This window comes from Nonomuraea thailandensis, from assembly GCF_024172165.1.
In the GTDB taxonomy this organism is placed as follows: Bacteria; Actinomycetota; Actinomycetes; order Streptosporangiales; family Streptosporangiaceae; genus Nonomuraea; species Nonomuraea thailandensis.
The window spans coordinates 4411066-4523661 of record NZ_JAMZEB010000002.1 but is presented as its reverse complement, the minus strand read 5'-3'; the positions used below and the strand labels follow the sequence as shown (position 1 = coordinate 4523661).

Below are 112596 nucleotides of genomic sequence, written 5' to 3'. Positions count from 1 at the left end.
TGCCTGGCGCCCGCCGCGAGCGCGTCCGAGCCCGGCTCGGGATTGCGCAGCAGGCAGGCGATCACGTCCATGGCCGCCGGCCGGCTCGACGGCTCCTTGGCCAGGCACCGAAGCACCAGGTCGCCCAGCGGCCCGTCGAGCGAGCCCAGGTCGGGCCGGGCGCTCAGCACCCGGCTCATCACGGCGTGCGCCCCGTCGACACCGAACGGCGCCCGCCCGCAGGAGGCGAAGACCATCGTCCCCGCCCAGGCGAACAGGTCCGCCGCGGGCCCCACGCCGCGGCCCATGACCTGCTCGGGAGCCATGTACGCGGGTGTCCCGATCTGCGTGCTGCTGGTCAGGGTGGCCGGGCCGAGCGCGCGGGCGATGCCGAAATCGATCACCCGCGGGCCGGTGGCGCCCATGATGACGTTGCCGGGCTTGAAGTCCCGGTGCACCACGCCGGCCTGGTGGACCGCGGCGAGCGCGGTGGCGGTGCCGATGGCCAGCCGTTCCAGGTCCCCGCCCGCGAGCGGGCCGTCCTCCCTGACGACGCGCTCCAGCGAGCGGCCCTCGACGTACTCGCTGACGATGTACGGCCTGCCCTGCTCGACACCCGTGCTCAGCACGGCGGCGGTGCAGAACGGCGCCACGCGCTGGGCCACCTCCGCCTCCCGCAGGAAGCGCCCGAAGCCGTCCTGCCCCGACGGGCGCAGCCACTTCACGGCCACGCGCACGTCCATGGGGGTCCTGGCGAGGTAGACGACGCCCTGCCCGCCTTCGCCGAGCCTGCCGAGGAGTTCCAGGCCGCCCAGTCTCGCCGGGTCACCGGGCAACAGCGGGGAGAAGTCAGCCATGGGCCATTGTGATCCCATGCGGTGGATCTCCAGCAAGGGCCGGCGGCCGATGGCTACCCTGATCCAGACAGAACGGGGAGGGCGTTCGACGTGGCGCTGGAGTTGCACGGGCGGAAGCAGGAGCAGGAGCGGCTCGGCCGGTTACTGGACGGAGCCGCGGCCGGGCACGGCGGCGCCCTGATCGTCCTCGGTGAGCCGGGCGGAGGCAAGTCGGCGCTGCTGCGGTGGGCGGGCTCCACCCCGGGTTTCCAGGTGCTGAGCTGCACGGGGGTGGAGAGCGAGGCCGAGCTGCCGTTCGCCGCCCTGCAGCTCCTGCTCGCGCCGGCGATGCGCTGCCTGCCCGCCCTGCCGGACCCGCAGGCGCAGGCGCTGCGCGGGGCGTTCGGGCTGGCCGCGCCGGGCGTCGAGGACCGGTTCCTCGTGGGGCTGGCCGCGCTGTCGCTGCTGGCGGAGGTGGCCGCCGACGGGCCCGTGCTGTGCCTGGTGGACGACGCCCAATGGCTGGACAGGCCCTCCGCCGAGGCGCTGGCGTTCGCCGCCCGGCGGCTGGCGGCCGAAGGGGTGCTGGTGCTGTTCGCGGCCAGGGAGGGGTTCGTCCTGCCCGGCGTGCCCGAGCTGACGATCGAGCGCCTGGACGGCGAGGCCGCGCGGGCGCTGCTCGCCGAGCACGACCCCGGGCTGGCCGGCCACGTACGCGACCGCCTGCTCGCCGAGGCCGACGGCAACCCGCTGGCCCTGCTCGAACTGCCCCGGACGGAGACCGGCGACCTCGGGCCGCTGCCGCTGCCGCACCGCCTCCAGGACGCCTACCACCGGCGTATCGGCAGGCTGCCCGAGCAGACCAGGACGGCCCTGCTGGTGGCGGCGGCCGAGGAGAGCGGCGCGCTGGCCGGCGTGCTGCGCGCCATGGAGGAGCTGGGCGTGCCGGCCGGCGCGCTGGCGGCGGCCGAGCGCGACGGGCTGGTCACCGTCTCCGCCCAGTCGGTCGCCTTCCGGCACCCGCTGATCCGCACCGCCGCCTACCGGGGCGCGACGTTCACCGACCGGCTGGCCGCGCACGCCGCGCTCGCGTCCGCGCTGGCCGGCGACGGCGACCGGGCCGCCTGGCACCGGGCGGCGGCGGTCACGGGGCCCGACGAGGAGGTGGCCGCCGACCTGGAGGCGGCGGCCGAGCGGGCCAGGCGGCGCTCGGGTCACGCCACGGCGGTGGCGGCGCTGGAACGCGCCGCCCGGCTCACCCCCGGGGACGCCGCGCGGGCGCGACGGCTGGCGACGGCCGCGGAGCTCGCCGTGGACGCGGGCCGCCCCGACCAGGCCCGCCACCTGGCCGGTCAGGCGGACCGGCTCGCCGAGGACCCGCGGGAGCTGGCCAGGATCGCCGCGGTGCACGGCCGGGTGGAGCTGGAGCACGGCTCGCTGCGTACGGTGCACGAGGTGCTGGTCACGGCGGCGCGGCAGGTGGCGCCGGTCGACGCGGACGCGGCCGCGGCGATGCTGGCGGACGCGGCGCGGGCGTCCTGGTCGGCCGGCGATCCCGGGCGGGTGGCGCAGACGTACCGGATGTTGTGCGAGCTGCCGCCCGACCCGTTCAGGCACAAGCTGGTCGAATCCATCGGCGGGGCGATCAAGCTGTACACCGAGGACGGCGCCGAGGGCGCGGCGCTGCTGCGCGAGCACATCGCCCAGGGCCGCACCGGCCCGCCGGGGCTGCGGCTGAACGTGGCGCTGCAGGCGCTGCTGACCGGCGACTTCGACGACACCCGCGACATCATGGCCGGCCTGGCGGACGAGCTGCGCGCGGGCGGCGCGGTCGGCCGGCTGCCGGCGGTGCTGTGCACGCTGGCCACCGCCGAGACGGACCTGTCCCGCTTCCGCGACGCCGCCGCCTCCGCCGGCGAGGCGCTGCGCATCGCCGAGGAGATCGGCCAGCCCAGCCGGGTGGCGCAGGCCGAGGCGCTGCTGGCGTACCTGGCCGCCGTCGCCGGCGACGAGGAGCGGTGCAGGAGTCTGGCCGAGCCCGGCCTGCGGCGCTTCCCCGCGCACGCCAACGCGCTCGTGGCCGCGTGGGCCGAGTGGGCGCTGGCGCTGCTCGACCTCGGCCGGGGCCGCTACCAGGCGGCGCTGGACCGGATGGAGACCGCCACCCGCGGCCCGATCGTGCACGTGGGGCCCGCCGTGCACTTCGCGGCCGACCAGGTGGAGGCGGCCGTGCGGCTGGGGCAGCCCGAGCGGGCGGAGCAGCCGCTGGCCCGGCTGGAGCAGTGGGCGGCGGCCGTGCGCCTGCCGTGGGAGGACGGGCTGGTGCTGCGCTGCCGCGCCCTGCTGACCGGGGACGGCACGCTGTACGCGCGGGCGCTGGAGCTGGAGGGCGAGGCGCGGCCCTTCGACCGGGCCCGCACCGAGCTGCTGTACGGGGAGTGGCTGCGCCGCGAGCGGCACAAGACGGAGTCCCGCGCGCACCTGCGCGAGGCGCTGGAGCGCTTCGAACGGCTGGGCGCGACAGTCTGGGCCGAGCACGCCCGCGCGGAGCTGCGCGCGGCCGGCGAGAGCTCGGCCCCAGGCGCGGTGACGGACCGGCTCACCGAGCTCACGCCGCAGGAACTGCAGGTCGTCCGGCTCGCCGCGACCGGCGCGACGAACAAGGAGATCGCCGCGCGGCTGTTCCTCAGCCCCAAGACCGTCGGCCATCACCTCTACCGGGCCTTCCCCAAGCTCGGCGTCTCGACCCGGACGGAGCTGGCCGGGCTGCGGCTCTGGGCGGAGGAGTAGGCCGCTCGCCCCCTGTCCCGCGCGGCCGGGATCCCGATGGGGTGCTGCGGCGACTGGGGACGCTTCGACCGGGATGCGCAGGACCGGGATGCGCCAGGTCGCGCGGGAGGCCGGGGTCTCGCCGACGACCGTGAGCAACGTCCTCAACAATCCCGAGCTGGTCGCCGAGGAGACGCGCCGGCACGTGCACGCGGCGATGGAGCGCGTCGGATACCTGCCGGGCAACGCCGCCAGGCGGTTACGGGGCATGCTCAGCCCGCTGGTCGGCGCGGTGACGCTGGACATCGCCGGCCCGTTCTTCACCGAGGTGTGCGCGCTGGACGTTCGACACGAACGCCTCCGGCAACGGCTCCTACGCCGGGCAGGGCAACCACTCGCTCACCGTGGGCGACGTGGACGGCGACGGCCGCGACGAGATCCTTTACGGCGCCGCAGCCATCGACGACAACGGCGGCCGCCTGTGGAACGTCGGCTGGGGCCACGGCGACGCCGCCCACCTGAGCGACCTGAACCCGGGCCGCGCGGGCCAAGAGTACGTCAAGATCTCCGAGTCGGAGAGCAGGCCGGGCCTCTACATGGTGGACGCCCGCACCGGCCAGGTGTTGTGGCAGACCGGCACCGGCTCGGGCTCCACGGCGAGGGCCCGGCCCGCGGCGTGTCCGCCGGCATCCACGCGGGCAGCCCCGGCGCCCGAGTCCTGGGCCTCGGGCGCCGGGCAGAACGGCCTGCGCGACACCTCCGGCGCGGTCATCGGCCGCCGGCCGTCCTCGGCCCAACGTCTACCTGCGCTGATCCCGCATCGCGGCGAGGCGGCCGCGGGTGTCCACGGCGGGGGCCAGGAAGATCGCGGAGATCACGAAGGCGAGCACCACGAGCATGGCGGTGCGCAGGCCCCAGTGGTCGCCGAGGAAGCCGAGGCCGGGCGGCCCGACGAGGAAGGCGACGTAGCCGATGGTGGCCACCAGGCTGACGCGGGCGGTCTCGTCGGGCCCGGTCTCACCCGCGGCCGACAGCGCGACGGGGAAGCCCAGCGAGGCGCCGAGCCCCCAGAACAGGACGGCGGCTCCGGCCAGCACGGCGCTGTCCGAGAAGATCACCAGGAGTAGCCCGGTCGCCCCGGACACGGCGCTGGCGCGCACGACGGCGGTGCGGCCGAAGCGGTCGAGGAAGTAGGCGCCGCCGAAGCGGCCGATGGTCATGGCGGCGGCGAAGCCGGTGTAGACGAGGGATCCGGCGGTGGCGTCCACGCCGTGCCCGTCCACCATGAGCAGCGGCAGCCAGTCGCTGGCCGCGCCTTCGGCCAGCGCCATCGCCAGGACGACCGCGCCGATCAGGACGAGCTGGGTGTCCTTCCAGAGCTTCGGTCCCGGCCGGCCGGAGCCTGCCTGGCCGGGCGTGCTCCTGCCGGTGCCCGCCGGGATGGCGCGGACGGCGTACAGGAGCATCGCGGCCGCGATCAACGTGACCGCGGCCAGGTGCCAGTGGACCGGCAGGCCGCCGGCGGTGGCCGCGATGCCCGCGCCCGCGCCCACGACGGTGCCCAGGCTGAAGCAGCCGTGCAGGATGGGCATGGTCGTCTTGCCGGTGATGCGCTCGACGTCGGTGGCATCGACGTTGATCGCGACCTCGCCGCCGCCGATGCCCGCGCCGAACGCGAACAGGCCCGCCGTGACCAGCGGCGCTGACGACAGGAGGGTGCCGGCGCTGATGACGGCCAGGCTCGTGACGATCAGCGCGGTTCCGACGCCCATGACGGGCTTGGTGCCGAAGCGCGAGACGAGCCGCCCCGAGCACAGGACCCCGATCATGGAGCCGAGCGACAGGCCGAACAGGATCAGGCCCATCTGGGCGGTGGACGCCTCCAGCCCGTCGCGGATGTCCGGCGTGCGGGTCACCCACGACGACACCCCCATTCCCGGGAGGAGGAAGAACAGGAACAGCGCCTGCCGGCGCCGTCGCGTGGCGAGGTCCATGCAGCTCCGTGATCGATCGGTGCCCGGCAGGCTAAGGGGGATATCGGTGACGATAAGTGATCATATAGGGCGAAAGCCTCATATGCAGTCGTAGGTCCATCCGGAGGTGCGGGACGAGGAGACCGAGACCTCGCCGCCGGAACGCGTGACCGTGAACCGCGCGGGCTCACCGGTGGCCTGATCGGTCACCGTGACGGTGGTCTCGCCGTCCGGCCCCGGGTAGACGCGCAGGGTCAGGCCGTCGAGGTAGTCGTAGTCCGGCCGGTCGTCCCTGGCGCCGACGGGCAGCACGGCGCCCTCGCGCACGTAGATCGGCATCGAGGTGAAGGCATGCCGTTCGGTACGCCAGCGCCCGCCCTCCACGCGCTCGCCCGTCAGGTAGTTCGTCCACGTGCCGTCCGGCAGGTAGAGCTCGACCGTCCCGTCGGCGGTGAAGACGGGCGCGACGAGCAGGTCGGGGCCGAGCATGTACTGGGTGTCGAGGTAGGCGGCGTTGCGGTCGCCGGGGAACTCCATCGCCATCGGCCGCATCACCGGCGTCCCCGTCTCGTGCGCCTGGACCCCGGCCTGGAACAGGTACGGCATCAGGCGCAGCTTGAGCCTGGTGAACAGCCGGGTCACCTCGACGGCCTCCTCGTCGAAGGCCCACGGCACGCGGTAGGACGACGAGCCGTGCAGCCGCGAGTGCGAGGACAGCAGCCCGAAGGCGACCCACCGCTTGAACACGCCGGGATCCGGGGTGCCCTCGAAGCCGCCGATGTCGTGGCTCCAGAAGGAGAAACCGGAGAACGCCAGCGACAGCCCGCCGCGCAGGGTCTCGGCCATGGACTCGTACGTCGATCCCGTGTCGCCGCCCCAGTGCACCGGCATGCGCTGGCCGCCGGCGGTCGCCGACCGGGCGAACAGCACCGCCTCGCCCCGGCCGCGCCGCTCCTCCAGCACCTCGAACACGGCCTGGTTGTAGAGCTGCGTGTACAGGTTGTGCATGCGTTCGGGCGCGGAGCCGTCGAAGTAGGCGACGTCGAGCGGGACCCGCTCGCCGAAGTCGGTCTTGAACGCGTCCACGCCCTGGTCCAGCAGCCCGCGCAGCTTCGACTGGAACCACCGCCGCGCCTCGGGGTGGGTGAAGTCGACCAGGCCCATGCCGGCCTGCCACAGGTCCCACTGCCAGACCGATCCGTCGGGACGTCTCAGCAGGAAGCCCTGCGCGGCGGCCTCGGCGAACAGCGGCGAGCGCTGGGCGATGTACGGGTTGATCCACACGCAGACGCGCAGGTCCCTGGCGCGCAGGCGGGCGAGCATGCCCTCGGGGTCGGGGAAGACGCGCGGATCCCACTGGAAGTCGCACCAGTTGAACTCGCGCATCCAGAAGCAGTCGAAGTGGAAGACCGACAGTGGCAGGTCGCGCCCGGCCATGCCGTCGATGAACGAGGTCACCGTCCGCTCGTCGTAGTCGGTGGTGAACGAGGTGGACAACCACAGGCCGTACGACCAGGCGGGCAGCCGGGCGGGCCGGCCGGTGAGCGCGGTGTAACGTTCCAGGATCCGCTTGGGGTCCGGCCCGTGGATCACGAGGTACTCCAGGCTCTCGCCCTCCACGGAGAACTGCACGCGCTGCACCGCCTCCGACCCCACCTCGAACGACACGTGCCCCGGATGGTTGACGAAGACGCCGTACCCCCGGTTGGTGAGGTAGAACGGCACGTTCTTGTAGGCCTGCTCGGAGGAGGTGCCGCCGTCGGCGTTCCAGATCTCCACCGTCTGGCCGTTCTTGGCCAGCGGGCCGAAGCGCTCGCCGAGCCCGTAGACCACCTCGCCGACGCCCAGCGAGAGCTGCTGGGCGAGGTGGACGGACGGGCCGGTCCTGGGCTTGCCGACCGGCCCCGGGTCGGTCTGCGCGTCCGCGGCGAGGCGGAAGCAGCCGATCGACTTGTCGCCGCTGGAGGTGAGCGGGCGGCCGTCCGCGTGGAAGGACAGGCTCCAGGGGGCGCCCGGCGCGACGGTCGCGGCGAGCGCGCCGCTGGTGAGCGTCGCGCCGTTCGCGTCGTCGGCCTTGACCAGGCCGTGGCCGTCCTCGGCGCCGTCGAGGTCGAAGCCGCGCTCATCGCTCACGTGGTGCTCGACGCGGACGCGGATCACGTTCTCCAGCGGCGAGTCCAGCCGCAGCGAGAGCACCGGCCGGTTGAGCGTGTCGCCCCGGCGGCGGATGACGGTGGTGGGCGCGGTGACGGTGATCGCGCCGTCCTCGGCCTGGATGTCGTACGCCTCGGCCGCGTACAGCGCGGTGACGCCGGGGCGCAGCTGCCACAGCCCGTCGGTGAACTTCATCGCCCGCTCATCCCTTCAGTCCGCCGGCCAGCAGATCGGCACGCCAGAACCGCTGCAGCACCAGGACGAGCGCGATCAGCGGGATGACGGACACGGCCGAGCCCATGATCACCAGCGGGTAGAGGTCGCTGTCGCCCGCGCCCTTGGACAGGAACGTGTACAGCCCCAGGGTGATCGGATACTTCTCCTGGTCGGAGAGCATGATGAAGGGCAGCAGGAAGTTGTTCCAGATGCCGACGAACTGCAGCAGGAACACCGTGACCAGCCCCTGCACCATCATGGGCAGCACGATGGTGCTGAAGATGCGCAGCTCGCCGGCCCCGTCCAGGCGGGCCGCCTCCAGGGTGCTCTCCGGCACCGCGGCGTTGGCGAACACCCGGCACAGGAAGATGCCGAACGGGTTGATGATCACCGGCAGCAGCACCGACCAGTGGGTCCCCGCCAGGCCGACGCTCGCCAGCAGCAGGTACTGCGGGACGGCCAGCACGATGCCGGGCACGAGCACCCCGGCCAGGATCACCGAGAACAGCACCTCGCGCCCGCGGAAGCGGAACTTGGCCAGGGCGTACCCGGCCATGGCCGACACCAGGGTGGACAGGACGGCGCCGAGGCCGGCGTACAGCAGCGAGTTGAGCCCCCACCGCCAGAACTGGCCGTCGCCGTAGGAGCTCAGGTTCGCCAGGTTGTCCAGCAGGCCGCTGCCGGGCGCGAAGGAGAACGTGGTGAACAGCTCGCGCGGCGACTTGGAGGCGGCGATGACCACCCACACCACGGGGGTCAGGCAGTACAGCGCGCCGAGCAGCAGCACCACGAGCGGCAGCCGCGGCCTGCGGCCGGCGCGGGGACGGCGGCGGCGGAACTGCCGGTCTCCGGTGGAGGTGACGGCCGTCATGCGTTGTCCCCGAACGTGCGGCGCTGGAAGAAGCGCAGCAGCAGGAGCGACAGGACGAGGATGCCCACCGCGAGCACGACGGAGGCGGCGGCGGCCCCGCCGAGGTTGTCGTTCACGAATGCCTCTTGGTAGATCTTCATCAGCGGCACCCAGGTGGAGCTGATGGTGGTCGTCATCGGCCGCAACGTGGCCGGTTCGCTGTAGAGCTGCAGGGTGCCGATCACCGAGAACAGGCCGGTGAGCACGAGCGCGGGCGCCACCAGCGGGATCTTGATGCGCCAGGCGATCTGCAGCTCGCTCGCCCCGTCGATGCGGGCCGCCTCGTAGATGGAGGTGGGGATGGCCCGCAGCGACGTGAAGATGATGATCATGTTGAAGCCGACGCCGGACCACAACGCGATGTTGGCCAGCGAGAAGTACAGGGCGGGGAAGCCGAAGAAGTCCAGCGGGCCGGCGTCCAGCTGCCTGGCGAGGTAGGAGACGGGGCTGGTGCTGGGCAGGTACAGGAAACCCCACAGCAGGCTGGCGATCACGCCTGGCACCGCGTACGGCAGGAAGATCGCCGTTCGGGAGAAGCCGCGCGCCCGCACCCTCGGGGTGTCGAGCAGCAACGCGAACAGCAGGGCCAGGCCGAGCACGCTGGGGATGGCGATCACCCCGTACAGCAGCACCCGGCCGAGCCCGGCCACGAACTCGGGGTCCGCGAGCGCGGTGAGGTAGTTCTCGAAGCCGACGAACGCCTGCGTCCGCCGCCCGAACGCGCCGCCGCCCTCGACGCGGAAGCCGCGGAAGCTCAGGTAGACGGCGTAGCCGATCGGGATGACCAGGAACAGGACGAAGAAGACGATCGCGGGCGTGGCGAACAGCCACGGCGTGGCGGCGGCGCGCACGCGCGGGCGACGGCCGGCGGAGGTGGCGGGCATGGTGGCGTCCAGAGTGGGATCGGGCTACTTGGTGACGGTGTAGCCGGACTTCTGCAGGTCGGCGACGACCGCCTGCTGCGTGGCCTGGTACACCGCGCGGAACGAGGTCTTGTCCAGCGCCGCCTTGTTGAGCGCGTCACCGAAGGCGGTCTGTGCCACGTTCACGTTCGGCCCCCAGGTCACCGGGATCGTGGTGTTCTTGATCACCTGGTCGGTGACCTGGTAGAAGTCCTTCTGCTGCGGCATCAGCTTCGGCGGCTCGTGCGTCAGCGTCGCCTGCCGGCCGGCGGTGCCGCCAGGGAAGAGGTCGAGGCCGAGCAGCAGCTTGGAGCCCTCCTCCGAGGCGCCCAGCCAGGCGGCGAACGCCGCGGCCTCCTTGGCGTGCTGCGACTTGGCCGGCACCAGGTACGCGGACCCGCCCAGGAACGGCACGGCGGCCTGGCCCTTCGTCCACTGCGGCAGCGGCGCGGACTCCCACTTGCCGGCGGTGTCCGGCGCCACCGAGTAGATCACGCTCGGCGCCCACGCCGCGGCGGCCCAGCTCAGGATCTTGCCGTTGTTGACCTGGGCGTTCCACTCGGGGGTGAGCAGCGGCTCGACCTTGACCAGGTCCCGCTCCACCAGGTCCTGCCAGAAGTCGGCGGTCTTGAGCGAGGCCTCGCCGTCGATGCCGACCTTCCAGGCCTTGCCGTCGGTGCTCCACCACTGCGCGCCCGCCTGCGCCGCCTGCGCGGCGAAGAACTCGAGCTGGTTGGCGGCGAAGCTGGCGATGTAGGCCTCGGGGTCCTTCTTGCGGATCTGCGCGGCGGCCTCGGCGTACTCGTCCCAGGTGGTCGGGACCTTGACGCCGTACTTGTCGAACAGGTCCTTGCGGTAGGTGAGGACCATCGGGCCGATGTCCTGGGGCACGCCGTACACCTGGTCGCCGAAGGTGGTCTGGGCCCAGATGTTGGGCTCGACGTTCGCCTTGACGCCGGCCACGTCGCCGGTGATGTCCTTGACGGCTCCGGCCACCACCAGGGCGGGCAGGCCGCGGTATTCGATCTGCACCACGTCGGGGGTGTCGCCCGCCTGGTCGGCGGCCAGCAGCTTGGAGGCCGTCTCCGTGGTGCCGCCGACCTCCGAGAGCTTGACGGTGACGTTCGGGTTGAGCTGGTGGTACTTGTCGGCGATCGCCTTGGCCGCCGGATCGCTGCCCTTCAGGCTCCAGGTCCAGAACTCCAGCGTGACCGGCCCGCTCGCGCTCGCGGTCTCCGACGGGGTGTCGCCGGAGGAGCAGGCGGCCAGCGACGCCGTCAGGGCGATCGCCAGGGCGGCGCCCAGCAGCGTGCGGCGGCGGCCTCGCCCCGGTCGGGGCTGGGTGGGAGTCGGTGCAGTCATGGACGGGCTCCTCGGCAAGGTGGTGCGTTCCGCGGCGGGATGCCGGGTCGTGCGTTGGGATCTAACCTGATGTTAACGTTGTCATGCTGTCAAGCCCCTTCTTGTAACAAGCCACCGGAGCCCACCCCCGTGCGCACCTTCCGCAACCCCGTCCTGCCCGGCTGTCATCCGGACCCGTCGATCTGCCGGGTCGGGGAGGACTACTACCTGGTCACCTCGTCGTTCGCGTACCACCCCAGTCTGCCCCTGTTCCACAGCCGTGACCTGGTGCGCTGGCGTCAGCTCACGCACGTGCTGAACCGGCCGGGGCAGCTTCCCCTGCACGGGCTGGACGTCTCCGACGGCGTGTGGGCGCCCACGATCCGCCACCACGACGGCACCTTCTACGTGGTCTCCACGCTGGCGGTGGACCGGCGGGGAAGCCTCACCTTCGTCGTCACCGCCACCGACCCCGCCGGGCCGTGGTCGGACCCCGTGCCGCTGGAGGCCGAGGGCATCGACCCGTCGCTGTTCTTCGACGACGACGGCCGCTGCTGGTTCACCGCCTGCCGCGACGCCGAGGGCGACGGCGGCCCCGGCGAGTTGTGGATGCGCGAGCTCGACCTGGACCGGCTGCGGCTCGCCGGCCCCACCCACGTGCTCTGGCACGGCGCCGTCCGCGGGGCCTGGGTGGAGGCTCCGCACCTGTACAAGCACGACGGTGTCTACCACCTGATCGCCGCCGAGGGCGGCACCGAACGCAACCACAGCGTCACCGCCGCCCGCTCCGGCGCCGTGACCGGCCCCTACGTCACCGACCCGCGCAGCCCGCTGCTGACCCACCGGCACCGCGGCCCGGACGAGCCCGTCCACAACGTCGGCCACGTCGACCTGGTGGACACCCCCGACGGCGAGACCTGGGCCGTGACCCTCGGCGTGCGTCCCATCGAGGGCACCCACACGCTGGGCCGCGAGGTCTTCCTCGTGCCCGTCGACTGGACCGCGCACGGGCCGGTCTTCGCCCCGGAGACGGGCGGCGTCCGGCTGACGGAACGCCTGCCCGGCCTCGCCCCCGCCTCCGTCCAGCGGGAGGACCCCGCCCCTCCCGAGCGCACGCGCTTCGGCGGAGGGCGGCTCGGCCTGGAGTGGAGCAGCCTGCGCGGGCCGGTCACCGGCCTCGTCGAGCCCACCGCGGACGGCCTGGAGATCGCGGTGGCGCCCGAGCCGCTCGGCTCCACCGGCGTCCCGGCCTTCGTCGCGCGGCGCCAGCAGCACGTCCGCTTCCAGGCCCGGGCCGAGATCGCCTTCGCGGCGGCGCACCCGTGGGAGGAGGCGGGCCTGGCCGTCTTCCAGAGCCAGGACCAGCACGCCACGCTCGCCCTCACCGTGGACGCGGCCGGGACCCCGCAGGTGGTGCTGACCGTCAGGCAGGCGGGCACGAGCACCCGGACGGCCGCCGCCCCGCTCCCGCCGGGGGAGGCGCTGCTGGCCGTAGAGGCGGACGAGGCCGGCTACACCTTCCGCGCCCGGCACCCGGACGCCGATGACTGGGCCGACCTGGGCACCGTCGAGCGGTCCTTCTTCAGCACCGAGCGGGCGGGCGGCTTCGTCGGGGTGCACCTCGGCCTCTACGCCACCGGCAACGGCCGACCCGGCACCGGCCGGGCGATCGTGCGCTGGTTCGACTACCAGCCGGGCTAGCCACCCCGGCCCGGGAGGCGCGGTGCTGTGCTCAGGCGGGCGGACGGGGCGGCGCGGTGCTGCGCCGGACGACCAGTTCGGGGGCGATCCGCTCGGAGGAGGCCGGTTCGCCCTGCATCATCCGCAGCAACTGCTCGATCGAGCGCGCCCCCAGCGCGACGAAGTCCTGCCGCACCGTGGTGAGCGAGGGCACCAGGTACGCCGCCCCGGCGATGTCGTCGAACCCGACGAGCGAGACGTCGCCCGGCACCTTCACGCCGAGCTCGGCGAAGGCCGCCAGCACGCCCATGGCCATCTGATCGTTCCCGGCGAAGATCGCGGTCGGGAGCTCGTGCCCCTCCCGGGTGACCAGGTAGTGGGCCAGCCGGTAGCCGCTGTTGCCGGTGAAGTCGCCCTCCAGCAGCTCGCCCCGCGCGCCGGGCGTGTCCCTCAGCCCGGCCCGCCAGCCCTCCACCCGGGCCCGCGCGTCGAACGTCCGCAGCGACCCGGTCAGGTGGACGACGTTCCGATGCCCCAGCTCCGCCAGGTGCCGGACGGCCAGCCGCGCGCCGAGCACCTGGTCCAGCTCGACGAAGCCGAGGTCCGGGTTGGGCACGTCGCCCGACATGATCACGGTCATCGGCACGCCGGTGACGACGCCGGTCAGGGCGTCCACGGCCATCGGCCGGTCGGCGATGACGGCGATGGCCTCGACCGCCTGGTCGGTCAGCCGCTGCAGCGTCTCGGCCAGGTCTACCGTGGTGCCGCCCTGCCAGCTCGCCAGGTTCACCCAGTATCCGGCCCGCTGCGCCGCGGTCTGCACGCCGCGCAGGATGCGGGGCAGCTCGTACAGCTCGGTGCCGGCGAGCACCAGGCCGATCGTCGAGGAGCGGCGGCTCTTGAGCGCGCGGGCGACGCTGTTGCGGCGGTAGCCGAGCTTCTCGATGGCGGCCTCGACGCGGGCCCGGGTCTCCGGGCGCACGGAGGGGTGGTTGTTGAGGACGCGGGACACCGTGACGTGCGACACGCCCGCCTCGCGTGCCACGTCCACCATGCCTGGTGCCCGGTTCATGTCCTCCGCTGCCTCTTCTCCCGGGACATACCCGTTCGCCGGCCCGCGCCACGCGGCGAATGGATCATATCTCGCGCCGCGCGGGCGCCCGCCCCGCGCCGCAGAGGGGGATCGGCGAACCCTGGCTGAGCCCCCGGAGCACCGGCCAGGGACCAACATAATGGGCACATGGATCGTGCAGCCCTGGCCGACTTCCTGCGCCGCCGCCGTGAGGCGCTGCAGCCCGAGGACGTCGGGCTGCCCGCGGGCGCGCGCCGCCGGGCGACGGGCCTGCGGCGCGAGGAGGTGGCCTCGCTCGCCGTCATGTCCGCCGACTACTACACCCGCCTGGAGCAGCAGCGCGGCCCGCAGCCGAGCGTGCAGATGCTGGCCTCGCTCGCCCGGGCGCTGCGGCTGACGAGCGACGAACGCGACTACCTGTTCCAGGTCGCCGGGCACAACGCCCCGGCCTCGGTGACGGATGCCACGCACGTCGCCCCCGCCCTGCTGCGCGTGCTGGACCGGCTCGACGACACCCCGGCGCTCATCCTGTCCGACCTGGGCGAGACGCTCGTGCAGAACCGGATGGCCGAGGCCCTGTTCGGCGACAGGTCCGGGCACACCGGTCACGCCCGCACCGAGATCTACCGCTGGTTCACCGACCCCGCCGAGCGGCTGCGTTACCCGGAGGCCGACCGCGACCGGCAGAGCCGCGCCCTGGTCGCGAACCTGCGCGCCGCCCACGGGACGAGAGGCCCGCGGTCGCGGGCGGGCGAGCTCGTCCGGGCGCTGCACAGGGCGAGCGCGGAGTTCGCCGAGCTGTGGGACCGGCACGAGGTGGCCAAGCGCTTCGAGGACCACAAGGTCCTGGTCCACCCCGAGCTCGGCGAGATCGAGCTCGACTGCCAGGTGCTGTTCACCGAGGACCAGTCGCAGGCGCTGCTCGTGCTCACCGCCCCGCCGCGGACCGAGGGCCACGAGAAGCTGCGGCTGCTCGCGGTGCTGGGGCAGCAGCGCTTCACCGAACGGCAGCGGGCCGTGAGCGGCGAGGCCGGCCGGCCCTGAGCCGGTGACGCCGGCGGGCTGTGCCGGTGGCGGTGGCGGCCATGTGGCGGTGGCGGCTATGTGCCGGTGGCGGTCCGCTCCGCCGCCGGCACCCGCGGCCGGCGGGCCACGTACACGACCGCGGGCGGCAGGTTGCGCCAGACCGTCGTGCTCGTCACGACCTCCTCGAACGCCTCCCGCAGGCCCCCGGCCAGCCGCCTGGCCGGGGCGGCCCAGCGTGTCCAGGTGTAGGCGAACTGCGTGTAGACCCCGGCGGGCGACAGGACCTGGGCCACCGACTCGATCAGCGGGGGCCGCCCCGCGTACGCGATCCACGGCAGGCCGCTGACCACGACGTCCACCGGCCCGACGCCGAGCCCGGCGAGCAGCCGCGGCAGGTGCACGGCGTCGTCGCACACCACCTCCACCGAGGGGAACGCGCGGCCGAGCTCGGTGGCGAACCTGTCGTTGAGCTCGATGACGACGTGCCTGCCCCGGCCGCGCAGCCGCCCCTGCACGGCCGCGGTGAAGGCGCCGGTCCCCGCGCCGAGCTCGACCACCACCGGCTCACCGCGCTCCGGGACGCCCACCACCATCTGCGCCGCCAGCCGTGGCGAGCTCGGCAGCACGGCGGCCGTGCGCAGGGGCGACCTGATGAACTCCCGCAGGAACCGGCCGCCGCCTGGGGCGTGGCGCCGCTGGTCGGTCGTCAAAGTGCTGCCCCCCGGTCCGCTCCGCTGCCGCGCTCAGATTCTCGCGCAGGGGCGATGGCGGGCGGATGGCCGGGAAGTGAATCATCGGACGGCTCTGTGCCGATCGTCTCAGGCGATGACGGCCAGCAGGGTCGTCATGGCGGCGGTGAGCTCCGCGTCGCCGCTCACCTCGGCCCGCGCCCGGGCCTGCTCGACGCCGATGCCCCTGGTCGCGAGCCGCCAGAACGTGTCCTGGTCCATGGAGACGCGCGCCGCGGGCTCGCCGGGATCGGCCGCCTGCGGGGCGGGCTCGCCGGCGGGCACGGGTGGCAGGTCCGGGCCGGGTGCGGCCATGCGCCATCGGCCCGCACGCCACTGCGCGCTCCACCGCCCGCCCGCCGGACCGTGCACCTCCAGGACCGCGACCGTGCCCTCCGGGCGGTCGCAGGCCCGCAGCGTGAACGGCAGGGCCTGCGCGAAGACGCCCAGCACCGGCGCCATGAGCTCGGGCTCCGTGGCCCCCGGCCGGGAGACGGCGTCGCGCACCTGCTGCTGGTGGACCCAGAACTCGGTGTACTCCCGGCCGACGTCGAGCCAGCCGGGGCTGTCGACGTCGGTGGCCGCCCAGGACACGTTCAGCCCGGCGGGAGCCTCCAGGTCGTGCGCCGCCCAGACCGCGTCGAGCCGCGGCCCCAGATGCTCCAGCAGCTCGATCATCAGCCGCGGGCTGAGCTGGCGGCCCGCCCTGACGAACTCGGCGTTGGTACGGGCGAGGTAGGCGGGCAGCGTCTCGTCGTCGGCGAAGACGGCGCCGGAATGCCCGTCACGGGCTCCGGACAGGCGCCGCATGTAGTCGTTGAGCACGTGCGCGACGACGTCGTGCACGTCCCAGCCGGGGCAGACCGTCGCCTTGGCCCAGTCGGCCGGCTCCAGGCCGCGCAGCAGGCCGAGCATGGCCTGCCGCTCGCGCGGGAACAGGGGGCGGACATCGACGACCGGACCGAAGATCGACATGCCCCGACCCTACCGAAGCCCCTGCGCCCTGGTGAAACGAATATGTGGCAGCCGAGGACAGGGCGCGGCAAAGCAACTAAAGCCCGACTTATACACTCATGACGGTTTTATCGGGGGAAGTCGGGGGAGTGGCGCGTGCCGCTGGATCAGATCCTGGTGTTGCTGGTCGCGGCGGCCGGAGCGGGATGGGTGGACGCCGTCGTGGGCGGCGGCGGGCTGCTGCAGCTGCCCGCCCTCCTCGTGACCGGCATCCCGACGGTCGAGGCGATGGCCACCAACAAGTTCTCGTCGGTGTTCGGCACCACCTCCGCCGCCATCGCGTACGCCCGCTCCACCAAGGTGGACCGGCAGGTGGCGATCCCCGGAGCGGCGCTGGCCGTGCTCTGCGCCGGGCTGGGCGCGTGGGCGGCGGCGTCGATCTCGGCCGAGGTGCTGCGGCCCGCCGTCATGGTCGTGCTGCTGGCCGTGGCCGCGTTCGTCACGCTGCGGCCGTCGCTGGGGGCCGTGCCCGTGCCGCACCTGCGCACCCGGCGCCGCGTGATCGCGGCGGTGGCGGCGGCGGGCGTGGTGATCGCCTTCTACGACGGCATCATGGGGCCGGGCACCGGGACGTTCCTCATCATCGCCTTCACCACCATCCTCGGGCTCGACTTCGTCTCGGCCTCCGCCTCCGCGAAGATCATCAACATCGGGACGAACGTCGGAGCGCTCCTCGTGTTCGGCGCGCAGGGGCACGTGAACTGGGCGCTCGGCCTCGGCATGGCGGTGTGCAACGTGGCCGGCGCCCAGCTCGGCGCGCGGATGGCGCTCAAGCGGGGCGCCGCCTTCGTCCGGATCGTGCTGCTGGTCGTGGTCGTCGCGATGGTGATCAGACTCGGCTGGCAGCACTTCGGCTAACCGGCCGGCTCCTCGGCCCGTACGCGCAGCGCCGTCGCGGCGAGGGCGACGAACGCGGCCAGCAGCGCCGGGATGGCCAGTGCCCGCGGCAGCCCCGTCAGCTCGGCCACCGCCCCGATGAACACCGGCCCCGACAACATCCCCAGGTAACCGATCGAGGCCACCCGCGCCAGCGCCCGCCCGGCGAAGGCGGGATCCCGGTGCCCGGCGGCCGAGAACACCTGCGGCACGATGCACGACAGCCCCGCCCCGAAGCAGCCGAACCCGACCACCCCCGCCACCTGATGCCCGCCCAGCAGCGCCAGCCCCAGCCCCGCCGCGGCCAGCAGCCCGCAGCAGCGCACCAGCAGGACGGGCCCCAGCCGCGCGGCCAGCCGGTCCCCGGCCAGCCGGCCCGCCGTCATCATCAGGGAGAAGGCCGCGTACCCGGCGGCGGCGATCCCCGGCGAGGCCGCCAGGTCCTCCCGCAGGTAGACCGAGCTCCAGTCGGCGGCCGCCCCCTCACCCACCAGGCAGCAGAACGCCAGCACGCCCAGGAACACGATGCCCCGCGCCCGCCCGCCCCCGCCCTCCGCGGCGGCGGTCTGCCCGGCGGGCGCCGAACGCAGCGCCCAGCGTGCCGCCCACGCGGCCAGCACCGCGATCACCGCTCCCACCGCCCAGAACGTGACCGCCGCCGACAGGTCGCGGTGCGCGAACAGCCCGCCCGCCGTCGCCCCGGCGAACCCGCCCACGCTGTAGACGGCGTGGAACGACGACATGATCGGCCGCCCGTGGGCCCGCTCCACCTCGACGGCGTTGGCGTTCATGGCCACGTCGAGTATCCCGTGCACGACCCCGAACACCAGCAGCACCGCCGACAGCGTGAGCAGGTCCGGCGCGTACGCGGGCGGCACCAGCACCGCGCCCTGCGCCAGGGCCGCCGGGATGACGGCGCGGCTGCTGCCGTACCGGTCGACCAGGCGGCCCACGGCCGTCATGCCGACGACCGCCCCGGCCGCCACGGCGAGCAGCGCGAGGCTGAGCTGGCCGTCGCCGAGGTCCAGCCGCTCCTTGATGGCGGGGATGCGGGCCGTCCACGTGCCGATGGCCGTACCCGACAGGAAGAACAGCAGGTAGACCGCCACGCGTTCGCGGGTCACGCCGTCGTCTCCTTGACCGTCACCCCGGCAGCGGCCAGCGCGTCGCGCTCCTCCGGCGGGATGCCGGGATCGGTCACGACCACGTCGAGCCGGCCGATCGGGCACACCGCGCCGAACGCCGTCCGCGCGAACTTGCCCGAGTCGCACACCACGATCACCCGCCGCGCGGCGGCGATGGCCGCCTGCTTGACCGCCACCTCGGGCAGGTCGTGCGCGGTCAGGCCGTGCTCGGCGGACAGGCCGCAGCAGCCGATCACCGCCGTGTCGAAGCGCAGCGCCTTGATCGAGCTCTCGGTGAGCGGGCCCATCACGTTCAGCTCGCCCTTGCGCACCTCGCCGCCGGGCAGCACCAGGCGCACGCGCGGCGCGGCGGCCAGCAGCATCACCGGCTGCAGCGCCAGCGGCAGCACCGTCACCCGCCGGTCGGCCAGCGCGCGGGCCACCTCCAGCGCGGTCGTGCCGCCGTCGAGCACCACCGCCTCGCCGTCGGCGATCAACGCGGCGGCCTCCTCGCCGATGCGCCGCTTGGCCTCCACCGCCTCCCGCTCGCGCACCCCGAACGGTGGCTCCTCGCCGCGCAGCAGCAGCGACAGCGCGCCGCCCCTGACCCGCCGCACCACGCCCTGCTGGGCCAGCTCGTCCAGGTCGCGCCTGATCGTCATCTCGGACACGCCGTGCTCGGCGGCCAGCTCGGCCACGGACACGCTGTCGTGGGTACGCAAGGTGTTCATGATGGCTCGCACACGTTCCATGTGTTCATACAAACATGACAAATGTGCGCAATACAATAGATTACATGCGCGCAAGCCGCCTGCTCTCCCTGCTCCTGCTCCTCCAGACCCGCGGCCGGATGACCGCGCCCGAGCTGGCGGCCGAGCTGGAGGTCTCGGTACGCACCGTGTACCGCGACGTGGAGGCCCTGTCGGCGGCCGGCGTGCCCGTCTACGCCGATCGCGGACCGGCGGGCGGCTACCAGCTCCTCGACGGCTACCGCACCCGGCTCAACGGGCTGACGGCCGAGGAGGCGTCCTCGCTGTTCCTGGCCGGGCTGCCGGGGCCGGCCGCCGAGCTGGGGCTGGCCGAGGTGGCGGCCAACGCCGAGCTCAAGCTGCTGGCCGCGCTGCCGCCCGAGCCGCGCTCGCACGCCTCCCGGATGCGCGAACGGTTCGTGCTGGACGTGCCGAGCTGGTACCGCTCGGGCGACGATGTGCCGCACCTGAGCGAGGTGGCCGAGGCGGTGTGGGACCAGCGGCCGCTGCACATGACCTACCGGCGCTGGGGCCAGCAGGAGGTGGACCGCCTGATCCACCCCCTCGGGCTGGTGCTCAAGGGCGGCTCCTGGTACCTCGTCGCCGCGCCGCCGGACGGCACGCCGCGTACGTACCGGGTGGCGCGGATCCTGACGCTGGAGACGCTGCCGGGGCGGTTCGCCCGGCCGGACGGCTTCGACCTGGGCGAGTTCTGGCACCGGTACGCCAAGGAGTTCCGCGAGCGCATGTACACCGCCGAGGCCGTGATCAAGCTGGCACCCGGGCGCGGCGACCTGCTGGCGTACACGATGGGCCGCGACGTCGTCGAGGCCGCGCTGGCCGCCGCCGAGCCCGACCCCGAGGGCTGGCTCACGCTGACCCTGCCGGTCGAGTCGATCTCGCACGCCCGGTGGCTGCTGCTGCGCATGGGCGCCGACGTCGAGGTGCTGGGGCCGCCCGAACTGCGAGCCCTGATGGCTGAGGCGGTCGCGGAGCTGGCCAAGCTCTACGGCTGAAAACCGGGGGAGATGTCGCCCCAGTTCTGGAAGCATCCCCGCATGTATCTTCTCGCTTTCATCGGGGCGTGCGTCCTGGTCGCCATGGTGCCCGGGGTCAGCACCGCGATCATCCTGCGCCAGACCCTGCGCGCCGGCCGCGGCTCGGGGCTGGCCGCCACGCTCGGCAACGAGACCGGCATCCTGCTGTGGGGGCTGGCCGCCGCGTTCGGCCTGTCGGCCCTGCTGGTCGCCTCGCAGGTGGCCTACGACATCATGCGCGTGACCGGCGCGGCGCTGCTGGTCGTGATGGGCGCGCAGGCGCTGTGGCACGCCCGCAGGGGCGCGCCGCCCGCGCCCGAGGGCCAGGTCGTGCCCGGCTGGCGCGGGCCGTACCTGGCCGGAGTGGGCACCTGCCTGGCCAACCCCAAGGCGGCGGTGTTCGCGATGTCGTTCCTGCCGCAGTTCGTCCCCGCCGGGCAGAACGTGCCGATGACGCTCGTGACACTGGCCGTCGTGTGGGTGCTCGTCGACCTGCTCTGGTACGGGCTGCTGATCTGGGCCGTCGACCGGGCCAAGGCCTGGCTGGGCCGCCCGGCCGTCAAGCGGCGGCTGGAGCAGATCTCCGGCGTGGTGCTCGTCGGGCTGGGCGTACGGATGGTGGTCGAGTCACACTGACCGCCCGGAGGAGATCGGCGCGTCGCCGCTGGACTACCTTTGATGCATGACAGACGACCTGGCGACCCTCATGAGGCAGGCGCAGGACGACGATCCGCTGCTGGCACTGCACGCCACCACCGCGTTGCGGCGTGAGATCGAGCGCCTGGAGGCGGTCCAGGTGCGGCGGGCCCGGGTGGCCGGGCTCGCCTGGGCCCAGATCGCCGACGCCATCGGCGTGAGCAAGCAGGCGGTGCACAAGAAGTACGGCCGCCGCTAACCCCACCGGCACGGCGACCGTGGGGCGACAGGCGGCTTCCCCGCCGAGTGCGGTGACGTCGGCCCCGTCGCCGCGTCCGGCCCGTCCGGCGACGTCCCGCCCGGCCCGCGCCTTCCCCGGCCGAGTGCCGTCACCGGCCCTCACGCTCTCGCCGGGCTCGTTCTCGCGCGCGGGCCAGCGCCAGCTCCCTGGCCAGCGCCTCCCGGGCGGCCTCGAGCTCCTCGGCGGTGGGGCCGGGCGTCGTCTCCGGTTCCGTCGCCCACCGCACCTGCTCCAGATCCCCGGCCGCCTCCTCGTCAGCGCGCTTGCCGCGCCAGCTCGCGTCCGGCCGCCACTCGCGGCGCCGCCGTGAGGCCTCCTGCTCCCGCTCCCGCATCGCCCGCGCCGCCTGCCGGGAGGACAGGGCCAGCCATTGCCGGGCCAGCGCCGCCCACTGCCGCGAGTTCGTCATGTGTCCTCCTCGCCCTCCGCCGCGCTCGCCGGGTGGCCGACAACGCGCGTGATCACTCCGGCCCGGCCTTCCACCGGTCGGCGAACCAGCCCAGCGCGATGTTCCACGAGTAGCCGCGCCGGATGCGCCCCGCCACGTCCGGGGGCAGCGTGTCCAGGCCGCGGTGCTCCAGCAGCACCTCGGTGCCGCCCTCGACGGGGCTGAAGGCGACCTCGATCTCCATCGCCCCGTCGTTGAGCAGGTCGGCCCAGACCAGGCGGCGCGGCGGCTCCCAGGCGAGGATCCTGCCGGTGTCGACGTGGCCGCCGTCGGACCACAGCTCGCGCAGGTAGCCGTCCTCGAACCGGATGCCGACCGCGCGGGCCGGGTCGACCCAGCTGTGGCGGCCCCGCACGTACCAGGAGTCGATCTCGTCGGTGAAGACGCGGAACGCGGTGGCCGGGTCGGTCGGCACCGTGACGCTGGCCCGTACGGAGTTCACCGGGTGCGCTCCACGTGGTCCTTGAACGAGCCGAGCTGCTCGGCCCAGAACGCCTGCACCTGGTCCAGCCACGCCTGCAGCGCCGTGAACGGCTGCTGCCGCAGCGTGTACAGGCGCAGCCGGGCGTCGGCCCCGCCGGCCTCGGCCTGCACGATCCCGCTCGCGCGCAGCACGCGCAGGTGCCTGCTGAGCGCCGGCGCGCTCATCTGGACGGCCTGCGCCAGCTCCCCGGCCGGGCGCGGGCCCTCCCGCAGCAGATCGATCACCTTGCGCCGGGTCGGGTCGGCCAGCGCCGCCAGCGTGGCGTCAATTTCATTAACGTCAGTGTTAATTGTTGCCTACTTCCGTTAGGCTGTTAACGCTGTAGGAAACTATTATCGCGGAGGCATGCGCATGGCTGTCGAGCTCGGCTACTACACCCTGTCCGTGCGGGACCTGGACCGGGCGGCCGCCTTCTACGGGGGGTTGTTCGGCTGGGAGTTCAGGCGCGAGCACGAGACGTACCTGCACGTCGCGAACACCGCCGTGGCGATGGGCTTCGTCGCGGGCGGCGCGTCGTCCCAGCCGAACCTCTACTACCACGTGGACGACATCGACAAGGCCGCCGGGCGGGTGCGCGAGCTCGGCGGGTCCACCGGCGAGATCTTCGAGAGCAAGTCGGGGCGCGGCTGCTCGTGCACCGACGACCAGGGCACCGAGATCAGCCTCTGGGAGCCCGCCCCCGGCTTCGCCTGACGCGCCCGCCCGCCTGGCCGGCTTCCTGTACGGCCCTGCGAGGCAGACGGGCGCGCACCCGCGCCGACGTGCCGCCTGTCACCCGGCGGGTATCCGGATCACGCGCAGCTCGTGCGCGCCGTCGGCGCGGGTCATCTCGTAGTAGAGCCACCACCGCCCCTCCAGCAGCAACGCGTCCAGATACCGGACCGAGCCGCCGCGGTGCGGCGAGGTCACCCAGGGCCGCCCGCCCGACAGCCGCCGCCACCCGAACAGGTCACCGGAGACCGCGACGCCGCAGCGCTCCTCGTAGTTCTCCTCGTGCGAGGCCGACCCGTCGTAGAAGCCCACGTACCCGCCGGGCACGGGCACGACGCTGTTGAGCCGCGCCTGGTAGCGGTCCCATCCCTGGCCCACCCCCAGGGCCTGTCCGTGCCAGGTGAACGACGCCCCGCCGTCCAGGCTGGTCGCCAGCCCCGTGGGATGGGTGGTCGCGCCGACGTTGTAGATGTCCGCGCTGGCGTGAGCCTCGCCGCCGAGCCCGTCCAGGGCCGCGGCGTAGCTGGCGAACAGGTACGTCACAGGCCCGGCCCGCAGCACGTACGGGTCCTTGACCCCCTCGGTCCCGGTGGAGGCCGCCGTCAGCACCGGCCGCGCCGAAGCGATGTCGAACGCCGACGGATGCGCCGCCGGGCTCAGCGCGTCGATCCGCCACCGGTTGTCGGCCGGGTCCACGTACGACAGGTAGAGCACGAACCCTCCCTCGTCCGCGGGCGCCAGGCAGAACCGTTCCATGGACGGCGTGCCCAGCTCGTCCTTGTGCACCGACCACACGTCGGTGAAGTCCACGCCGTCGTCGCTGACCGCCACCGCGCAGCGCCACCCGCGCTCGGCTCCCGCGCCGCGGGGGCGCCGCCGCCGGTAGGTCAGCCAGAACCGCTCCCCGTCGTGCAGCACACCGGGACAGCCCGCCCAGTAACCCTCCTCGTCCTTCTCCGGCGCGAGCACCACCGTGCCCGCCAGCGGGTCGAAGGCAGGGAGCGGGGCGTGTTCGATCATGTTGTCCTTACCTCTCAAACGTCGTAGAAGAGCCGGTCCAGAGCGACGGCCGCACTGCCCACCACACCGGCGTCCGGGCCGAGCGTGGCCCGCCGCACCTGCACCGCGTCGCGCAGCACGGGGAACGCCCTGGCCCGCAACGCCTGCCTGACCCGGTCGAACACCGGCTCCGGAGCCGTGCGGAAGGCGCCGCCGAGCAGGATCAGCGCGGGGTTGAGCAGGTTCACCGCGCTGGCCAGGCCGGTGGCGAGCCGATCCACCACCTCGTCCAGCGCCGCGCCCGCCCGCTCGTCCCCCTCGCCGGCGGCGGAGGCCAGGTCGGCGAGCGGGTCCGCGCTGTCGCGGCCCAGCAGGGAGCGGGCCAGCTCGCCCAGGTACGGCTCGGCCGCCACGGTCTCCAGGCAGCCGGTCGCGCCGCACGCGCACGGCCTGCCCCGCTCCACCACCCTCAGGTGCCCCAGCTCCGTGACCCCGTGGGCGCCCGACCTGAACGGCTGCCCGCCGATCACCAGGCCCGCGCCGACGCCGGTGCGGACGTACACGTACAGGAGGGGGTCGGCCCCGCCCGTGTCGCCGTAGCGGGCCTCGGCCAGCGCCATCGCCCGTACGTTGTGATCGACCACCGCCGGCACGCCCAGCGCCCGCTCCAGCGGATCGCCGAACTCCACGTCGCGCCAGCCCAGGTTGACCGACAGCACGTTGCGGCGCTGCCCGGGGTCCACCGGGCCGGGGGCCGCGACCCCGATCCCCAGCAGCCGGTCGCCCGCCTGTTCCGCCAGCGCGGCGGCGGCCCCGGCGATCCGCGTCACGACCCGCTCGGGCGGCTCGCCCGCCAGGTCGAAGCCGAACGAGCGGACGTCGCCCGGGCGGGCCCTGAGGTCGCACAACCCGAGCCGCACCAGCCCCGCGCCGACCTGGACGCCGATGACGTACCGGGCGTCGGCGCGCAGCCGGACCTCGGTCGAAGGCCGGCCGACGCGGGTGCCCGCGCCGTCCGTGGCGCCCTCGCCGACCAGGCCTTCGTCCAGGAGCTGGGCCACCACCTTGGTCATGGTCGTGGGGGAGAGGGCCAGCCGCCTGGCGAGGCCGGCGCGGGGCTGCGGGCCGTGGTCGCGCAGCGTGCGCAGCACGAGACGCCTGTGCAGCCTGCGGACGTCCTGCACCGGTGTGGGCATGTCGGCGCTCCTTAATAACTAACGGGTAGAAAATAATTGACCGACGGTGCTCCCGTCAACGGCGCCCACGCGCCGGCACTCTGCGGGCATGCCAAGACTCGCGTCGCCGGCCGCCGGTCCGGAGGCAGGCGCGGGGGCCAGGGTCAGGGCGAAGGGGGCGAAGGGCCGGCAGGCGTGCGGGCCGATGGTCAGGTGCCGGGGAGCAGGCCCAGGCACGCGGCCACGGTCGCCACCGCGCCGAGGATCCGGTCCACCTGCCCGCCCGTGTGCGCCGCCGTGACGCTCAGCCGGATCATCGCCTCACCCTCGGGAACGGCCGGCGGCAGCATGACGTTCGCCAGAACGCCCTCCTCCAGCAGCCCGGCCCAGAACCGGCAGCAGGTCAGCCGATCGCCCACCCGCAGCGAGACCGTGGGCGTGCCGCCCGGCGCGATCCCGAACCCGAGCGCCACCAGCCCGGAGCGCAGCCGTTCAGCGGTGAACATGACGGCCCGGCGGCGCTCCGGCTCCGTGCGGACGATGTCGAGGGCGGCCAGCGCCGCCGCCGTGCAGGCGGGCGGCAGCGAGGCGGAGAACAGCGCGGAGCGCGCGCTGTGCCGCAGGTAGTGAACGACGTGCCGCGGCCCCGCGACGGCCCCGCCGAGCGTGCCGAAGCACTTGGAGAACGTCACCGTCTGCACGTCCACGGCCGACTGCAGGCCATGGTGCTCGGCGGCCCCCCGCCCCCCGGCCCCCAGCAGCCCGGCGTCGTGCGCGCTGTCGAGCACGACCCGCGCCCCGTGATGGGCCGCCAGCTTGGCGATGCCGGGCAGGTCGCACAGGTCGCCGTCGACGGAGAACATGCCCTCCGTCAGCACGATCGCGCCCACCCCTGGGTCGGCGGCCTCCAGCATGCCGGCGAGCTGCGTCATGTCGTTGTGCCGGTAGCGCCGCAGCGCGGCCTGGCCGAGCCGGGCGGCGTCGATGAGCGAGGCGTGGATGCGCCGGTCGGCGAACAGCACGTCGCGCGGCCCGAACAGCGCGCTCAGCGCGAGATTGGCCTGGTAGCCGGTGGAGACCACCATCGCCGCCTCGTGCCCGAGGAACGCCGCCAGCTCCCGCTCCAGCGTCTCGTGCAGGGCCAGCGTGCCGTTGAGCACCCGTGACCCGGAGTTGCCCGAGCCCAGCCGGCGCAGCGCCTCGGCCCCGGCCTCCTTCAGGCGGGGATCGTCCGCCAGCGCCAGGTAGTCGTTGGAACCGGCCATCAGCACCCGCCGGCCGCCCACCACCACCTCGCCGCCGCCAGGGCGCTCCTCCACCGGCAGGTAGTAGGGGTAGAGGCCGGCCGCGGCCAGTGCCCCGGCCTCCGGCAGCCGGCACTTGTCGAAGGCGTCCGTCACGGCGCGGCACTCACTTTCCGGCTCCGTCGAAGGCATTCTGGCGACTCACTCCACATCTGGCGATCGTAGCTGACAGTGGTTGATCGTGATAGTAGAGTAATCGCTGCTGCTGTGAAGCGAGCCGGCAGCCACAGGCCCGACAAAGCGACAGCCGACAAGGACGTGTGCATGACAGAGGATGAGATCTTCCACCAGCTGCGCGGCCTGTGCGCCGAGATCCTCGCGGTAGATCCGGCGCTCATCACCCCCGACACCGACCTGCGCGAGGAGCTCGAGGCCGACAGCCTCGACATGGCCGAGCTGGCCGTGGCCAGCGGCGACCGGTTCGACCTCCTGGTCGACTTCGATCTCGCCAGGCACGTGCGCACCCTCGGCGACGTGACCACCCTCGTCCGCGCCGGGGTGCGGGCCGGCTGACGGGGGCCGTTCAGTGCAGGGGGTCGCCATGCCGGTCTCGTCCTCGTCACCGCGTCCCGCCGAGCCCGTCAGGGGGCGGCGTGGGCTGGCGGAGTTCATCGAGCTGCCGTACCGGCTGCACGGCGGTGACCCGCACTTCGTGCCGCCGCTGCGCGGCGACTGCCGGCGCCTGCTCGACCGGCGGCACAACCCGTTCTTCCGCTACGGCGAGGTCGAGCTGTTCACCGTACGCCGTGCCGGGCGAGTGGCCGGCCGGATCGCCGCCGTGCACAACCCCCGGCACAACGGGGTCCACGGGGCACGCGACGGGTTCTTCGGGCAGTTCGCCTGCGCCGACGATCCGGAGGCGGCGCGGGAGCTGCTGGACGCCGTGGCGCGGTGGCTTCGCGAGCGCGGGCTGCGGACCATGCTGGGGCCGGTCAACTTCACCATGAACGACGAGTGCGGGGTGCTGGTCGAGGGGTTCGACGCGCCGCCGAGCGTGATGATGCCGTACAACCCGGCGTACTATCCGGCGCTGCTGGAGTCGTGCGGAATGGTCAAGGCGAAGGACCTGTGGGCGTGGGACGGCACGGGCTGGGTGCCGCCCGAGCGGCTGCTGAGCATCGCCCGGCGGGCCGAGTCGCGCCACCGGCTCACCGTCCGGCCGCTCGACCCGGCGCGTTACGACGCCGACCTCGACCGGGTGAAGCTCGTCTTCGACCGCGCCTGGCAGGGCAACTGGGGCTTCACGCCGATGACGGACGCGGAGTTCGCCCTGGCCAAGCAGCGGCTGCGCGCGATCATGAACCCGCGGCTCGTCCAGCTCGCCGAGGTGGCGGGCGAGCCGGTGGCGGTGGCGCTGGCCCTGCCCGACTTCAACCAGGCCCTGGCCGCGGCGCGGGGCCGCCTCAGCCGCTTCGGGCTGCCCCTCGGGCGGGTGCGGCTGTCCCTGGCGGCGCGGCGCATCGACCGCGTCCGCGGCCTGTTGTTCGGCGTCGTCCCGGATCTGCGCAGGCACGGCGTCGAGGCCGCGCTCCTGGCGCGCACGTACGAGGCCGTCACGGCCGGCGGCTACCGCGGCGGCATGGAGCTCGGCTGGACCCTGGAGGACAACCAGGCCATCAACCGCTACCTGTCCCTGCTCGGCGGCACCCGCTCCAAGGCGTACCGCATCTACGGGCGGGAGTTGTGACGGCTGCGCGTTACCTGGTCACCGGCGCCACCGGCTTCGTCGGCGGGCGGCTGATCCGTATGATCCTGGCGCGCGGCGGCACCGTCACGGCCCTGGCCCGGCCGTCCCCGCGCGCCAGGGCCCTGCGTGAGCTGGGCGTCCAGGTGGTGCCCGGCGACCTGGCCACCGGCCGGGGCGTCACGGAGGCCCTGCGGGGAGCCGACCGCGTCATCCACCTCGCAGCCACCCTGCGGGCCCGCACCCCCGCCGGGTTCTGGGCGGTCAACCGCGACGGCGTCGCCCGGCTGGTGCGGGCGCTGGCCGCGCAGCGCCACCCGGCACGCCTCGTGCTGTGCTCCTCGCTCGCGGCGGGCCCGGCCATCTCCCTGTACGGGGCCAGCAAGCGGGCCGGCGAGCAGGTCGTCAGGCAGCACGCGGGCCAGGTGCCCGCGGTCATCCTGCGGCCCGGCATCGTGTACGGGCCCGGCGAGGAGGCGCTGCTGCCCGCGCTCCTGCCCATGATCCGGCTCGGCGTCGTCGTCCAGGCGGGCTTCGGCCCGCGCCGCTACGGCATGGTCTACGTGGACGACCTGTGCACGGCCCTGCTCGCCGCCGCCGACCGCGGCCCCGTCCTGCAACCGGCCGACCGCGGCCCCGACCGGCAACCGGCCGGGCACGGCCCCGGTCAGCGATCCGCCGGACGCGGTCCCGATCGGCAGCCGGTCTGGCACGGCTCCGCCCTGGGGCCCGCCGGCACTCGTGCCGGCCTCTGCCCGGGCCTCTACCCGATCAGCGACGGCAACGCCTACGGCATGTCCGACATCTGCCGCGCCCTGGCCCGGGCGGCCGGTTACCGGGCCCCCGTCGTGCTGCCGGTGCCGATGCCGGCCGTGCACGCGGTGGCCGCGCTGGCCGAGCTGGTCGCGCGGGGCGGCGTTCCGGCGCTGAACCGGGACAAGGCCAGGGAGATGCGCCACGCCGACTGGACGTGCGTGCCGGACGACGCCGTACGCGAGCTGGGGTTCGCCCCCGCCACCACGCTCACCCGGGGGTTCGAGGCCGCGCTGGCCGCGCTGCGATCCGCTTCGTGACGGCGTGCACGACGAGCGCCACCGCCAGCCCGGCGACGGCGTCGGTGAGGTAGTGGTACCAGTCGTACACGACGGCGACCGTCAGCCCCGCGGTCAGCGTCCACAGCACCCGGCGGACGTTCCTGGAGACGCGCCGGCGCAGGCAGAGCACGGTGATCCAGGCGCCGGCCACGTGCGTCGAGGGGAAGCAGGCGCCCGGCGGGTCGAAGGCGGCCATGATCTCGCTCTGCACGGCGGTGACCGCGTACCCCGACGGGCCGTGGGCGGCGAACAGCTCGGGCAGCGCCAGCACGGGGCCCGTCAGCGGGATCGCGATGAACCCCAGGTAGGAGGGCAGGAACACGGCCAGCGCGGCGAACACGTAACGCTCGGCCAGCGGCACCAGGCCCCGGACGTACAGGATCGCCGGGATCAGGAAGCAGCCGTAGAACGTGAAGTAGCAGAAGGTCAGCACCTCGGTCACCAGCGGGGAGCCGATGGCCGCCGTGAGGGCGGTGTTGGGTGCGAAGCCGAGCAGCGCCGTCTCCCAGGCGTGCAGGTCGCCGTCGAGGTAGCGCCCGTGCAGGACGCGGGAGGCGCGGGCGGCGGCGCCGTACGCGAACGGGAGCACGAGGAACGGCCCGGAGAACCGGGCGAACCGCACCGCCCTGGCCTTGGGGAAACGCCGCTCGGCCTCCGCCAGCACGAGCAGGAACAGGGCCGCGAGCGCATAACCGGCGAGCAGCTCCGCCTCGTCCGGCAGGCGATCGCGGAATACGGCCACGATGAGCGCCATCACGGCGAAATAGCCCAGCATAAGCCATTCTGCCGGGCGGAATTTCACCCCGCGGCCGAATGTCCGCCCGAAAATGCCGGGTGGCTCCCGCGTGTCGGCGGCCGCGTTCGCCGCGTCCGCATGCGGTGCCCGGCGGGTCGCGCCGGGCGTGAGGTCACGAAGCGGCACGTGCCGGCCACCAGATCCGCCGCCCCATGTGATGGGCCAGCGCCGGCACGAGGAACGACCGCACGACCACCGTGTCGATCACGACCCCGATCGCCACCAGCAGCCCGAGCTGCACGACCGGCACCAGCGGCAGCACGGTCAGCACGAAGAACGCCGCCGCCAGCACCACCCCGGCCGCGGTGATGACGCCGCCGGTGGCGCGCAGGGCGCGCAGGGTCGCCTCGCGGGTGTCGAGCCGGACGGCCTCCTCGCGTACGCGGGCCATCAGGAAGATGTTGTAGTCGATGCCGAAGGCCATGAGGAAGACGAACGCGTACAGGGCGAACGACGCGTCGACGACCGGATAGCCCAGCAACTGGGTGAACAGCGCCGAGCACAACCCCAGCGTGGCCGCGAACGACAGCACCACCGTGCCCATCAGCAGCAGCGGCGCCACCAGCGAGCGCAGCAGGACGACCAGGATCAGCCCGACGACCAGCAGGATCAGCGGCACGACGAGGAGCGCGTCGTCGAGGACCGCGGCCTGCACGTCGAGCAGCTCGGTGGTGAACCCGCCCACCAGGGCCGCGCCTCCCGCCGCGGCGCGCACGGCGCCGCGCAGGTCCTCCACCAGGCGCTGCGCCTCCGGCGTGTTCGGCTCCGCGGCGAGCACGACGTCGAACGTGCGCCACGGGGCGGGCGGCCCCGGCCGCATCGCCACCACGCCCTCCGCCGTGTGCACCGCCTGCTCCACGGCGGCGCTCCTGTCCTGTCTGGCCATGACCACGACGGGGGCGCTGGCCGGGTAGTGCCGCCGCAGGGCGTCGTAGCCGGCCACGGAGTCGGTACGCATCGTGAACAGGGACGACGGCGGGATGCCCGAGGCGTCGAGCGTGGTCAGGCCCATGCAGAGCATGGTCAGCAGCAGGGCGGAGCCCGCCCAGGCGAGGCGGGGGCGCTGGCCGACGAAGCCCGCCACGCCCCGCCACAGCCCGTCGCGCGCCGTCTCCCCGGGGCGCGGCGTGCTCGGCCAGAACGCCCGCCGCCCGCCCAGGAGCATCAGCGCGGGCAGCAGCGTCACCATCACGACCGTCGTGATCAGGATCCCGACGGCGGCCGCCACGCCGATGGAGCGCAGCGCGTGCGTGTCGGCCACCACGAGGCAGCCGACGCCGCCCGCCACGGTGAGGGCCGAGGCCACGACCGTGCGGATGCCGCCCGACAGCGCGTCCTTCAGCGCCGCCGCCTGGTCCGCGGTCGCGCGCAGCCGCTCGCGGTAGCGGGCGACGAGCAGCAGCGCGTAGTCGGTGGCCACGCCGAACACCAGCACGGTGAACACCTCGGGCGTGGCGGCCCTGAGCGTCATCAGCCCGGAGCGGGCCAGCACGTAGACGGCCGCGGCGGAGCACAGGTAGGCCACCACCACGGCCAGCATGGGGATCACCCACAGGACGGGGCTGCGGTAGACGGCGAGCAGCACCAGGAGCACCACGACGAGGCTCAGCGCCAGCAGCGTGCCGTCGACCCGGCGGAAGGAGTCGACGTAGTCGGCGGCGGCGCCGCCCGCGCCGCTCACGTGGCTGATCAGCCCCGGCGGGCTGCCCTCCGCGGTGATCTGGCGCAACTGCTCGACCAGCGGGCTGACGAGCACGCCGGGCTTGCCGGACAGCAGCACGGTGACCTGGAGCGCGTGCCCGTCGGCGCTGGGCACGGGCGCGGACGCCGTGCCGACCACGCCGGGGACGCTCGCGAACTGCCGCAGGTCCTGCCGGGCCGCCCTGAGGTCGTCCCGCTGGAGCGGCCCGGGGCGTTCGTAGATCACGAGGGCGGGGACCACCCGGCCGGACTGCTCGGCCAGCAGGTGGAGGACGCGGGCCGACTCGGCGCCCCGGGCCAGCATCGAGCTGCCGCTGGTGACGCGGACGTCGTCGAGCGGACCGCTCGCGAGCACGGCCGCGACGGCGATGGCCACCCATGCGACGACCACGCCGGCCGCGATTTTCCGCGCAGCCCCCATACGAAACAAAACCGACAATTCCCGCCCACCCCCGGCCTCGGTGTGAAAGTGCCGGCCGGCACGTAGACCATAAATTCCCGATCCTGCTTAAACAACTTTATGCAGGTGTCTCATATTCACGTCATGGGCGGATCGGGCGGGACATCGCCGAATTGAAATTCTCCCCCACGGTTATTCGGCGCCGCCGGCTCAGCCCTTGATCCGCAGGTCCGCGAAGAGCGCGCGATGATCGGAGCCCGGCACGTCGAACACCTGCACCCCCGCCGCCGACGCCCGCCCGTCCGTCAGCACGTGGTCGATGGCCACCAGGGGAGGCAGCGAGCGCCCGTGCGGCCAGGTCGGGACCAGCCCCTGCCCCGTGGAGGCCGCCGCGTCCGTGTAGCCGGTGTCCAGCAGCCGGCGGAAGACCGCGTGGTCGAGGGTGGCGTTGAAGTCGCCCGCCAGGATCCTGGGCGGCCCGGAGGCGGGCGCGGGCGGCAGGGCGGACAGCCCCGCCTCCCACTCCGGCACCGTCGAGGGCACGGGCGCGACCGGGTGCACGACCACCACCTCCACGGCGGGCCCGCCGGGCGGTGACACCTCCACCACCGGCATGTGGTGCCCGACCGGCTGGAACAGCCCCGTGCGCTCGGTCATCGGATGGCGCGAGTAGACGCCGCTGCCCTCCGGGCCGCGGAAGTCGGCCCTGCCGACGTGGTACGGCAGCAGCTCCGTCAGCCCGGCCGCCGCCAGCCGTTCCCGAGCCGAGTACGTCAGCTCCTGGATGCTCAGCACGTCCACGTCCAGCCTGCGCGCCAGGTCGACGATCACCGCCGCGTCGCCGCGCCCGCCGTTGAGGTTGGCCGTCAGCACCCGCAGCGCCCGGCCGCCGGCGGAGGCCTCGCCGCCGCCGATCGCCCGCGGCAGCACGCACCAGGCCAGGCAGGCGCACACCGCCAGCATGATCGCGATCGCGGCGCGGCTGCGCAGGAGCGCCGCGACCCCCAGCGTCAGCAGCGCGGCCACGGCGAAGTAGGGCGTGAAGGAGACCATCGGCACCAGGAAGACGCCCGCCTCCAGCCCGCCGAGCCGCACGGAGGTCCCCGCCGCGAACAGCACCGCCACCCCGGCGGCCACCCGCCTGCGCCACACCGGGCGGGGCCGTGCCCGCCGCTCCGTCTCCACAGCCTCTCGCACCAGCACAGCCGCCCACGTTAAGCGGGCTTTCTTAACGCCACATGAGGATCGGGCCCGCCGGAGCATGAGGAAGCACGGCCCGCTGCCCTAGGCTGTCGGGCTGTGCGGCGACAGTCGATGATCTTGCTGGTGGCGGCCATGACGCTCGCGGGCTGCGGGGGCGGATCGCACGCTGATGGGCCGGCGGCCTCGCCCGCCCCCGGGTCCAGCACGCCGCCGGCCACCGCACCGCCTGGCCCTACGACGGCCTCACCCCGCTCCGGGTCCGCCTCGGCCCCGGCCAGGAGCGGGCAGCCCGACGACGTCAACGGCGACGGGTACGCGGACCTGGTGGCGGAGTTCGGCCCCGCGGACGGCAGGCGCCTGGGCGTCGTCCCCGGCTCGGCGGCAGGGCTCGTCCCCGCGAAGGGGGCGGTGGTGCCGCCCGGCACGTTCACCTCGTGGCTGATCGGCGGCGGCATCAGGGCCGATCTCGACGGCGACGGCTTCGGCGACGTCCTCGCCTACGGAGGGCCGGACGGCGAGCCGCAGGGCGCGCACATCTTCTGGGGAGGCAGGAGCGGCATCGCGGCGACGACCCGCCCCACACCCGTGCGCCGGCCCGCGACGACCGAGCCGGCCGGCTCCCGCGCCGTCGCGGGCGACTTCGACGGCGACGGCGCCGCCGACGTGGCGATGGCCACCCCGCCCGCGTCCGGCGGGCTCGCCGCGGACCTGACCCTCCTGTACGGGCCGTTCACCAGGCAGGGCGCCCCGGCCCGCAGCGAGACCCGGCCGTCGCCGACCGGCGGGGACTTCTGGAGGATGACCGCCGACGGGATCGACGGCCGCCGCGCCACCGCGCTGCTCGTCCACGAGGGCGACGACGGCGAGCAGGTCAGCGGCCGGCTGCTCGCCGCCGGCCCCGGCGGCCTGCAGAAGACCGGCAGGACGCTCAACCCGGGCATGTCGGCCGCGTTCGGCGACTTCGACGGCGACGGCGCCAGGGACGTCGCGGTCGGCGACGACGGCAGCCGCAACAACGAGCCCGGCTACGAGACCGAGCCGCCCTCCGTGCACCGCACGCTGACGGTCTACTACGGCGACGGTCGGCAGGCGGTCTTCAAGGGCTCCGCCGGCGCCGCCGTCTCCGGCGACTTCGACGGCGACGGCCGCGACGACCTCGCCTTCGGCGGCGCGGCGCCGTCCCGGCACGTGAGCGCCACCGCGCCGAAGGTCTTCTGGGGCGGCGCGGGCGGCCTCGTGCCGGGCGGGGCAGTCGCGGGCCTGGGCGAGGCCGCTCCGCTGGCGGCGGGCGACTACGACGGCGACGGGGACGACGAGCTCGTGTTCGTCAGGGGAGAGGACGACTCGGCCGTCGTGGTGACGGACGGGAAGCAGGCGGTGTCGCGCTTCGAGACCCGCGACGTGCCGTCATGAGCGCCGCAGCGCCCTGAGGTCGTCGCCTCCCCGATGCGACGAGGTCGTCGCGTCCCCCATGCGGCGCCGTCTGCGAGCGCCGTCTGCGAGCGCCGTCTGCGAGCGCCGTCTGCGAGCGCCGTTCAGGGCGGCCTGGAGGCCCTCCCGGTCATTCGCGGGCGCGCATCCAGAGCTCGACCAGCTCGTCGGTGTCGGCGGTCAGGAAGGCGACGCTCTTCTCCTGGTGGTCGACCTGGATGCCGACCGGGCGCAGGTCGGGCACGAGCGTGCCGTACAGGGCCTGCGGCTCGGGCTGCTCCTCGTACGCGCCGGGCCGCCACCAGTAGACCTGCGGGCTGACCGGCTTGTCCCCGGAGTCGAAGAGCTGCCGGGACAGGTCCTGCAACGCCTCCATCGCGGCGAACAGGTGCACGTCGCCGATCTCGTGAACGAGCATGTACTCGGGCAGCGGGAAGGACACCAGCGCTCCGTGCGGCGCCTGCCCGGTGTGCCGGCGCAGGACGTGCGCGTGCGCGCCGACGTAGTGGTGGGTGCCGCCGACGTGCGTGACCGGCACGCCGTGGACGGTGGCGGACTCGGCGTAGTGCGGCTCCTTGTCGATCGAGTGCTGCAGCGCCGCGCCGAAGACGGACTGCTCCCGCAGCTCGCCGAGCCTGGCCCGGTCGAGCGGCACGATCGAGTCGGGGTAGTCGATCACGACGGCCTCGGCCAGCCCGGGGGCCAGCCGCCTGGCCACCAGCCCGCCGAGCAGGTCGCCGAGTGCCTCCTCCGGGTACAGCCGCACCCGCAGGTCCTGCTCGGGGATCTCGGCGGAGGCGCGCTCGAACGCCCTGGCCGCCTGGTCGGCGTAGGCCGCCGCGGCCTCCGCCAGGCCGTCGGGGCCGAGGCCCTGGGCGTGCTCGCGCCACGCGGCGATGTCGGCGTTCGCGCTGGAGCCGCCCGCCAGGGTGATGCTGATCGTGGAGGGGCCGGGCAGCGTCGCCTCGATCCCCCGGTCCGCGAAGGCACGCAGCAGGGCCTGGCCGATGACGTCTGTTTCCATCATGGAGGCCGAACCTATCGGGACTTCCCGGCAAGAACGGAATCGAGACGCCCGCGGTGAGGGCAGCCGGGCGGCGACGGGGTCTACCGTGACGGGTGACCCCGTCGTCCGTGGAGGTCCGCGGTGTTCGAGCGGCTGCGCTCAATGGCCAGGCCCCGTCGCGGGTGGGGGAGAGCCGCCGCGGTGGTCGTGGTGGTCGTGCTCGTGGCCACCACCGCGGTCCTGGCGGTCATGAACGTACGGGCCGGCGCCGAGCGCGATCGAGCCCTCGCCCAGCGCGACCTGGCGCTCAGCCGGCGGCTCGTCGCCCAGAGCCAGGTCCTCGCGGCCACCGAGCCCCGGCTCGCCCGGCTGCTCGCGGTGGCCGCCGCCCGGATCGCCCCGCCCGCCCCCGAGACCCGCGCCGGGACCCGCGCCGAGACCCGCGCCGCGATCCGGGCAGCGGTGGCCGCGCCGCAGCTCGCCGTGCTGCGCGGCCTGCCCGGTGAGGTGCACTCGGTCGCGTTCAGCCCCGACGGCGCCACGCTCGCGGCGACCGGCAGGGCCGCGCCGCTGCGCCTGTGGGACGTCTCCGGGCTCACCCCCGTGCCGTGGCCGGTGGGGGAGGAGCAGGGCGACGGCATGTCCGTGGCGTACAGCGCCGACGGCGGCCACCTGGCCGTGGCCGGCGCCGACGGGGGCGTACGCGTCTGGGACACCACCACCCGCCAGGCGTGGACCGGCGGCGGCAGCACCCCCTGGGCCAGGCAGTGGACCGCCTTCAGCCCCGACGGGTCCCTGCTGGCCACGACCGCCGGCTCCGCGGGCGCGTCCACGCTGTGGGACGTCCGCACCGGTGCCCCGGTCGCCGCGCTGCGCTCGCTCGACGGCGCTCCGGGACCGGTCGCGTTCAGCCCCGACGGCACGCTCATCGCGGCCGCCTACCCGGGCGGCCCGATCAGGACGTTCGACGCCGAGTCGGGCATGCTGACGGGCGACCCGCTCGAACCGGCCGCCGGCAGCGTGACGCCCGAGCCCCGCGAGGAGGTGGCCGCGCTCGCGTTCAGCCCCGGAGGCGGGTTGCTGGCCGGCACCACGGGCAGCGAGCACGTCCAGCTCTGGGACGTCGCCACCCGCCGGCCCGCCGGCCGGCCGCTCACCGGACACACCGGCCTGGTCACCTCGGCGGCCTTCAGCCCGGACGGCCGCGTCCTGGCCACCGCGAGCCAGGACCACACGATCAGGCTCTGGGACGTGCGGGGCCGCCGCCCGCTGGGGGAGCCGCTGACCGGGCACACGCACGCCGTCAACGCCGTCGCCTTCAGCCCCGGCGGGAACCTGCTGGCCAGCGCGGGCGCCGACGCGACCGTACGCCTGTGGCGGATCCCGCGCGGCACCCGCCACCCGCTCACGCTCCCCGGCGGCGACGGCCGGGTCCCGGCCGACCGGCCGGTCCCCGCCCGCTGGTACGAGCGCCGCGACAGCACGCAGGCGGTGCTGAGCGGCGACGCCGGGCGGCTCGTGGTCCAGCCGTACGACGGGACCCGGCCCGGCTACGGCAGCCTCTGGTCGTGGGACGTGCGCGCGGCCCGCTGGCGCGGCGAGCGGCTGCGCATCCGGCCCGACGACCTCGTGGACGGGCTGGCGGTCAGCCGCGACGGCCGCTCGCTGGCCGCCTCAGGGAGCGACGACGCCGGGCACGGCCTGCACACCGCCATCCTCGGCGGGCCCTCCTCCGTGCGCGGCCGTCCTCTCGCCTACAGCCCGGACGGGCGCCTGCTCGCCACGGCCGTCCAGGAGGCCACGGCCGTTCCGGACGCCGAGGTCCAGGTCTGGGCGCTGCCCGAGGGCAAGGCCAGGGGCGGGACCGCGTCCGGGCAGTCGGGGCGGATCACCGCGGCGGCTTTCGACGGCACCGGCGCCGTGCTGGCCGCCGGCGCCTCGGACGGCACGGTGCTGCTGTGGGAGACGGCGACCGGCAGGCGCCTCGGCCTGCTGCGCGCCCACACCCTCCCGGTCACGTCGCTGGCCTTCGCCCCGGGCGGCACGCTGCTCGCGACGGCGAGCGAGGACCGGACGGCCCGCCTCTGGGACGTGGCCGCGCCCGGCTCGCCGGGCACGGCGCCGGATCGCGAGCCCGAGGCGGCGCCGGATCGCGAGGCGGCGCCGGACCGCGCGCCCGAGACGGCCTCGGCCGGGGCGCACGACGCGGCCTGGGCCCGTGCGCGCGGTGCCGCCCTCATCGGGCACACCGGTCACGTCCACGCCGTGGCCTTCGCCCCCGACGGCGGCTACCTCGCCACCGCCGGTCAGGACGGCACCGTGCGCCTGTGGGACAGCGCCACCGGCCGGCCGCTCGGACCACCGCTGGCCGGGCACGGCGGCGAGGTCCGGGCGCTGGCGTTCACGGCGGACGGCAGGACGCTGGTCGCCGCGGCGGCCGATCTCGTGCAGGTCGCCGGCGACGCCTACGCCGTCTGGAAGTGGGACACCTCAGCCCTCGCCGCCGACCCGGCGACCACCGCCTGCGCCCAGGCGGCCCGCCCGCTCACCCGCGAGGAGTGGGCGGAGCACGTGCCGGACCTGCCGTTCCGCGACGTCTGCCGCAGCTGACCGCACCCCCCGATGACCGGGAGGCCGCCGGCGGCCGGCCGCATGCCGCTCACCGCCGCCCACCAGGCGGCCCGCCCGCTCAGCCCCAGACCATCCGTGCCGTCTCCACCACCAGCTCCAGCTTGCGCCGCTCCTCGTCCACCGTGAGCAGGTTGCCCCGGGAGGTGGAGGCGAAGCCGCACTGCGGGCTGATCGCGAGGTTCTCCATCGGCACGTACTTGGCCGCCTCGTCGATGCGCCGGCGCAGCTCGTCCTGCGACTCCAGCGCCGGCACCTTGGAGGAGACGAGCCCGAGCACCACCGCCGTGCCCTCGGGCACGAAGCGCAGCGGCTCGAACCCGCCCGCCCGCTCCGTGTCGTACTCCAGCAGGAACCGGTCCACCGGCACCTCGCCGAACAGCCGCTCCGCGACCGGGTCGTACCCGCCACTGGCCGACCAGGCGCTGCGGTTGTTGCCCCGGCACAGGTGCAGGCCGACCGTGACCTCCGGGTCCAGCTCCTTGATCGCGCGCACCTGCTGGACGTCGAGGCCGACCGCCGCGTCGAGCAGCACCTCCGCGTCCGGCGCGGCGGGCCCCAGCAGGCGGGCGCGGAAGTCGGGGTCGATCACGAAGTCGTAGGCCAGCGAGTCGAGCTGGATCCACCGCACGCCCTGCGCCAGCAGGCCCCTGATCTCCTCGATCCGCAGCGCGACCAGGTCGCGGAACAGGTCGGCGGGAGTGGGGTAGGTGGCGGCGCTGAGCTCGGGATGCCACAGGAGGTTCCCCATGGACGAGCTCACCATGGTGATCTTGTACGGGCCGGGGGCGTGCCGGGCCAGGAAGCCGGCCTCGACGGCCGACAGGTTCGTCCTCTGGGTGAGCCTGCCGGTCGCCGCCACCAGGTCCCAGGACGTCTCCTCCGGCGGCACCGGCTCGCCGTCGCCGCGCCACCACGCGGTGGAGGGCAGCGGGACGGGCGACACGCCGCCCAGCGACTCCAGGATCCCGGCGAGCCAGGTCTGGCGCCGCATCTCCCCGTCGGTGAACACCTCCATCCCCGCCTGGCGCTGCAGCTCGATCGCGGCCAGCACGGCGGCGTCCTCCACCGCGGCCAGCTCCTCGGCGCTCAGCTCGCCGCGCTTGCGCGCCTGCCTGGCCTGCAGCAGCTCGGGCGGGCGCAGGAGGCTGCCGACGTGCTCGGCATGGGGTGTCGCGGGCATGCGTTCCTCCTCGACGTGCGATGAGGGCGCGGACCGAAGGGCGTCTCGCGCCGGTCGTACGATCAGCGTCCACCGCCCCGAGGCGGCCGTCCAGCCCCGTTCACTCGTTGTGCAGCACGGTCGCGATGGTCTGCCGCGCCGCGGACCGGGCCGGGACGAGCGCGCCCAGCACCGCGATCACCACGCCCGCCGGCGTGAGCAGCGCGAGCAGCGGAGCCCGCCACACCTCCACCATGAACGCCGGCAGCGCGATGCCGGCCGCCTCGGCCATGGCCGGGACGACGAGGCGGTGCGCGGCCACGCCGACGGGGACGCCGAGCAGCCCGCCCGCCGCGCCGAGCGCCGCCATCGACGTCACCATCATCACCGTGACCTGGCGCGGCGTCATCCCGATGGACTTCAGCACGCCGATGTCGCGCCGCCGCTCCCTGGCGTCGAGCACCACGGTGTTGAGGACGCCCAGCGCGGCGACGGTGCCCAGCAGCACCGTGAGCAGGGACGCGAAGCCGATGACGGCCACCGTGGCCGGGTCGCTGGTGGACTTGGCGACCGGGTGCAGCCCGGGGTCGGCCGCCCTGACCGCGGCGTTGTAGGACTCGACGCCGGTGCCCGGGGCGAGGCGGACCTCGTACTGGGTGGCGCGCTGGTCCGGCGCGAGCGCGGTCAGCGTGTGCCAGTCGGCCTGGATCAGGTCGGCGGCGCCGTCCATGGTCGCGCCGACGACTGTCGCCTCCGCCCGCCCGCGCCCCAGGGACAGCGTGAGCCGGTCGCCGACCGCCAGGCCCCGCTTGACCAGGAACGCCGAGGGCGCCACCACCTCTCCCCGGCCGCGCAGCCAGCGGCCCTCGACGAGCGTCTCGCCCAGCGTGCCGGAGTCCCCGCGCAGGAACCTGCCCTGGATCGGCTGCGGGTGCCCCGCCAGGTGCAGGGTCACCCACGCGTCGGCGGTCACGTTCATGGCGCCGGGCAGGCCGCGCAGGAGCGCCTCGATCCCGGCGTCGCCGTGCCGGGGCGGCGTCTGGTGGTTGCGGGCCTGGCCGGCGTGGACCACCGTGTGCACGTGGCCGACGCGCTGGGCGGCGGCGCCGTACGAGGTCATCGTCATGGACAGGCCCGTGGCCAGCGTCACCGTGGCCGCGCCGAGCACCACGGCCGCCAGCGTCAGCGCGGCGCGCCCCGGCCTCGCGAACGGCAGGCCCAGCCCGAGGCTGACCGGACGGGGCAGCGGCGCGCCCGCGAGCAGCCGCTGCACCCGCAGCCCCCGCCCCCGCCCGGGAGGCGCGCCGGCGCTGATCGCGCGGGCGGCGGTCAGCCGGTGCGCGCGCAGCGCCGGCACCAGCGCGGCGAGCACGGCCACGGCCGGCATGCCGGCGAGCGTGGCCGCGTACACCCAGGGGCTCGTCGTGGCGGTGAAGACGCCCGCCCCCACGTCGTCCAGCAGCGGGCGCGCGGCCACGGCGCCCGCCGCGGTGCCGAGCGCGGCGCCCGCGACCGCCGGGACCAGGACCATCGTGAGGTAGACGGCGACGACCTGGTTCGGGGTGAAGCCGAGGGCCTTGAGCAGCCCGATGTGCCGGTGGCCCGCCACGACCGCGCCGCTGACCACGTTGACCGCGATGAGGACGGCCACCACCAGGCCGAGCACCCCGAACACGGTCAGGAAGGGCAGGAAGGCCGCCGCCGCGCGGCCCGCGTCGCGCTGGACGACGAGGTACGACTGCGAGCCCAGCAGCGCCCCGGCCGGCAGGCCCGCCGCGATCGCGGCCGTGCCCGCGCGGACCTGCGCGTCGGTGCCGGCGGCGTGCAGGCGGTAGAGCAGCTGCGTCGCGGCCGGGCGCAGCGCGGCGGCCTGGCCGGGGGTGACCCACGCCTCGGAGCTCCTGCTCACGCTGGAGGCCAGGCCGACGACGGTGAACGCCTGCCCCTCGCGCACGGTGAACCGCACCCCGACCAGGAAGGAGAAGAAGCCGTTCGCGGGCCGGTCCAGCACGATCTCTCCGGGGCGGGCGGGCCAGCGCCCCGCCCAGAGGTCCAGCCGGTCCACCGGGCCGCCGGGGGAGGAGCGGCCGACGACCGTGAGCGGCCCAGGCGGCAGGTGCTCGAACGTCTCGGGGATCGTGACCACCGCCTGCGCGAACGGGCCCGCCACCGCCTCCACCCCGCGAGGCCGGGCCGCGAGCGCCGCCCGCGTGACCCTGCCGGGATCGTAGGAGGCCACGACGTGCGCGCCCCGCTGCCCCTCGAAGGCCCGCTCGAACGGCGCCGACACGCTCTCCAGCAGGCCGAGCGCCACGACGATCGCCACCGTCGAGCAGAACACCACGACCCCGAGCACGAACGTCTGCACCCGGCGCCGCCGCACCGCCGCCCGCGACGCCCGCCACACGGCGCCCCCGCCGTGCCACACGGCACCCGCGCCCCGCCGGGCGACGCCTCGCCGCACTCTCATGACGTGCGTTCCAGGCTGTGCTCGGCCACCACCCGCCCGTCGCCGAGCTCGACCGTGCGGCTGGCGCAGCGGGCGGCCAGGGCCGGGTCGTGCGTGACGATCAGCAGCGTCTGCCCGATCTGGTTGAGGTCGATCAGCAGGTCCATCACCTGCTCGCCCGAGCGGCTGTCGAGCGCCCCGGTCGGCTCGTCGGCCAGCAGCAGGGCCGGCCGGTTCATCAGCGCCCTGGCCACGGCGACCCGCTGGCGCTCCCCGCCGCTCAGCGCCGCCGGGTAGGCGTTCGCGCGCCCGGCGATGCCCAGCTCCTCGAACAGCTCCATCGCCCGGTCCCTGGCCTGCCGGGCGGGCGTGCCGGTGAGCTGGGCGGCCAGCGCCGCGTTGTCCAGGGCGGGCAGGTCCTCGATGAGGTTGAAGAACTGGAAGATCATCCCGATGTGCCGGCGGCGGAACAGCGCCAGGTCCGTCTCGCTCATCGCCCCCAGATCCTGGCCGCCGACCTCGACCGTGCCCCGCGTCGGACGGTCCAGGCCCGCGATCAGGTTGAGGAGCGTGGACTTGCCGCAGCCCGACGGCCCCATCACCGCGACCGCGTCCCCCGCGTGGACGCGCAGCGAGACGCCGTCCAGCGCCCTGGCCGCGCCGTACTCCTTGTGGACGTCGCCGAGCCGCACGACGAGCCGCTGAGTGTTCATGGCACGAAGCTAGATCGCGGAACCCCGGGGGCGCATCCCGCCGGGGATGTAGCCGCGGCGGGGCGTCATCCCGTGGATGTAGGGCCGGGGGAGGATGCCGATCGCCGCGGGCCGCGCGAAGATGATCGGGTGTGGGAATGGCCGGCCGCCGCGCTGACGCTCGCCTGCTGCTCGACGGGGTGGATGGCAGTGGCCCTCGTGCGTACGCGGCGGCGCTACCGGGCCGTGCTGGCCGAGCAGGGGCGGCTGCTGGAACGCGAACGGGACAGGGCCGCCCGCGCGGCCGTGGACGCCGAGCGGGCCAGGATCGCGGCGGAGCTGCACGACATCGTCAGCCACAACGTGAGCCTCATGGTCGTGCAGGCCGGGGCCGCCAGGGAGGTGCTGCCCACGATGCCGGGCGAGGCCGAGACCGCGCTGCGGGCCGTCGAGGCGGCCGGCCGGGACGCGATGACCGAGCTACGCCACCTGCTGGGGCTGCTCGCGCCGTCGCCCGACGGTGATGACGGTGACGGGGCCGGTCTGGCGCCACAGCCGGGGCTGGGGCAGCTCGGCGCGCTGGCCGATCGGATCGCGTTCGCCGGGCTGCCGGTGGAGGTGCGGATCTCCGGCGAGCCGCGCCCGGTCCCGGCCGGGATCGACGTGACCGCGTACCGGATCGTGCAGGAGGCGCTGACGAACGCGCTCAAGCACGGGGAGGCGGCCAGGGCCGAGGTGAGCGTCCGCTACACCGACCAGTACCTGCGGGTGGAGGTGCTGAACAGCGGCCCCAGCGTCCTCACCGGCGCCACCCCCCGCCACGACGGCGAGCGCCAGGCGGGCGGACCGGCGCGCGGGCGGGACGGCGCGTCAGGGCGGGACGGCGCGCGGTCGGGCGGCACGTCCGGGGGCGGGCGGGACGGCGCGCGGACGGGTGGTGGGGCCGGGCGCGGGCTGGTGGGCCTGCGTGAGCGGGTCGCCGTGTACGGCGGCGACCTCGACGCGCGGCGCCGGCTCGGCGGCGGCTACCGGGTACGGGCCAGGATCCCGCTGGAGCGCCCGTGAACGCGACCCCCCGGGTGCTGATCGCCGACGACCAGGAGCTGGTCCGCGTGGGGTTCCGGCTCATCCTGACCGCGCGCGGCATCGACGTGGCCGGCGAGGCCGCCGACGGCGGGCAGGCGGTGGAGCAGGCGCGCAGGCTCGCCCCCGACGTGGTGCTGATGGACATCCGCATGCCCGGCATGGACGGCCTGGAGGCGACCCGCCGGGTGCTCGCCCACGACCCCCACTGCCGGGTGATCATGCTGACCACGTTCGACCTCGACCGGTACGTCTACGCCGCCCTCACGCTCGGCGCCAGCGGCTTCCTGCTCAAGGACGTCACCGCCGAGCACCTGGCCGCCGCCGTCCGCCTGGTCGGCACCGGCGACGCGCTCCTGGCCCCCTCGATCACCCGCCGCCTCGTCGAGCGCTTCGCCGCGTCCGACCGCGTCCCCGGCCCGCCGCCCGCCGGCGCGCACGCGGACCTCGCGACGCTGACGCCGCGCGAGCTGGAGGTGCTGACGCTCATGGGCAAGGGCCTGTCGAACGCCGAGCTGGCGTACGCGCTGACGCTCAGCGAGGCGACGGTGAAGACGCACGTCGCCCGCATCTTCACCAAGCTCGCGCTGCGCGACCGCGCCCAGGCGGTCGTCGTCGCCTACGAGACGGGCCTCGTCACGCCCGGCGGCGACTGACGCTCACACCAGGCCGACCGTGAAACCCTCGTCCCTGATCCCCAGGTACGCCCCCGGGCGGTGCTGCCGCATCGCCCGCTCGATGACCGGGATGTGGCGAGGGCTGGAGCCGAGCGGCAGCCGGTAGCCGTTCTCGACGGTGTGGAACTCCCACAGGTGCTCCATCTCCTGATGCCAGCGCACGCCGAAGGCGTCGAAGACGAGCCGGCGCGGGCGGGCGACCTTCTTCCACGCGATGAGGGGTAGCAGGCCGATGCCCAGGAACACCAGCCCCACCAGCCCGACGGCGACCGCGGTGCCTTCACTGCCCGTGGTCTGCCCCGTCAGCGCCGAGAGGATCGCGACCAGCCCGATCACGCCCGCCACCGCGCCGCCGGCCAGCGCCCTGACCTTGGTGTCCGCGCCGACGTCGAGCACCACGGGAGGCGCAGGCTGCCGGCGGGGGGCGTCGTGGGAGGGCTGCTCAGGGCCGTACGTCATGGCAGGCCAGGCTAGCGGCAGCCGTCCCGTCACGTTTCAGGGTTCTGCGAAGAGTGCGCCCCTCGCGAATTTTGCCCGCCCGCCCCTTCGTTGATCCACATGAACAGGCGTGGGAAGGGAGCATTCGTGGCGCAGGCCGGGGCGATCGCGAGCATCGACGGATGGATCGGGCGGGAGACGGACGTGGACCGGGTCGTGGCCGCGCTGACCTCCGAGAACGCGGGGCCGGTCGTGGTGGCGCCCGAGCCGGACGGTGTCTGGCGCACCGGACGAACGCGCCCGGCGGGGCGGCACGATGCCCAACCTCGCGAATGCCAGGGAGATGTGCGAAAGCAAGCCGCTGTTGCGGCGGCATACCGGCTTCCAGCCTGGAAAGTGCGGAGGTAGAGTGTGGGCTTGTGACGACGTTCGGGATCAGTGAGGCCGCGGCGCTGCTGGGGGTCAGCTCCGACACCGTCCGCCGGTGGGTGGACGCGGGCAGGCTGGCCGCCGAGCGCGACGAGCACGGCCGCCGGCGGGTGAACGGCGCCGACCTGGCCGCCTTCGCCCGCGCGCAGATCGAGGAGGCCGGCGACGGTGGCCGCTCCTCGGCCCGCAACCGCTTCAGGGGCATCGTGACCGAGGTGATCCGCGACGCGGTGATGGCGCAGGTGGAGATCGCCGCCGGGCCGTTCAGGGTGGTGTCGCTGATGAGCCGCCAGGCCGCCGACGAGCTGGGCCTGGAGGCGGGGGTGGTGGCGGTCGCCGTGATCAAGTCCACCAACGTCGTCGTGGAGATCCCCGGTCACGAGCGCGTGGCCGGCCAGGTGTGAGGAGCCGTCCTTGGTGTTCAGGCGTCTTTCCCGATGGGCGCTCGCCCTGCCCGTCGCGCTCGCGCTGGCGGGCCTGGCCGGCTGCGGCTCCGGCTCCGGCCCGGGCGCACCGGCCGCGTCGGCCTCCGGCGCGGGGGCGAAGGAGGTGACGGTGTTCGCGGCGGCCTCGCTGAGCGGCACGTTCACCGAGCTCGGCAAGGTCTTCGAGAGCGCGCACCCGGGCACGACGGTGCGGTTCAACTTCGGCTCCAGCGCCACGCTGGCCCAGCAGATCACGCAAGGGGCGCCGGCGGACGTGTTCGCGGCGGCGAGCCCGGCCACCATGAAGACGGTCACCGACGCGTCGCTGGCGGCGCCGCCGGCCACGTTCGTGCGCAACAGGCTGCAGATCGCCGTGCCCGCCGACAACCCGGCCGAGGTGGACGAGCTGAAGGACCTGGCGGACCCACAGGTGAAGGTGGCGCTCTGCGCCGAGCAGGTGCCGTGCGGGGCGGCGGCGGCCAAGGCGCTGGGCGCGGCCGGGCTCAAGGTCACGCCGGTCACCCTGGAGCAGGACGTCAAGGCCACGCTGACGAAGGTGGAGCTGGGCGAGGTGGACGCGGCGCTGGTCTACAAGACCGACGTGATCGCCTCGGGCGGGAAGGTGCGGGGCATCGCGTTCCCCGAGGCCGGCCAGGCGGTCAACGACTACCCGATCGCCGCCCTGACCAGGGCTCCGGCCGGTGAGCTGGCCGGGCGGTTCGTGGACCTGGTGCTGTCGCAGCAGGGCAGGGACGTGCTGACCAGGGCCGGCTTCGAGGCGCCCGGATCGCCATGAGCTCACCCGTGCAGGAACAGCCCGCCCCGGCCCGGCCGCGCCGCGAGGTCTCGGCGCGGCTGCCGTGGATGCTGGTCGTGCCCGCGCTGGCGGGCCTGGCCTTCCTGGTGCTGCCGCTGGCGGGGCTGCTGGTCCGGGCGCCGTGGTCCACGCTGCCGCAGCGGCTGGCCGAGCCGCACGTGCTGGAGGCGCTGCGGCTGTCGCTGGTGACCGCCACGGTCGCCACCGCCGCGTGCCTGCTGCTCGGCGTGCCGCTGGCCTGGCTGCTGGCCCGGGTCGAGTTCCCCGGGCGGCGGGTGGTGCGGGCCCTGGTGACGGTGCCGCTGGTGCTGCCGCCCGTGGTCGGCGGCGTGGCGCTGCTGCTCGTGCTGGGCCGGCGCGGGCTGGCCGGGCAGTGGCTGGAGTCGAGTTTCGGGATCACGCTGCCGTTCACGACCGCCGGTGTGGTCGTCGCGGAGGCGTTCGTCGCGATGCCGTTTCTGGTGATCAGCGTGGAGGGCGCGTTGCGCGGCGCCGACCAGCGCTTCGAGGAGGCGGCCGCCACGCTCGGGGCCTCGCGGTGGACGGTCTTCCGCCGGGTGACGCTGCCGATGGTGATGCCGGGCGTGGTGGCGGGCGCGGTGCTGTGCTGGGCGCGGGCGCTCGGCGAGTTCGGGGCCACGATCACGTTCGCGGGCAACTTCCCCGGCACCACGCGGACGATGCCGCTGGCCGTCTACCTGGCCCTGGAGACCGACCCGGAGGCGGCGATCGTGCTCAGCCTGGTGCTGCTCGCCGTGTCGGTGGTCATCCTGGCCAGCCTGCGCGACCGGTGGGTGAGCGCGCCGTGACGCTCGACGCCAGGCTGGTGGTCACCAGGCCCGCCTTCACCCTCGACCTCGGCCTGCGGGTCGCCCCCGGAGAGGTGGTGGCGCTGCTCGGCCCGAACGGCGCCGGCAAGACCACCGCGCTGCGCGCCCTGGCCGGGCTGACCGCCATGTCCGGCGGGCACATCACGCTGCGCGGCAGGCCGCTGCACACGCTGCCCGCCGAGAGCCGCCCGATCGGCATGGTCTTCCAGGACTACCTGCTCTTCCCGCACCTGACCGTGCTCGACAACGTCGCCTTCGGGCCGCGCTGCCAGGGCGTGTCCAGGGCCGAGTCCCGCCGCGCCGCCGCCGAGCTGCTGGAGCGCGTCGGCCTGGCCGACCGTGCCGGCGCCAGGCCGCGGCAGCTGTCCGGCGGCCAGGCCCAGCGGGTCGCGCTCGCCCGGGCGCTGGCCGTACGGCCCGAGCTGCTGCTGCTGGACGAGCCGCTGGCGGCCCTCGACGCGCACACCCGGCTGGAGATCCGCTCCCGGCTCCGCCGCCACCTCGCCGACTTCGACGGCGCCACCGTCCTGGTCACCCACGACCCCCTCGACGCCATGGTGCTGGCCGACCGGCTGGTCGTCATCGAGCGGGGCGCCGTCGTCCAGCAGGGCCCGCCGGCCGAGGTGGCCCGCCGCCCCCGCACCGACTACGTCGCCCGCCTCGTCGGACTCAACCTGTACCGGGGCGTGGCCGACGGGGCCAGGGTGAAGGTGGGCGAGCTGATGCTGCACACTTCTGAACACCTGGAAGGGGCCGCGTTCGTGGCCTTCCCGCCGGCCGCCGTCGCCCTCTACCGCACGCGCCCCGACGGCAGCCCCCGCAACCTGTGGGAGGCCCGCATCGACGGCATCGAACGGCACGGCGACAACGTACGCGTCCACCTCGACGGCCCCGTCGCCGTCTTCGCCGACATCACCCCCGCCGCCCTGGCCGACCTCGACCTGACCCCGGGCCAGCGGATCTGGGCGTCGGTCAAGGCGACCGAGACCCACGCCTACCCCGCCTGACCCTCGCGGAAGCGGGCGCCCGCGACGCCGCCTCCCGCTGAGGAGGTCATTCCCCCCGTTCGCCATGGTCCGCCGCGTACACCCACGCCTTGAGCCCGGACGCCAGCGGCACGAGCGCACGCCGGTAGTCGTCGACCTCGTAGGCGTCGGCCGCGGCGAGCTCGCCGGGGGTGAGCCGCAGCGCGGTGCCCTCGACCAGGTCGTCGGGGTCGCCCGTCGCGGTCAGGATCGGGTGGTGCGTGGCGCCGCTGACCGCGATCACGTGCGGGTCGGTGATCTCCAGCATGGACAGCCGGTAGCCGGGCAGCCGGTCGGGCGTGCCGGCGATCTCCCGCCCGAACACGGAGAGCTGCACCTCGCGCCGGCGCAGCGTGCCGTACGAGAACACGATGACCTGATCGTCCATGCGGCCCATTCTCTCCCGGGCCCGCTCCTCCGCCGCGGCCGGTGCCCGTTGTCCCAGCGGGACAACGAAGCCGCCAGGCGATGTCGGAACGGACAATGCTCGGCCAAGGTTGGCGAACCTACCCTTGCCCGACAACGCATCCGATTACCGACTTCATGGCAGGCCACCCGTGACCGCTGTCCCCGCGGCGTCTCAGAAAGAGATGCGCAAGGTCGCAAGCGCGAGCTTCATCGGCACCGCGATCGAGTTCTACGACTACTACATCTACGGCACCGCCGCCGCGCTGGTGCTGAACGAGGCGTTCTTCCCCAGCCTGTCGCCCCTGGCGGGCACCCTGGCCTCGCTGGCCACCTTCGCCATCGGCTTCGTCGCCCGGCCCTTCGGCGCGATCCTGTTCGGCCACTTCGGCGACCGCGTCGGCCGCAAGGCGGTGCTGGTGGTGTCGCTGCTGCTCATGGGCCTGTCCACGGCCCTGATCGGGCTGCTGCCCGACTTCTCCACGATCGGCGTGGCCGCGCCGATCCTGCTGGTGCTGCTGCGCATCCTCCAGGGCATCGGGCTGGGCGGCGAGTGGGGCGGCGCGGCGCTGCTGGCCACCGAGTACGCCCCGCGCGAGCGCCGCGGCCTGTTCGCCTCCGCGCCCCAGCTCGGCTCGCCGGTGGGGTACTTCGTGGCGACCGCCGTGTTCTGGGCGCTGTCGTCCTGGCTGCCCGCCGACGCCTTCCAGTCGTGGGGCTGGCGGGTGCCGTTCCTGCTGTCGTTCGTCCTGGTCGTCATCGGGCTGCGCATCCGGCTGCAGATCGCCGAGACCCCGGCCTTCGCCGCGTTCAGCGCCAAGGCCGAGGCGGCCAAGCTGCCGATCGCGCAGGTCGTCCGCCGCAACCCCAGGGAACTGCTGCTCGGCGCGGGCGCCATCGTCGTGGTGTACGTGATGTTCTACACCGCCGCCACCTACTGCCTGACCTACACCACCAAGACGCTCGGCATCCCGCGGCCGGCGATGCTGGCGCTCACCCTGGTCGCCGTGGTCGTGCTCGGCGTGAGCACGTACCTGGTCGCCAGGTTGTCGGACCGGCTCGGGCGGCGCAAGCTCGTCATCGCGGGCGCGGCGTTCGGCGTGGTGTGGGGCTTCCTGCTCTTCCCGCTGCTCGACACCAGGAACTACTTCCTGATCGCGGTCGCGCTCAGCGGCGCCCTGCTGTGCATGGGCATCGTGTACGGGCCGATGGGCGCGTACCTGCCCGAGCTGTTCGCCACGGACGTGCGGTACTCGGGCGCGGGCGTCGCCTACAACCTGGGCGGCGTGCTCGGCGGCGGCGTGGCCCCGCTGCTCGTCGCGCAGATCAGCGAGAGCGCCGGCACGACGGGGGCGGGCTGGTTCATGAGCGGCATGGCCCTGCTGTCGCTGCTGTGCGTGCTGGCCCTGCCCGAGACCCGCGACCGCGACCTGACTAGGGTCTGAGCCATGCTCGATCATCTCGTGTACGCCACGCCCACCCTCGACGACACCGTGGCCGCGCTGGAGAAGGCGCTCGGCGTGCGGCCCGCCGAGGGCGGCAGGCACCTGGGCCTCGGCACCCGCAACCACCTGCTCGGCCTGGGCGGCCCCCGTTACCTGGAGATCGTCGGGCCGGACCCGGAGCAGCCGGAGCCGGACGGGCCGCGCTGGTTCATGATCGACGAGTTGACCGGGCCGCGGCTGGTCAACTGGTGCGTGCGTCCCGCCGACCTCGACGCCACCCTCGCCGAGGCGCGCCGGCACGGCCACGACCCGGGGGAGCCGCGGGCCATGTCGCGCCGCACCACGGACGGCGACCTGCTGGAGTGGCGGCTGACCATGCCCTCGCGCGACCCGCTGACGCCGTTCCTCATCGACTGGGGCACCACCGTGCACCCCGCCGAGCGGGGCCTGCCCGAGGTGCCGCTGCTCTCCCTGACCGGCCGGCACCCCGACCCGGAGCAGGCGCGGGCCCGCTTGCGCGGGCTCGGGGCGGAGCTGGAGGTCGAGCGCGGCGACGCGGCCGGCCTGGTGGCCCGCCTGGCCGGGGGCGTCGTCCTGACCTGATCCTCAGGCGCCGCCGCGCGGCACCGACCAGCTACGGCGCGCGTTGAGCGTGGCCGGCTCGAAACCGGCCAGCTTCTTGTAGCGCAGCGCGATCTCCTCGCGCTCGGCCAGCGGCATGACGTCCTCGATGTCGCCGAACCCCCGCGGCGCCCGCTCGTGCGTCAGCCGCAGGATGACCTCGGGACCGTCGCCGCGGTTGGCCAGCACGACGTTGCCGGTCACCGGCCGGCGCTGCTCCTCGTAGAACTCCAGCCCCAGGCCGCCGGCCAGCGCGTACGCCAGCACCCGCGCGTCGATCACGGCCTGGGTGCCGCCGTTGGAGCCGGTCGGGTACATCGGGTGCGCGGCGTCGCCCATCAGCGTCACCCTGTCCGTGGACCAGTACGGCAGCGGATCGCGGTCGACGAGCGGGTACTCCAGGACCTGGTGCGCGTCCGCGATCAGCGCGCGCACGTCCAGCTCGTCGCAGTGCCAGCCCTCCACGTGGGGCAGCACCTTCGCCACGTCCACGGGCTGGTTCCAGTCGCCGCGGGGCACGCCCTCGACGTGCGCCGTGCGCTGGATGGCCCAGTTGACGAGCTGGGTGCCGTCGTCCTCGGGCGGCGCGATGGGGTAGATGACGAGCTTCTGCGTGCTGTCGCCGACCATGAGCATGGACCGGCCGGTCATGAACGGCCTGGCGTACGTGGTGCCGCGCCACAGCACGTCGCCGCCCGGCAGCGGCTCACCCTCGCCGGGGAACAGCGCCTGCCTGACGGTGGAGCGGATGCCGTCGGCGCCGACGAGCAGGTCCGCGTCGTGGTCGAGGCCGGTGACGGGGGAGCCCAGCACCACCGCGCCGGGGCCGAGGCGCTCGCGTACGGCCTCCAGCAGCATCATCTGCAGCCGGCCGCGGTGGATCGAGTACTGAGGCCACCGGTAGCCCGCGGCCAGCCCGCGCGGCTCGGACCAGATGCGCTGCCCGCGCGAGGTGAGGAAGGTCAGGTCCGCGGTCGCCACGCCGATCGCGGCCAGCCGGTCGGCCAGGCCGAGCTCGATGAGCTCGCGGATGGCGTGCGGGAGGATGTTGATGCCGACCCCCAGCGGGTGCAGCTCCGCCACCGCCTCGTGCACGGTCACGTCGGTGATGCCGGCGGCGTGCAGGCTCAGGGCGGCGGTCAGCCCGGCGATGCCGGCGCCGGCGATGACCACGCGCATGGAACGGTCTCCTCGAAGCCGTCTTGCGGGACACGGTCAACCTGATCGCAAAGATACTTGACCAAGAGTTGATCGGCCAGAGCCCGGCCGCTCCCCGCCGCGGGCGGACAATGGTGTGGGCGGGGGAGCCGCCCACACCGGCTCTCACGCCCCGCCGGCCACCGCCGCGAGGATGGTGACGTTGTCGCCCTTGGCGAGCGGGGCGTCCAGCGTGCGGCGGACCGGGATCTCGCCGTCGTTGATGAAGACGTTGATGAACCTGCGCAGCCGCCCGTCGTCGCCGACCAGCCGGGCCCGCAGGCCCGGATAGCGCTGGTCGAGGTTCTCCAGCAGCTCCGCGAGGTCGCCGCCGGCCGCGCGGACCGAGCGCTGCCCCGACGTGTACGCCCGCAGCGGCGTCGGGATGTCTACCTTGATCTCCACGTGTCCTCCATGGTGTCGTCGTCAGCCGGGGAACACCGCCCGCAACCACGCCTGCGGGCTCTCCCTCCTGAGCAGCTCCCTGCGCGCGACCGCCAGGCCGGCCGGCGGCGCCCCGCCGTCCAGGGCCTGCTCGATCGCCACGCTCATCTGGTGCGGGTCGAACGGGTCGAGCGTGCCGGCGTAGGGGCCGAGCTGCTGGTGCACGCCGGCGTTCTCCGAGATCAGCAGCGTGCCGTCGTCCGGCAGCAGGTACGCCGCCTCCTTGGCGAACAGGTTCAGGCCGTCGTAGGTGGAGTTGACCAGCGCCGCCCGGCTCGTCCCGAGCGCGGCCACCACGCAGTTGCGCGAGTCGTCGCCGGGGCCCGGGTAGATGAGCGTGGCCGCCTGCCTGCCCGGCGCGCCGAAGCGGGCGTTGATCCGCTCGACGATCGCCTCGGTGCGCCGCTGGTAGTCCAGGTGCCGCTCGGCGGCCCTGCTGGGAGTCGTCACCACCGCCGCGAACCAGCACCGCGCGGCCAGCTCGGGCCGGCGCAGCAGCATCGTCTCGTAGGCGAGGAACCCGCGCGGCAGGTTCTTCCACAGGTCCAGCCGGTCAGCCCGCACCAGCGTCCGCCGTCCTGCCGCCAGCTCCGCCAGCCGCCCCGCCCAGCGCGCGGTGGCCGGCTCGTGCCGCATGCGCTCCAGCACGTCGTGGTCCACGGGGAACGGGACGGACACCACCCGCGTGGTGTGCCCGCCGCCCGTCACCGTGCGGCCTTCTACCCGCACGCCCGGCAGGAACCGCGCGCAGCAGGCCAGGAACGCCTCGGCCCACCGGTCGCAGTGGAAGCCGACCACGTCGCAGCGCAGCAGGCTCTCCAGGACGCGGGTGCGCAGCCGGCCGGGCAGGATGCCGTAGTAGTCGGGCTCCACCCACGGCGTGCCCAGGAAGTACGTCATGCGGCCGCGGCGGTCGCCGGGCTCGGCGTCGAAGTACTCCGGCACCAGCATCAGGTGGGGGTCGTTGATCAGCACGTGCTCGTCGGCGCCGCCCGTGGCCAGCTCGCCCAGCCGCTTGGCGTAGGCCTGGTTGACCGCCTCGTACGCCGCCCAGGACTCCAGCAGGTCCCCGTCGAAGACCGGCTCCGCCGAGGTGTCGTGCATGTAGTGGAGCAGGCCGAGCAGGAGCCGGATGGAGATCACGTCGTAGTGGTGGTGCCGGACGTCCTCGGGCAGCTCGATCGGGTGCAGCCGGATGCCGCCCGCCAGCCGTGCCGGCGTGGAGTCCTCCGGAGGCGCGGTGAACACCCAGTCGCCGCCGTGCTCGTTCAGCAGGGCGACGAGCATCGGGGCCAGGCCGCCGGGCGAGCGCGGGCGCAGGGTCCCGGCGTCCCATCGGGGGCAGGTGTTGCTGCAGGTGAGAAGCTTCACGGTCGTCCTCGCGAGCGATAGGAGTGGATGAGGGCGCCCAGCGCGACGAAGGCGCAGGCGAGCGAGAACACGGGGTAGCCCGCGGCCGCGGTGATCACGCTCGCGACCGGCGCGGCCAGCATCGCGGCGAGCTGCATCACCACCTCGCCGACGCCCTCGACGTGCGGGCGCAGCCCGGCGGGCACGGCGGCGGCCAGCATCGCGCTGCCCGTGACGACGCCGCAGTTCCAGGCCACGCCGAGGAGCAGCAGGTGGATCGTCATGGTGGCCGTGCCGCCCGGGCTCACCAGCAGGCCGATCAGGCACACCGCCAGCAGCAGCACCCAGCCGAGCACGACCACGGGCAGGGCGCCGAAGCGGTCGGCCAGGTGGCCGGTGAGCGGGGACGGCGCGAACATGCCCGCCACGTGCAGGGCCACGATGAGCCCGATCGGCTGCAGCCCGTGCCCGTGCTCCAGCAGGTGGACGGGCGCGACCGACATGAACGCCACCATGACGAAGTTCGCCACGGCGAGCGTGACGAGCGCGCTCCTGACCTGGCGCCCGCGCAGCCCGCCGAGCAGCTCGGCCCTGCCGGGCGCGCGGACGCCGCGGTGGGAGAGCACGGGCGCGGCCCGCCCCAGCACCGGGAACCGGGGGACGGACGCCGCCGCGAACATCAGCGCGGCCAGCCCGAACGCCACCACGGCGACCAGGTACAGCCCGGCCAGCCTGGGCAGCCCGGCCGCCTCGGCGAGCGCGCCGCTCGGCCCGAGCAGCAGCGGGCTGAGCACGGCTCCGGCCGCCGTCGCGACGAACACGGCGCCCAGCGCCAGGCCGCGCCCCCTGGCGCTGCCGACGCCCAGGGCGGCGTACCTGGCCATGAAGACGGAGGAGTTGGCGACGCCGAGCACCACGCTGCCGGCGAGCAGCAGCGGGACGGAGCGCACCACCGCGGCCAGGATGACGATGATCGCTCCGGCGACGCCCACGAGGTAGCCGATGGCCAGGCCCCGGCCGCGCCGTCCGCGCCCGGCCTGGGCGGAGACGAGCACGGCTCCGGCGGCCGAGCCGACGACGAGCAGCGCGACAGGGAGCCCGGCGGCCGCGCTCGTGCCGGCCAGTTCGGCGCCGAGGAGCGCGCCGGCGGTTCCGCCGGCGGCCAGGCCGGTGCTGCCCGTCGCCGTGGCGGCGGCCAGCAGGGCCAGCACGCCGCCCGGTGAGGGGGCCTTTCCCGGGAGCTCACGCGGTCCGCGCGCGTCGATCTCGGAGGACACGGCCTCTTCCCCTTCCGCGGTGAACGGGCGCGTGCCTAGAGCGGGTCGCCGCCCATCGGGCCGGACCGGTGCGACAGCAGCCCGGCCCGCACCGCGTGCTTCATCGCCTCCGCGAGCAGCAGCGGCCGCTCGGCCTGCACCAGCGCGGTGTTGACCAGGACGCCCGCGGCGCCCAGCTCCATGGCCGTCACCACGTGCCGCGCGGTGCCCAGGCCGCCCTCCACGATGACCGGGAGGCCGACGCTCTCGATGACCTCGCGGATCCGGCCGGGGCCGGGGATGCCCCGGCCGGAGGCCACGGGAGCCGCCATCACCCGCAGCGCCGCGCAGCCCAGGCTCTCCAGCGCCCTGGCGGTCGGCACGTCCGGAAGAATGAACGGCAGAATGTCCAGGCCCTCCGCGCGCAGTGTCCCGGCGGCGGCGACCGTGGCCTCGTTGTCCGGCACATTGTCCGGCGACCGTACGTCGAGTTTGAGTACGTCGATGTCGTAGAAATCGCGCAACATTCGCGCCGTCCGCAACGCGCTCTCCGCGGAACGGGCGAAGGAGGTGGTGCCGATCCAGTGGAATTCGTGCTCCGGCAGCTCCTCGGCCATGTCGGTCAGGAGCAGGCTGGCCCGGCTGTTGTCGGGGTCCATCGTGGTGATGAACACGTCGCACCCGCTGGCCGCGAGGACCTCCCGGACGGCGACGGGGTCGTCGTACTGCTCGATGCCCACCAGCAGGCGGGAGCGGAAACGCCGCTCGCCCAGGACGAGCCAGGGCTCGTCCAGCTCCGTGTACGTTTCGACGGCCTGGGTCATTACCCTCATCCTTCGGTATCGACTGCCAATTGCCGTTGCACCGTCACGTTATCGCCTGGGGCGTGCGTATTATTCTTTCAAATTGCTGATGGGGGGCTCCGGCCGGAGCCCCCCATCGAATGGTGAATTACAGCGTGGCGAGCTGCGGAATGCTCGCCAGCCCCTGCTGGAACACTTCCTCGCCGGGCTCGTCGTCGGGCAGCGTGCCGTTCAGGTACTTCTCGTACGCCGCCAGGTCGAAGTGCCCGTGCCCGGACAGCGCGATGAGGATCGCCTTCGAGCGCCCCTCCTCGCGGCACCGCAGCGCCTCGTCGATGGCCGCCCTGACCGCGTGGCTGGACTCGGGCGCGGGCAGGATGCCCTCGGCGCGGGCGAACATGATCCCCGCCTCGAAGACGGCGACCTGCTTCAGCGCGACCGCCTCCATCAGACCGTTCTCCACGGCCCTGCTGATCAGCGGCGAGCTGTCGTGCGCCCGCAGCCCGCCGGCGTGCACCGGCGGCGGTACGAACCGGTGGCCCAGCGTGTGCATCCGCGACAGCGGGGTGAGCCGCGCCGCGTCGGAGTGGTCGTAGGCGATCCGGCCCCGGGTCAGGGTGGGGCAGGCGACCGGCTCGGCGGCGATGAGCCGGATGTCGCGGCCGGTGCGCAGCTTGTCCCGCAGGAACGGGAAGCACATCCCGGCCAGCGTGCTGCCGCCGCCGCACGGGCCGACCACGATGTCGGGGTAGTCGTCGGCGAGCGCCATCTGGGCGATCGCCTCCTGGCCGATGACGGTCTGGTGGGCGCACACGTGGTTCAGCGAGCTGCCGCGCGTGTAGCCCAGCTCGGGGTTGGCCCAGGCCACCTCCATCGCCTCGGACTTGGCGATGCCCAGGCTCCCCGGGTGGTCCGGGTCCTCCGCCAGGATCGCCCTTCCCGCCGCCGTCTCGGTGCTGGGGCTGGCCGAGCAGACGGCGCCGTACGACTCCATCAGCGCCCGCCGGTACGGCTTCTGCCGGAAGCTGACCCCGACCATGAACACCTTCGCGGTCATCCCGAACATCGCGGCGGCCGACGCGATCGCGGTGCCCCACTGGCCCGCGCCGGTCTCCGTGACCAGGCCGGTCCGCCCGGCCTGCTTGTTGTAGTACGCCTGCGGGACCGCCGAGTTGGGCTTGAGGCTGCCGCTCGGCGCGACGCCCTCGTACTTGTAGTAGATGCGGGCCGGGGTGTCCAGGACCTGCTCCAGCCGGCGGGCCCGGTACATCGGGGTCGGGCGCCACTGACGGTAGATGTCGCGGACGGGGCCGGGGATCTCGAACTCCGGCTCGGTGCTGAGCTCCTGCTCGATCAGCGGCTCCGCCATCGACTTGGCGAGCTCCGCCAGGCTGACCGGCTCACCCGTCGCCGGGTCCAGGATGGGCGCCGCGGCCCCGAAGTCGGCGGCGATGTTGAGCCAGGAGTAGGGGATGTCGTCCTCGGACAGGGTGTACTTGACGCGCTCGTTCAAGGGGAACCTCACACGATCGAGATCTGGGCACTCGCCTCGGCTGTCAGCGAGCCCTTCACGGTTTGGTCGTGGCCGTCCAGCAGCCGGGGGTGCTCCGTCCTGAACGCGTCCAGGACCAGCTCGTACGGGAAGTCGTCGAACTCCCCGTGCCATCGCAGGAACTCCATGTGCCGCCGGCCGGACTCGTCGAACGGGTGGTAGACGCTGTCGGCGGTGCCGTCGAACTCCAGCGGCTTGAGCCGGTACAGCCGGCAGAGGGTCTTGTTGAACACCGGGGTCGCCTTCACCCAGCGGCCGTCCAGCAGGATCGAGACCAGGCCGTGGAAGCGGAACACGTCGCCGCCGACGAGCTCCTTGAGCCGCCCGGAGGCCAGATGGTTGCGCACGTCGGCGAAGACCAGCCTGGCCGGGATGCCCAGCGCCCGGGCGGCCGCGGCGTACACGATCGACTTGTGCAGGCAGAAGCCGCTGCCGCGGGAGATGATCGTGCTGGCCCGCAGCCCGTCGCGGGACATGTCGATGTCGTAGACGTCGTAGAGGATGTCGTCCCGGACCGCGTAGTAGAGCCGCACCGCCCGGTCGGCGGGGGTCTCGGCGCCGGCGGCGGCGCGCGCGGCGAAGTCCCGCACCACGGGGTGGCCGGCGTCCAGGAACGCGGTGGCGGCCAGGTCAGCGGTCATGTCTGTGACTCCTTCAGGCCGAGCATCCGCGCGATGCGGATCCGTTGCATCTGCGTGGTGCCGGAGTAGATGGTGCCGCCGACCGCGTCCCGCAGGTCCTTCTCCAGGCCGGTCTCGGTCAGGTAGCCGCGCCCGCCGAAGATCTGCACGGCGGACAGCGCCGACTTCACGTTCGCCTCGCTGGCCAGCACCTTCGCGATCGCGATGTCCGTGGTGACGTCCCTGCCGCGCACGAACCCCTCCGCCGCGTCGTACAGCCAGCGCCGGGAGGTCTCCACCCCGATCTTCATGTCCACGATCTGGTCGGCGATCATCTGGAAGGAGCCGATGGGCCGGCCGAACTGGCGGCGCCGCGTGGCGTGCTCGACGCACCGGTCCAGCCGGTGCTGCATCGCCCCGACCTGGACGATGAACGAGCACAGGATCTCCCACCGCATCACGTGGTCCAGCACCGCGAAGCCCATGCCGGGCCGGCCCAGCACGTTCGCCGCCGGGATCCGGCAGCCGCGCAGGGACAACTCGCCGAGGGGGGAGGTGCGCAGGCCCATCTTCGGCACGTCCGGGCCGGTCAGCAGGCCCTCGGTGCCGCGCTCCACCAGGAACGCGGTCAGGCCGAACGGGCCCAGGCTCGCGTCGGTCAGCGCGTACACCACGATCAGGTCGGCGACCGGGCCGTTGGTCACGAAGACCTTGTCCCCGTCGAGGATCCAGTCGTCGCCGTCGGGCTTGGCCGTCATGCCCATGCCCAGCACGTCGGACCCGCCGCGCGGGTCGGTGATGGCGTGCGCGGTGATCGTGCCCCCCTCGCAGATCCCCGGCAGGTGGCGGGCCTTCAGCTCGGCGCTGCCGAAGCGTTGCAGCGGGATCCCGGCGCTGACGATCTGCGTGCAGATCGAGAAGCACAGGCCCCCGTCCCGGCAGCCCTCGCCCAGCCCCTCCAGGACGTACATGGTGCTGAGCAGGTCGAGCCCGCGGCCGCCCCACTCGGCGTGGAACGGCAGCCGCAGCAGCCCCGAGGCGCGCACCTGCTCCCACGCGCGCGCCGGCAGCCCGGCGTCCCTGTCGGCTTCGAGGTGGCCCTCGGCCAGCGTTGCGTACCAGTGCGCGAACTCGGATCTGAGCTCGCGGTGCTCTTCGCTCCACTCGTACATGCGAGATCAGATCCGTCAGTAGCAGGAGAACGCGGCCTCGTCGAGCGCGTGGCGCTCGTCGCCGCGCAGCGCGGGCGAGAAGACGCAGATCAGGCGCAGGTCCTCGCCGGGCGCTGCGATCAGGTGGTGCGGGTCGTTCTGGTCGAGCGCGTACATGGTGCCCGGCTCGAGGTCGTGCGTGCGGCCGTCGGAGTCGACCACCGCGCCCGTGCCGCTGATGCAGTAGCAGGCCTCGAGGTGCTTGCGGTACTCCAGGGGGGAGCTGGTCCCGGCCCAGACGGTCGTGTCGGTGAGCGTGTAGCCCATGCCGTCGTCCTCGACCAGGAAACGGTGGCTGAGCCCGTTCCCCCACTCGACCGGCTCCACGTCGGAAATCTTGCGAATGATCATTTGAATGTCCGTTCTGCTGCTGCCGGCAGGGCTGACTCGACGAAATCGCGAATGGCCGCCACGGTGCGGAAGTTCTCCGGGACGATGTCGAGCTCGTCGACGGGGATGCCGAAATGATCCTTCAGCCAGGAAATGAGCCTCAGCAGATCGAGGCTGTTCACCACCCCGTTGCGGAAAAGGTCGTAGTCGACCTCGAGCTCGTCGGGCGGAGTATCCGGAAGATACTCGGCCACCACGAATTCTCTGATCACCTTTGTGATGTCCACAAAACGCAGCATCACCGCTGGGCGCAGATGGGCGCATCTTTCAGAGTGCGCGGTGCCGGACGGTCGCCCGGCACCGCGCGCCGGCAGCGAACGGCGGAACGGGGCTAGGCCTTGACCATGGTCGACTGAAAGCCGCCACCCGGCCATTCCCAGGCCCCTGAGTTGGAGCTGCGGTCCTCGTTGAACGTGCCGACGAAACGGGCGGGGGAGCCCGGGTCGCCGTACCAGATGGTCAGGGTGTCGCCCGTCACCTCCCAGGTGTACTTGAGGATCTCGTGGGACTGGCCGAACAGGTGCGACTTGAGCGTGCCGGTCTCCGGGTCGTAGCCGATGTACTCCACCGACCTGCTGACGCCCAGGTCGACGTGCTGGATCAGGTAGAAGCCGCCCTCCAGCCACTCGAACCTGACGGTGCCCTGGTCGGTCTCCTTTCCGTCGTCGTAGTTCGTCACCTTCCAGGTGCCGACGAGAACGTCGAGCTGCCGCATCGCGGGATTCGGGGTTTTGTCGGCCATTGCGCATTCCTCCGTTTTTGATGACGTGGTGTGGCGTGGACCTCGGGCCAGATCGTACACTGCCACCGGATGGCCGCCAAATACCTGCGTAATGACGATCCTGACCGCTCTTCGCAAACAAAGTCAAGTGTGTTGTCGGCGCGAAAGTGAGCACGTTGGAAGAAGACCCGGGGCGGCGGTCGTGCTAGTACTCGGAAGAAGTGCCTGCCCGCAGGAATTCGCTGACGAGGTGAATTCCGGAAGGAGTTGCGTATGAGCCGCCGTGGCTGGGTGCTGTTCGCCCTGATTTCTGTCATGTGGGGTATTCCCTACCTGCTGATCAAGGTCGCGGTGAGCGAGGTGCCGGTGCCCGTGCTGGTCTTCGCCCGCACCGCCATCGGCGCCGCGATGCTCCTGCCCCTGGCGCTGCGCGGCGGGCAGCTCGGGATGCTCCGGCGGCACTGGCGGCCCGTCATCGCGTTCGCCTTCCTGGAGATCCTCGCGCCCTGGTGGCTGCTGTCCGACGCCGAGCGCCAGCTGTCCAGCTCGACCGCCGGGCTGCTGATCGCCGCCGCGCCGATCCTCGGCGTGCTGCTGGCCCGGATGACCGGCGACGAGGAGCGGCTCGGCAGGGCCCGCTGGGCCGGGCTGGCCCTCGGCCTGGTCGGCGCCGCCGTGCTGGCCCTGCCGCACCTGGAGGGCGGGGACGCCTGGTCGATCACCGAGGTGCTGCTGACCGTGCTCTCCTACGCGCTCGCCCCGCTGATCGCCGACCGCTACCTGCGTGACGTGCCCACCATCCCGCTGACCGCGGGCTGCCTGGCCTTCGCCGCGCTCGTCTACGCCCCCGCCGCCGCCTGGACCTGGCCCGCCGTCATGCCCAGCGGCGCGGTGCTGGCCGCGATCCTCGGGCTGGGGGTGCTCTGCACGGGGCTGGCGTTCGTGGTGTACGTCGAGCTCATCAAGGAGGCCGGCCCGTCGCGCGCGCTGGTGTCCACGTACGTCAACCCGGCCGTGGCGATCGCCGCCGGGGTGCTCGTCCTCCAGGAGCCGCTGACCGCGCTGATCGTCGTCTCCTTCGTGCTGATCCTGGCCGGCTCCGTCCTGGCCACCCGGGCCGAGGGCGAGGCCGCCCCGGCCAGGGAGCTGGAGGACGCGCGGTCCTGACGGCAGGAAGCTGCCGATCACCGGCACGTAGCTGACGCCGATCCTCCTGGTTACCAGGTCGCCCATCGAACAGGCTCGTGGGTATCCACCACTACCGATGGGCGACCTTCATGACAGCTGACCTGCTTTCCGGATTCATCGCTCGGACGAAGACCGACCCCGCCGCGCCCGCGCTGCTGACCCGCGCCGGGACCGTCGCCTACGGCGAGCTCGCCGCGCTCGCCGGGCGCGCCCAGGCGGAGCTGACCACCCTTCCACCCGGGCCCGTCGCGGTGCTCGCCCAGAAGTCCCCGCAGGCGATCGCGCTCGTGCTGGCCTGCCTGGCCGCCGGCCGCCCGGTGCTGCTCCCGCCGATCGACCTGGGCCCGGTCGCGCTGCGCGAGCTGTGCGAGCGGGCCGGCTGCGAGCAGGTGCTGGCCGCCGACGCCGAACAGGCCGCCGAGCACCCGGACCTCGTCACCCGGGTGATCGCCGGCGACTCCGACGGCCCGCCGCTGCCCCAGCCCGCACCCGTCACCGCCGCGCACACCGCCTTCATCCTCACCACCTCCGGCTCGACCGGGACGCCGAAACTCGTCCCGCTCTCCTCCGGCGCGGTGACCCGCTTCACGGACTGGGCCGGCGACGCCTTCGGCCTGGGGCCCGGCGAGGTGGTGCTCAACTACGCGCCGCTCAACTTCGACCTGTGCCTGCTCGACATCTGGGCCACGCTGCGGCACGGCGGCTGCGTCGCGCTGGTCGACCCCGCGGTGGCCGCCAACCCGCGGCACGTCCGCGACTTCTTCGCCGCCTCCCAGGTGACCGTGGTCCAGGGCGTGCCCATGCTCTACCAGCTGCTGGGCGAGGGGGAGTTCCCCCGCGTCCGGCACGTCATCGTCACCGGCGACCACGCGCCGGCGCCGGTCCGCGCCGCCCTGCCGCAGAGGTTCCCGAACGCCCGCTACTACAACGTGTACGGCTGCACCGAGACCAACGACAGCTTCTGGCACGAGTTCGACGCGGCCGAGGCCGCCGCGCCCGGACCCCTGCCCATCGGCGAACCCTTGCCCGGCGTCGTCGCCGTGTACGAGCACTCGCCCGACCCGCAGCGGGCGGGAACCGCCGAGCTCCTGGTCCGGACCCCGTTCCAGACCACCGGCTACCTGAGCGCCGATCCCGGCACGCCGGCCGCCCGGTTCGTCACCGGTGCCGACGGGCGCGCCTACTTCCGCACCGGCGATCTGGTCCGCCGCGACCCCGACGGCCGGCTGTTCCTGGTCGGCCGCGACGACTTCCAGCTCAAGGTGCGCGGCGTCCGGGTCAATCCCGAGCAGATCGAGCGCGTCCTGCTGGAGCACGACGACGTCGTCGAGGCCGTCGTCGTCCCGGCACGCGACGGGGGCGAGGTCCGGCTCACCGCGTTCGTCCGCAGGGCGCACACCAGCGGGCTGTCGGGCCTGCGCCTGCGCGCGCACTGCGCGACCCGGCTGCCGCGGGCGGCCATCCCGTCGGCCATCCGGCTGGTCGAGCACCCGTTCCCGCGTACCTCCACCGGCAAGGTGGACCGCAAGCGCATCGCCGCCTGATCCGGGCGCCGCGACCCCGCGGCGCCACCTTTCCCGATCATCTGCGTTCACTGAGGAGAAGACATGGTTCCCGTTGCCCCCATCGGCGCCCACCAGTTACTGATCTTCCTGCTCCAGGTCGGCTCGTTGCTGCTCCTGGCGCTCGCGCTGGGCTCGCTCGCGACCCGGTTGAGAATGCCCTCCGTGGTCGGTGAGCTGCTCGCCGGCGTGCTGGTGGGGCCGTCGCTGCTGGCGCACCTCGCGCCGGACTTCCAGCAGTGGCTGTTCCCCTCGCAGGCCGGCCAGTTCCACCTGCTCGACGCGGTCGGGCAGCTCGGCGTGATCCTGCTCGTCGGGCTGACCGGCATGCACATGGACATGGGGCTGGTCCGCAGGCGCGCGGGGACGGCGGCGGGAGTCAGCGTGGGCGGGCTCGTGGTGCCGCTCGGCTTCGGCGTCGCGGCCGGGTTCCTCGTACCGGGATCCCTGATCCCCGACGGGGCCGACAGCACGGTCTTCGCGCTGTTCCTCGGGGTGGCCATGTGCGTCAGCGCCATTCCCGTGCTGGCCAAGACGCTGATGGACATGAAGCTCATCCACCGCAACGTCGGCCAGCTCTCGCTCACCGCGGGGATGATCGACGACGCGTTCGGCTGGTTCATGTTGTCCATCGTCAGCGCCATGGCCGTGCACGCGGCGTCGGCGGGGACCGTGCTGACGTCCCTGGCCTGCCTCGTGGCGATCGTCGTGTTCGCGCTCACCGTCGGCAGGCCGCTGGTGCGCGGCTCGCTCCGGCTGGCCGCCAGGTCCGAGGGGGCCGGGCCCACGGTGGCGACCACGGTCGTGCTCATCGTGCTCGCGGGGGCGGCCACGCACGCCCTCGGGCTGGAGGCGGTCTTCGGCGCGTTCGTGATGGGCATCCTCATCGGCAGCGCCGGCAAGGTGGACGCCGCCAAGCTCGCGCCCCTGCGCACCGTGGTGCTGGGCGCGCTCGCCCCCGTCTTCTTCGCCACGGCGGGCCTGCGCATGGACCTGACCGCGCTGGGCGAGCCGCCGGTGCTGCTGGCCGGGCTGGCGATCCTGGCCATCGCCATCGTGGGCAAGTTCCTCGGCGTGTACGCGGGCGCCAAGCTGAGCAGGCTCAACCGGTGGGAGGCGCTCGCCCTGGGGGCCGGGCTCAACGCGCGCGGCGTCATCGAGGTCGTGGTGGCGATGGTGGGCCTGCGGCTCGGCATCCTGAGCGTCGAGGTCTACACCATGATCATCCTGGTGGCGGTCGTCACCTCGGTCATGGCGCCGCCCATCCTGCGCCTGGCCATGGCCCGGGTCGAGCGGACCGCCGACGAGGAGCTGCGCGAGACGGCCTATCGGGCCTGGGAGAAGCAGCCGTCGGCGTGACCGCGCGTGACGAGGACACCGTCCGGGCCGTGGCCGGACGGTGTCCTCGTTTGACGAAGCCCGGGCCGACGGACATGCCGACGGCATCGATCTCCAGGACGGGCAGGAGCCCGGCGAGGACGCCGGTGCGTGCCGCCCATCGTCGGGCCGGCCATCGGCCGTCGCGGAGCCGGCCGCTGCGTCGTGGACGGGGACGCATCGCCATCCGCCGGGCGAGCCTCGTGCGGAAGGCCGGAGTTCGCCGGCGTGGGCGCCTCGCGTGGTCGGGGATGGGTTTCCCCCTTACCGGCCGGTCCTGGGGGGTGGATGGCTGCATGATGGTGTCATGCGCTCGAACCGGGGAGGCCCGGCCGTGACCGGCCGCCGTGTGCGGCGGCGGCACCGCCGGGCCCTGCCCGTCTCGCCGGACGACAAATCGCGGCTGGATGACAATCCGCGCCGCACGCACAAAAACGAAGACCCCCGCGGCCGCCGCGGGGGTCTTTCCGTGGTTCTCGTCTTTTGTCGCTCCTTTCATCGTCAATGGCCGGCACAATTTCAAGGGCTCTCCTTCCTAGGCGGACGGCCAGGTGTTGTCGGGGTCGGTGACGGGGGCCGGCCAGGTGTTGCCAGGGGTGGTGGCGGGCGCCGGCCAGGTGTTCGGGTCCGGGAGGGCGACCACCTTCGGCCAGGTGTTGCCGGGGACGGCGGCGGGGACCGGCCAGGTGTTCGGGTCGGCCAGCACCGAGCCGGCCGCCCGGTCCGCAACCAGGTCCAGCGCGCCGGCGCCCAATCCGAAAGCCGCGCCGAAGGTCGCAACAGCCGCCGCAAGCTTGACAATCCTGCCGGAAATCCGCGGGGAGAGAATCGCGTTCGTCATTTCACTGCCTCTTTCTCAGTCATTTGTTTTTCGGAGCCGTTCTCGCTTGCACTTCCAACTTTGCGATCCCGGCGGCCGGCAAACCAGATGAAACCGAGTCAGCAAGCTGCAGGCGCGTTGCACCTTCCTGCCACGCGCCCCCGTGGAGCGCCGCCCCGGCCGGCCCGACAGTGAGAGGACAGGCATTGACGTGACCTGAACGCGGTTGGTGAATGGAGAGCGCCATGAAGAGACAGATCGTCCTCGTGCCCGGCCCGTGGAGCGCAGCCTGGTGCTGGGAGGCGGTGCAGGAGCGCCTGCGCGGGCACGGCCACGACGCGCAGGCCGTCACCTTGCCCGGGCTCGCCAGCGCCAGGGAGGACGTCTCGCACGTAGGCCTGGAGACGCACGTGGAGAGTGTCATGGCGGTGCTGGAGGAGCGGGACCTGCGTGACGTGGTGCTGGCCGGGCACAGCTATTCGGGCCTGGTGGTCGGCCAGGTCGCCGACCGGGCGCCCGACCGGGTGGCGCACACGGTGTTCATCGAGGGGTTCCTGCCGCATGACGGCAGGTCGATGTTGCACGCCTTTCCCGAGCGGGTGCGTGACAGCGAGTTGCGGCAGATCGCCGACGGCGGAGGCCGGTGGCCGGCCCCCGACGCCGCCGTGGTGGGCGACGGGCAGGGGCTGAGCGCGCGGCAGGCGCACTCGCTCGCGCGGCGTTTCGTGGGACACCCCGGCCGCACCCTGACCGACCCCGCCAAGATGAACCGGCCGCTCGCCGACCAGCGTGCCACGTACGTCGTCTGCTCCATGGAGCACGTGGGCGGGCGCCTCGCCCCCGACGTGGAGGCCATGCGCCTGGCGCCCACCTGGGACTTCGAGACCCTGCACACCGGGCACTGGCCGATGATCTCCACGCCGGGGCCGCTGGCCGGCCTGCTGGCCAGGATCGCCGACGGCGCCGCCGCCGTGCCGGGGGCGGCGGGGGAGCGGCGGCGTACGCATGAGGACGCGTGAGCGGCGGAGGGAAGCGGCGCATGTTCGAGGGTGCGCGGGTGGCGGGGCGGGCGCACACTGGCCGCTCATGAACACCGATGTGCTGCTGCCGCTGCGGACGACCGGCTCCGGCGTGCCGCTGTTCTGCGTCCACCCCCTGTCGGGGCTCGGCTGGTGCTACGCGGGCCTGGTGCCCTACCTGGGCCGGCGTCCCCTCTACTGCCTGCAGGCGCGGCGGCGGCCACCCGCACCCGACCTGCCCGCGATCGTGGCCGGCTACATCGCCCGGATCCGCGAGGTGCGGCCGGCCGGGCCGTACCAGCTCATGGGATGGTCGGCGGGCGGCAGCATCGCGCACGCGGTGGCGTGCGGGCTGCAGCGGGAGGGGGCGGACGTCGGCTTCCTCGGGCTGCTCGACTCCTTCCCGAGCACGGGGCGGGACCCGCACCCGGTGGATCCCGAGCGTGACAGGCTGGACCTCGCCCGCACGATCGCGAGCGACCTGGGCGCCCACCCCGGCCCGGACGACCCGGAGGGCGACGCGGCGTCCGTGCTGCGGCGGCTGGCCCGTGACAGCGGCCTGGGCGAGCGGCTGCTGACGGAGCTCGTGGAGACCGCGCTCGGCACCCGCGCCGCCGTACGGAGCGCGCTGCCCGGCACCTTCCGCGGTGACGTGCTCCACCTGGAGGCGGCCAGGGAGAGCAGGGGCACCCTGACCCCGCGGGCCTGGGCGCGTCACATCGACGGCCGGCTGGACGTGCGCCGCGTCGACTGCCGGCACGTGGACATGATGCGGCCGGGCCCCCTCAGCGTCATCGGGCCCATCCTCGCCGCCGAGCTGGCCTGCCGAGGGCCGGGCTGACCCCGCCGAGGGCCGGGCTGACCTGCCGGGGGCCCGGGCTGACCTGCTGAGAGGCGCCACCACCGGTCATCCAGCACGGTCAGAGATGCTGCCGGGACCCCGGCGTTGGGATTCTGGCCACCATGAAGGCTCTGGTGCTGTCCGGCGGGTCAGGCACCCGCATGCGCCCCCTGAGCCACTCCATGCCGAAGCAGCTCATCCCGATCGCGAACAAGCCGGTCCTTGAGCACGTGCTGGAGAGCCTGCGCGAGCTGGGCGTGACCGAGATCGGTCTCGTCGTCGGCGACAGGCAGGCGCAGATCGCCGAGGTCGTCGGCGACGGCTCTAGGTTCGGGGCGCGCGTCACCTACATCCGCCAGCCCAGGCCACTGGGGCTGGCGCACTGCGTCAAGCTCGCCCGAGGCTTCCTCGGCGACGACGACTTCGTCATGTATCTCGGCGACTGCGTGCTGGCCGGCGGGATCGGGCCGATCGCCGAGGAGTTCCGCGCCCTGCGCCCCGCCGCGCAGCTCGTGGTGCGCCGGGTGGCCGACCCCCGCGCGTTCGGCGTGGCCGAGCTCGACGCGGCGGGCGCCGTTCTGCGCGTGACGGAGAAACCGGAACGGCCCGCCAGCGACCTGGTGATGGTCGGCGTCTACTTCTTCACCGCCGCCGTCCACGAGGCCGTCGAGCGCATCGCGCCGGGACGGCGCGGCGAGCTGGAGATCACCGACGCCGTCCAGTGGATGGTCGACCACCGCCTGGAGGTGCGGGCGAGCGTGTACGACGGGTACTGGACCGACGCCGGCCGGGTGGACGACGTCCTCGACTGCAACCGCAGGATGCTGGCCACGCAGGCGCGCGGCATCGCCGGCCACCTCGACGGGCTCAGCGACGTGCGCGGCGAGGTGGTCATCGAGCCCGGCGCGCGCATCGTCGCCTCCACGATCGAGGGGCCGGCGATCATCGGCGCGGACACCCTCATCGAGGACAGCCACGTCGGCCCCAACACCTCCATCGGCACGGGCTGCGTGGTGCGGGCCACCCGCATCGCCGACTCCATCGTGCTCCACGGCGCCTCCATCGAGGAGGCCAGCCTGCGCGGCTCGCTCATCGGGCGTTTCACCACCGTGGCGCCGGGACGGGCGCATCACCGGCTCGTGGTGGGCGACCACACCCGGATCGAGCTGACCACCTGACCGGCAAGAGATGAGGAGTGAGGACGTGACCCACGACGGCGCCCCGCGCGCGGGGCGGAAGCAATGGATGGGGCTGGCTGCGCTGGCCCTGCCCACCATGCTCGTGTCGCTGGACATCAGCGTGCTGTTCCTGGCGTTGCCGCACCTGAGCGTCGACCTGGGCGCGGACGCCACGCAGCAGCTCTGGATCACCGACATCTACGGCTTCATGACCGCGGGCTTCCTGGTCACCATGGGCTCGCTGGGCGACAGGATCGGCAGGCGCAGGCTGCTGCTGGTCGGCGGGGCGGCCTTCGGCGTCGTCTCCCTGGTGGCGGCCATGTCGACCAGCCCGGAGATGCTGATCGTGTGCCGGGCGCTGCTCGGGATCGCCGGGGCGACGCTGCTGCCGTCGACGTTGTCGCTGATCGGCGTCATGTTCCGCGACCCCAAGCAGTTCGGGCAGGCCATGGCGGTGTGGGGGACCGCGTTCATGGTCGGCATCGCGCTCGGCCCCGCCGTCGGCGGCGCGCTGCTCGAACGGTTCTGGTGGGGCTCGGTCTTCGTGATGGGCGTGCCGGTGATGCTGCTGCTGATCGCGGCGCTGCCGCTGCTGCCGGAGTACCGCGACCCGGACGGCGGGCGGCTGGACCTGCTCAGCGTCGTGCTGTCGCTGGGCGCGATCCTGCCGCTGATCTACGGGCTGAAGGCCGTGGCGCGGGACGGCTGGGCGCCGGGGCCGCTGGTCGCGATCGCCGCGGGGCTGGTCGTGGGCGCGGTGTTCGTGCGCAGGCAGCGGGCGCTGGAGCATCCGCTGTTCGACCTGCGCCTGTTCCGCCATCGGGCCTTCACCGCCGCGGTGCTGATCGGGATGTTGTGCGGCTCGCTGCAGACGGGCACGGGCATGGAGGTCGCGCTGTTCCTGCAGACCGTGGAGGGGCTGTCGCCGCTGGTCGCCGGGCTGTGGCTGCTGATCCCCTCGCTGGTGCTGATCGTCTCCATCAACCTCACGCCGAGGGTGGCGGCCAAGGTGCGGCCGGGGTACGTGCTGGGCGGCGGCATGCTCATCGCCGTGCTCGGCCAGCTCCTCATCACCCAGGTGGCGGTCGGCGCCGTGACGCTGCTGATCGTGTTCCTGTCCGTGTGCTACTTCGGCGTCGGCCCGGTGGGCGGGCTGGTCAACCAGGTGGCCATGGCCAGCAGCCCGCCGGAGAAGGCGGGCTCGGCCGCGTCCATGGTGGCCACGGGCGGCGAGTTCGGCGTGGCGCTCGGCATCGCGACGCTGGGCACGCTCGGCACCGCCGTCTACCGCAGCGAGCTGGTCCTGCCGGCGGGCGCGCCGGCGGTGGCCGGTGACAGCATCAACGGCGCCGTCGGCGCCGCGTCGGGGCTGCCCGCCGCCCAGGCCACGGAGCTGCTGGACGCCGCGCGCGCGGCCTTCACCACGGGGCTGCACGCGGTCGGCGCGGTCAACGCCGTCCTGTTCGCCGGGCTCGCGCTGCTGGCCTTCACCCGGCTCCGCCACCTGGCTCCGTTCGCCGGTCACCACCATCCCGAGCCGGAGCAGGAGCAGGAGCCCGCACTCACAGGCTGACCACACCGGGTACGGAGCAGGCCGACCGCACCACGTACCGGAGGGGGCCCGCCCCGGCAGGGCGGGCCCCCTCCTTCCGCGGGCCGCGTGTCAGCCGAGGCCGAAGTGGGCGCGGGCCAGCTCCCGGTTGGCGACCGTGGACAGGAAGATGGCGAAGCCGGCGTGGCTGTGCAGCGTGGACATGTCACGCCAGATCCGCTCGATCCGCTCACCGTTGCGCACCGCGCTGGACCCCGCGGTCGGGAACAGGCAGCGCTCCACCGCGCGCCACGACAGCCGGGCGATCTCCCTGCTGATCGTGGCGATCCGCAGGTCGCGCTCCCTGGTGAACGAGCCCTCGGCGCAGGCCCGCTGCCACTGCCGGATGGCGTCCGACCAGGCCGCCTCCGCGGTGGCGAGGAGCCCGGCGGCCTCGCCGTACCAGAACTGGTAGTCGGGGTCCTCGGCCCGCAGCGAGAACGGCGGGAACACCGTCGTCCTGACCCGCATCAGGTCCTCGTAGGCGTCCAGCGCGCCCTGGGCCATGCCCAGCATGACGGTGGCGCTGTCCAGCAGCATGAAGCTGAGCGGCCCGCCGCCGTACTCCGGGTTGCCGTGCAGGGACAGGCCCGGCGTGCCGCCCGCCACCGACGTCTGGCTCAGGTGCAGGGGCAGCGTGTAGTGGCCGGGGATCGGGGCGTGCTCGAAGACGACGCTGTGCGAGCCGCTGCCCTTGAGGCCGAGCTGGTTGCCCCAGTCGTCCAGCCGGCGCCACCGCTCGCGCGGCGCCACGAACAGCATGGGCGCGCCGTCCACGACCACGTGACCCATGAAGTGGGTGGCGTAGGGGGCGCCCGAGCAGTAGTTCCACGTTCCGTCGAGGATCCACTGGCCGTCCGGGCCGCGCGTCGCGGCGCCGCTGGGCGCCACGGTGGCGGGGCAGACGAAGTCGCCGGTGGCGAACAGCTCGGCCTGCGCGCGCTCGCCGAACAGGGTGGCGACCGCCAGCGCGTGCGCCGTTCCCAGCGAGTACATCCATCCGGTCGAGGGGCAGCCCCGCGCCAGCGCCATCGACACGCGCAGGAACGTCTCCACGCCGAACTCGTAGCCGCCGAAGCGGCGCGGCACCAGGATGCGGTAGAAGCCGGCCTGCGCGAACGCCTCGTGGGTGTCGCGCGCGTAGTAGGTGCGCTGCTCGGTCTCGGCCTGCCGCGCGACCAGGGCGGGCACCATGGCCTGCGCGCGCGCGACGATCACGTCGGGGGTGAGAGCGGGCTCGGGCGGAGCTCCGGGGGCATGAGTGACGGCTGTCATGCTGCGCGAACCCTTCGTCTCGGGTTTTTCCCCAGCGTCGCCCCCGTGCCGCCCGCCCCGCATCTCCTGGCGTGCCACGCAATCACGCACGTCAGGAGATGCGCACGTCAGCGTCCGAATGGGACGTTCAGGTGGGCAGTTCCTCGACTGACGTCTGGGAGGACATCGTGTTGGTGACCGATGCTCCGGCGCGGGAAGACCTGGTTCACCGCGCCTCGGAGATCGTGCCCGTCCTGCGCGGGCACGCGGCATGGGCGGAGGAGAACCGCCGGCTCCACGAGGAGTCGATAGCAGCAATGGCCGACGCGGGCGTGTTCAGGCTGAGGACGCCACGCCGCTACGGCGGCCACGAGGCGGACACCCGGACGCTGGTCGAGGTGGCCACCGAGCTGGGCAGGGCGGACGGCTCCACCGCCTGGGTCGCCTCCGTCTACTGGATCCCGACCTGGATGGCCTGCCACTTCCCCGAGGCGGTCCAGGACGAGGTGTTCGCCACGCCGGACGTGCGCATCTGCGGCACGCTCAGCCCGACCGCCATGGCCGCCCGCACCGACGGCGGCATCGTCGTCAACGGCAAGTGGGGCTTCGTCAGCGGCGCGCACCACAGCCACTGGCAGGAGATCGTGGCCGTCATCGTCAGCGAGGACGCGCCGCCCGAGCCGATCATGGCGCTGGTCCCGATGTCGGACCTGCTCGTCATCGACGACTGGCACACCTCGGGCCTGCGCGGCACGGGCAGCGTCAGCACCGTGGCGCAGGACCTGTTCGTCCCCGCCGAGCGCGTCATGCCGCTCGGCGCGATCCTGGAGGGCGCGCACGCCGACGGGGCCAGCGCCGGCTCGCCGATCTACCGGCAGCCGCTGCTCCCCGTGGCCTCCGCCTCCTCCGTCGGCACCGTGCTCGGCCTGGCCGAGGCCGCCAGGGAGGCCTTCTTCGAGCGGCTGCCCCAGCGGAAGATCACCTACACCGGGTACGAGAGCCAGAGCGCCGCGCCGCTGACCCACCTGCAGGTCGCCGAGTCCACCTTCAAGATCGACCAGGCGGGGTTCCACGCCGGCCGCCTGGCCGCGACCGTCGACGACAAGGGCGAGCAGGGCGCCAGGTGGAGCGTCGAGGAGCGGGTGCGGGCCCGCGCCGACCTGGGCGCCGTGTGCAGGCTCGGCAAGGAGGCCGTGGACATCCTGGCCACCGCGAGCGGCGGCTCGTCCATCTACAGCGACGTCCCGATCCAGCGGATCGCGCGCGACGTGCACGCGGTCAACCAGCACGCGCTCATGCACCCGAACACCAACACCGAGCTGTACGGGCGCATCCTGTGCGGCCTCGAGCCCGACACGCTCTACATCTGAAACGCCTGGAGGAGACACCATGACCACCGCACCCGCACACGCCCCCGACCAGGCCGCCGTGGCCGCGCTGCCGCAGCGTGTGATCGAGGCCTGGGCCGCGCACGACGCCGACGCCTTCGCCGCGGTCTTCACCGAGGACGGGTCGATGATCCTGCCGGGCCAGTACCGCAAGGGACGCGAGGAGATCCGCGCGTTCATGACCGCCGCGTTCGCCGGCCCCTACCAGGGCACCAGGGTCACCGGGACGCCCATCGACGTGCGCTTCTTCAACGACGACTGCGGCGTCCTGATCACCCAGGGCGGCGTGCTGGCCCCCGGCGAGAGCGAGGTCCCGGCCGAGCGCGCCATCCGCGCCTCCTGGCTCGTCGTGCGGCAGGACGGGCAGTGGCGGCTGGCCGCCTACCAGAACAGCCCGCGTGACTGAGATGGCCGGCCACGTCGGCGACCGCGCGGTGGTGCTCGGCGGCGGCATGGCGGGCCTGCTGTCGGCCCGCGTGCTGTCCGAGTTCTACACCGAGGTCCTGCTGATCGACAGGGACACCCTGACGGGGGCGAGCGGCCCGCGCAGGGGAGTCCCCCACGGCTGCCACGCGCACGCCCTGCTGGCCCGCGGCCAGCAGATCCTCGACGAGCTGTTCCCGGGCCTGACCGGGCAGCTCATCGAGGCCGGCGTGCCCGCGGGCGACATGGCCACCCGGCTGCGCTGGTACTTCAACGGCCGCAGGCTGCGGCAGGCGCCCAGCGGGCTGGTCAGCGTCTCGGCCACCAGACCCGTCCTGGAGGAGCAGGTCAGGCTCAGGGTGGCGGCCCTGGACAACGTGCGCTTCCTGGAGCGCACCGACATCCTCGGACCCACCACCTCGGGCGCCCGCGTCACCGGCGTGCGGGTGCGCAACAGCGCGGGCGAGGAGGAGAACCTGGCCTCCGACCTGCTGATCGACGCGACCGGCAGGGGCTCGCGCACGCCCGCGTGGCTGCGGGAGCTCGGCTACGACCGGCCGGAAGAGGACCGGGTGAAGATCGGCCTGGCCTACACCACCCGCCACTTCCGGCTGCGCTCCGACCCGTACGGCGACGACCTGTCGATCAACCCGGTGGCCTCCCCGGCCAACCCGCGCGGCGCCTTCTTCCCCAAGCTGCCCGGCGACATGAGCATGCTCTCGCTCACCGGCATACTCGGCGACCACCCCCCGGCCGACTACGACGGCTTCCTGGCCTTCGCCAAGTCGCTGCCCGTCCCGGACGTCTACGAGGCGATCCGGGACGCCGAGCCGCTGGACGACGGTGTCACCTTCACCTTCCCCGCCAGCGTGCGGCGCCGCTACGAGCGGCTGGCCGGCTTCCCCGACGGCCTGCTGGTGCTCGGCGACGGCGCGTGCAGCTTCAACCCCGTGTACGGCCAGGGCATGACCGTGGCCGCCATGGAGTCCATCATCCTGCGGCAACACCTGCGCCAGGGCACGGAGCCCCGGTGGCGCCCGTTCTTCAGGGACATCTCCCGCGTCATCGACGTGCCGTGGGAGATCTCCGCGGGCGCCGACCTGGCCTTCCCCGGCGTGCAGGGGCCGCGCACCCTGAAGGTCCGGCTCGCCAACGCCTACATGGGCCGGCTGCACGCCGCGGCGGCCCGCGACGGCGCGGTCACCGCCGCCTTCATGCGGGTGGCGGGGCTCGTCGACCCGCCCCAGGCGCTCATGCGCCCGGGCCTGATGTTGCGCGTCCTGGCCAACGGCAGGCCCGCCACCGGCGAGGAGACCGTCCAGCCGCTTCCGGTGCTGAGAGGCTGACGGGAAACACGAAAGGCGCCGGCGGTTCCTGCCGCCGGCGCCTTCCGCTGTGTCACGCGAGCGATCGCGCGAACGCCCTGATGTCGCCGACCAGCAGCTCCGGCTGCTCCAGCGCGGCGAAGTGCCCGCCGCGGTCGAACTCGGTCCAATGGGTGATCGTCGGGATGTCCCGGTCGGCGAGCCTGCGGACGGGGACGAAGATGTCCCGGGGGAAGACCGCCACCCCGACGGGCACGGTGATCGGCGGCGGCCGGTGCCCCTCGGCCGCCTGCCGCAGCCCGGCCGCGCCCTCGTAGTAGAACCGGGCCGACGAGCCGGCGGTCGCGGTCAGCCAGTAGATCGACACGTTCGTCAGCATGCGGTCCCTGGCGACGGCGTCCTCGGGCGCCTGGGAGGAGTCCGTCCAGTCGCGGAACTTCTCCACGATCCAGGCGAGCTGCCCGACCGGCGAGTCCGTCAGCGCGTAGGCCAGCGTCTGCGGGCGGGTGGACTGCAGCTTCATGTAGCCGGACAGCTCCTGGTCGAAGCGGGCGAGGCCGCCCAGCCGCTGCTGGTCCGACGGCGACAGGCCCGCCAGCTCGGCGGGGTCGCCGGAGGGGAAGGCCATGAGCATGTTGACGTGCGCGCCGATGACGGACTCCGGGGCCAGCCTGGCCAGCTCCAGGGAGATCACCGCGCCGGCGTCGCCGCCCTGCGCCAGGTAGCGCTCGTAGCCCAGGCGCCGCATCAGCTCCGCCCAGGCCAGCGCCACCCGGTACGGATGCCACCCGGCCTCCCGGGTGTGACCGGAGAAGCCGAAGCCGGGAATGGACGGGATCACCACGTGGAAGGCGGGGCCCTGGTCGCGCGGATCGGTCAGCGGCCCGACGACGTCCAGGAACTCCGCCACCGAGCCCGGCCAGCCGTGGGTGAGCAGCAGCGGGACGGCGTCCGGCCGCGGCGACCTGACGTGCAGGAAGTGCACGGTGGCGCCGTCGATCTCGTCGACGAACTGGGGATGGGCGTTGAGCTCCGCCTCCGCGGCGCGCCAGTCGAAGTCGTGCCGCCAGTAGGTGGCCAGCTCCTTGAGGTAGGTCAGCGGCACGCCGCGCTCCCAGCCGGTGCCGGGCAGCTCGTCGGGCCAGCGGGTGTCGTCGATCCTGCGACGCAGGTCGCGCAGGTCGCCGTCGGGGATCTCGATACGGAACGGCCTCATGCTTCCGCCCTTTCTCAGAGGCTGTCTGTCTGTCGTAACCCGGCGAACGAGGACAGGTCGGGCACCGTCCAGCCGTCCAGGTCGTACTCGCTGAGGCACTGCTCGGCGAGCGCCGCGTACTCTTCGAGCCGGCCGGAGGCCATCTGCCCGAACAGCAGCTCGATCCTGGTGTTCTCGTGGTTGCCGGCGTAGTTGCGCTCGTACAGCTCGTGCCGGCCGCCGAACTCCGAGCCGACGGCGTCCCACAGCAGCTTCATCACCTTGACCCGCTCCTCGGCCCCCGAACCGTCCGAGCCCCGCAGGTACTTGTCGAGGTAGGGGCGGATGTCGGGGTTCTTGAAGTCGGCCGCGCCCGAGTTGACGTAGATGAGGCCGCTGGCGACGTCCTGGAGGATGATCTCCCTGATCCTGGGGTAGCCGATCTGCGTGAACCACCGGTAGGCCATGCCGTACTCCGGGTTGGGCAGCAGCGCGCCGTTCTTCCACGGCACGGGGTTGCGCGCGGCGGCGTCCGACAGCGCCCAGAACAGGTTGCGCCAGGCCAGCACCTCGCCGACCCGGGTCTGCACGCCGCGGAAGTCCTTGGTGCCGGTGATCTCCAGGGCGCGCAGCAGCAGGCCCGCGAGGAACTCCAGCTTGACCGCCAGCCGCGTGCAGCCCTGGAAGGTGAACCGCTCGATGAAGCCCGAACGGCCGGTGAACAGCTGCACCTTGCCCAGGTCGCCGTAGATGAAGACGTTCTCCCACGGGATGAGCACCTGGTCCAGCACGAGGATGCTGTCGTTCTCGTCCAGGCGGGAGGAGAGCGGGTAGTCGAACGGGCTGCCGGTCAGCGCGGCGGCCGCCGTGTAGGAGGGGCGGCAGATCAGCTTGAGCCCCGGCGCGTCCATCGGGACCGTGGCCACCAGGGCGAACTCGCGCTTCTTGACCGGCAGGCCGTAGTGGGCCAGGAAGTTGTAGTGGGTCAGCGCGGAGCCCGTGGCGACCACCTTGGCGCCGCTGACCACCAGGCCGGCGTCGGTCTCGCGCTCGACGTGCACGTACACGTCGCCGACCTGGTCGGGTGGCCGGTTGCGGTCCACCGGCGGGTGCACGATCGCGTGGTTCCAGTACAGGACCTTCTCCTGCGACTCGCGGTACCAGCGGCGGGCGTTGTCGGCGAACGGCGCGTAGAAGTCGGCGTTGGCGCCCAGCGTGCCCAGGAAGGAGGCCTTGTAGTCGGGGCTGCGCCCCATCCAGCCGTAGCTCATCCTGGCCCACGTCGCGATCGCGCGCTGGTCGGCCACCAGGTCCTCCACGCTGCGCGGCGTGGTGAAGAAGTGATGGGTGTAGCCCTCGCCGCCGCTGTCGGTGGGGCAGGTGAGCTGCTCCCGGGTCGCCGGGTCGTGCAGGGCGTCGTAGAGCCTGGCCGTCATCCGCACCGGGTTGTGGAAGGCCGGGTGCTCGGTGACGTCCTTGACCCGGTCGCCGTAGAGGTAGATCTCGCGGGCGTCACGCAGGCTCTCGACGTACTCGCTGCCGGTCATCGGGCGCGTCGCGGGCATCGGCATCTCCCTGCTCCAGACGGCGTTTTCGCCCCTCCAGCCTGGCAGCCGGGCCCGGCCCGGCCATCTCGCGCCGTGCGCAGTTGCGGCACGCTGAAAGGTGCCCGCCCGCGCGCGCCGGTGTGACGATGGCCGCGTGAGCGAGCAACGGCTGTGGGCGCTGGCCCATCTGGGAACTCCGATGGCCCTCCGGGTGGCCGCGACGCTGAGGATCGCCGACCGGCTGGCCACGGGGCCGGGCACCGGCAAGGAGCTGGCAGGCGCGGTGGGCGCGGACCCCGGCGCGCTGGAACGGCTCATGCGGTACCTGGCCGCCAGGGGGGTGTTCCGCAGGGACCCCGCGGGGGCGTACACGCTGACCCCCCTGGGCGAGGAGCTGCGCGAGGACCATCCGGCCGGCATGCGGGCCATGCTCGACCTCGAAGGATGGGAGGGGCGGGCCGAGCTGTCGTTCGCCCACCTGCTGCACAGCGTACGCACGGGTGAGGCGGCCTTCCCCCGGCAGTTCGGCCGCTCCTTCTGGGACGACCTGGCCGCCGACCCGGCCCGCTCGGCCGCCTTCGACGCGCGCATGGCCGCCGAGATGCCCGGCAGGTCGCCGGCCATCGTGGCCGGCTACGACTGGGGCACGCTCGGCCACCTCGTGGACGTCGGCGGCGGCGACGGGTCGCTGCTCATCGCGCTGCTCACCGCCTTCCCCGCCCTTCGCGGCACGGTGCTCGACCAGCCGGAGACCGCGCGGGCCGCGCAGGCGGCGCTGGAGTCGGCCGGCCTGTCGGAGCGCGGACGCGCCGTGGCAGGCAGCTTCTTCGACCCGCTGCCGCCGGGCGCCGATGCCTACCTGCTGTCGTGGATCCTGCACGACTGGAGCGACGACGACGCCCGCGCCATCCTGACGCGCTGCGCCGAGGCGGTCCGGCCGGGCGGCTCCGTGTTCGTGGTCGAGGACTTCGGCCCCGACGGCGAGTCCCCGCGTACGGGGATGGACCTGCGCATGCTCGTGTACTACGGCGGCCGGGAGCGCGGCATCGCCGACCTGCGCCCGCTGGCGCACGACGCCGGCCTGGAGGTCGCCTCGGTGCATCCCGCGGACACGCTGAAGATCGTGCGGCTGGTGGCCCGCGCATGAGCACCGTCGAGGAGACACACGCAGCCATGGCACCGGGCGAGGAGACGCGCGCCGCCATGGCGCCGGGCGAGGCGGTGGCGGCGCTGGTCTCGCGCGCGGGCCGCCGCGACCCGTACCCGCTCTACGAGGCGCTGCGCGCCCACGGCCCGATCGTCCCGGTACGGCCGGGCCTCACCGTCGTCGTCGGGTACGCCGAGATCTCCCGCGCGCTGCGCGACAACCGGCTCCGCGTCCAGGACGCGGCCAGCTACGACGTGATCTACCCGCGCTGGCGCTCGCACTCGTCGCTGCGCGGCTACACCGACTCCATGCTCTACCGCAACCCGCCCGACCACGCGCGCATGCGCCGCCTGGTCAGCAGCGGGTTCACGCCCGCACGCGTCGCCGCCATGCGCGAGTCGGTCGAGCGGATGGTGCACCGGCTGCTGGACAGGCTGGCGGACCTCGGCGCGGGCGGCGCCCCGGTGGACTACATCGCCGAGTTCGCCTCCAGGCTGCCCATCGCGGTCATCAGCGCGCTGATCGGCGTCGCCGAGGACGACCAGCAGTGGTTCCGCGCGATGGCCTCCGACCTGACGATCGCCCTGGAGGGGATCACCAACATCGGCAGGCTCGGCACGGCCGACCAGGCGATGGACGAGCTGGCCGGCTACTTCGGCGACCTCATCGAGCACCGGCGCCGCCATCCCGCCGACGACATGCTGACCGCGCTGGTGCGCGCGCACGACGACGGCGGCGCCGGGCTCGGTCACGACGAGCTGGTCGGCAACCTGATGCTGCTGCTGACCGCCGGCTTCGAGACCACCAGCTTCCTGCTCGGGCACGGCCTCAGGCTGGCCTTCGAGCACCCGCGCGAGGCCGCGCGCCTGCGCGGCGGCGACCCGGACCGGGCCACCGCGTACGTCGAGGAGGTCCTGCGGTACGAGACGCCCGTCCAGGCCACCAGCAGGTGGGCGGAGGCGGGCATGGAGCTCCTGGGCACGCCGCTGGAGGGCGGGACGAAGGTGGTGCTCATGCTGGGCGCCGGCAACCGGGATCCGCGCCGCTTCCCCGGCCCCACCCGCTTCGACCCGGACCGGCCGGACATCCAGCCGCTCAGCTTCGGCGCGGGGCCGCACTTCTGCCTGGGGGCGCCGCTGTCGCGCATGGAGGCCAGGATCGCGCTCCCGCTGCTGCTGCGCAGGTTCCCCGCGCTGGCCGCCGCCGAGCCGCCCGACCACCGGGACCGCTGGGTCGGCCGCGGCCTGCGCCGCTTCCTGATCACGGTCTCCTGAGCCCGCCTCCTGATACGACGCCTGCCCCACGACGCCTGCCCCACGACGCCTGCCCCACGACGCCTGCCCCACGACGCCTGCCCCACGACGCCTGCCCCACGACGCCTGCCCCACGACGCCTGCGCAGTCCGCCACCCGCGGAACCCGGGCGCGCCGCACAACGACGCGCCCGAGGCGCCCGCGGAGAACCGGAGCCCGCAGCCACGAGCCCGCCCCCTTGACGAGGGGGCGGGCTCGAAAGGCACGCCGCTCAGGCGAGCGCCACGGCCGCCTTGCGCCGCTGCCAGGCCTCGTGCGCCCCGCGCACCTTCTCCCACAGCGCGGCCCGGTCCTTGGCGTTGACGTCCCCCAGGTGCAGCCCGAACACCGAGCTGAGCGCGTCGTACCACTCCGCCCGGGTGGCCAGCTCCACCTCGCTCGTCCCCTCACCGCTCACGCGCCGCAACACGCACCCCACCAGCGCGTCCGCGCCGGTGGCGTCGCGGCGCAGCACGACGGCGGCACGCACCAGCCGCGACTCGGGCGAGCTGCACAGGTACGGATGCCACTGCACGAAGTCCACCGCCGTGGCGGGCTCGGTCTCCATGTCGAGCCCGGCGATCGACCCGCGCGGATCGTGGTCGAAGCGCCACCCGCCGGGCTCCACGGCCGAGGCCGACAGCCGGAACTCGAACGGCCCCTGCCGGTAGACGCCCTCGCGCAGCGGCAGCGGCTCCAGCAGCCCGTCGCCCAGCCCGATGTCGACCAGCCAGGACCGGCCTTCCAGGGTGACGCTCAACGCCAGGTGCGGCGCGAAGGAGACGTCGCTCGCCGGGGCCCGCCTGCTGGCCTGCACGCCGGCGCGATGCCAGGTGACCTCGTACCCCAGCGCGGTCAGCAGCGTGGCGAAGGCGCCGTTGAGCTGGACGCAGTATCCGCCGCGCCCGCGCAGGATCCGGTCGATCGACTCGCGCGGATCCAGGGTGATCCTGCGGCCGAGCTGCACCTCCAGCGTCTCGTACGGCACGCGTTCGACGTGCGCGCGGTGCAGCGCGCGCAGCGCGTCCAGCGACGGCTCGCCGGGGTCGCGGATCTCCAGCCGGTCCAGGTACGTGTTCAGGTCACGGTCATGGGGTCGCCGCATGGCTCCTCCACTCGGTCGAGTTCCTCCATCGTGCGCGGGTGGGGAGCCCGGCCGCATCTCGCGGAGTGCTGCCCGTACCCCGCAATACGCAAGATGCGGCGGGCTCCGGGCGTGATCGACGATGACACTGGCCTGAGCCATCCACCGGGAGGAGACGAGCAGATGCGCAACCAGGTGATCGTTCGGGAGCAGGTGACCGCCCGGTGGGAGGAGCACCTGCCCGGCCTGCTCGGACAGGTGGGGGTGCCGGCCCAAGGCGTGGTGCAGGTGGGCGCGCACCGGGGGCAGGAGGTGTCGGCGTTCACGGCGTGCGGGTTCCGCCGCCTGGTCATGATGGAGCCGAACCTCGATCACCTGTCGGCGCTGCGCGAGCAGTTGCGCGTGCACCATCTGGCCGCCGGCCTGCCCGAGCCGGTCGACGGCCACCTGCCGCGCGTGGTGGTGGCAGCCGCGGCGGGCCGCAGGCGCGGCCGGGCCACGCTGAACATCACTCCCTATGACAAGCAGTCCAGCATGCTGGAGCCGTTGCAGCCGATGGCCGTCGTGCGCCAGGTGAGCGTGCCGGTCATCCCCGTCAGCGAGGTGCAGCACGGCTGCAACGTGCTGGTGGTGGACGCCCAGGGCGCCGAGCTGGACGTCCTGGCGGGCACCGACCTGGGCAGGCTGCGGCTGGCGGTGATCGAGGGCAGCGTGTCGGCCCGCTACAGCGGCGGCTCGACGCTGGACAGCATCGCCGCCCACATGACCGGGCACGGCTGGCGCGCGGTGGCCTCGTGGGCGCACGAGCGCGCCGGCGTCGTGGACGTGGCCTGGCTCGCGCCGGAGCCGGCGAGCCCATGAGCCTGCGGCGCGGCCCGGCGGGCGCCCGGCAGGGCGCCCGGGCAGGCGTGCGGGTGAGCCTGCCACGGGAGCACGGCGACGGCGACGGCGACGGCTTCAGCGACGGCACGGGCGCCCGCGCGGGCGACGGTGTGGGCGACGGCGCGGGCGACGGCGTGGCCGTGGTGCGGCTGGACCGGCCGCACGTCCGCAACGCGCTCGGCACCGAGCTGGTGGAGTCGCTCGGCGCCGCGCTCGCCGAGCTGGACGACCACCCCGGCGTGCGCGCGGCCGTGCTGACGGGCACGCCGCCCGGGTTCTGCGCGGGCTCCGACCTGAAGGAGCTGTCCCGCATGAACGGCGAGGCCATGGTGCGGCACGAGGCCGCCACGGGCCGGCTGGCCAGGGACGTCCAGCACCTCGGCATCCCGGTGATCGCCGCGGTCGAGGGCTTCGCCATGGGCGGCGGCTTCCTGCTGGCCACCAGTTGCGACCTGGTCGTCACGGCCGGGGACGCGCGCTGGCACCTGCCCGAGGTCGGCCTCGGCTGGGTGCCGCCCTGGGGCGTGCAGAGCCTGGTCGCCAGGGTGGGGCCCGTGACCGCCAGGCGCCTGGTGTGGGGCGAGCGCCCGCTCACCGGCGGCGAGCTGTACGCGCTGGGCGCCGCCGACGAGCTGACCGCCTCCGGCGAGGCCCTGGCCCGCGCCCTGGAGGTGGCCGCGGGCCTGGCGCGGCTGCCCGCGCACGCGGTCACCTCGGCCAAGCGCGCGCTGTCCGACGCCGTCGGCGAGCGCGCGCAGACCCTGGACGCGCGCACCGCCTGGATGTTCGGCACGGACTGCGGCTCCGAGGCCGCCCGGCGGAGCCTGGCGCGATTCCGTACCCCTGTGTGAGGCGCCCCATGATCGGTAAGGTGTGCGACGCGGCGCAGGCGGTGGCGCTCATCGGCGACCGCCAGGCCGTCGCGAGCACCGGAGTCATCGGCTGGCTCACGCCGGACGCCCTGCTGGCCGCGCTCGGCGAGCGCTACCGGGCCGGCGGCACGCCGCGGGACCTGACCTTCTACTTCCCCTGCGCCACCGGCGACGGCGTGGGCATCCCCGGCATGGACCACGTGGCGGTGAAGGGCCTGATGCGCCGCATCGTGTCGGGCTCGTTCATCAACCCCCGCCACCCGGAGACGGGCGCGCGGCCCGCGCTGACCGAGCTGATCCAGAACGACCTCGTCGAGGCCTACACCTGGCCGATGGGCGCCACCATGCACTGGCTGCGCGAGGTGGCCAGGCGCGGCCCCGGCTACCTGACGCGCGTCGGCCTCGGCACGTACGCCGACCCCCGGCACGGCGGCGGCAGGTTCACCCGCCTGGCCACCGACGACCTGGTCGAGCTCGTCGAGCTGGGCGGCCAGGAGTACCTGTGGTACCCGACCTGGCCGCTGGACGTGGGCCTGATCCGCGCGGGCAGCGCCGACCCGGACGGCAACCTGTCGTTCGAGGACCAGCCGCTGCTGTCGAGCGCGCTGGCGATCGCCCTGGCGGTCAAGGCCTGCGGCGGCACCGTGATCGCGCAGGTGTCGCGGCTGGTGGAGCCGGGGGAGCGGCCGGCGCGCGAGGTGCGCGTGCCCGGCGCGCTCGTCGACCGGGTCGTCGTGGTCCCCGACGCGCCCACCGGCACCGGCGTCCGCGACGACCCCGGCTACCTGGGCCACGTGCCCGGCGCGGTCGCGCGCGTGCCCCGGCTGCCGGCCGGGCCGGACAAGGTCATCGCCCGCCGGGTGGCCAGGGAGGTGCGCAGGAGGGAGACCGCGATCTTCGGGTTCGGCGCCTCGTCGGACGCCGTGCTCGTCATGGCGGAGGACGGCGCGCTGGACGGTGACGGCCTGGACGACTACCTGTTCACCACCGAGCACGGCTCCTTCGGCGGCATCGTGATGAGCGGCTGGCAGTTCTCCGCGAACTACGCGCCGCGCGCGCTGCTCGACGGGCCCGCCCAGTTCGACTTCATCGACGGGGGCGGCTGCCCGTTCGCCGCGCTGGCCTTCGCGCAGATCGACGCGCTCGGCCGGGTGAACGTCAGCCGCTTCGGCGCGGCCAACCCCGGCGCCGGCGGCTTCGTGGACATCGCGCACGGCGCCGCCCGCCTGGTCTTCGCCGGCACCATGACCACCGGCGGGCTCAGGGCGGACTGCGCGGGCGGCCGCCTGCGGATCCTGGAGGAGGGCCGGGTGGCCAAGTTCGTGCCCCGGGTGGACCACGTCACCTACCGGCTGCGCGAGGGGGTCGCCGCCGGCCAGTCCGCCCTGATCGTCACCGAGCGGGCGGTCTTCGACGTCACCGCGGACGGGCTGGTGCTGGCCGAGGTAGCCCCCGGCGTGGACGTCGAGCACGACGTGCTCGCCCACGTCGGCTTCCCCGTCAGCCTGGCACGCGACGTCACGCTCATGGACGCCGCCCTGTTCCGCCCGTGACGGGACGGCCCGCGGTCCGCACGAGGTCGCGGATCTCCTCGGCCAGCAGCTCCGCCGCCCGTTCGAGCTGCTCGTCCGACAGGTACGGCGCGGGCCCGAGCCGCAGGTAGTCGCCCCGGCTGTCGGCCTGCACGCCGCGCGCCGCCAGCCCGGCGCGCAGCCGCCCCGCGTACGGCGAGCGCAACGCCAGGAAGCCGCCGAAGTCCTCGGGCCGCCCCGCCCTGTCCCTGGTCACGAGCTGCTCGGGCACGTCCAGCGCGTCGAACCGGGCCGCCAGCAGCCCCACCTGGCGCAGCGAGACCGCCCGCAGGAACGCGGGCGTGAGCCCCTGCCCGGCGAAGAAGTCGAAGACGCGCGCGGCCCGGTAGTGGCTGGTCGGATCGTAGGTGGCGCCCGCGAACCGCTGCGCGCCCGCGGGGTAGGCGACGCCAGGAGGCTGCTCGCCCGCCAGGTCGCCGAACTCGGAGAACCACCCGGTGATCACCGGCCGCAGCCGGTCGGCGTGGCCGGGCAGCCGCAGGAAGCAGTTGCCCTCGCCGAGCTGCAGGTACTTGTACCCGCCGCCGACCACCCAGGCCTGCTCGATCCCCGCGGTGCCGAACGGCGCCACGCCGAGCGCGTGGTAGGCGTCCACCAGCAGCTCCGCGCCGTGGCGCAGGCACGCCCCGGCCAGCTCGTCCAGCCCGGGCACGATCCGGGCGTCCTCGAACAGCACCGCGGACACCAGCGCCGCCGCGGTCCGGCCGTCCACCGCGCCGGCCAGCCGGGCGGCGAGCGTGCCCGCGGGCCGCGCGGGCACCACGACCACCTCCACCCCCTCCTCGGCCAGCCGGGCGAGCTGCCTGCGCAGCGTGTGGAACTCGCCGTCGGAGGTGATCAGCCTGGGGCGGCGCCGCAGGTCCAGCGCCGACAGGAAGCGCAGCACCAGGTCGTGCGTGCTGGCGCCGAGCGCGAGCTGCGCGTTCGGGTCGCCGAGGAAGCGGCGCAGCCCGTCCCTGACCCGGTCGGCCTGCTTGAACGCCAGGGCCCACTTGCCGTCGGCGTCCCTGGCGGCGTCCATGTACGCGTCGATCTGCCCGGCCAGCGCCACGTCCGGCCAGGCCTGGTGGGAGTGGCCGGTGAGCAGCAGCCGCTCGGAGACGCGGAAGCGGGAGTAGTGCGGCGCGAGCCGCGCGGACTGGTCCATCACATCGCGCTCCTGATCGCCCACAGGTCGGGGAAGCAGGGCGCCAGTGAGCTCATGAGGTAGTGGCCGCCGCTGGAGCCGCCGGTGCCGGGCCGGGCGCCGATCGTGCGCTCCACCATCTTCAGGTGCCGGTAACGCCACTCCTGGACGCACTCGTCCAGGTCCACCATGCGCTCGCACAGCTGCGCGGCGCCCGTGTCGTCCTGATAGACGCGCAGCAGCAGGTCCTGAAGGTCCTGTGACGGCTCCAGATGCTCGGTGACGTCCCTGTAGAGCTTGTCCTTGGGCACCTCGTAGCCGCGCAGGTAGAGGTAGGTGAGCAGGGAGTCGTACAGGGACGGCCTGGCCATCGCGGCCGCGATCCTGTCATGGGCGGGGCTGCCCTCCGGCTGGCCGAGCAGGACGCGCTCGTCGCGCCGCCCGAGCACCGCCTCGATCTCCCTGAACTGCGCCGACTGGAAGCCGCTGCTGGTGCCGAGCTTGCCGCGGAAGGCGGAGAACTGGCCGGGCGTCATCGTCTCCAGCACGTCCATCTGGGCTGCCGCCAGCTTCAGTATCCGCAGGAGCCGGTGCAGGGTGCGCATGGCGTGCGCGGTGAACCCGCCCGCCAGCTCCAGCTGCAGCTCCGCCATCTCGTGCAGCGTCTGCTTGAACCACAGCTCGTACACCTGGTGGATGACGATGAACAACGTCTCGTCATGGCTGTCGGAGACCGGCCGCTGCGCGCCGAGAATTTCGTCGAGGGCCAAGTACGAGGAATACGTGAGAACAGTTTTTTCCGTCATGTGCACAACGGTGCGCCTTCGTGAAAGCCGGCACCATGCCGGTGCGCAGCAGCTACCTGCGCGGAATCGGCCGCTTCCTGCCATTCATCCGAATTCAGCACGCAACGAGATGCGCCCACGAAGAGCGGGGCGTGACGATGGCGCCAGGTCCCATCAGCGAACGGACTGCGAGGAAGCATGCCATGACATCACCGGAAATCATCAGTAATGGCGGTGGCGGCGGAAAACGCGCGCCACGGCTCGACGGCTTGCGCGGATATCTGGCGCTCGGCGTCATCATCGTGCACGTCGCCTTCGCCGCCGGCGTCATCGGCTTCTACGACAAGCCCGCCGACAGCATCTGGGCCGTCCTGGTCCAGGGGTTCAACGTGCTGCTGCCGCCCTTCTTCGTGATGTCCGGACTGCTGCTGTACCGGCCGTTCGCCAGAGCGACCATCGTCGGCACGCCCCGCCCGGCCATCAGGGGCTACCTCATCAAGCGCATGCTGCGCATCCTGCCGGCCTACTGGCTGGTGGCCGTGGCGGCGCTGCTGCTGCTCAACGCCAAGAGCGTGGACGGCATCTGGTACGTCCTCAGCCCGCTCCTGCTCATGCACAACTACGTGCCCGGCCCCGAGCTGGGGTACGCGGGCCTCGAACCCACCTGGACCGTCCCCGCCGAGGTCACCTTCTACCTGGCGCTGCCGATCCTGGCCTGGATCTTCGACAGGTACGCCAGGAAGGCCGACACCCCCGGCGGCAAGGCCCGCCGCCTGATCGTGCCGCTCGCCGTCTTCGTGCTCGTCGGCCTGGCCTGGACCGTCTACACCCACCTGGAGTTCATGGGCCCCTTCCCCTACGAGTACTTCTGGGTGATCGGCTTCACCGGCTTCCTGGCCATCGGCATGGGGCTGGCGATCCTGGCCGCGTACGCGGAGGCCACCGGCACCACGCCGCGCCTCTACCGCGCGGCGCAGCGCCGCCCGCTGCTGTTCTGGCTCGGCGCGCTGGTGGTGTACGTGATCAACTGCATCAGGCCGTTCGGCAAGCCCGGCATGGCCGACTACGCCACCGTGCCGGAGGCGCTGGCGGAGATGGTGCTGTTCCTCGTCTTCGCGCTGCTGATCATCGCACCCGTCGTCATCCCCGGCGTGCGCTCGGCGTTCATCGACGCCGTGCTCACCAACCGGCCGATGCGCTTCTTCGGGCGCATCTCCTACGGCGTCTACCTGTGGCACTTCGTCCTGCAGTACCTGTGGCTGCAGAACGGCAGCATCTTCGGCGCCGCGCCGCTGCCGATGCCCGCGGTGATGGGCAAGGCCGGCTTCTGGGAGCTGCTCGCGGTCGTGCTGGTGGGCACCGTGCTCATCGCCACGGTCAGCTACTACCTGGTCGAGCTGCCCGCGATGCGGCTGCGCGAGCGGCTGGTCTCCTCCGGCCGGCAGCAGGCCGAGTCGCAGGACAGGCCCAAGGTGCCCGCCTGACGGCGCGGGCACACGGAAGTGGCGGCGGGCCCCGGCCCGCCGCCACTTCGTGCTGTGCCGTTCAGCCGGCCTTGGTCATCGTGGCCTCGTAGCCGCCGCCCGGCCACGCCCAGCGGCCCGAGATGGTCGCGCCGTCCGCGCTGAGCACGCCGGTGAAGCCGGCCGGGGAGCCCTCCTCGCCGAACCAGATGCTGAGGTCGCCGTCCTGGAGCTTCCAGGTGTAGGTGAAGGCGTTGCCCGTGCTGTCGAAGTACCGCGAGCGCAGCGCCTGGCCCTCGGCCTCGTAGCCGATGTACTCCACGCCCTTCATCGTGCCGTGCCCGTGGTCCATCTCGTGGTGCTGGACCAGGAAGAAGCCGCCCTCCATCCACTCGAAGGTGAGCCGCCCGCCCAGGGGGTCGCCGGAGTTGAGGTCCTTGCCGGTCATCTCCCAGGCGCCGACGAGCGGCTCCAGGGCCTTGAGCGCGGGGTCGGGAGTGGGCATCTGGTTCTGCGGGTTCTCGGTGACGGTCTCGGTGGCGGTCTCGGTGACGGTCTCGGTGGCGGTCTCGGTGGCGGTCTCGGTGGCGGTCTCGGTCATGTCTCCTCCAGACATCGGATCCTTGCTGGGACAGGCCGACGCCCGGTACGCCGCGTCGCGTACCGGGCGTCACGAGCTCACTTGGCGCCGAAGAAGGCCTTGACGCGGGACCAGCGGCCCCAGACGACCAGGCCGGCGATGACGATCAGGACGGCCTCGATGATCGGCGGGCCGCCGAGGACGAACGCGTTCGTGCCGGCCGCGCAGACCAGCAGCCCGACGAGGCCGAGGGCGGCGACGCCGGTCAGGCGCGGGACCAGCAGGCCGATCGCGCCGGCGATCTCGATGACGGCGACCACGTACCTGAACCACTGGCCGGCGCCGATGGCCTCGAACATGCCGACCATCGTGGGATCGCCGATGAGTTTCAGTACGCCGCCCAGCCCGATCTGGTAGGCCAGGAGAACCTGCGCCACCCAGAGGGCGATGTTCTTGCCGCGGCCCGTCTTCTTCGGCGCCGCGGTGATGCTTTCTGTGGTGCTCATCCAGTCCTCCTTGAGAACTAATTGACGATCTCCATCTGGCCCATCATTCCGAGGGCGGAGTGCTCCAGCATGTGGCAGTGATAGACGTATCGGCCCAGGTGGGAGCCGATGTCGACCTGTAGGCGAACGGTCTCGCCCGGCTGGATGAGTACGGTGTCCTTCCAGCCGCCCTCGCCCGGCAGCGGCGGCTTGCCGTCCCGGGACAGGAGCAGGAAGTGGGAGAGGTGGGTGTGGAAGTTGTGCGGGACGCCGAATCCGGAGCCGCCGACGTTCGTGTCGCTGTTGGTGACCTCCCAGATCTCGGTGGTGCCCCGCCTGACCTGCATGTCCACCCTGGCCGGGTCGAACACCCTGTCGTTGATCAGCGCCCTGATGTTGACCGGGTCCAGGCTGAGCACGAGCTTGCGGTCCTGGACGGCCGTCGGCATCGGCGACATCGGGCGAAGCTGGGCGGGCACCCTGCTGCGGTCGGCGGCCCTGCGTACGACGTCGAAGCGCAGCACCGGGCCGGCCACGTCGTTGAGCGTGACGTGGCCGCCCAGCGGGGCCTGGCCGAAGTCGACGACGATGTCGGCGCGCTCGCCCGACGAGAGCACCAGCCGGTCCACCGGGACCGGCGCGGGCAGCAGACCGGCGTCGGTGGCGATCTGCGTCATCCGCGCCCCGTCGAGCGTCAGCTCGAAGACGCGGTGGGTGGAGCCGTTGAGCAGGCGTAACCGGTACTTGCGCGCGGCGACCTCGAAGTAGGGCTGAGGCTTGCCGTTGGCCAGCAGCGTGGGGCGGTTGTAGGGGTCGGCGGGGTCGAAGACCAGGTTTCCCGCGTCGTCGAACAGCGCGTCACGCAGCATGATCGGCACGTCGTAGCCGCCCGACGGCAGGCCGAGCCGCCGCTCGTCCTCGTCGTCGATCAGGTAGAACCCGTGCAGGCCGCGGTAGACGTTCTCGGCCTCCAGGTGGTGGGCGTGGTCGTGGTACCAGAGCGTCGCGCCCGGCTGGGCGTTCGGGTACAGGTACGCCCTGCCCGAGCCCGGCGCGATCACCTCCGTCGGGTAGCCGTCGTGCACGGCGGCCACGCGCCCGCCGTGCAGGTGCACGTTGGTCTCGTGGCCGAGCTTGTTGTCGAAGGTGATGAGCGTCCTGCGGTTGCGCCGGGCGCGGATGGTGGGCCCGCAGAAGGCGCCGCCGTAGGTGAGCACGGGCGTGCTCAGCCCCGGCAGGATCTGGGCCGTCGCCGGCTGGACGGACATCCGGTAGATGTCGGTGTCGGCGGTCTGCACCGACGGGATGCGGGTGGCGGGCACCGGCATCCTGACGGAGAAGGGGGTAACGGCGGGGCCCGACCTGACCGCGGGGACGCGGCCGGCGTGGTCGTGCGCGGCGCCGTGCATGCGGCCGTGCATGGGGCCGTGCTGCGGCTGCGCGTTCCGCGTGTCCCCGGACTGGACGAACGGGGCCAGCGCGACGCCTCCCGTCAGCCCGCCGAGAACGAGTAAGCGCCGTCGGCTCAACATGGCTGAACTCCTATCGCCAGCTCCGAGGGTGGCATCGCACCCCGGAGCGGTCATCTTCCGTATTGCTCACTTGACGGCCAGCCGCCGCGGCGTCAGCCCGCGGGCGCAGTCGTCGTTGTAGGCGTCGAGCAGGCGCTGCGCCGAGATCGTGGCCTCGGCCAGCCGCGCGCCCGGGTCGGCGCCGCGCAGGACGCCGGCCATGGCGCCCGTCATCTCGTCCTGGATCCCGGCCAGGTCGCCGGCGATCGCGCCGAGCGCGGCGGGCGAGCCGTCGGCCGCGCGGAGCTGGTCGGTGGCCGCCCGGTGGATCGGGTGCCGGTCGTACCAGCCCTCCTGCTCCAGCAGCTCCACCGAGGCGCCGGTGACCGGCAGGAACCCGGCGGCGCGGTGCCACCCGGCCACGTTGCGCGCGTCGAGCAGGTACTGCAGGAACGCCAGCGCGCCGTCCGCCTTCTCGCGCGGCAGCCCGGCGGTGAGCCAGAACGCCTGCCCGGAGACCAGGTGCCCGGCGCGCGGCGCCCCCTCGTTGTGCGGCAGCGGGCAGGCCGCCACCTCGAAGCCCGCCTCGGAGCAGGCGCCCGCGACCATCCCGGCGACGACGGAGGAGGCGATGGTGAAGGCCGCCCGCTGCTCGGTGAAGGCGCGCAGCGTGCCGCCCCAGTCCTCCGGCGTCCCCGTGTCCAGGTAGTGGCCCCGCTCGTGCAGGCGCTGCCACCAGGTGGCGTAGGCCAGCAGCTCCTCGCCGGCCAGGTCCACCTTCTCCGCCCGCCCCGACCTGCCGTTGTCGTGGTCGGCGAGCAGGCCGCCCTGACCGGCCACGGCCTGCTGGACGAGCCAGCCGTGGTTGGCCCAGGTGGCGGGCGAGCCGGTCGCGGCGCAGGCCGACTCCAGCTCGCCCCAGGTGCGCGGCATCGCGGTGACGCCCGCGGCCTCCAGCAGGGCAGTGTTGCCGAGCAGCACCGCCGTGGTCGCGGTCATCGGCGCGGCGACCAGCTCGCCCGCGTAGGTGTAGTAGCCGCGCACGGCGGGCTCCAGGCCGGCCAGCACGACGCGCTCGCCGAGGATCTCGCCTCGGCCGGCGACGGCCCGCTCGATCGGGACGAACAGCGGCGCGCCCGACGGCCCCCGCGTGTCCAGGGCCAGGCGGGTGGCGGTGGCGTAGTACTCGGCGAGGTCAGGGGGCCGGCCGCGCCCGGCCGCCCTGGCCACCTCGGCGGGCAGCTCGCGGAAGCCGTACCCGGTGACCTCGATCCGGTAGCCCGGATGGGCGGCCTCGAAACCGGCGGCCAGCTTCTTGATCGGATCCAGGTAGCCCGGCAGCGGATGCTCCGCGAGCCAGACGTCGACGACCGTTGTCATCGCCTCAGCATGACCACGCCCCCGCGCCCGCACATCTCGTGACGTGCGCTGTTGCGCGAGGCCACACAGCAATTCAGAGGATGAGTGATCCAACAGGGAAATGTGACCCTGGCTCCGAGTCGCATGGCGGCGAATGGAGGAGCACGGTGATCAGTACCCATGACGAGTTCGATGTTGTCGTGATCGGTGGCGGCCCCGGCGGATCGAGCACGGCCGGACTGCTGGCCAAACGTAACCATCGCGTGCTGGTGCTCGAACGCGAGAAGTTCCCCCGCTACCACATCGGCGAGTCGCTGATCACGGGGTCCATGCCCACGCTGGAGGAGCTGGGCCTGCGCTCGCGGCTCGACCAGATGGGCTTCGTCAAGAAGTACGGCGGCACGCTGCTGTGGGGCAAGAACCAGGGCACCTGGGACTTCCGTTTCGCCGAGGCGGCCAACTATGAGCACACCTACCAGGTGCGCCGGGCCGACTTCGACTCCGTCCTGCTGGCCAGGGCCAGGGAGCTGGGCGCGACGGTGCTGGAGGAGGCCACCGTCAAGCACTTCCTGTTCGAGGGCGACCGCATCTGCGGCGTCACGTACACGGTCAAGGGCGACCCGGAGCCGCGGACCGCGCGCTGCCGCATGCTGGTGGACGCCTCGGGGCAGCAGCATGTGCTGGCCCGCCACTTCGACCTGGTCGAGTGGCACGACGACCTGCGCAACATCGCCGTCTGGTCCTACTTCCAGGGCTGCAAGCGCTACGGCGGGACCAGGGCGGGCGACACGGTCACCGAGAACAGGCCGAACGGCTGGTTCTGGTTCATCCCGCTGCACGACGGCACGGTGAGCGTCGGCTACGTCACCCCGATCGACGAGTACAAGAAGTCGGGCAAGAGCCTGGAGGAGCTGTTCACCTCCGAGCTGGCCGCGGCCGAGGAGGTCAGGGCGCTGACCGAGGGCGCCACCCGGGCCGCCGCCTTCCGCAGCATCCGCGACTGGTCCTACACCTGCAAACGCTTCCACGGCCCCGGCTGGGCCCTGGTGGGCGACGCTGCGGCCTTCATCGACCCGCTGCTGTCCACGGGCGTCGGCCTGGCCCTGCGCGGCTCGCTCGGGCTGGCCGGCGCGGTGGACGCCGCCCTGCGAGACCCGGCCTCCGAGGAGCAGGTGCTGGCGCGCTACGAGAAGGACTACCGCACCTTCCTGAACTCCCTGCTGGCCTTCGTGCGCTTCTTCTACGACCGCACCCGCAACAAGGAGGAGTACTGGGAGAAGGCGCAGGAGCTGCTCGACCCGCGCAGGCTGCGCCCGCGGAAGATCGACTTCGCGACGATGCTCTCGGGCGTCTCGGGCGTCCACGACATCTTCCACACCGACTGACGGAGTGCCTGATGGTGCCGACATCTGTTCATGGACACCTCGCCGAGCAGGCCGCGCGCACGCCGGACGCGATCGCCGTGTCCGGCGGCCCCGCCACCCTGACCTACCGGGAGCTCGACGAGCGGGCCAACCGCCTGGCCCACCGCCTGCGCGGCCTCGGCGTGGGGCCGGAGACGCCGGTCGCGGTCCTGATGGAGCGCTCGGCCGAGCTCGTCGTGGCGCTGCTCGGGATCCTCAAGGCGGGCGGCTGCTACCTGCCCGTGCACAGCGCCTACCCGCCCGACCGGCAGCAGTGGATCCTCGACTCCTCGGGCGCCCCCGTGCTGCTCGCCGACCGCGCCAAGGCCGGCGCCGGCCTGCCGTTCGCGCCCCGGACGCTCGTCCTGGACGAGCCGGCCGAGCGCGCGGAGACGGACGCGCAGCCGTCCTCGGCCCCCGCCGGCGACGCCCAGCCGGACAACCTGGCCTACGTCATCTACACCTCGGGCTCGACCGGACGCCCCAAGGGCGTGGCCGTCACCCACGGCGACGTGCTCGGCCTGGCGCTCGACCGGTGCTGGGACACCGGCAACCACGAGCGCGTGCTCATGGTCGCCCCGTACGCCTTCAACGTCTCGACGTACGAGCTGTGGGTGCCGCTGCTGCACGGCGGCCGGATCGTCGCCGCGCCGCCCGGCGAGCTGGACCTGGCCGTCCTGAAGGAGCTGGTGACCCGCGAGGAGATCACCGCCCTGCACCTGACCGCCGGGCTCTTCCGCGTCGTGGCGGAGGAGGGCCCCGGCTGGCTGGCCGGCGTGCGCGAGGTGCTCACCGGCGGCGACGTGATCGTCCCGTCCGCGGTGCGGCAGGTGCACGCCGCCTGCCCGGACACGGTGGTCCGCGCGATGTACGGCGCCACGGAGGTCACCCTGTTCTCGACCACCGCCGAGCTGCGCGCGGGCGCCGCCCCGGCCGCGAGCGTGCCGGTCGGCGGGCCGATGGACGAGGTCAGGCTGTACGTCCTCGACGACCGCCTCAGCCCCGTCCCCGGCGACCTGGAGGGCGAGCTCTACATCGGCGGCAGGGGCGTGGCCCGCGGCTACTTCGGCCGCGCCGACCTGACCGCCGAGCGTTTCGTCGCCGACCCGTTCGCCGGCTCCGGCGGGCGCATGTACCGGACGGGCGACCTGGTCCGGCGGAACGGCGACGGGCAGATCGAGTTCATCGGGCGGGCCGGCGACCAGGTCAAGATCCTCGGCTTCCGCGTGGAGCTGGCCGAGGTGGAGGCCGCGGTCGCGAGCTTCCCCGGCCTCGCCCACGCCGCCGTGGTCGCCCGCGAGCTGCGCGAGGGCGAGAAACGCCTGGTCGCCTACGTGGTGCCGGCCGGCGAGCCGCCCGCCGTGGGCACGCTGCGCGCGCACGTCAAGACCATGCTGCCCGACTACATGGTGCCCGCGGCGTTCGTGCTGCTGGACGCGCTGCCGCTGACCGCCAACGGCAAGGTGGACCGCGCGTCGCTGCCCGACCCCGAGCCGGACACGGAGACCGCCTACCGGGCGCCGCTCAACCCCCGCCAGGAGGTCCTGTGCTCGGTGTTCGCCGACGTGTTCGGCGTCGACCAGATCGGGATCGACGACAGCATCTTCGACCTCGACGTGCAGTCGCTGCTGGCGATGCGGCTGGTCAACCGCATCTCCACGACGCTGGACGTCGAGCTCACCATCGGGGACCTGTTCGACGCCCCCACCGTGGCCAGCCTGGACGAATGGCTCGAGTCCGCCGTGACCGGCCAGTGAGAGAGCTGAGATGGACAATCCTTTCGACGACCAGGACACGACCTTCCGCGTGCTGGTCAACCACGAGGGCCAGCACTGCCTGTGGCCGGCGTTCGCCGACGTGCCCGACGGGTGGCAGAGCGCGTACGGGCCCGCGGGCCGCTCGTCCTGCGTCGAGTACGTCACGGCGCACTGGACCGACCTGCGCCCGCACAGCCTCGTCGCCCGGATGGAGGCGCGATAGCCCATGACGAAGGACGACCTGCGCCTGGACCACATCGGTTTCCACGTCACCGACCTGGCGGCGGAGGCGGGCCGGCTGAGCCGCGGCTACGGCCTCGAACCCTACGCCGAGTCCACCGCCTGGGGCTGCCGCTCCGTGGCCGTGGGCGCCGGCCTGGTCAGGTTCGTGCTCACCCAGCCCACCGCCGGTGACCACCCGGGCGCCGCCTACCTCGGCAGGCACGGCGACGGCGTGGCCGACGTCGCGCTCGGCGTCGCCGACGCCACCGCCGCCTTCCGGAGCGCGGTCAACCGGGGCGCCAGGCCGGTGTCCCCGCCGTGCGCCCGCGACGGCTTCGTCACCGCCACCGTCCAGGGCGTCGGCGACCTGGTGCACACGTTCGTGCAGCGCCCCGAGAGCCTGGACGAGCGCGCCCTGCCCGGCTTCACCCCCACACCCGCGACGGCGGGCGGGCTCGACGCGGGCCTGGCCGAGGTGGACCACCTGGCCGTGTGCGTGCCGTCCGGCGAGCTCGGCGCGACCGTGGACTTCTACCGGCACGTCCTGGACTTCCAGCTCATCTTCGCCGAGCGCATCACCGTCGGCGATCAGGCCATGACGACCGAGGTCGTCAAGAGCGGGTCGGTGACGCTCACGCTCATCGAGCCGGACGCCTCCAAGGAGCCCGGCCACATCGACGAGTTCCTCGCCGCCCACGGCGGCGCGGGCGTGCAGCACCTGGCGATGAGCACCGCCGACATCACCGCCGCCGTGGACACGACCGGCGCCGGGGGAGTGGAGTTCCTGCCCACCCCCGCCGCCTACTACGACCTGCTCCCCGACCGGGTGCGGCCCGTGAAGTACCCGCTGCCGGAGCTGCGGCGGCGCAGCATCCTCGTCGACGAGGACCACGACGGCCAGCTCTACCAGATCTTCGCCCGCTCCGCGCACCCGCGCGGCACCTTCTTCTTCGAGCTCATCGAGCGGCTGGGAGCACGCTCCTTCGGCAGCGGCAACATCGCCGCGCTCTACCAGGCCGTGGAGCTCCAGCGCGCCAACCACCGCGACGCCCGTACGGAGGCGGCAGCATGACCACTTCCCTGTCCACCTCGGCACCGCCCACCACCCATCACCCGCTGTCGTTCACCCAGCAGTTCCTGCGCCTGTTCGACCAGGGTGACGGCCAGGGCCCCTTCAGCGCCCGCTACAACATCGTCGTGGGCTGGCGGGTCCGCGGCCGGCTCGACGTCGAGACGCTGCACCAGGCGATCAACGAGGTCGCCGCCAAGCACGACTCGCTCAACGCCACGATCACCAGGGGCGACGGCGTGGCCCACCAGACCGTTCAGCCGCCCTCGCCCGCCCGGCTGCTCGTGGTCGACCTGCCGCGGGCGGCGCAGGAGTACCGCGGGCGCAAGGCCGAGGAGCTGCTGACCGAGATCGAGTCCGGCTCCTACAGCCTCCAGGAGCTGCCTCACCTGCGCGCGGTCCTGGGCCGCTACGACGACGAGGACGCGGTGCTCGCGCTGATCGTGCACCACACCGCCGGCGACGGCTGGTCCATGCAGTTGCTCATCCGCGACATCGTCACCTGCTACGCCCGCAGGCGAGGCCACGACGTGCCCGAGCAGCCCGCCGCCCGGCCGTACCACGAGTACGCCGCCTGGCAGCAGGAGAACGCCGGCTCCGCCGGCGCCGTGGCCGCCCGCGGCTACTGGCGCAAGAAGCTGCGCGGCGCGCGCATGCTGTCGGTCAGGACCGACCACGCCAGGTCGGAGGGGCTGGGCAAGGTCTGCCCGGTGTACCGGTTCACGCTGACCAAGGAGCTGTCGGAGGAGGCGCTGGCCTTCGCCAAGCGCAACCGCAGCTCCCCCTTCATGGTGCTGCTGGCCGCCTACAACGTGCTGCTGCACCGCCTCACCGGCGCCACCGACCTGGTCATCCCGGCCATCACCTCCGGCCGGGGGCAGCCGGAGTTCCAGGACACCGTCGGGCCGTTCTTCAACTTCCTGCCGCTGCGCACCGACATCACCGGCTGCGAGACCTTCCGGCAGGTGGTCGACAGGACCAGGGGCACCTGCGTCGAGGCGTACGCGCGGGAGATCCCGTTCCTGCAGATCGCCGCCGAGTCGCCGGAGCTGATGGCCGACGCGGCGCTGGAGGACAGGGCGCTGTGCGCGCTGCAGGTCTGGCAGTTCGCCACCGTCATGGAGGGCGAGCGGATCGGCGACCTGGTGGTGGAGGAGGTGCGCGGGCGGCTGTTCTCCCAGCCCAACGGCACCGACATCCCGGACGGCGCGCTGCTCACCTTCGACATCGACCCCTCGGGCGAGATCTACGGCAACTTCGCCTACAACAGCAACCTGTTCACCGAGAGCTCGATCATGTCGATGGTGGCGGAGTTCTCCGGCATCCTCCGCTACGGCGTCGCCGCGCCCGACTCCCCGATGGAGTGATCGCGATGCGCGTCATGTTCACCGTCTTCCCCGCGCCGGCCCACTTCCTGCCCGTCGTGCCCTACGCGTGGGCGCTGCAGGCCGCCGGGCACCAGGTCTGCGTGGCCGCGCCGCCGGGCATCGCGACGGGGGTGGCCGTGCCCGACTTCCACCGGGCGGTCACCGCCGCCGGGCTGACGGCGGTGTCGTGCGGCGAGCCCGAGCGGCTGTCGGTGCACGACCGCGGCTACCCGGGCTTCGCCGGCCTCATCCCCACGATCGAGGAGAGCGAGCGGCTGGTGGCCGCGCTCGGGATCAGCGAGGCGGAACGCGCGCCCTGGGATGTCTTCCACCACTTCGCGCTGCTCACCATGCGCAACTACCACCCGCCCGTGCCGCGGCAGGACATCACGGCCGTCGTCGAGTTCGCCCGGGAGTGGCGGCCCGACCTGGTGCTGTGGGACCCGTGGTTCCCCTGCGGCGCGGTGGCGGCCCGCGCCTGCGGCGCCGCCCACGCCCGCATCCTGCACTCGCCCGACTACACCGCCTGGGCCACGGAGAAGTTCGCCGGGACCGGCGAGCGCAACCCGCTCGCCCGCGTCATCGAGCCGCTGGCGGAGCGGTACGGCCAGCAGGTCGACGAGGAGCTGCTGCTCGGCCACTGGACCGTGGACCCGTTCCCGGCCGGCATGCGCCTGCCCACCGGCGTCACGCGGCTGCCCGTCAGGTACGTCCCCTACACCGGCGGCGGCCTCATGGAGGACTGGCTGCGCCGGCCGCCGTCCCGGCCCCGGGTCGCGCTGTCGCTCGGCGTGTCCATGCGGGCGTTCTTCAAGGGCGACTGGGGCCGCCTGGCCAAGCTGATGGAGGCCGTGGCCGGGCCGGACATCGAGGTGATCGCCACGCTCGACGCCAACCAGCTCCTCGACCTGCGCGAACCGCTGCCGGACAACGTGCGCGTGCTGGAGTACGTGCCGCTCGACCAGCTCCTGCCGACCTGCTCGGCGATCATCCATCACGGCTCCATCGGCACGTTCGTGGCGGCGTCCGCCGCCGGGGTGCCGCAGCTCGTCTGCGACACCGACGAGCCGAGCCGCATCGTCGGCACACCCGTCGAGGACGGCATCGACTGGGACCTGAAGTGCCAGAAGCAGCTCACCGCGGGCCGCACCTCCCGGTACGTGACCGAGCGCGGCGCGGGCGTCCGCCTGAACCACCAGACGCAGTCCGCCTCGCAGATCCGCGAGGAGCTGCGCCGCGTGCTCGGCGACCCCTCCTTCCAGAAGGGCGCGCAGGACATCCAGGAGGACTGGCTGGCCACGCCCAGCCCCACCGACATCGTCGCCGACCTGGAGCGGTTGACCGCCGCCGCCAGGTGACCGCGACTTCCCACACCCCAGAGGAGACCGACAGTGCGGATCCTGGTCACCGGCGGTGCCGGTTTCATCGGCTCGGAGTTCGTCAGAGCGACGCTGCGCGACGCGCCGGGCACCCGGGTCACCGTCCTGGACAAGCTCACCTACTCCGGCAACCTGGCCAACCTCGACCCCGTCGCCGGCCACCCCGGGCTGCGCTTCGTCCACGGCGACACCGCCGACCCGCTCGTGGTCGACGAGGTGACGGCGGGGCAGGACGCGATCGTGCACTTCGCCGCCGAGACGCACGTCGACAGGTCGATCATCAGCGCCACCGACTTCGTGCGCACCAACGTGCTCGGCACACAGACGCTGCTGGAGGCGGCGCTGCGGCACGGCGTCGGCCGGTTCGTGCACGTCTCCACCGACGAGGTGTACGGCTCCATCGAGCGCGGCTCGTGGACCGAGGAGTCGCCGCTGGCGCCCAACGTGCCCTACGCGGCGTCCAAGGCGGGCTCCGACCTGCTGGCCCTGGCCTTCCACCGGACGCTCGGCCTGGACGTGGTCGTCACCCGGTGCACCAACAACTACGGCCAGTACCAGTTCCCGGAGAAAGTGATCCCCCTGTTCGTCACCAACCTGCTCGAAGGCCGCCCGGTGCCGTTGTACGGCGACGGCGACAACCGGCGCGACTGGCTGCACGTCTCCGACCACTGCAGGGCCATCCGCCTGGTGCTCGAACGCGGCCGCGCCGGCGAGGTCTACCACATCGGCGGCGGCTGCGAGCTGACCAACCTGGAGCTGACCGCCCTGCTGCTCGACGCGTGCGGCGCGGACTGGGACCTGGTCCAGCACGTGCCCGACCGCCCAGGCCACGACCTGCGCTACTCCCTGGACATCGCCAAGATCCAGCGGGAGCTGGGCTACGCGCCCGCGGTCGCGTTCGCCGACGGGCTGGCCGCGACCGTCGAGTGGTACAGCAACAACCGGTCCTGGTGGGAGCCGCTGAAGCACCGCGAGCTCGCGGCCGCCATCCGCTGAAGATCACTAGGAGTAGTCATGCAGGACATCGTCCGACGGCTCGACACCTGCCGGGTCTGCGGCGGGGACGACTGGCTGGAGGTCACCTCCTTCGGCCCGGTGCCGCTCGCCAACGGCTTCCTCGACCCCGGCGACCTGCCCGCGCACGAGCCCGCCTACCCGGTGGACGTGATCGTGTGCCGCGGCTGCAGGCTCATGGCGATCAGGCATGTGATCGAGCCCGGCGTGCTGTTCCGCCACTACGTGTACGTCACCTCCGAATCCGACCAGATGATCGACCACATGCGCCGCATCGTCGGGTGGTGCGAGCGCCGCGCCGGGCTCGCCCCCGGCGACCTGGTGGTCGAGCTCGGCAGCAACGTCGGCCTCCAGCTCGCGATGTTCCAGGAGCGCGGTCAGCGGGTGGTGGGCGTGGACCCGGCCGAGAACCTGGCCGCGATCGCCAACGCGCGCGGCGTCAGGACGCTGCCCGAGTTCTTCGGCGGCGAGCAGGGCAGGCGCGTGGCGGCCGAGCAAGGCCAGGCCAAGCTGGTCCTGGGCCGCCAGTGCTTCGCGCACATCGACGACGTGCACAACGTGCTCGACGGGGTGACGGCGGTGCTGGCGCCCGACGGCGTGCTGGCGATCGAGGTGCCCTACCTGGTGGACCTGCTGCAGGAGAACCAGTTCGACACGATCTACCACGAGCACCTGTCGTACTACTCGGTCCACACGCTGGGCCGCCTGTTCGAGTCGCACGGCCTGCGGCTGATCGACGTCGAGCGCGCCGCCGTGCACGGCGGCTCCGTCGTGGTCTTCGCCGCCAGGGCCGACGCGGAACGCGCGCCGGAGCAGGTCGTCGCGCGGCTGCACTCCCTGGAACGGCAGCTCGGCCTGGAGGACGACGAGGTCTACCTGGACTTCGCCGCCCGCGCCCATGAGGTGATCGGGCAGGTGCGCGACCTGGTGCGCGGCCTGGCCGCCGAGGGCAAGGTCGTCGCCGGGTACGGCGCGCCGTCCAAGGGCACCACGCTGCTGCAGTTCTGCGGCCTCGGGCCGGAGGACCTGCTCTTCTGCAGCGACACCACCAGCCTCAAACACGGCAGGCTGCTGCCGGGCACCCGCATCCCGGTGCTCTCGCCCGAGCAGGCGCGTGCCGAGCAGCCCGACTACTACCTCCTGCTGGCGTGGAACTACGCCGCGGAGATCCTGTCCAAGGAGGAGGACTTCCTGCGGCGGGGCGGGCGGTTCATCATCCCCATCCCGCAGCCGAGAGTCGTCGCGGCACAGCCGGCAGCGGCAGTGGCCTGAAGGGAGCTCGCCATGGAGTACGGATCCGAGCACGCCGAGTACTACGACCTGATCTTCCGCAGCCGCGGCAAGGACTTCGAGGGCGAGGCGCAGGATCTCGCGAAGATCGTCCGCGCCCGCGCGCCCCGCGCGGCGTCCCTGCTGGACGTGGCCTGCGGCACGGGCGCGCACATGGAGACGTTCGTCAAGCTCTTCGACCACGTCGAGGGCCTGGAGCTGTCCCCGGACATGCGGTCGGTGGCCGCGGGGCGGCTGCCCGGCGTCCCCGTGCACCCCGGCGACATGCGCGACTTCGACCTCGGCCGTGTCTTCGACGCCGTCACCTGCATGGGCAACGCCGTCGGCGAGCTGGGCTCGCCCGAGGAGCTGCGGGCGGCGATCGGCACGATGGCCGCGCACCTGGCGCCGGGCGGCGTGCTGGTCGTCGAGCCGTGGTACTTCCCCGACAACTTCCTCGACGGCCACGTCGGCGGGCACCTGCTGGTCGAGGAGGAGCGCGTCGTCTCCCGGATGACGCACTCGCGCCGCGAGGGCGGCAAGAGCCGGCTGGAGGTGCGCTTCAGGATCGCCGACTCCTCCGGTTTCAGGGACTTCTGCGAGGTGCTGCACTCCAGCCTGTTCACCCGCGAGCAGTACATGGCGGCCTTCGAGGCGGCCGGCTGCCGCACCGAGTTCCTGCCCGGCTTCAGGCTCGCCGGCGGCCGCCCCAACAGCCCGGGACTCTTCGTCGGCATGCTCGACGGGGTGGCGTGATGGCGTCCTGGGAGACGCTGGTCGTCGGGCGGCCCAACGTGGGCGAGCGCGAGCGGCTGATGCGGCGGCTCGACGGCGTGCTCGACCGGCTCTGGCTGACCAACAACGGCCCGCTGGTGCGCGAGTTCGAGGAACGCATCGCCAGGGTGGCCGGCACCAGGCACGCGGTGGCCACCTGCAACGCCACCACGGGCATCCAGATCGCCGCCAGGGCCGCCGGCATCAGGCCCGGCGACGAGGTCATCGTCCCCTCCTTCACCTGGGTCGCCACGGCCCACGCGCTGGAGTGGATCGGCATCGTCCCGGTCTTCTGCGACGTGGACGAGGCCACCGCCAACGCCGACCCCGAGCACGTCGCCCGGCTGATCGGGCCGAGGACCCGCGGCATCCTGGCGGTGCACGTCTTCGGCCGGCCGTGCGAGGTGGACGAGCTGACGCGGCTCGCCGACGAGCACGGCCTGGTCCTGCTGTTCGACGCCGCGCACGCGCTCGGCTGCACCTACCGGGGCAAGCCGGTCGGCGGGTTCGGCACGGCGGAGATCTTCAGCTTCCACGCCACCAAGTTCGTCAACAGCGTCGAGGGCGGCGTGATCGTCACCGACGACGACGCCTACGCCGCCCGGGTCAGGGCCCTGCGCAACCAGGGCATCGACCCGGCCGGCCGGATCGCCGGGCCCGGCACGGTCGCCAGGATGAACGAGTTCTGCGCGGCCATGGGCCTGACCTCGCTCGACGCCATCGACACGATCGTCACGGCCAACCGCCGCAACCACGCCGTCTACGAGGAGCACCTGGCCGGCGTTCCGGGGGTGACGGTGCGCGGGCAGCTGCCCGGCGAGCGCGCCAACCACCAGTACCTCGTGATCGAGGTGGAGCAGGCGCGGGCCGGGATCTCCCGCGAGACCGTGCTGGAGGACCTGCTCAGGTACGACGTCCACGCCCGGCGCTACTTCTCGCCGATCTGCCACCAGGTCGAGCCGTACCGCTCCGCGCCCGAGCGGCACGTCCCGCTGCCGCTGCCGCGGGCCGAGGCGCTGGCGAGCAGGGTACTCTCGCTGCCCACCGGCCCCACCGTGGAGCCGGACGACGTGGCGGCGATCTGCCGGGTCATCAGGGACTCGGTCTCCCGCGCGGGGCGCCGCCTCGTCGCGTGACGGTCAGAGCGTGGGCCCGGTGGTCGGCAGCATCATCGGCCCCGCCCGGTTGTTGACCGACGACAGGTGCTCCAGCACCAGCTTGCCCGTCCTGTCGTCCACGTGCTCGACCAGCTCCATCACGCGGGTCACGGCCCGGTCGGAGGCGGTCGTGTCGCCGATCGACCAGAGCGCGTCGCTCAGCTTGATCAGCGTGCGCGCCTCCAGCAGCGGGATCCGCGTCTGGCGGTACAGCAGGGCGGCCTTGCGCAGGTGTTCGACACCGTCGCGGGGCCGGTCGGTGGCCAGGGCCAGCTCGCCGAGCCCCGCCAGGGCGTGCGCCTCGGCGAGCTTGTGACGCGACCGCCTGGCCAGCGTCAGCGCCTTGTCCAGCAGGGCGTCGGCGTCGGCCAGGCGGCCGCGCCGCACGTTGGCGACGCCGAGCCCGTGCAGGGCGTAGGCCTCGCCCGTGGTGTCGCCGATCTCCTGCACGATGGTGAGCGACTCCTCGAAGGCCCCCGCCGCCAGGCCGAACTCGTTGGCCTGCAGATGGATGCGCCCCATCCGGTGCAGCACCTGCGAGACGATGCGCCTGCTGCCGCCGTCGCGCCCGCGGACGAGCGCCTCGGCCAGCAGGACCTTGGCCTCGTCGATGTCGCCGCACTCGGCCCTGATCGCCGCCAGGTTCTGCAGCGTGATCGCCGCCTCCAGCTGGTCGCCGATGTCGTTGAAGATGGCCAGCGCCTGCTCCAGGTGGTGCATCGCCTCGTGCAGCTGGCCGTCGATCCGCTTGAGGAAGGCCAGGTTGCGGGTGGACCTGGCGACCAGGGGCACGTCGCCGATGCGCTCGAAGATGGCCAGGGCGGCCTCGAAGTCGCGCCTGGCGTCGTCGAAACGCTGCTCGGTCTGGGCCAGCGAGGCGCGCACGATCAGCATCTCCGCCTGGCCGCGCTCGTCGTGACCCTGCCGGGCGGCGTCCAGGGCGATCTCGTGCGTCTCGCGCCAGTCGTCGAGGTAGCCGCGCAGCTCGAAGAAGGGCTCCGCGTTCCTGGCCATGCGCCAGCACAGCTCGATCAGGCCGGCCTGGGCGGCCTGCCGGATGCCGGAGACGAGCAGGTGGCGCTCGCGCTCGAACCAGGCGATCGGGTTGGAGACCAGCCTGTCCACCAGCGCGTCGGGCAGCCAGGCAGCGATCTCGGCCCGCTTCTTGCGCGCCTGGTCGGAGGAACCGTACTCGCGGTCGTGGGCCGCCATCAGCAGGGTGTGCAGCGCGTGCACCACGCGTGTCAGCGCCGCGCTGCGCTCGGCCGGGTCCTCCTCGGCGGCCAGGCGCTCGCGGGCGTACACCCGGATGAGGTCGTGGAAGCGGTACTGGACCCTGGAGGCGCCGCCGGTGCCGATGACCTCCACCAGGTGGGCGTCGGCCAGGTCGTCGAACAGGTCCTGCGCGGTGGTCAGCGGCTCGGCGAGCACCGCGGCGCCCGCCCAGGCGGAGAAGACGGGCGAGTCGAGCAGGGCCAGCCGCCTGAACAGGCAGCGGGCCGGCGCGCTGATGTTCTCGTAGGTCAGCGACAGGCTGGCCCTGATGCCCATGTCGCCGTGGCTGAGCTCGTCGAGCCTGCGGGCCTCGTCCCTCAGCCGGTCCACGAGATGGTCCACGCCCCAGTGCATCCTGACGGCCAGCCGCGCGCCCGCGATGCGCAGCGCCAGCGGCAGGCAGCAGCAGAGCTCGGCCAGCGCGGCGGCGGACTCGGGCTCGGACAGCACCCGGTCCTCGCCCGCGATGTGCGACAGCAGCTCGACGGCGTGCGAGACGTCGAACTCGGCCACGCTCACCTGGGTCGTGCCGGCCAGCCCGCCGAGCCGGTGACGGCTGGTCACGATCACCGCCGACGGCGGGTTGCCCGGCATCAGCGGCAGCACCTGGCTCTCCGACTCGGCGTCGTCGAGCACGATCAGCACCTTGCGGTCGGCCAGCAGCATGCGGAACATCTCCGCCCGCTCCACCACCGTCTCGGGCAGCTCGGAGCCGCGCACGCCGAACGCGCGCAGGAAGCGGTCGAGCACCTGCATGGGGCTGACCGGCCTGGCCAGCGCGCCGTGCAGGTTGGCGAACAGCTGGCCGTCGGGGAAGTGCTCGGCGATGGTGTGCGCCGCGTGGATCGCGATGGTCGTCTTGCCGATGCCCGGACGCCCCGCGATGGCGACGATGGGCACGGCGAAGCGCGCGTCGCCGTCGAGCGGCATGGTCAGCCGCCTGCTGATCCGCTCGATCTGGTCGTGCCTGCCGACGAAGTCGGCGATGTCGGCGGGCAGCATGCGCGGCACCGTGGAGATGGGCGTGGCCGCGACCGGCTCGGGTGCCGCCACCGCCGGCGGGCTGGGCGCGGCGAGGCTGTCGTCGGCGCCGAGGATGGCGGCCTCCAGCTGCTGGAGCCGCTCGTTCGGCTCGATGCCCAGCTCGTCGACCATGCTGCGCCTGGCGTCGCGGAAGATCTGGAGCGACTCGGCCTGCCTGCCCGAGCGGTACAGCGCGGTCATGAGCTGGGCGATCAGCCCTTCGCGCAGCGGGTTCTCCTTGACGAGCCGGCTGAGCTCGCCGACCAGCTCCTGGTGGCGGCCCAGGTCCAGCTCCAGCTGCACGCACTCCTCGTTGGCGGTGATCCGCTGCTCGGTGAGCCAGCTCGCCAGCGCCTGCACATATCTGCTCTCGATGCCGTCCAGCGCGGGCCCGCGCCACAGCGCGAGCGCGCTGCGGAAATGGCTGATCGCCTCTTCCGCGTGCTTCTGGTCACGTGCCTTGCGCGCCCTGCCGACGAGATTGTCGAAACGGTGCGCGTCGATGGATTCCGTCGGGGCGCGTAACGTGTATCCCTGCCGCGTGGTGACGATCATCTCGGGGTGACCGTCTTTGTTGATCAGCCGGCGCAGCGCGGAAATGCAGATCTGCACCTGGGCGCGCGCGGTCGCGGGCGGCTCGTCGTCGTAGATCGCCTCTACCAGGCGATCAAGCGTGACCGAGCGATTGGCGTTGAGCAGCAGGACCGCGAGCACGATTTGTTGTCGCGCTCCGCCAGGGCCGAGTTGCCGACCGTTCGCGGATACTTCGAGGGCCCCCAGTACACGAAATTCCACGCATATCTCCTCGAAGAGATTGTCCGCAACGGTTGCCGTTCTGACGTGCGTGGTCCGAAATTCTCACGATAAATGTAAGACCAGCGGTCCAGCACCCCCCGTACGGCCGCCCGACAACGGGGCGGCCGAGGCGATCGGGCAGCAACTGCTCGCAGCGTGACACCTGTATGCCTTGGGCGGACCCTGGTTTGGTTGTGGAGGATCGTACATCGCTGGGCGATGCGTTACCAGCTACTTGACGGCTACTCCCACGGGGAGTCGCCGGTCAGCTCCCAGGGCGAGTCGCCGGTCAGTTCCCACGGGGAGTCGTCGTCGAGCTCCCAGGGGGAGTCGGCGGCGGAGGGCGTCTCCCACGGCGAGTCGGCGGAGGCGGGGGACGCCAGGCCGGCGATGGAGCCGAAGATCGCGATGATCGAGACGAGAATCAGAGCCGCCGTCCTGCTGATGCGAGTAGCCATTTCGACCTACCTCCGAGTCGTGATCCGCATCGGTTGGTGCGTTCGGCGACGACGCTCACGGAGGGCGCAATTCACTTCGCATCGCGCGGCTTTCGAGGGAATATCGGCGCTGGTCAGCGGGGCGCGCCATTGTTTCGCGATGGCGTTCCATCGGGGCGCCTTCGCGCCGCTATCGCCTGGCGATAGCGATTCGATAGAACGCGAAAGGGGCCGCGATAGCCGCGATCTGCATGGTGAACGAGTACCCGCGGGCGACAGGCCCGCGGCGGCTGGTTTCTAGCCCTGATGGGTGTGGTGACATGGGAATCTCGGTGGAGGCGCAGGACGCGGTCTACGGCCGCCCCGCCGCCGGCATGGAGGTGCGCCTCGAACGCATGGCCGACGCCCGCTGGGTGCTCGACGGGAAATCCGAGATCGGCCACGAGGGCTATGTCCGAGAATGGCTGGCGCTCGATCTGAGCCGCGGCCTCTACCGCATCGTCTTCAGCGGGGAGCGCTATTTCGGTGCGCTCGGGCTCAGCTCCGCCTATCCGGAGATCAGCGTGGTCTTCCGCCTGCCGGGTGATCAGGACGCGAGCGTGTACAAGATCCAAGTCTGGCTCTCGCCGTATTCCTATTCGACCAACTTCGGCTCGAGGATCTGATCGACAATGAAAGCCTCCAGGTACAGCTCGCCGCCCCGGATCCCGCTCGACGGCCGCTCCTGGCCGGACGCCATCCTCAGCGCGCCGCCCCGCTGGCTCTCGACCGACCTGCGTGACGGCAACCAGGCGCTGTCCAGGCCCATGTCGCCCGAGCGCAAGCTGGTCATGTTCGACCTGCTCGTGGGCATGGGCTACACGGAGATCGAGATCGGCTTCCCCGCCGCGAGCCGGGACGAGCACGACTTCGTGCGCCTGCTCGTCGAGCGCGACCTGATCCCCGACGACGTGGTGATCTCGGTGCTGACGCCGGCGCGGGAGGACCTCATCGAGGCCACGATGGCGAGCCTGCGCGGCGCCTCCAGGGCCACGCTGCACCTCTACAACGCCACCTCGCCGGCCGTCAGGCGGCTGGTGCTCGGCGTGAACCGCCAGGAGTGCAAGGACCTGGCCGTCCACGGCACCCACCTGGTCATGAAATATGCCGACTCCCTGCTCGACGGGTGCGACCTGCGCTTCCAGTACTCGCCCGAGCACTTCAACGACACCGAGCCGGACTTCTCGCTGGAGGTCTGCGAGGCCGTCATGGACGTCTGGCAGCCCGGCCCCGACCGGCCGATCACCCTCAACTTCCCGACCACCGTCGAGCGCTGGACGCCGAACCTGTTCGCCGACCAGATCGAGTGGATGGACCGCCACCTGAGCCGCCGCGCCTTCCGCTGCCTGTCGGTGCACCCGCACAACGACAGGGGCACGGGCGTGGCGGCGGCGGAGCTGGCCATGCTGGCGGGCGCCGGGCGCGTCGAGGGCTGCCTGTTCGGCAACGGCGAGCGCGCCGGCAACGTCTGCCTGGTCACCCTGGGGCTGAACCTGGCTGCTCAGGGCGTCGACCCGGGCATCGACTTCGGCGACCTGGACGGCGTGCGCCGCATCGTCGAGGAGTGCACCGGCATCGCGGTCTCGCCGCGCCACCCCTACGGCGGAGACCTGGTCTACACGGCCTTCTCCGGCGGCCACCAGGACGCGATCAAGAAGGGCTTCGACGCGATGGCCACGCAGGCGGCGGTCGCCGGGCGCGACCGGTCCGAGCTGCCGTGGGCGGTGCCGTACCTGCTGGTGGACCCGCAGGACGTGGGCCGGACCTACGAGGCGGTGGTGCGGGTGAACAGCCAGTCCGGCAAGGGCGGCGCCGCGTACGTGATGAGCTCCCGCTACGGGATGAACCTGCCCAGAGGGCTGCAGGCCGAGTTCGGCCGGCTCGTCCAGACGCTGGCCGACGACGCCGGCGGCGAGGTGGCGCCGGAGCGGATCATGGAGGCGTTCGCCGACGAGTACGTCGTGCCGCACGTACCGTCGTTCGAGGCTCCCGGCGCGGTGGCCACCCTGCACATCGACGGCGACCCCGACGGCGCCGACTGGACGGCGACGGTCTCCTCGCTGCGGTCGGCGCTCGAGCGGCGCGGCCTGGTGACGCGGGTGGTGCGGCTCATGGGCGGGGCGTCGGTGCGGCGGGACGAGGAGATCGCCGTGTACGCCGAGTGCGAGCTCGACGGTGACACGGTCTGGGGGGTGGGCATCGAGCCGGACGTGTGCGCCGCCGCGCTGGCCGCCGTCGGCTCCTCGGTGACCAGGGCCCGGCGTGACGGCCTGCTCCCGGGCGGCGCGTGCGAGGACACGCACGGGGACGCGCACGGGGACGCGCACGGGGACGGGTCTGACGACGGGCGCCTCGGCCGGCGGCTCGGCCCGCCCAGGCTCAGACGCGTGATGGCGAAACGATAGAGATCGGGATCCGGCCATGGCACTGATCGAGCGGCAGGAAGAGCTGTCATGTCTTGAGACACTCATCGCCGGCGCGGCGCTGGGCGAGGGGAAGATCGCCCTCGTCAGCGGCCCGCCGGCGATGGGCAAGAGCGCGCTGCTGGATGCCCTGGCCGAGCGGGCGATCGACGTGGGCGCCCTGGCGATCACGGCGACCGCGTCCAGGATGGAGCAGGGCCTGCAGCTCGGCGTGCTGCGCCAGCTCATCCAGGACGCGCCGCTGGTGCGGGGGGAGCGCGAGCGCGCCGACCGCCTGATCGAGGAGGGCCGCAGGAGCGCCACCGAGCGCGCGGGCAGCGAGCTGCTCCTGGAGGAGCAGGTGGTGCACGCGCTGATCACGGTGCTGCTGGAGCAGGCGGAGCGCTACCCGCTGGTCGTTCTCGTCGACGACGTGCACCACGCCGACCGGGCCTCGCTCATCTGCCTGGCCTACATGGCGCGCAGGGTCAGGGGCTCCAAGGCCGTGACGGTGTTCGCGCACAACGACGGATTCCCGCGCGACGACCTGTTCGGCACCGACGTGCTGCGCCTGCCGCACTGCCGCCGGCTGAGCCTGTCGCCGCTGTCGCGCCGCGGCGTGGCCGCGCTGATGGCGGGCCGGGTGGGCCTGGGCGCCGTGGACCGCTTCATCGGCGAGTGGTACGCGCTCAGCGGCGGCAACCCCCTGCTGGCCGGCGCGCTGGCCGAGGACTACCGGAGGTTCCTGCGCACCGCCGACGCGCCGCCCGCCGAGCTGGTCGTCGGCGAGCGGTTCGACGAGGCCGTGCGCGAGTGCCTGGGGCGCGGCCGGCCGCGTACGGCTCAGGTGGCGCAGGGGCTGGCCATCCTCGGCGGGCGCGAGGGGCTGGAAGAGCTGCTCGGGCTGCCCGGCATCGACGTCAGCAGGGAGCTGGACGCGATGGCGGCGATCGGCCTGCTGGAGGCCGGCGCGTTCCGCCACGAGGCCGTCAGGTCGGCCGTCCTGGCCGGCACCGAGCTCGCCCGGCGGCGCGAGCTGTACCGGGGCGCGGCCGAGCTCGCCTACACCAGGGGCCTGCCGCCGTGCGTCGTCGCCGACCTGCTGCTGCACGCCACCACGTTCGACGCCTCCTGGGTGGTGCCCACGCTGGAGGAGGCCGCCATGATCGCCCTGCGCGAGGGCCGGGTCGAGGAGGCCATCTCCTACCTGAAGCTGGCCTGGCGCGAGTGCGCCGACGAGTCCCGCCGCGCCAAGATCATGACGATGCTGGTCCGCGCGCAGTGGCGGCTCAACCCCGCCGCTCCCGCGGGCCACCTCGACCTGCTCACCGAGGCCCTGACCAAGGGCAGCCTGCGCGGCAGCGACGCGATCGTGCTGGCCCGCGCCCTGCTGTGGCATGGCCGCTTCGAGGACGCCCGCGAGGTGCTGGAGCGGCTGACGAACGAGATGGACGCGGCGGACCACGAGGCCCGCGCCGAGCTCCTGGTCACCCAGCTCTGGCTGCGCGCCACCCACCCGCCGCTCGTCGCGCACACCCGTTACCCGCGTAAGGCGGACGTACTGGCCGGCATGGTGTCGGGGGCCGTCAGCAGGCGGATGGAGTCGACCCTGGCCCTGGCCGAGGTGGTCACCCGCGGCCCGCGCGAGGCCAGCCTGAGCACCGTCGAGCGCATCCTGGAGAACACCCACCTGGACGAGATGTCCATGGACGTGGTGGAGAACTCGCTGCTCGCGCTCACCTACGCCGGCCGCTGCGGCCTGGCGGCCCCGCTGTGCGACCAGTTCAGCGCGGAGGCCTCGGCCAGGCAGGCGCCGAGCAGGCAGGCCAGGCTGGCGGCGATCCGCGCCGAGATCTCGATCCGGCAGGGCGACCTGCCCGCCGCCGAGCGGCACGCCCGCACCGCGCTGGAGACGATCCCGATGAGCAGCTGGGGCGTGGCCATCGGCGGCCCGCTGGCCAGCATGATCTACGCGCTCACGGCGATGGGCCGCCAGGACGCCGTGCGCGAGTACCTCGACCGCCCGGTGCCGAAGGCGATGTTCCAGACCAGGTACGGCCTGCACTACCTGCACGCCCGAGGCCGCCACAACCTGGCCGCCGAGAGCTTCACCCTGGCCATCCACGACTTCCTGCGCTGCGGTGACCTGATGACCGCCTGGGGCCTGGACAACCCGTCCATGATCCCGTGGCGGGCGGACGCGGGTGAGGCGTGCCTGCGCGTGGGCCAGGAGGAGGAGGCCATGCACCTCGTCGAGGGCCACCTGGCCGCCTGCGATCACGCCGCGCACCGCGCCAGGGGCATCGGCCTGCGCCTGCGGGCCGCGGGCGCCGAGCCGCAGCGCCGCCCCGCCCTGCTCCGGCAGGCCACGGAGTACCTGCAACTGGCCGGGGACACGTACGAGCTGGCCAGGGCCCTGTCCGACCTGGCCGAGGCCTACGACGCGCTGGGCGACGGCAGGCGCTCGCGCACCATCGCCGGCCGGGCCCTGGCCGCGGCGGAGGAGTGCCACGCCACCCCGTTGATCATCGCGCTCAGCCGGGCGACGGAGCCGGACGACGTGCCTGCGCCGCTGTCCGGCGCCCTGACGGGCGCTCTGATCGGCGCGCTCAGCGGGGCCGAGCGGCGCGTGGCGGCCCTGGCGGCGGCGGGATACACCAACCATGAGATCGCCGACAAGCTGTACATCACCGTCAGCACGGTCGAGCAGCACCTGACGAGGACCTACCGCAAGCTCAACATCACCGGGCGCGCCGACCTCCCCCTGATCCAGGAGTTCGGCGACCAGCCCCGGACCTGAGAGCGGGGCCCTGAAGGCAGGGCATCCGCGAAGTTGCCGCCGCCCGCCCGCGCGGGTGATCGTCGATGGTATGGAGCTGACCGTGGTGCGGGGCAGGGCGACCCCCGAGGAGCTGGAGGCGGTCGCCGCCGCCATCGCCCGGTGCGTGACGCGCAACGCCCGCGCGGCGCGGGGCGAGGAGGACCGGGACACGCGGTGGGCCGCCTCCGGGCGGCCGTCGCGCGGGCCGCTGCCCCCCGGCGGGCGCGACGGCTGGCGACTGAGCGGCTGGTCAGCCGGGCGCGATCTGTGGTGATCAGGGTGCCGCGGGCCGTTGCCCGAGATCACCTTCCGGCTCATCCTGAGGACGACGATCGGCAACCGCGGAGGTCCGGGATGAGCGAGACGGCGAGGGTCGAGGTACGACCGGCGGGCACGCAGGCGCCGCGCAGGAGATGGCTGCTGGTCACGCTGAGCTGCCTGGCGGGGTTCCTGCTCACCGTCGTGTGGTCGGCGAGCTTCGTCGACACCACCATCGGCGGCGCCGTGACCGACACCCTGCTCGGCGAGGGCGCGGGGGAGCGGCCCCTGGCGGGTGCCGCGGCCGGCGTCGTCTTCGCCTTCGTCAGCGGCCTGGCCGGCACGTTCACCGCCTGCAACATCGCGGTCTTCGGCGCGGTGGCGCCGATGGTGTCGGAGGGCGGGCAGACCAGGCGCCTGCTGGCGCCGCTGGGGTGGCTGGGCGCGGGCATGACCGCCGTGTCGGCGCTCTACGGCGCGGTGGTGGGGGCCGTCGGCGTCGCGATGCCGCAGTTCTCCACCGCCCAGAACGTCGCCGGCGCCCTGTCGCCGCGCAGCATCCAGTCGATGGTGGTCTTCGGCGTCATCGGCCTGGCCATGCTCTACCTGGGCCTGGCCGCGATCGGCCTGGTGCCCGACCCGTTCGCCCGCGCGCCGCGCGCCCGCCTGGTGTTCCTGGGCGCGCTGATCGGCGGCTTCCTCATCGGCCGTCCCTTCCCGCTGTTCCGCCACCTGTTCAGGCACGCGGCGGAGAGCGGCAACCCCCTGTACGGCGCGGCGGCCTTCACCCTGCAGTCCCTGGGCAACGTCGTGCTCATGG

The 112596-nt window shown here is 73.3% G+C and carries 102 protein-coding genes and 2 pseudogenes (2 of these 104 cut by a window edge); 54 read left to right on the top strand and 50 right to left on the bottom strand.

Translation table 11 applies throughout. The features are described from left to right. Positions 1–836, bottom strand: partial view of a serine/threonine protein kinase gene (locus HD597_RS24340; protein WP_253745010.1) — the 5' portion only. 1192 nt of this gene lie to the left of the window's left edge; only the first 836 of its 2028 coding nucleotides appear in the window; it begins with the start codon at positions 834–836; the stop codon falls past the left edge of the window. 90 nt (positions 837–926) lie between these two features. Between HD597_RS24340 and HD597_RS24335 the strand changes: the two genes are divergently transcribed. The 3 genes and pseudogenes from HD597_RS24335 to HD597_RS66860 all read left to right on the top strand — a co-directional run. Then, on the top strand, positions 927–3605 hold the full coding sequence (locus HD597_RS24335) for a LuxR C-terminal-related transcriptional regulator (RefSeq protein ID WP_253745009.1): 2679 nt from the start codon (positions 927–929) through the stop codon (positions 3603–3605). A gap of 73 nt (positions 3606–3678) precedes the next feature. After that, positions 3679–3813: pseudogene (locus HD597_RS66865) on the top strand (LacI family DNA-binding transcriptional regulator); the annotation flags it as partial. Positions 3814–3976: 163 nt separating this feature from the next. Further along, positions 3977–4315 (top strand): annotated as a pseudogene (locus tag HD597_RS66860) (rhamnogalacturonan lyase family protein); the annotation flags it as partial. A gap of 69 nt (positions 4316–4384) precedes the next feature. Here HD597_RS66860 and HD597_RS24325 read toward each other — a convergent pair. From HD597_RS24325 to HD597_RS24305, 5 genes are all read right to left on the bottom strand, one after another. Continuing rightward, positions 4385–5578: an MFS transporter gene (locus tag HD597_RS24325; protein ID WP_253745007.1), complete on the bottom strand. Its 1194-nt coding sequence runs from the start codon at positions 5576–5578 to the stop codon at positions 4385–4387. 78 nt (positions 5579–5656) lie between these two features. After that, positions 5657–7906, bottom strand: a complete 2250-nt coding sequence (gene yicI / locus HD597_RS24320) for an alpha-xylosidase (protein ID WP_253745006.1) — start codon at positions 7904–7906, stop codon at positions 5657–5659. Positions 7907–7913: 7 nt separating this feature from the next. After that, positions 7914–8798, bottom strand: coding sequence for a carbohydrate ABC transporter permease (locus HD597_RS24315; protein ID WP_253745005.1), 885 nt, complete (start codon positions 8796–8798; stop codon positions 7914–7916). Further along, positions 8795–9721, bottom strand: coding sequence for a carbohydrate ABC transporter permease (locus tag HD597_RS24310; protein ID WP_253745004.1), 927 nt, complete (start codon positions 9719–9721; stop codon positions 8795–8797). Before HD597_RS24310 ends, HD597_RS24315 begins: the two co-directional genes overlap by 4 nt. 24 nt (positions 9722–9745) lie before the next feature. Then, the gene (locus HD597_RS24305) at positions 9746–11101 is read right to left on the bottom strand and encodes an ABC transporter substrate-binding protein (RefSeq protein WP_253745003.1); all 1356 of its coding nucleotides are present in this window, start codon (positions 11099–11101) and stop codon (positions 9746–9748) included. Between the two features lie 129 nt (positions 11102–11230). Between HD597_RS24305 and HD597_RS24300 the strand changes: the two genes are divergently transcribed. Further along, positions 11231–12781, top strand: a complete 1551-nt coding sequence (locus tag HD597_RS24300; RefSeq protein WP_253745002.1) for a glycoside hydrolase family 43 protein — start codon at positions 11231–11233, stop codon at positions 12779–12781. Between the two features lie 31 nt (positions 12782–12812). Here the strand turns inward: HD597_RS24300 and HD597_RS24295 are convergent, their stop codons facing one another. Beyond that, positions 12813–13832 (bottom strand): LacI family DNA-binding transcriptional regulator, encoded by a 1020-nt coding sequence (locus tag HD597_RS24295; protein ID WP_253745001.1) that lies wholly within the window; start codon positions 13830–13832, stop codon positions 12813–12815. Between the two features lie 168 nt (positions 13833–14000). Between HD597_RS24295 and HD597_RS24290 the strand changes: the two genes are divergently transcribed. Beyond that, positions 14001–14876, top strand: coding sequence for a helix-turn-helix transcriptional regulator (locus HD597_RS24290; protein ID WP_253745000.1), 876 nt, complete (start codon positions 14001–14003; stop codon positions 14874–14876). Positions 14877–14932: 56 nt separating this feature from the next. Here HD597_RS24290 and HD597_RS24285 read toward each other — a convergent pair whose 3' ends face one another. Then, a complete protein-coding gene (locus HD597_RS24285; protein WP_253744999.1) occupies positions 14933–15568 on the bottom strand; it encodes a class I SAM-dependent methyltransferase in 636 nt (211 codons plus the stop codon). Between the two features lie 108 nt (positions 15569–15676). After that, complete coding sequence (locus tag HD597_RS24280) at positions 15677–16561, bottom strand: maleylpyruvate isomerase N-terminal domain-containing protein (RefSeq protein WP_253744998.1); 885 nt, start codon at positions 16559–16561, stop codon at positions 15677–15679. Between the two features lie 135 nt (positions 16562–16696). Here HD597_RS24280 and HD597_RS24275 point away from each other — a divergent pair, with 135 nt between their 5' ends. Next, complete coding sequence (locus HD597_RS24275; protein ID WP_253744997.1) at positions 16697–17458, top strand: TSUP family transporter; 762 nt, start codon at positions 16697–16699, stop codon at positions 17456–17458. Here the strand turns inward: HD597_RS24275 and HD597_RS24270 are convergent. Together HD597_RS24270 and HD597_RS24265 are read right to left on the bottom strand one after the other, a co-directional pair. Further along, complete coding sequence (locus tag HD597_RS24270) at positions 17455–18600, bottom strand: MFS transporter (RefSeq protein WP_253744996.1); 1146 nt, start codon at positions 18598–18600, stop codon at positions 17455–17457. The two genes, HD597_RS24275 and HD597_RS24270, sit on opposite strands and share 4 nt — an antisense overlap. Beyond that, positions 18597–19352 carry a DeoR/GlpR family DNA-binding transcription regulator gene (locus tag HD597_RS24265; protein ID WP_276083005.1) on the bottom strand — a complete coding sequence of 252 codons (756 nt, stop codon included), beginning with the start codon at positions 19350–19352 and terminating at the stop codon, positions 18597–18599. Before HD597_RS24265 ends, HD597_RS24270 begins: the two co-directional genes overlap by 4 nt. A gap of 44 nt (positions 19353–19396) precedes the next feature. Here HD597_RS24265 and HD597_RS24260 point away from each other — a divergent pair, with 44 nt between their 5' ends. Genes HD597_RS24260 through HD597_RS24250 form a run of 3 tightly spaced genes read left to right on the top strand, consistent with a single transcriptional unit; the run spans position 19397 to position 21281 of the window. Beyond that, entirely contained in the window at positions 19397–20365 is a 969-nt protein-coding gene (locus HD597_RS24260; protein ID WP_253744994.1) for a helix-turn-helix transcriptional regulator, read from the top strand. A 42-nt stretch (positions 20366–20407) separates the two neighbouring features. Then, positions 20408–21022: a LysE family translocator gene (locus HD597_RS24255; RefSeq protein WP_253744993.1), complete on the top strand. Its 615-nt coding sequence runs from the start codon at positions 20408–20410 to the stop codon at positions 21020–21022. Positions 21023–21068: 46 nt separating this feature from the next. Beyond that, a complete protein-coding gene (locus tag HD597_RS24250; protein WP_253744992.1) occupies positions 21069–21281 on the top strand; it encodes a hypothetical protein in 213 nt (70 codons plus the stop codon). A gap of 130 nt (positions 21282–21411) precedes the next feature. On the opposite strand, the gene HD597_RS24245 is transcribed toward HD597_RS24250, so the two are convergent. The 3 genes from HD597_RS24245 to HD597_RS24235 are packed head-to-tail and all read right to left on the bottom strand — an operon-like array spanning position 21412 to position 22512. Next, complete coding sequence (locus tag HD597_RS24245; RefSeq protein WP_253744991.1) at positions 21412–21732, bottom strand: hypothetical protein; 321 nt, start codon at positions 21730–21732, stop codon at positions 21412–21414. 52 nt (positions 21733–21784) lie between these two features. Continuing rightward, on the bottom strand, positions 21785–22213 hold the full coding sequence (locus tag HD597_RS24240; RefSeq protein ID WP_253744990.1) for an SRPBCC domain-containing protein: 429 nt from the start codon (positions 22211–22213) through the stop codon (positions 21785–21787). Next, positions 22210–22512 (bottom strand): ArsR/SmtB family transcription factor, encoded by a 303-nt coding sequence (locus HD597_RS24235; RefSeq protein ID WP_276084069.1) that lies wholly within the window; start codon positions 22510–22512, stop codon positions 22210–22212. The genes HD597_RS24240 and HD597_RS24235 overlap by 4 nt, the downstream gene beginning before the upstream one ends. A gap of 94 nt (positions 22513–22606) precedes the next feature. Between HD597_RS24235 and HD597_RS24230 the strand changes: the two genes are divergently transcribed. Beyond that, positions 22607–22948 carry a VOC family protein gene (locus tag HD597_RS24230; RefSeq protein WP_253744988.1) on the top strand — a complete coding sequence of 114 codons (342 nt, stop codon included), beginning with the start codon at positions 22607–22609 and terminating at the stop codon, positions 22946–22948. Positions 22949–23026: 78 nt separating this feature from the next. On the opposite strand, the gene HD597_RS24225 is transcribed toward HD597_RS24230, so the two are convergent. The 3 genes from HD597_RS24225 to HD597_RS24215 form a co-directional block, all read right to left on the bottom strand. Beyond that, positions 23027–23986, bottom strand: coding sequence for a hypothetical protein (locus tag HD597_RS24225; RefSeq protein WP_253744987.1), 960 nt, complete (start codon positions 23984–23986; stop codon positions 23027–23029). Between the two features lie 14 nt (positions 23987–24000). Then, the gene (locus tag HD597_RS24220) at positions 24001–25161 is read right to left on the bottom strand and encodes an ROK family transcriptional regulator (RefSeq protein ID WP_253744986.1); all 1161 of its coding nucleotides are present in this window, start codon (positions 25159–25161) and stop codon (positions 24001–24003) included. A 188-nt stretch (positions 25162–25349) separates the two neighbouring features. Then, on the bottom strand, positions 25350–26540 hold the full coding sequence (locus tag HD597_RS24215) for an aminotransferase class I/II-fold pyridoxal phosphate-dependent enzyme (protein ID WP_253744985.1): 1191 nt from the start codon (positions 26538–26540) through the stop codon (positions 25350–25352). Between the two features lie 168 nt (positions 26541–26708). Here HD597_RS24215 and HD597_RS24210 point away from each other — a divergent pair, with 168 nt between their 5' ends. From HD597_RS24210 to HD597_RS24200, 3 genes are read left to right on the top strand one after another with little or no spacing between them, the layout of a single operon-like run. Next, positions 26709–26957: an acyl carrier protein gene (locus HD597_RS24210; protein WP_253744984.1), complete on the top strand. Its 249-nt coding sequence runs from the start codon at positions 26709–26711 to the stop codon at positions 26955–26957. 28 nt (positions 26958–26985) lie between these two features. Then, on the top strand, positions 26986–28131 hold the full coding sequence (locus HD597_RS24205; protein WP_253744983.1) for a hypothetical protein: 1146 nt from the start codon (positions 26986–26988) through the stop codon (positions 28129–28131). Beyond that, positions 28128–29201 (top strand): NAD-dependent epimerase/dehydratase family protein, encoded by a 1074-nt coding sequence (locus tag HD597_RS24200; RefSeq protein ID WP_253744982.1) that lies wholly within the window; start codon positions 28128–28130, stop codon positions 29199–29201. Before HD597_RS24205 ends, HD597_RS24200 begins: the two co-directional genes overlap by 4 nt. Here the strand turns inward: HD597_RS24200 and HD597_RS24195 are convergent. From HD597_RS24195 to HD597_RS24185, 3 genes are all read right to left on the bottom strand, one after another. Then, the gene (locus tag HD597_RS24195) at positions 29152–29997 is read right to left on the bottom strand and encodes a phosphatase PAP2 family protein (RefSeq protein WP_253744981.1); all 846 of its coding nucleotides are present in this window, start codon (positions 29995–29997) and stop codon (positions 29152–29154) included. The genes HD597_RS24200 and HD597_RS24195 overlap by 50 nt on opposite strands. 133 nt (positions 29998–30130) lie before the next feature. Then, positions 30131–32110 carry an MMPL family transporter gene (locus HD597_RS24190; protein WP_253744980.1) on the bottom strand — a complete coding sequence of 660 codons (1980 nt, stop codon included), beginning with the start codon at positions 32108–32110 and terminating at the stop codon, positions 30131–30133. A gap of 219 nt (positions 32111–32329) precedes the next feature. After that, a complete protein-coding gene (locus tag HD597_RS24185) occupies positions 32330–33322 on the bottom strand; it encodes an endonuclease/exonuclease/phosphatase family protein (protein ID WP_253744979.1) in 993 nt (330 codons plus the stop codon). Between the two features lie 96 nt (positions 33323–33418). Here HD597_RS24185 and HD597_RS24180 point away from each other — a divergent pair, with 96 nt between their 5' ends. Then, positions 33419–34735, top strand: coding sequence for an FG-GAP repeat domain-containing protein (locus HD597_RS24180; RefSeq protein WP_253744978.1), 1317 nt, complete (start codon positions 33419–33421; stop codon positions 34733–34735). A gap of 148 nt (positions 34736–34883) precedes the next feature. Here HD597_RS24180 and HD597_RS24175 read toward each other — a convergent pair whose 3' ends face one another. Continuing rightward, entirely contained in the window at positions 34884–35780 is an 897-nt protein-coding gene (locus HD597_RS24175; protein ID WP_253744977.1) for a hypothetical protein, read from the bottom strand. Between the two features lie 180 nt (positions 35781–35960). Between HD597_RS24175 and HD597_RS24170 the strand changes: the two genes are divergently transcribed. Next, positions 35961–38369: a WD40 repeat domain-containing protein gene (locus tag HD597_RS24170; protein ID WP_253744976.1), complete on the top strand. Its 2409-nt coding sequence runs from the start codon at positions 35961–35963 to the stop codon at positions 38367–38369. Positions 38370–38448: 79 nt separating this feature from the next. On the opposite strand, the gene HD597_RS24165 is transcribed toward HD597_RS24170, so the two are convergent. From HD597_RS24165 to HD597_RS24155, 3 genes are all read right to left on the bottom strand, one after another. Further along, a complete protein-coding gene (locus HD597_RS24165; RefSeq protein WP_253744975.1) occupies positions 38449–39570 on the bottom strand; it encodes a cobalamin-independent methionine synthase II family protein in 1122 nt (373 codons plus the stop codon). Between the two features lie 100 nt (positions 39571–39670). Next, on the bottom strand, positions 39671–42019 hold the full coding sequence (locus HD597_RS24160) for an ABC transporter permease (RefSeq protein ID WP_253744974.1): 2349 nt from the start codon (positions 42017–42019) through the stop codon (positions 39671–39673). Then, entirely contained in the window at positions 42016–42711 is a 696-nt protein-coding gene (locus HD597_RS24155) for an ABC transporter ATP-binding protein (protein ID WP_253744973.1), read from the bottom strand. Before HD597_RS24155 ends, HD597_RS24160 begins: the two co-directional genes overlap by 4 nt. Before the next feature lie 129 nt (positions 42712–42840). Between HD597_RS24155 and HD597_RS24150 the strand changes: the two genes are divergently transcribed. Then, positions 42841–43755, top strand: a complete 915-nt coding sequence (locus HD597_RS24150) for a sensor histidine kinase (RefSeq protein WP_253744972.1) — start codon at positions 42841–42843, stop codon at positions 43753–43755. Then, positions 43752–44429, top strand: coding sequence for a response regulator (locus tag HD597_RS24145; RefSeq protein ID WP_253744971.1), 678 nt, complete (start codon positions 43752–43754; stop codon positions 44427–44429). Before HD597_RS24150 ends, HD597_RS24145 begins: the two co-directional genes overlap by 4 nt. A gap of 3 nt (positions 44430–44432) precedes the next feature. Here HD597_RS24145 and HD597_RS24140 read toward each other — a convergent pair whose 3' ends face one another. Next, positions 44433–44909 (bottom strand): hypothetical protein, encoded by a 477-nt coding sequence (locus tag HD597_RS24140; RefSeq protein ID WP_253744970.1) that lies wholly within the window; start codon positions 44907–44909, stop codon positions 44433–44435. Between the two features lie 398 nt (positions 44910–45307). Between HD597_RS24140 and HD597_RS24135 the strand changes: the two genes are divergently transcribed. Genes HD597_RS24135 through HD597_RS24120 form a run of 4 tightly spaced genes read left to right on the top strand, consistent with a single transcriptional unit; the run spans position 45308 to position 48396 of the window. After that, entirely contained in the window at positions 45308–45721 is a 414-nt protein-coding gene (locus tag HD597_RS24135) for a TOBE domain-containing protein (RefSeq protein ID WP_253744969.1), read from the top strand. A 10-nt stretch (positions 45722–45731) separates the two neighbouring features. Next, complete coding sequence (modA, locus tag HD597_RS24130) at positions 45732–46538, top strand: molybdate ABC transporter substrate-binding protein (protein ID WP_253744968.1); 807 nt, start codon at positions 45732–45734, stop codon at positions 46536–46538. Beyond that, entirely contained in the window at positions 46535–47368 is an 834-nt protein-coding gene (locus tag HD597_RS24125) for an ABC transporter permease (RefSeq protein WP_253744967.1), read from the top strand. Before modA ends, HD597_RS24125 begins: the two co-directional genes overlap by 4 nt. Continuing rightward, positions 47350–48396, top strand: coding sequence for an ABC transporter ATP-binding protein (locus tag HD597_RS24120; protein WP_253744966.1), 1047 nt, complete (start codon positions 47350–47352; stop codon positions 48394–48396). The genes HD597_RS24125 and HD597_RS24120 overlap by 19 nt, the downstream gene beginning before the upstream one ends. A gap of 46 nt (positions 48397–48442) precedes the next feature. Here HD597_RS24120 and HD597_RS24115 read toward each other — a convergent pair whose 3' ends face one another. Then, the gene (locus HD597_RS24115) at positions 48443–48802 is read right to left on the bottom strand and encodes a gamma-glutamylcyclotransferase family protein (RefSeq protein ID WP_253744965.1); all 360 of its coding nucleotides are present in this window, start codon (positions 48800–48802) and stop codon (positions 48443–48445) included. A gap of 202 nt (positions 48803–49004) precedes the next feature. Here HD597_RS24115 and HD597_RS24110 point away from each other — a divergent pair, with 202 nt between their 5' ends. Then, positions 49005–50264 (top strand): MFS transporter, encoded by a 1260-nt coding sequence (locus HD597_RS24110; protein WP_253744964.1) that lies wholly within the window; start codon positions 49005–49007, stop codon positions 50262–50264. Positions 50265–50267: 3 nt separating this feature from the next. After that, entirely contained in the window at positions 50268–50867 is a 600-nt protein-coding gene (locus HD597_RS24105) for a VOC family protein (RefSeq protein ID WP_253744963.1), read from the top strand. Positions 50868–50870: 3 nt separating this feature from the next. Here the strand turns inward: HD597_RS24105 and HD597_RS24100 are convergent, their stop codons facing one another. From HD597_RS24100 to HD597_RS24050, 11 genes are all read right to left on the bottom strand, one after another. Then, positions 50871–52064, bottom strand: a complete 1194-nt coding sequence (locus HD597_RS24100; protein WP_253744962.1) for a flavin-dependent oxidoreductase — start codon at positions 52062–52064, stop codon at positions 50871–50873. A gap of 144 nt (positions 52065–52208) precedes the next feature. Next, on the bottom strand, positions 52209–52487 hold the full coding sequence (locus tag HD597_RS24095) for a MoaD/ThiS family protein (protein ID WP_253744961.1): 279 nt from the start codon (positions 52485–52487) through the stop codon (positions 52209–52211). A gap of 21 nt (positions 52488–52508) precedes the next feature. Then, on the bottom strand, positions 52509–53897 hold the full coding sequence (locus tag HD597_RS24090; protein ID WP_253744960.1) for a trehalose-6-phosphate synthase: 1389 nt from the start codon (positions 53895–53897) through the stop codon (positions 52509–52511). Next, positions 53894–55153 carry an MFS transporter gene (locus tag HD597_RS65930; RefSeq protein WP_253744959.1) on the bottom strand — a complete coding sequence of 420 codons (1260 nt, stop codon included), beginning with the start codon at positions 55151–55153 and terminating at the stop codon, positions 53894–53896. The genes HD597_RS24090 and HD597_RS65930 overlap by 4 nt, the downstream gene beginning before the upstream one ends. Positions 55154–55188: 35 nt before the next feature. Then, positions 55189–55956 (bottom strand): beta/alpha barrel domain-containing protein, encoded by a 768-nt coding sequence (locus HD597_RS24080; RefSeq protein WP_253744958.1) that lies wholly within the window; start codon positions 55954–55956, stop codon positions 55189–55191. A 127-nt stretch (positions 55957–56083) separates the two neighbouring features. Beyond that, on the bottom strand, positions 56084–57448 hold the full coding sequence (locus HD597_RS24075) for a TrpB-like pyridoxal phosphate-dependent enzyme (RefSeq protein WP_253744957.1): 1365 nt from the start codon (positions 57446–57448) through the stop codon (positions 56084–56086). Positions 57449–57456: 8 nt separating this feature from the next. Next, positions 57457–58128, bottom strand: a complete 672-nt coding sequence (locus tag HD597_RS24070) for a transglutaminase-like domain-containing protein (RefSeq protein WP_253744956.1) — start codon at positions 58126–58128, stop codon at positions 57457–57459. Beyond that, positions 58125–59279, bottom strand: coding sequence for an acyl-CoA dehydrogenase family protein (locus HD597_RS24065; protein WP_253744955.1), 1155 nt, complete (start codon positions 59277–59279; stop codon positions 58125–58127). The genes HD597_RS24070 and HD597_RS24065 overlap by 4 nt, the downstream gene beginning before the upstream one ends. Positions 59280–59294: 15 nt before the next feature. Further along, positions 59295–59669, bottom strand: a complete 375-nt coding sequence (locus tag HD597_RS24060) for an ectoine synthase (protein ID WP_253744954.1) — start codon at positions 59667–59669, stop codon at positions 59295–59297. Continuing rightward, positions 59666–59935, bottom strand: a complete 270-nt coding sequence (locus HD597_RS24055; protein ID WP_253744953.1) for an acyl carrier protein — start codon at positions 59933–59935, stop codon at positions 59666–59668. The genes HD597_RS24060 and HD597_RS24055 overlap by 4 nt, the downstream gene beginning before the upstream one ends. A gap of 104 nt (positions 59936–60039) precedes the next feature. Beyond that, positions 60040–60450: a hypothetical protein gene (locus HD597_RS24050; RefSeq protein ID WP_253744952.1), complete on the bottom strand. Its 411-nt coding sequence runs from the start codon at positions 60448–60450 to the stop codon at positions 60040–60042. A gap of 252 nt (positions 60451–60702) precedes the next feature. Here HD597_RS24050 and HD597_RS24045 point away from each other — a divergent pair, with 252 nt between their 5' ends. From HD597_RS24045 to HD597_RS24035, 3 genes are all read left to right on the top strand, one after another. Next, positions 60703–61596 carry a DMT family transporter gene (locus HD597_RS24045; protein ID WP_253744951.1) on the top strand — a complete coding sequence of 298 codons (894 nt, stop codon included), beginning with the start codon at positions 60703–60705 and terminating at the stop codon, positions 61594–61596. A gap of 110 nt (positions 61597–61706) precedes the next feature. Then, complete coding sequence (locus HD597_RS24040) at positions 61707–63161, top strand: AMP-binding protein (RefSeq protein ID WP_253744950.1); 1455 nt, start codon at positions 61707–61709, stop codon at positions 63159–63161. A gap of 63 nt (positions 63162–63224) precedes the next feature. Further along, positions 63225–64538: a cation:proton antiporter gene (locus HD597_RS24035; RefSeq protein WP_253744949.1), complete on the top strand. Its 1314-nt coding sequence runs from the start codon at positions 63225–63227 to the stop codon at positions 64536–64538. Between the two features lie 553 nt (positions 64539–65091). Here HD597_RS24035 and HD597_RS24030 read toward each other — a convergent pair. Next, on the bottom strand, positions 65092–65397 hold the full coding sequence (locus HD597_RS24030; RefSeq protein ID WP_253744948.1) for a hypothetical protein: 306 nt from the start codon (positions 65395–65397) through the stop codon (positions 65092–65094). Positions 65398–65621: 224 nt separating this feature from the next. On the opposite strand from HD597_RS24030, the gene HD597_RS24025 reads away from it, so the two are divergent. From HD597_RS24025 to HD597_RS24010, 4 genes are all read left to right on the top strand, one after another. Next, positions 65622–66395: an alpha/beta fold hydrolase gene (locus tag HD597_RS24025; RefSeq protein WP_253744947.1), complete on the top strand. Its 774-nt coding sequence runs from the start codon at positions 65622–65624 to the stop codon at positions 66393–66395. 67 nt (positions 66396–66462) lie between these two features. Then, on the top strand, positions 66463–67236 hold the full coding sequence (locus HD597_RS24020) for a thioesterase domain-containing protein (protein WP_253744946.1): 774 nt from the start codon (positions 66463–66465) through the stop codon (positions 67234–67236). 122 nt (positions 67237–67358) lie between these two features. Further along, the gene (locus HD597_RS24015) at positions 67359–68414 is read left to right on the top strand and encodes a glucose-1-phosphate thymidylyltransferase (protein WP_253744945.1); all 1056 of its coding nucleotides are present in this window, start codon (positions 67359–67361) and stop codon (positions 68412–68414) included. A gap of 25 nt (positions 68415–68439) precedes the next feature. After that, positions 68440–69987 carry an MFS transporter gene (locus HD597_RS24010; protein WP_253744944.1) on the top strand — a complete coding sequence of 516 codons (1548 nt, stop codon included), beginning with the start codon at positions 68440–68442 and terminating at the stop codon, positions 69985–69987. Between the two features lie 90 nt (positions 69988–70077). Here the strand turns inward: HD597_RS24010 and HD597_RS24005 are convergent, their stop codons facing one another. Next, a complete protein-coding gene (locus tag HD597_RS24005) occupies positions 70078–71280 on the bottom strand; it encodes an acyl-CoA dehydrogenase family protein (RefSeq protein WP_253744943.1) in 1203 nt (400 codons plus the stop codon). Positions 71281–71447: 167 nt separating this feature from the next. Between HD597_RS24005 and HD597_RS24000 the strand changes: the two genes are divergently transcribed. From HD597_RS24000 to HD597_RS23990, 3 genes are read left to right on the top strand one after another with little or no spacing between them, the layout of a single operon-like run. Then, positions 71448–72629 carry an acyl-CoA dehydrogenase family protein gene (locus HD597_RS24000; protein ID WP_253744942.1) on the top strand — a complete coding sequence of 394 codons (1182 nt, stop codon included), beginning with the start codon at positions 71448–71450 and terminating at the stop codon, positions 72627–72629. Positions 72630–72648: 19 nt separating this feature from the next. Beyond that, positions 72649–73053 carry an SgcJ/EcaC family oxidoreductase gene (locus HD597_RS23995; protein WP_253744941.1) on the top strand — a complete coding sequence of 135 codons (405 nt, stop codon included), beginning with the start codon at positions 72649–72651 and terminating at the stop codon, positions 73051–73053. Position 73054: 1 nt separating this feature from the next. Further along, positions 73055–74416, top strand: a complete 1362-nt coding sequence (locus tag HD597_RS23990) for an FAD-dependent oxidoreductase (protein WP_253759463.1) — start codon at positions 73055–73057, stop codon at positions 74414–74416. Between the two features lie 52 nt (positions 74417–74468). On the opposite strand, the gene HD597_RS23985 is transcribed toward HD597_RS23990, so the two are convergent. Continuing rightward, the gene (locus tag HD597_RS23985) at positions 74469–75611 is read right to left on the bottom strand and encodes an epoxide hydrolase family protein (protein WP_253744940.1); all 1143 of its coding nucleotides are present in this window, start codon (positions 75609–75611) and stop codon (positions 74469–74471) included. 14 nt (positions 75612–75625) lie between these two features. Continuing rightward, positions 75626–77155: a 4-hydroxyphenylacetate 3-hydroxylase family protein gene (locus HD597_RS23980; RefSeq protein WP_253744939.1), complete on the bottom strand. Its 1530-nt coding sequence runs from the start codon at positions 77153–77155 to the stop codon at positions 75626–75628. Between the two features lie 136 nt (positions 77156–77291). Here HD597_RS23980 and HD597_RS23975 point away from each other — a divergent pair, with 136 nt between their 5' ends. Together HD597_RS23975 and HD597_RS23970 are read left to right on the top strand one after the other, a co-directional pair. Next, positions 77292–78284, top strand: coding sequence for a methyltransferase (locus HD597_RS23975; protein WP_253744938.1), 993 nt, complete (start codon positions 77292–77294; stop codon positions 78282–78284). Further along, the gene (locus tag HD597_RS23970; RefSeq protein ID WP_253744937.1) at positions 78281–79558 is read left to right on the top strand and encodes a cytochrome P450; all 1278 of its coding nucleotides are present in this window, start codon (positions 78281–78283) and stop codon (positions 79556–79558) included. The genes HD597_RS23975 and HD597_RS23970 overlap by 4 nt, the downstream gene beginning before the upstream one ends. A 250-nt stretch (positions 79559–79808) precedes the next feature. Here HD597_RS23970 and HD597_RS23965 read toward each other — a convergent pair whose 3' ends face one another. Further along, on the bottom strand, positions 79809–80681 hold the full coding sequence (locus HD597_RS23965) for an arylamine N-acetyltransferase family protein (RefSeq protein WP_253744936.1): 873 nt from the start codon (positions 80679–80681) through the stop codon (positions 79809–79811). Positions 80682–80843: 162 nt separating this feature from the next. On the opposite strand from HD597_RS23965, the gene HD597_RS23960 reads away from it, so the two are divergent. The 3 genes from HD597_RS23960 to HD597_RS23950 are packed head-to-tail and all read left to right on the top strand — an operon-like array spanning position 80844 to position 83967. Continuing rightward, positions 80844–81521 (top strand): FkbM family methyltransferase, encoded by a 678-nt coding sequence (locus HD597_RS23960; protein WP_253744935.1) that lies wholly within the window; start codon positions 80844–80846, stop codon positions 81519–81521. Further along, a complete protein-coding gene (locus HD597_RS23955) occupies positions 81518–82393 on the top strand; it encodes an enoyl-CoA hydratase/isomerase family protein (RefSeq protein ID WP_253744934.1) in 876 nt (291 codons plus the stop codon). Before HD597_RS23960 ends, HD597_RS23955 begins: the two co-directional genes overlap by 4 nt. Before the next feature lie 8 nt (positions 82394–82401). Beyond that, complete coding sequence (locus HD597_RS23950) at positions 82402–83967, top strand: CoA-transferase (RefSeq protein WP_253744933.1); 1566 nt, start codon at positions 82402–82404, stop codon at positions 83965–83967. Here HD597_RS23950 and HD597_RS23945 read toward each other — a convergent pair. Both HD597_RS23945 and HD597_RS23940 read right to left on the bottom strand, forming a co-directional pair. Then, positions 83939–85153 (bottom strand): kynureninase, encoded by a 1215-nt coding sequence (locus tag HD597_RS23945; RefSeq protein WP_253759462.1) that lies wholly within the window; start codon positions 85151–85153, stop codon positions 83939–83941. The two genes, HD597_RS23950 and HD597_RS23945, sit on opposite strands and share 29 nt — an antisense overlap. Further along, on the bottom strand, positions 85153–85938 hold the full coding sequence (locus HD597_RS23940; protein WP_276083003.1) for a tryptophan 2,3-dioxygenase: 786 nt from the start codon (positions 85936–85938) through the stop codon (positions 85153–85155). The genes HD597_RS23945 and HD597_RS23940 overlap by 1 nt, the downstream gene beginning before the upstream one ends. Positions 85939–86120: 182 nt before the next feature. Between HD597_RS23940 and HD597_RS23935 the strand changes: the two genes are divergently transcribed. Further along, positions 86121–87401 (top strand): acyltransferase family protein, encoded by a 1281-nt coding sequence (locus tag HD597_RS23935; RefSeq protein WP_253744931.1) that lies wholly within the window; start codon positions 86121–86123, stop codon positions 87399–87401. 61 nt (positions 87402–87462) lie between these two features. Here the strand turns inward: HD597_RS23935 and HD597_RS23930 are convergent, their stop codons facing one another. The 4 genes from HD597_RS23930 to HD597_RS23915 all read right to left on the bottom strand — a co-directional run bounded on the left by HD597_RS23930 (position 87463) and on the right by HD597_RS23915 (position 91336). Continuing rightward, positions 87463–87981, bottom strand: coding sequence for a DUF1579 family protein (locus tag HD597_RS23930; protein ID WP_253744930.1), 519 nt, complete (start codon positions 87979–87981; stop codon positions 87463–87465). 77 nt (positions 87982–88058) lie between these two features. Then, entirely contained in the window at positions 88059–88466 is a 408-nt protein-coding gene (locus HD597_RS23925; RefSeq protein WP_253744929.1) for a DoxX family protein, read from the bottom strand. A 17-nt stretch (positions 88467–88483) separates the two neighbouring features. Further along, entirely contained in the window at positions 88484–89977 is a 1494-nt protein-coding gene (locus HD597_RS23920) for a multicopper oxidase family protein (protein ID WP_253744928.1), read from the bottom strand. 66 nt (positions 89978–90043) lie between these two features. Continuing rightward, the gene (locus HD597_RS23915; RefSeq protein WP_253744927.1) at positions 90044–91336 is read right to left on the bottom strand and encodes an extracellular solute-binding protein; all 1293 of its coding nucleotides are present in this window, start codon (positions 91334–91336) and stop codon (positions 90044–90046) included. Between the two features lie 146 nt (positions 91337–91482). Here HD597_RS23915 and HD597_RS23910 point away from each other — a divergent pair, with 146 nt between their 5' ends. The 10 genes from HD597_RS23910 to HD597_RS23865 are packed head-to-tail and all read left to right on the top strand — an operon-like array spanning position 91483 to position 102705. Next, positions 91483–92700 (top strand): NAD(P)/FAD-dependent oxidoreductase, encoded by a 1218-nt coding sequence (locus HD597_RS23910; protein WP_253744926.1) that lies wholly within the window; start codon positions 91483–91485, stop codon positions 92698–92700. An 11-nt stretch (positions 92701–92711) separates the two neighbouring features. Further along, positions 92712–94475, top strand: a complete 1764-nt coding sequence (locus tag HD597_RS23905) for a non-ribosomal peptide synthetase (RefSeq protein WP_253744925.1) — start codon at positions 92712–92714, stop codon at positions 94473–94475. Between the two features lie 10 nt (positions 94476–94485). Next, positions 94486–94698, top strand: coding sequence for an MbtH family protein (locus HD597_RS23900; RefSeq protein WP_253744924.1), 213 nt, complete (start codon positions 94486–94488; stop codon positions 94696–94698). A 3-nt stretch (positions 94699–94701) separates the two neighbouring features. Further along, positions 94702–95769: a 4-hydroxyphenylpyruvate dioxygenase gene (gene hppD, locus HD597_RS23895; RefSeq protein WP_253744923.1), complete on the top strand. Its 1068-nt coding sequence runs from the start codon at positions 94702–94704 to the stop codon at positions 95767–95769. Then, a complete protein-coding gene (locus HD597_RS23890) occupies positions 95766–97133 on the top strand; it encodes a condensation domain-containing protein (RefSeq protein ID WP_253744922.1) in 1368 nt (455 codons plus the stop codon). The genes hppD and HD597_RS23890 overlap by 4 nt, the downstream gene beginning before the upstream one ends. Before the next feature lie 5 nt (positions 97134–97138). After that, positions 97139–98491: a nucleotide disphospho-sugar-binding domain-containing protein gene (locus HD597_RS23885; RefSeq protein ID WP_253744921.1), complete on the top strand. Its 1353-nt coding sequence runs from the start codon at positions 97139–97141 to the stop codon at positions 98489–98491. 33 nt (positions 98492–98524) lie between these two features. Continuing rightward, a complete protein-coding gene (gene rfbB, locus HD597_RS23880) occupies positions 98525–99508 on the top strand; it encodes a dTDP-glucose 4,6-dehydratase (RefSeq protein ID WP_253744920.1) in 984 nt (327 codons plus the stop codon). Positions 99509–99526: 18 nt separating this feature from the next. Further along, entirely contained in the window at positions 99527–100798 is a 1272-nt protein-coding gene (locus HD597_RS23875) for a class I SAM-dependent methyltransferase (protein WP_253744919.1), read from the top strand. A gap of 12 nt (positions 100799–100810) precedes the next feature. Continuing rightward, positions 100811–101551 carry a class I SAM-dependent methyltransferase gene (locus HD597_RS23870; protein WP_253744918.1) on the top strand — a complete coding sequence of 247 codons (741 nt, stop codon included), beginning with the start codon at positions 100811–100813 and terminating at the stop codon, positions 101549–101551. After that, the gene (locus HD597_RS23865; RefSeq protein WP_253744917.1) at positions 101551–102705 is read left to right on the top strand and encodes an aminotransferase class I/II-fold pyridoxal phosphate-dependent enzyme; all 1155 of its coding nucleotides are present in this window, start codon (positions 101551–101553) and stop codon (positions 102703–102705) included. Before HD597_RS23870 ends, HD597_RS23865 begins: the two co-directional genes overlap by 1 nt. 3 nt (positions 102706–102708) lie before the next feature. Here the strand turns inward: HD597_RS23865 and HD597_RS23860 are convergent, their stop codons facing one another. Beyond that, on the bottom strand, positions 102709–105738 hold the full coding sequence (locus HD597_RS23860; RefSeq protein ID WP_253744916.1) for an AfsR/SARP family transcriptional regulator: 3030 nt from the start codon (positions 105736–105738) through the stop codon (positions 102709–102711). 323 nt (positions 105739–106061) lie between these two features. Beyond that, positions 106062–106277 (bottom strand): hypothetical protein, encoded by a 216-nt coding sequence (locus HD597_RS23855; protein ID WP_253744915.1) that lies wholly within the window; start codon positions 106275–106277, stop codon positions 106062–106064. A 299-nt stretch (positions 106278–106576) separates the two neighbouring features. Here HD597_RS23855 and HD597_RS23850 point away from each other — a divergent pair, with 299 nt between their 5' ends. The 5 genes from HD597_RS23850 to HD597_RS23830 all read left to right on the top strand — a co-directional run. After that, on the top strand, positions 106577–106921 hold the full coding sequence (locus HD597_RS23850) for a hydroxyisourate hydrolase (RefSeq protein WP_253744914.1): 345 nt from the start codon (positions 106577–106579) through the stop codon (positions 106919–106921). 6 nt (positions 106922–106927) lie between these two features. Continuing rightward, positions 106928–108700, top strand: a complete 1773-nt coding sequence (locus HD597_RS23845) for a 2-isopropylmalate synthase (RefSeq protein WP_253744913.1) — start codon at positions 106928–106930, stop codon at positions 108698–108700. Between the two features lie 16 nt (positions 108701–108716). After that, positions 108717–111497: a helix-turn-helix transcriptional regulator gene (locus HD597_RS23840; protein WP_253744912.1), complete on the top strand. Its 2781-nt coding sequence runs from the start codon at positions 108717–108719 to the stop codon at positions 111495–111497. Between the two features lie 70 nt (positions 111498–111567). Beyond that, positions 111568–111792 carry an acyl-CoA carboxylase subunit epsilon gene (locus HD597_RS23835; protein ID WP_253744911.1) on the top strand — a complete coding sequence of 75 codons (225 nt, stop codon included), beginning with the start codon at positions 111568–111570 and terminating at the stop codon, positions 111790–111792. A gap of 80 nt (positions 111793–111872) precedes the next feature. Further along, positions 111873–112596, top strand: partial view of a hypothetical protein gene (locus HD597_RS23830; protein WP_253744910.1) — the 5' portion only. 194 nt of this gene lie beyond the right edge of the window; 724 of the gene's 918 nt are visible here — the first part of the coding sequence; the start codon lies at positions 111873–111875; its stop codon lies off the right edge, out of view.

Bases quoted from the DNA above. Each gene is read 5' to 3' on its own strand.
- HD597_RS23890 (WP_253744922.1), top strand. From the start codon at position 95,766: ATGACCACTTCCCTGTCCACCTCGGCACCGCCCACCACCCATCACCCG.
- yicI (WP_253745006.1), bottom strand. From the start codon at position 7,906: ATGAAGTTCACCGACGGGCTGTGGCAGCTGCGCCCCGGCGTCACCGCG.
- HD597_RS24100 (WP_253744962.1), bottom strand. From the start codon at position 52,064: ATGCGCGTGGTCATCGCCGGCGCCGGCATCGCCGGGCTGACCGCCGCC.
- HD597_RS23920 (WP_253744928.1), bottom strand. From the start codon at position 89,977: ATGTTGAGCCGACGGCGCTTACTCGTTCTCGGCGGGCTGACGGGAGGC.
- HD597_RS23845 (WP_253744913.1), top strand. From the start codon at position 106,928: ATGAAAGCCTCCAGGTACAGCTCGCCGCCCCGGATCCCGCTCGACGGC.
- HD597_RS24160 (WP_253744974.1), bottom strand. From the start codon at position 42,019: ATGAGAGTGCGGCGAGGCGTCGCCCGGCGGGGCGCGGGTGCCGTGTGG.
- HD597_RS24165 (WP_253744975.1), bottom strand. From the start codon at position 39,570: ATGCCCGCGACACCCCATGCCGAGCACGTCGGCAGCCTCCTGCGCCCG.
- HD597_RS24305 (WP_253745003.1), bottom strand. From the start codon at position 11,101: ATGACTGCACCGACTCCCACCCAGCCCCGACCGGGGCGAGGCCGCCGC.
- HD597_RS23865 (WP_253744917.1), top strand. From the start codon at position 101,551: ATGGCGTCCTGGGAGACGCTGGTCGTCGGGCGGCCCAACGTGGGCGAG.
- HD597_RS23875 (WP_253744919.1), top strand. From the start codon at position 99,527: ATGCAGGACATCGTCCGACGGCTCGACACCTGCCGGGTCTGCGGCGGG.
- HD597_RS23840 (WP_253744912.1), top strand. From the start codon at position 108,717: ATGGCACTGATCGAGCGGCAGGAAGAGCTGTCATGTCTTGAGACACTC.
- HD597_RS23905 (WP_253744925.1), top strand. From the start codon at position 92,712: ATGGTGCCGACATCTGTTCATGGACACCTCGCCGAGCAGGCCGCGCGC.
- HD597_RS24035 (WP_253744949.1), top strand. From the start codon at position 63,225: ATGGTTCCCGTTGCCCCCATCGGCGCCCACCAGTTACTGATCTTCCTG.
- HD597_RS24015 (WP_253744945.1), top strand. From the start codon at position 67,359: ATGAAGGCTCTGGTGCTGTCCGGCGGGTCAGGCACCCGCATGCGCCCC.
- HD597_RS24175 (WP_253744977.1), bottom strand. From the start codon at position 35,780: ATGATGGAAACAGACGTCATCGGCCAGGCCCTGCTGCGTGCCTTCGCG.
- HD597_RS24115 (WP_253744965.1), bottom strand. From the start codon at position 48,802: ATGGACGATCAGGTCATCGTGTTCTCGTACGGCACGCTGCGCCGGCGC.
- HD597_RS24040 (WP_253744950.1), top strand. From the start codon at position 61,707: ATGACAGCTGACCTGCTTTCCGGATTCATCGCTCGGACGAAGACCGAC.
- HD597_RS24195 (WP_253744981.1), bottom strand. From the start codon at position 29,997: ATGCTGGGCTATTTCGCCGTGATGGCGCTCATCGTGGCCGTATTCCGC.
- HD597_RS23985 (WP_253744940.1), bottom strand. From the start codon at position 75,611: ATGAGGCCGTTCCGTATCGAGATCCCCGACGGCGACCTGCGCGACCTG.
- HD597_RS24070 (WP_253744956.1), bottom strand. From the start codon at position 58,128: ATGACCGCTGACCTGGCCGCCACCGCGTTCCTGGACGCCGGCCACCCC.
- HD597_RS24315 (WP_253745005.1), bottom strand. From the start codon at position 8,798: ATGACGGCCGTCACCTCCACCGGAGACCGGCAGTTCCGCCGCCGCCGT.
- HD597_RS24255 (WP_253744993.1), top strand. From the start codon at position 20,408: ATGTATCTTCTCGCTTTCATCGGGGCGTGCGTCCTGGTCGCCATGGTG.
- HD597_RS23965 (WP_253744936.1), bottom strand. From the start codon at position 80,681: ATGCGGCGACCCCATGACCGTGACCTGAACACGTACCTGGACCGGCTG.
- HD597_RS23980 (WP_253744939.1), bottom strand. From the start codon at position 77,155: ATGCCCGCGACGCGCCCGATGACCGGCAGCGAGTACGTCGAGAGCCTG.
- HD597_RS24030 (WP_253744948.1), bottom strand. From the start codon at position 65,397: ATGACGAACGCGATTCTCTCCCCGCGGATTTCCGGCAGGATTGTCAAG.
- HD597_RS24105 (WP_253744963.1), top strand. From the start codon at position 50,268: ATGCTCGATCATCTCGTGTACGCCACGCCCACCCTCGACGACACCGTG.
- HD597_RS24045 (WP_253744951.1), top strand. From the start codon at position 60,703: ATGAGCCGCCGTGGCTGGGTGCTGTTCGCCCTGATTTCTGTCATGTGG.
- HD597_RS23855 (WP_253744915.1), bottom strand. From the start codon at position 106,277: ATGGCTACTCGCATCAGCAGGACGGCGGCTCTGATTCTCGTCTCGATC.
- HD597_RS24225 (WP_253744987.1), bottom strand. From the start codon at position 23,986: ATGATCGAACACGCCCCGCTCCCTGCCTTCGACCCGCTGGCGGGCACG.
- HD597_RS24110 (WP_253744964.1), top strand. From the start codon at position 49,005: ATGCGCAAGGTCGCAAGCGCGAGCTTCATCGGCACCGCGATCGAGTTC.
- HD597_RS24205 (WP_253744983.1), top strand. From the start codon at position 26,986: ATGCCGGTCTCGTCCTCGTCACCGCGTCCCGCCGAGCCCGTCAGGGGG.
- HD597_RS24125 (WP_253744967.1), top strand. From the start codon at position 46,535: ATGAGCTCACCCGTGCAGGAACAGCCCGCCCCGGCCCGGCCGCGCCGC.
- hppD (WP_253744923.1), top strand. From the start codon at position 94,702: ATGACGAAGGACGACCTGCGCCTGGACCACATCGGTTTCCACGTCACC.
- HD597_RS24245 (WP_253744991.1), bottom strand. From the start codon at position 21,732: ATGACGAACTCGCGGCAGTGGGCGGCGCTGGCCCGGCAATGGCTGGCC.
- HD597_RS23900 (WP_253744924.1), top strand. From the start codon at position 94,486: ATGGACAATCCTTTCGACGACCAGGACACGACCTTCCGCGTGCTGGTC.
- HD597_RS23990 (WP_253759463.1), top strand. From the start codon at position 73,055: ATGGCCGGCCACGTCGGCGACCGCGCGGTGGTGCTCGGCGGCGGCATG.
- HD597_RS24025 (WP_253744947.1), top strand. From the start codon at position 65,622: ATGAAGAGACAGATCGTCCTCGTGCCCGGCCCGTGGAGCGCAGCCTGG.
- HD597_RS23835 (WP_253744911.1), top strand. From the start codon at position 111,568: ATGGAGCTGACCGTGGTGCGGGGCAGGGCGACCCCCGAGGAGCTGGAG.
- HD597_RS23850 (WP_253744914.1), top strand. From the start codon at position 106,577: ATGGGAATCTCGGTGGAGGCGCAGGACGCGGTCTACGGCCGCCCCGCC.
- HD597_RS24005 (WP_253744943.1), bottom strand. From the start codon at position 71,280: ATGACAGCCGTCACTCATGCCCCCGGAGCTCCGCCCGAGCCCGCTCTC.
- HD597_RS24230 (WP_253744988.1), top strand. From the start codon at position 22,607: ATGGCTGTCGAGCTCGGCTACTACACCCTGTCCGTGCGGGACCTGGAC.
- HD597_RS23925 (WP_253744929.1), bottom strand. From the start codon at position 88,466: ATGAGCACCACAGAAAGCATCACCGCGGCGCCGAAGAAGACGGGCCGC.
- HD597_RS24060 (WP_253744954.1), bottom strand. From the start codon at position 59,669: ATGATCATTCGCAAGATTTCCGACGTGGAGCCGGTCGAGTGGGGGAAC.
- HD597_RS24295 (WP_253745001.1), bottom strand. From the start codon at position 13,832: ATGAACCGGGCACCAGGCATGGTGGACGTGGCACGCGAGGCGGGCGTG.
- HD597_RS23970 (WP_253744937.1), top strand. From the start codon at position 78,281: ATGAGCACCGTCGAGGAGACACACGCAGCCATGGCACCGGGCGAGGAG.
- HD597_RS24290 (WP_253745000.1), top strand. From the start codon at position 14,001: ATGGATCGTGCAGCCCTGGCCGACTTCCTGCGCCGCCGCCGTGAGGCG.
- HD597_RS23935 (WP_253744931.1), top strand. From the start codon at position 86,121: ATGACATCACCGGAAATCATCAGTAATGGCGGTGGCGGCGGAAAACGC.
- HD597_RS24310 (WP_253745004.1), bottom strand. From the start codon at position 9,721: ATGCCCGCCACCTCCGCCGGCCGTCGCCCGCGCGTGCGCGCCGCCGCC.
- HD597_RS24250 (WP_253744992.1), top strand. From the start codon at position 21,069: ATGACAGACGACCTGGCGACCCTCATGAGGCAGGCGCAGGACGACGAT.
- HD597_RS24260 (WP_253744994.1), top strand. From the start codon at position 19,397: ATGCGCGCAAGCCGCCTGCTCTCCCTGCTCCTGCTCCTCCAGACCCGC.
- HD597_RS24325 (WP_253745007.1), bottom strand. From the start codon at position 5,578: ATGGACCTCGCCACGCGACGGCGCCGGCAGGCGCTGTTCCTGTTCTTC.
- HD597_RS23950 (WP_253744933.1), top strand. From the start codon at position 82,402: ATGATCGGTAAGGTGTGCGACGCGGCGCAGGCGGTGGCGCTCATCGGC.
- HD597_RS24155 (WP_253744973.1), bottom strand. From the start codon at position 42,711: ATGAACACTCAGCGGCTCGTCGTGCGGCTCGGCGACGTCCACAAGGAG.
- HD597_RS23915 (WP_253744927.1), bottom strand. From the start codon at position 91,336: ATGACAACGGTCGTCGACGTCTGGCTCGCGGAGCATCCGCTGCCGGGC.
- HD597_RS23885 (WP_253744921.1), top strand. From the start codon at position 97,139: ATGCGCGTCATGTTCACCGTCTTCCCCGCGCCGGCCCACTTCCTGCCC.
- HD597_RS24020 (WP_253744946.1), top strand. From the start codon at position 66,463: ATGAACACCGATGTGCTGCTGCCGCTGCGGACGACCGGCTCCGGCGTG.
- HD597_RS24210 (WP_253744984.1), top strand. From the start codon at position 26,709: ATGACAGAGGATGAGATCTTCCACCAGCTGCGCGGCCTGTGCGCCGAG.
- HD597_RS24220 (WP_253744986.1), bottom strand. From the start codon at position 25,161: ATGCCCACACCGGTGCAGGACGTCCGCAGGCTGCACAGGCGTCTCGTG.
- HD597_RS23940 (WP_276083003.1), bottom strand. From the start codon at position 85,938: ATGACGGAAAAAACTGTTCTCACGTATTCCTCGTACTTGGCCCTCGAC.
- HD597_RS23945 (WP_253759462.1), bottom strand. From the start codon at position 85,153: ATGGACCAGTCCGCGCGGCTCGCGCCGCACTACTCCCGCTTCCGCGTC.
- HD597_RS24280 (WP_253744998.1), bottom strand. From the start codon at position 16,561: ATGTCGATCTTCGGTCCGGTCGTCGATGTCCGCCCCCTGTTCCCGCGC.
- HD597_RS24050 (WP_253744952.1), bottom strand. From the start codon at position 60,450: ATGGCCGACAAAACCCCGAATCCCGCGATGCGGCAGCTCGACGTTCTC.
- HD597_RS24065 (WP_253744955.1), bottom strand. From the start codon at position 59,279: ATGTACGAGTGGAGCGAAGAGCACCGCGAGCTCAGATCCGAGTTCGCG.
- HD597_RS23995 (WP_253744941.1), top strand. From the start codon at position 72,649: ATGACCACCGCACCCGCACACGCCCCCGACCAGGCCGCCGTGGCCGCG.
- HD597_RS23930 (WP_253744930.1), bottom strand. From the start codon at position 87,981: ATGACCGAGACCGCCACCGAGACCGCCACCGAGACCGCCACCGAGACC.
- HD597_RS23960 (WP_253744935.1), top strand. From the start codon at position 80,844: ATGCGCAACCAGGTGATCGTTCGGGAGCAGGTGACCGCCCGGTGGGAG.
- HD597_RS23955 (WP_253744934.1), top strand. From the start codon at position 81,518: ATGAGCCTGCGGCGCGGCCCGGCGGGCGCCCGGCAGGGCGCCCGGGCA.
- HD597_RS24140 (WP_253744970.1), bottom strand. From the start codon at position 44,909: ATGACGTACGGCCCTGAGCAGCCCTCCCACGACGCCCCCCGCCGGCAG.
- HD597_RS24080 (WP_253744958.1), bottom strand. From the start codon at position 55,956: ATGACCCAGGCCGTCGAAACGTACACGGAGCTGGACGAGCCCTGGCTC.
- HD597_RS23870 (WP_253744918.1), top strand. From the start codon at position 100,811: ATGGAGTACGGATCCGAGCACGCCGAGTACTACGACCTGATCTTCCGC.
- HD597_RS24265 (WP_276083005.1), bottom strand. From the start codon at position 19,352: ATGGAACGTGTGCGAGCCATCATGAACACCTTGCGTACCCACGACAGC.